Source organism: Tsukamurella sp. TY48 (genome assembly GCF_019656655.1).
GTDB classification, from domain to species: Bacteria; Actinomycetota; Actinomycetes; order Mycobacteriales; family Mycobacteriaceae; genus Tsukamurella; species Tsukamurella strandjordii.
In genome coordinates, this window is record NZ_BPMV01000002.1 from 1 (window position 1) to 113,286 (window position 113,286).

At 70.6% G+C, this 113,286-nt stretch carries 113 protein-coding genes, 1 tRNA gene and 2 riboswitches (1 of these 116 only partly in view); of the genes, 62 read left to right on the forward strand and 52 right to left on the reverse strand.

Features of this window, described 5'->3' with window-relative positions:
- Positions 1-107: 107 nt before the first annotated feature.
- The 6 genes from TTY48_RS21495 to recN are packed head-to-tail and all read left to right on the forward strand — an operon-like array spanning position 108 to position 6,051.
- Positions 108-1,388, forward strand: a complete 1,281-nt coding sequence (locus TTY48_RS21495; protein WP_220658617.1) for a hypothetical protein — start codon at positions 108-110, stop codon at positions 1,386-1,388.
- Positions 1,385-2,335 (forward strand): HAD-IIA family hydrolase, encoded by a 951-nt coding sequence (locus TTY48_RS15770; protein WP_220658618.1) that lies wholly within the window; start codon positions 1,385-1,387, stop codon positions 2,333-2,335. Before TTY48_RS21495 ends, TTY48_RS15770 begins: the two co-directional genes overlap by 4 nt.
- Positions 2,336-2,345: 10 nt before the next feature.
- The gene (locus tag TTY48_RS15775; protein ID WP_220658619.1) at positions 2,346-2,579 is read left to right on the forward strand and encodes a hypothetical protein; all 234 of its coding nucleotides are present in this window, start codon (positions 2,346-2,348) and stop codon (positions 2,577-2,579) included.
- Between the two features lie 2 nt (positions 2,580-2,581).
- Positions 2,582-3,397 (forward strand): TlyA family RNA methyltransferase, encoded by an 816-nt coding sequence (locus tag TTY48_RS15780; protein WP_220658620.1) that lies wholly within the window; start codon positions 2,582-2,584, stop codon positions 3,395-3,397.
- The gene (locus TTY48_RS15785) at positions 3,394-4,275 is read left to right on the forward strand and encodes an NAD kinase (RefSeq protein WP_220658621.1); all 882 of its coding nucleotides are present in this window, start codon (positions 3,394-3,396) and stop codon (positions 4,273-4,275) included. Before TTY48_RS15780 ends, TTY48_RS15785 begins: the two co-directional genes overlap by 4 nt.
- Positions 4,276-4,278: 3 nt before the next feature.
- On the forward strand, positions 4,279-6,051 hold the full coding sequence (gene recN / locus TTY48_RS15790; protein ID WP_220658622.1) for a DNA repair protein RecN: 1,773 nt from the start codon (positions 4,279-4,281) through the stop codon (positions 6,049-6,051).
- A gap of 332 nt (positions 6,052-6,383) precedes the next feature.
- Here recN and TTY48_RS15795 read toward each other — a convergent pair whose 3' ends face one another.
- The gene (locus TTY48_RS15795; RefSeq protein ID WP_220658623.1) at positions 6,384-7,952 is read right to left on the reverse strand and encodes a hypothetical protein; all 1,569 of its coding nucleotides are present in this window, start codon (positions 7,950-7,952) and stop codon (positions 6,384-6,386) included.
- 384 nt (positions 7,953-8,336) lie between these two features.
- Between TTY48_RS15795 and steA the strand changes: the two genes are divergently transcribed.
- From steA to TTY48_RS15855, 12 genes are all read left to right on the forward strand, one after another.
- A complete protein-coding gene (steA, locus tag TTY48_RS15800) occupies positions 8,337-9,527 on the forward strand; it encodes a putative cytokinetic ring protein SteA (RefSeq protein ID WP_220658624.1) in 1,191 nt (396 codons plus the stop codon).
- Complete coding sequence (locus TTY48_RS15805) at positions 9,528-10,448, forward strand: copper transporter (protein WP_220658625.1); 921 nt, start codon at positions 9,528-9,530, stop codon at positions 10,446-10,448.
- Between the two features lie 64 nt (positions 10,449-10,512).
- Complete coding sequence (locus TTY48_RS15810) at positions 10,513-12,273, forward strand: CTP synthase (RefSeq protein ID WP_220658626.1); 1,761 nt, start codon at positions 10,513-10,515, stop codon at positions 12,271-12,273.
- Positions 12,266-12,913 (forward strand): NUDIX hydrolase, encoded by a 648-nt coding sequence (locus TTY48_RS15815; RefSeq protein ID WP_220658627.1) that lies wholly within the window; start codon positions 12,266-12,268, stop codon positions 12,911-12,913. The genes TTY48_RS15810 and TTY48_RS15815 overlap by 8 nt, the downstream gene beginning before the upstream one ends.
- Positions 12,914-12,953: 40 nt before the next feature.
- Positions 12,954-13,892, forward strand: coding sequence for a site-specific tyrosine recombinase XerD (gene xerD, locus TTY48_RS15820; RefSeq protein WP_255585774.1), 939 nt, complete (start codon positions 12,954-12,956; stop codon positions 13,890-13,892).
- Positions 13,893-14,109: 217 nt separating this feature from the next.
- A complete protein-coding gene (locus TTY48_RS15825; RefSeq protein ID WP_374758740.1) occupies positions 14,110-14,997 on the forward strand; it encodes a ParA family protein in 888 nt (295 codons plus the stop codon).
- Positions 14,994-15,887 carry a ScpA family protein gene (locus TTY48_RS15830; RefSeq protein ID WP_220658629.1) on the forward strand — a complete coding sequence of 298 codons (894 nt, stop codon included), beginning with the start codon at positions 14,994-14,996 and terminating at the stop codon, positions 15,885-15,887. Before TTY48_RS15825 ends, TTY48_RS15830 begins: the two co-directional genes overlap by 4 nt.
- Positions 15,884-16,615: an SMC-Scp complex subunit ScpB gene (gene scpB / locus TTY48_RS15835; RefSeq protein ID WP_255585775.1), complete on the forward strand. Its 732-nt coding sequence runs from the start codon at positions 15,884-15,886 to the stop codon at positions 16,613-16,615. The genes TTY48_RS15830 and scpB overlap by 4 nt, the downstream gene beginning before the upstream one ends.
- Positions 16,616-16,661: 46 nt before the next feature.
- Positions 16,662-17,609 carry a pseudouridine synthase gene (locus TTY48_RS15840; RefSeq protein ID WP_220658630.1) on the forward strand — a complete coding sequence of 316 codons (948 nt, stop codon included), beginning with the start codon at positions 16,662-16,664 and terminating at the stop codon, positions 17,607-17,609.
- 5 nt (positions 17,610-17,614) lie between these two features.
- The gene (cmk, locus tag TTY48_RS15845; RefSeq protein ID WP_344185549.1) at positions 17,615-18,298 is read left to right on the forward strand and encodes a (d)CMP kinase; all 684 of its coding nucleotides are present in this window, start codon (positions 17,615-17,617) and stop codon (positions 18,296-18,298) included.
- Positions 18,295-19,743 (forward strand): ribosome biogenesis GTPase Der, encoded by a 1,449-nt coding sequence (gene der, locus TTY48_RS15850; protein ID WP_220658632.1) that lies wholly within the window; start codon positions 18,295-18,297, stop codon positions 19,741-19,743. The genes cmk and der overlap by 4 nt, the downstream gene beginning before the upstream one ends.
- Complete coding sequence (locus TTY48_RS15855; protein ID WP_220658633.1) at positions 19,730-21,067, forward strand: MFS transporter; 1,338 nt, start codon at positions 19,730-19,732, stop codon at positions 21,065-21,067. Before der ends, TTY48_RS15855 begins: the two co-directional genes overlap by 14 nt.
- 7 nt (positions 21,068-21,074) lie before the next feature.
- Here the strand turns inward: TTY48_RS15855 and TTY48_RS15860 are convergent, their stop codons facing one another.
- Both TTY48_RS15860 and TTY48_RS15865 read right to left on the reverse strand, forming a co-directional pair.
- Positions 21,075-22,163 (reverse strand): MlaD family protein, encoded by a 1,089-nt coding sequence (locus tag TTY48_RS15860; protein WP_220658634.1) that lies wholly within the window; start codon positions 22,161-22,163, stop codon positions 21,075-21,077.
- Positions 22,164-22,277: 114 nt separating this feature from the next.
- Complete coding sequence (locus TTY48_RS15865; RefSeq protein WP_220658635.1) at positions 22,278-23,054, reverse strand: siderophore-interacting protein; 777 nt, start codon at positions 23,052-23,054, stop codon at positions 22,278-22,280.
- A 157-nt stretch (positions 23,055-23,211) separates the two neighbouring features.
- On the opposite strand from TTY48_RS15865, the gene TTY48_RS15870 reads away from it, so the two are divergent.
- The 4 genes from TTY48_RS15870 (at position 23,212) to TTY48_RS15885 (ending at position 26,730) form a co-directional block, all read left to right on the forward strand.
- Positions 23,212-24,588: a DUF2252 domain-containing protein gene (locus TTY48_RS15870; protein ID WP_220658636.1), complete on the forward strand. Its 1,377-nt coding sequence runs from the start codon at positions 23,212-23,214 to the stop codon at positions 24,586-24,588.
- Positions 24,589-24,674: 86 nt separating this feature from the next.
- Complete coding sequence (locus TTY48_RS15875) at positions 24,675-25,226, forward strand: hypothetical protein (protein WP_220658637.1); 552 nt, start codon at positions 24,675-24,677, stop codon at positions 25,224-25,226.
- Positions 25,177-25,974: a DUF1684 domain-containing protein gene (locus TTY48_RS15880; protein ID WP_220658638.1), complete on the forward strand. Its 798-nt coding sequence runs from the start codon at positions 25,177-25,179 to the stop codon at positions 25,972-25,974. The genes TTY48_RS15875 and TTY48_RS15880 overlap by 50 nt, the downstream gene beginning before the upstream one ends.
- A gap of 21 nt (positions 25,975-25,995) precedes the next feature.
- Positions 25,996-26,730: a tyrosine-protein phosphatase gene (locus TTY48_RS15885; protein ID WP_220658639.1), complete on the forward strand. Its 735-nt coding sequence runs from the start codon at positions 25,996-25,998 to the stop codon at positions 26,728-26,730.
- A 3-nt stretch (positions 26,731-26,733) separates the two neighbouring features.
- Here TTY48_RS15885 and TTY48_RS15890 read toward each other — a convergent pair whose 3' ends face one another.
- Both TTY48_RS15890 and TTY48_RS15895 read right to left on the reverse strand, forming a co-directional pair.
- Positions 26,734-27,192, reverse strand: coding sequence for a hypothetical protein (locus TTY48_RS15890; RefSeq protein WP_220658640.1), 459 nt, complete (start codon positions 27,190-27,192; stop codon positions 26,734-26,736).
- 38 nt (positions 27,193-27,230) lie between these two features.
- Complete coding sequence (locus TTY48_RS15895; protein ID WP_220658641.1) at positions 27,231-28,289, reverse strand: sorbosone dehydrogenase family protein; 1,059 nt, start codon at positions 28,287-28,289, stop codon at positions 27,231-27,233.
- A gap of 139 nt (positions 28,290-28,428) precedes the next feature.
- Here TTY48_RS15895 and TTY48_RS15900 point away from each other — a divergent pair.
- Positions 28,429-28,502: transfer RNA gene (locus tag TTY48_RS15900), tRNA-Pro, on the forward strand.
- A gap of 51 nt (positions 28,503-28,553) precedes the next feature.
- Here TTY48_RS15900 and TTY48_RS15905 read toward each other — a convergent pair.
- The 3 genes from TTY48_RS15905 to TTY48_RS15915 are packed head-to-tail and all read right to left on the reverse strand — an operon-like array spanning position 28,554 to position 30,619.
- A complete protein-coding gene (locus tag TTY48_RS15905; protein WP_220658642.1) occupies positions 28,554-29,306 on the reverse strand; it encodes a DUF998 domain-containing protein in 753 nt (250 codons plus the stop codon).
- A 48-nt stretch (positions 29,307-29,354) separates the two neighbouring features.
- The gene (locus tag TTY48_RS15910) at positions 29,355-29,930 is read right to left on the reverse strand and encodes a GNAT family N-acetyltransferase (protein ID WP_220658643.1); all 576 of its coding nucleotides are present in this window, start codon (positions 29,928-29,930) and stop codon (positions 29,355-29,357) included.
- Positions 29,927-30,619, reverse strand: a complete 693-nt coding sequence (locus tag TTY48_RS15915) for an NAD(P)-dependent oxidoreductase (RefSeq protein WP_220658644.1) — start codon at positions 30,617-30,619, stop codon at positions 29,927-29,929. The genes TTY48_RS15910 and TTY48_RS15915 overlap by 4 nt, the downstream gene beginning before the upstream one ends.
- Before the next feature lie 76 nt (positions 30,620-30,695).
- Between TTY48_RS15915 and TTY48_RS15920 the strand changes: the two genes are divergently transcribed.
- Complete coding sequence (locus tag TTY48_RS15920; RefSeq protein ID WP_220658645.1) at positions 30,696-31,352, forward strand: TetR/AcrR family transcriptional regulator; 657 nt, start codon at positions 30,696-30,698, stop codon at positions 31,350-31,352.
- On the opposite strand, the gene TTY48_RS15925 is transcribed toward TTY48_RS15920, so the two are convergent.
- Both TTY48_RS15925 and TTY48_RS15930 read right to left on the reverse strand, forming a co-directional pair.
- On the reverse strand, positions 31,349-31,747 hold the full coding sequence (locus TTY48_RS15925; RefSeq protein ID WP_220658646.1) for a heme-binding protein: 399 nt from the start codon (positions 31,745-31,747) through the stop codon (positions 31,349-31,351). The genes TTY48_RS15920 and TTY48_RS15925 overlap by 4 nt on opposite strands.
- Complete coding sequence (locus tag TTY48_RS15930) at positions 31,740-32,516, reverse strand: SDR family oxidoreductase (protein ID WP_220658647.1); 777 nt, start codon at positions 32,514-32,516, stop codon at positions 31,740-31,742. The genes TTY48_RS15925 and TTY48_RS15930 overlap by 8 nt, the downstream gene beginning before the upstream one ends.
- A gap of 104 nt (positions 32,517-32,620) precedes the next feature.
- Between TTY48_RS15930 and TTY48_RS15935 the strand changes: the two genes are divergently transcribed.
- Together TTY48_RS15935 and TTY48_RS15940 are read left to right on the forward strand one after the other, a co-directional pair.
- A complete protein-coding gene (locus TTY48_RS15935; RefSeq protein WP_220658648.1) occupies positions 32,621-33,175 on the forward strand; it encodes a TetR family transcriptional regulator in 555 nt (184 codons plus the stop codon).
- A gap of 174 nt (positions 33,176-33,349) precedes the next feature.
- Positions 33,350-33,790 carry a nitroreductase/quinone reductase family protein gene (locus tag TTY48_RS15940; protein WP_220658649.1) on the forward strand — a complete coding sequence of 147 codons (441 nt, stop codon included), beginning with the start codon at positions 33,350-33,352 and terminating at the stop codon, positions 33,788-33,790.
- Between the two features lie 60 nt (positions 33,791-33,850).
- On the opposite strand, the gene TTY48_RS15945 is transcribed toward TTY48_RS15940, so the two are convergent.
- The 3 genes from TTY48_RS15945 to TTY48_RS15955 form a co-directional block, all read right to left on the reverse strand.
- On the reverse strand, positions 33,851-34,036 hold the full coding sequence (locus tag TTY48_RS15945) for a CsbD family protein (RefSeq protein ID WP_220658650.1): 186 nt from the start codon (positions 34,034-34,036) through the stop codon (positions 33,851-33,853).
- A gap of 99 nt (positions 34,037-34,135) precedes the next feature.
- Positions 34,136-35,041: an aminoglycoside phosphotransferase family protein gene (locus tag TTY48_RS15950; RefSeq protein WP_220658651.1), complete on the reverse strand. Its 906-nt coding sequence runs from the start codon at positions 35,039-35,041 to the stop codon at positions 34,136-34,138.
- Between the two features lie 7 nt (positions 35,042-35,048).
- Entirely contained in the window at positions 35,049-35,612 is a 564-nt protein-coding gene (locus tag TTY48_RS15955) for a maleylpyruvate isomerase N-terminal domain-containing protein (protein WP_220658652.1), read from the reverse strand.
- A gap of 52 nt (positions 35,613-35,664) precedes the next feature.
- On the opposite strand from TTY48_RS15955, the gene TTY48_RS15960 reads away from it, so the two are divergent.
- Positions 35,665-36,501, forward strand: a complete 837-nt coding sequence (locus TTY48_RS15960) for an alpha/beta fold hydrolase (RefSeq protein ID WP_255585776.1) — start codon at positions 35,665-35,667, stop codon at positions 36,499-36,501.
- Here the strand turns inward: TTY48_RS15960 and TTY48_RS15965 are convergent.
- Both TTY48_RS15965 and glp read right to left on the reverse strand, forming a co-directional pair.
- A complete protein-coding gene (locus tag TTY48_RS15965; protein ID WP_255585777.1) occupies positions 36,498-37,058 on the reverse strand; it encodes a molybdenum cofactor guanylyltransferase in 561 nt (186 codons plus the stop codon). The genes TTY48_RS15960 and TTY48_RS15965 overlap by 4 nt on opposite strands.
- Positions 37,055-38,254, reverse strand: coding sequence for a gephyrin-like molybdotransferase Glp (gene glp, locus TTY48_RS15970; RefSeq protein ID WP_220658653.1), 1,200 nt, complete (start codon positions 38,252-38,254; stop codon positions 37,055-37,057). Before glp ends, TTY48_RS15965 begins: the two co-directional genes overlap by 4 nt.
- 130 nt (positions 38,255-38,384) lie before the next feature.
- Between glp and fdhD the strand changes: the two genes are divergently transcribed.
- The gene (fdhD, locus tag TTY48_RS15975; RefSeq protein WP_220658654.1) at positions 38,385-39,239 is read left to right on the forward strand and encodes a formate dehydrogenase accessory sulfurtransferase FdhD; all 855 of its coding nucleotides are present in this window, start codon (positions 38,385-38,387) and stop codon (positions 39,237-39,239) included.
- A 48-nt stretch (positions 39,240-39,287) separates the two neighbouring features.
- A complete protein-coding gene (locus tag TTY48_RS15980) occupies positions 39,288-41,633 on the forward strand; it encodes an FdhF/YdeP family oxidoreductase (protein WP_220658655.1) in 2,346 nt (781 codons plus the stop codon).
- A 1-nt stretch (position 41,634) separates the two neighbouring features.
- On the opposite strand, the gene TTY48_RS15985 is transcribed toward TTY48_RS15980, so the two are convergent.
- Positions 41,635-42,108 (reverse strand): OsmC family protein, encoded by a 474-nt coding sequence (locus TTY48_RS15985; RefSeq protein WP_220658656.1) that lies wholly within the window; start codon positions 42,106-42,108, stop codon positions 41,635-41,637.
- A gap of 61 nt (positions 42,109-42,169) precedes the next feature.
- Between TTY48_RS15985 and TTY48_RS15990 the strand changes: the two genes are divergently transcribed.
- From TTY48_RS15990 to TTY48_RS16050, 13 genes are all read left to right on the forward strand, one after another.
- Positions 42,170-43,618 (forward strand): M28 family peptidase, encoded by a 1,449-nt coding sequence (locus TTY48_RS15990; RefSeq protein WP_220658657.1) that lies wholly within the window; start codon positions 42,170-42,172, stop codon positions 43,616-43,618.
- Positions 43,619-43,663: 45 nt separating this feature from the next.
- The gene (gene secA2 / locus TTY48_RS15995; RefSeq protein ID WP_220658658.1) at positions 43,664-45,973 is read left to right on the forward strand and encodes an accessory Sec system translocase SecA2; all 2,310 of its coding nucleotides are present in this window, start codon (positions 43,664-43,666) and stop codon (positions 45,971-45,973) included.
- Between the two features lie 4 nt (positions 45,974-45,977).
- A complete protein-coding gene (locus TTY48_RS16000; protein ID WP_220658659.1) occupies positions 45,978-46,583 on the forward strand; it encodes a CDP-alcohol phosphatidyltransferase family protein in 606 nt (201 codons plus the stop codon).
- 110 nt (positions 46,584-46,693) lie between these two features.
- Entirely contained in the window at positions 46,694-47,098 is a 405-nt protein-coding gene (gcvH, locus tag TTY48_RS16005; protein ID WP_220658660.1) for a glycine cleavage system protein GcvH, read from the forward strand.
- A 148-nt stretch (positions 47,099-47,246) separates the two neighbouring features.
- Complete coding sequence (locus TTY48_RS16010; RefSeq protein ID WP_220658661.1) at positions 47,247-47,687, forward strand: FHA domain-containing protein; 441 nt, start codon at positions 47,247-47,249, stop codon at positions 47,685-47,687.
- Between the two features lie 44 nt (positions 47,688-47,731).
- Positions 47,732-48,427 carry a MerR family transcriptional regulator gene (locus TTY48_RS16015; RefSeq protein WP_220659583.1) on the forward strand — a complete coding sequence of 232 codons (696 nt, stop codon included), beginning with the start codon at positions 47,732-47,734 and terminating at the stop codon, positions 48,425-48,427.
- Between the two features lie 38 nt (positions 48,428-48,465).
- Positions 48,466-48,984, forward strand: coding sequence for a bifunctional nuclease family protein (locus tag TTY48_RS16020; RefSeq protein ID WP_220658662.1), 519 nt, complete (start codon positions 48,466-48,468; stop codon positions 48,982-48,984).
- 215 nt (positions 48,985-49,199) lie between these two features.
- The gene (locus TTY48_RS16025; protein WP_220658663.1) at positions 49,200-49,817 is read left to right on the forward strand and encodes a MerR family transcriptional regulator; all 618 of its coding nucleotides are present in this window, start codon (positions 49,200-49,202) and stop codon (positions 49,815-49,817) included.
- Positions 49,818-49,860: 43 nt separating this feature from the next.
- Positions 49,861-51,087 (forward strand): macrolide family glycosyltransferase, encoded by a 1,227-nt coding sequence (locus TTY48_RS16030; protein WP_255585778.1) that lies wholly within the window; start codon positions 49,861-49,863, stop codon positions 51,085-51,087.
- 20 nt (positions 51,088-51,107) lie between these two features.
- Positions 51,108-51,215: riboswitch (glycine riboswitch) on the forward strand.
- Between the two features lie 86 nt (positions 51,216-51,301).
- Complete coding sequence (gene gcvP / locus TTY48_RS16035) at positions 51,302-54,136, forward strand: aminomethyl-transferring glycine dehydrogenase (RefSeq protein WP_220658664.1); 2,835 nt, start codon at positions 51,302-51,304, stop codon at positions 54,134-54,136.
- A gap of 41 nt (positions 54,137-54,177) precedes the next feature.
- On the forward strand, positions 54,178-54,882 hold the full coding sequence (locus TTY48_RS16040) for a hypothetical protein (RefSeq protein WP_220658665.1): 705 nt from the start codon (positions 54,178-54,180) through the stop codon (positions 54,880-54,882).
- A gap of 454 nt (positions 54,883-55,336) precedes the next feature.
- On the forward strand, positions 55,337-56,602 hold the full coding sequence (locus TTY48_RS16045; RefSeq protein ID WP_220658666.1) for a hypothetical protein: 1,266 nt from the start codon (positions 55,337-55,339) through the stop codon (positions 56,600-56,602).
- Between the two features lie 86 nt (positions 56,603-56,688).
- Positions 56,689-57,003 carry a hypothetical protein gene (locus TTY48_RS16050; protein ID WP_220658667.1) on the forward strand — a complete coding sequence of 105 codons (315 nt, stop codon included), beginning with the start codon at positions 56,689-56,691 and terminating at the stop codon, positions 57,001-57,003.
- Here the strand turns inward: TTY48_RS16050 and TTY48_RS16055 are convergent.
- The 7 genes from TTY48_RS16055 to TTY48_RS16085 form a co-directional block, all read right to left on the reverse strand.
- Positions 56,997-57,497 carry a hypothetical protein gene (locus TTY48_RS16055; RefSeq protein ID WP_220658668.1) on the reverse strand — a complete coding sequence of 167 codons (501 nt, stop codon included), beginning with the start codon at positions 57,495-57,497 and terminating at the stop codon, positions 56,997-56,999. The genes TTY48_RS16050 and TTY48_RS16055 overlap by 7 nt on opposite strands.
- Positions 57,494-58,597: a substrate-binding domain-containing protein gene (locus TTY48_RS16060; RefSeq protein ID WP_220658669.1), complete on the reverse strand. Its 1,104-nt coding sequence runs from the start codon at positions 58,595-58,597 to the stop codon at positions 57,494-57,496. Before TTY48_RS16060 ends, TTY48_RS16055 begins: the two co-directional genes overlap by 4 nt.
- A gap of 10 nt (positions 58,598-58,607) precedes the next feature.
- Positions 58,608-59,360, reverse strand: a complete 753-nt coding sequence (locus TTY48_RS16065; protein ID WP_255585779.1) for a spermidine synthase — start codon at positions 59,358-59,360, stop codon at positions 58,608-58,610.
- A gap of 65 nt (positions 59,361-59,425) precedes the next feature.
- Positions 59,426-61,612: a malate synthase G gene (locus tag TTY48_RS16070; RefSeq protein ID WP_220658670.1), complete on the reverse strand. Its 2,187-nt coding sequence runs from the start codon at positions 61,610-61,612 to the stop codon at positions 59,426-59,428.
- A 37-nt stretch (positions 61,613-61,649) separates the two neighbouring features.
- Positions 61,650-63,455 carry an ATP-binding cassette domain-containing protein gene (locus tag TTY48_RS16075; protein WP_220658671.1) on the reverse strand — a complete coding sequence of 602 codons (1,806 nt, stop codon included), beginning with the start codon at positions 63,453-63,455 and terminating at the stop codon, positions 61,650-61,652.
- 10 nt (positions 63,456-63,465) lie between these two features.
- The gene (locus tag TTY48_RS16080) at positions 63,466-64,644 is read right to left on the reverse strand and encodes a type III polyketide synthase (protein ID WP_220658672.1); all 1,179 of its coding nucleotides are present in this window, start codon (positions 64,642-64,644) and stop codon (positions 63,466-63,468) included.
- A gap of 30 nt (positions 64,645-64,674) precedes the next feature.
- Positions 64,675-66,240 (reverse strand): fatty acid desaturase, encoded by a 1,566-nt coding sequence (locus TTY48_RS16085; RefSeq protein ID WP_220658673.1) that lies wholly within the window; start codon positions 66,238-66,240, stop codon positions 64,675-64,677.
- A 244-nt stretch (positions 66,241-66,484) separates the two neighbouring features.
- Between TTY48_RS16085 and TTY48_RS16090 the strand changes: the two genes are divergently transcribed.
- Complete coding sequence (locus tag TTY48_RS16090) at positions 66,485-67,291, forward strand: LppX_LprAFG lipoprotein (protein ID WP_220658674.1); 807 nt, start codon at positions 66,485-66,487, stop codon at positions 67,289-67,291.
- A 22-nt stretch (positions 67,292-67,313) separates the two neighbouring features.
- On the opposite strand, the gene TTY48_RS16095 is transcribed toward TTY48_RS16090, so the two are convergent.
- The 12 genes from TTY48_RS16095 to TTY48_RS16150 all read right to left on the reverse strand — a co-directional run bounded on the left by TTY48_RS16095 (position 67,314) and on the right by TTY48_RS16150 (position 78,394).
- Positions 67,314-68,333 carry an ABC transporter substrate-binding protein gene (locus tag TTY48_RS16095; RefSeq protein WP_220658675.1) on the reverse strand — a complete coding sequence of 340 codons (1,020 nt, stop codon included), beginning with the start codon at positions 68,331-68,333 and terminating at the stop codon, positions 67,314-67,316.
- The gene (locus tag TTY48_RS16100) at positions 68,330-69,121 is read right to left on the reverse strand and encodes an ABC transporter ATP-binding protein (RefSeq protein WP_220658676.1); all 792 of its coding nucleotides are present in this window, start codon (positions 69,119-69,121) and stop codon (positions 68,330-68,332) included. The genes TTY48_RS16095 and TTY48_RS16100 overlap by 4 nt, the downstream gene beginning before the upstream one ends.
- Positions 69,121-70,092 carry an iron ABC transporter permease gene (locus tag TTY48_RS16105; protein WP_220659586.1) on the reverse strand — a complete coding sequence of 324 codons (972 nt, stop codon included), beginning with the start codon at positions 70,090-70,092 and terminating at the stop codon, positions 69,121-69,123. Before TTY48_RS16105 ends, TTY48_RS16100 begins: the two co-directional genes overlap by 1 nt.
- Positions 70,093-70,211: 119 nt before the next feature.
- Positions 70,212-70,323, reverse strand: a riboswitch (cobalamin riboswitch).
- Positions 70,324-70,412: 89 nt separating this feature from the next.
- Entirely contained in the window at positions 70,413-70,934 is a 522-nt protein-coding gene (locus tag TTY48_RS16110) for a M23 family metallopeptidase (protein WP_220658677.1), read from the reverse strand.
- A 72-nt stretch (positions 70,935-71,006) separates the two neighbouring features.
- Positions 71,007-71,909 (reverse strand): 3-methyladenine DNA glycosylase, encoded by a 903-nt coding sequence (locus TTY48_RS16115; RefSeq protein WP_220658678.1) that lies wholly within the window; start codon positions 71,907-71,909, stop codon positions 71,007-71,009.
- Complete coding sequence (locus TTY48_RS16120; RefSeq protein ID WP_220658679.1) at positions 71,906-72,979, reverse strand: hemolysin family protein; 1,074 nt, start codon at positions 72,977-72,979, stop codon at positions 71,906-71,908. The genes TTY48_RS16115 and TTY48_RS16120 overlap by 4 nt, the downstream gene beginning before the upstream one ends.
- Positions 72,972-74,324, reverse strand: a complete 1,353-nt coding sequence (locus TTY48_RS16125; protein ID WP_220658680.1) for a hemolysin family protein — start codon at positions 74,322-74,324, stop codon at positions 72,972-72,974. Before TTY48_RS16125 ends, TTY48_RS16120 begins: the two co-directional genes overlap by 8 nt.
- Positions 74,325-74,482: 158 nt before the next feature.
- On the reverse strand, positions 74,483-75,922 hold the full coding sequence (locus TTY48_RS16130; RefSeq protein WP_220658681.1) for a GuaB1 family IMP dehydrogenase-related protein: 1,440 nt from the start codon (positions 75,920-75,922) through the stop codon (positions 74,483-74,485).
- Between the two features lie 34 nt (positions 75,923-75,956).
- On the reverse strand, positions 75,957-76,472 hold the full coding sequence (locus TTY48_RS16135) for a TM2 domain-containing protein (RefSeq protein WP_220658682.1): 516 nt from the start codon (positions 76,470-76,472) through the stop codon (positions 75,957-75,959).
- Between the two features lie 76 nt (positions 76,473-76,548).
- A complete protein-coding gene (locus tag TTY48_RS16140) occupies positions 76,549-77,490 on the reverse strand; it encodes a M56 family metallopeptidase (RefSeq protein ID WP_220658683.1) in 942 nt (313 codons plus the stop codon).
- Between the two features lie 20 nt (positions 77,491-77,510).
- A complete protein-coding gene (locus TTY48_RS16145; protein ID WP_220658684.1) occupies positions 77,511-77,900 on the reverse strand; it encodes a BlaI/MecI/CopY family transcriptional regulator in 390 nt (129 codons plus the stop codon).
- Between the two features lie 263 nt (positions 77,901-78,163).
- The gene (locus TTY48_RS16150; protein WP_220658685.1) at positions 78,164-78,394 is read right to left on the reverse strand and encodes a PspC domain-containing protein; all 231 of its coding nucleotides are present in this window, start codon (positions 78,392-78,394) and stop codon (positions 78,164-78,166) included.
- Positions 78,395-78,491: 97 nt separating this feature from the next.
- On the opposite strand from TTY48_RS16150, the gene TTY48_RS16155 reads away from it, so the two are divergent.
- Complete coding sequence (locus tag TTY48_RS16155) at positions 78,492-78,917, forward strand: PaaI family thioesterase (protein WP_220658686.1); 426 nt, start codon at positions 78,492-78,494, stop codon at positions 78,915-78,917.
- Between the two features lie 60 nt (positions 78,918-78,977).
- Here TTY48_RS16155 and TTY48_RS16160 read toward each other — a convergent pair whose 3' ends face one another.
- Positions 78,978-80,429, reverse strand: a complete 1,452-nt coding sequence (locus TTY48_RS16160; protein ID WP_220658687.1) for an NAD(P)/FAD-dependent oxidoreductase — start codon at positions 80,427-80,429, stop codon at positions 78,978-78,980.
- A 72-nt stretch (positions 80,430-80,501) separates the two neighbouring features.
- Positions 80,502-81,071, reverse strand: coding sequence for a CGNR zinc finger domain-containing protein (locus TTY48_RS16165; protein WP_220658688.1), 570 nt, complete (start codon positions 81,069-81,071; stop codon positions 80,502-80,504).
- Between the two features lie 85 nt (positions 81,072-81,156).
- On the opposite strand from TTY48_RS16165, the gene TTY48_RS16170 reads away from it, so the two are divergent.
- Positions 81,157-82,155 (forward strand): DMT family transporter, encoded by a 999-nt coding sequence (locus TTY48_RS16170; RefSeq protein WP_220658689.1) that lies wholly within the window; start codon positions 81,157-81,159, stop codon positions 82,153-82,155.
- An 11-nt stretch (positions 82,156-82,166) separates the two neighbouring features.
- On the opposite strand, the gene TTY48_RS16175 is transcribed toward TTY48_RS16170, so the two are convergent.
- Positions 82,167-82,640, reverse strand: a complete 474-nt coding sequence (locus TTY48_RS16175; RefSeq protein ID WP_220658690.1) for a GNAT family N-acetyltransferase — start codon at positions 82,638-82,640, stop codon at positions 82,167-82,169.
- 164 nt (positions 82,641-82,804) lie between these two features.
- Here TTY48_RS16175 and TTY48_RS16180 point away from each other — a divergent pair, with 164 nt between their 5' ends.
- Both TTY48_RS16180 and TTY48_RS16185 read left to right on the forward strand, forming a co-directional pair.
- Complete coding sequence (locus TTY48_RS16180; protein ID WP_220658691.1) at positions 82,805-83,677, forward strand: hypothetical protein; 873 nt, start codon at positions 82,805-82,807, stop codon at positions 83,675-83,677.
- A 147-nt stretch (positions 83,678-83,824) separates the two neighbouring features.
- Positions 83,825-84,589, forward strand: coding sequence for a PadR family transcriptional regulator (locus TTY48_RS16185; RefSeq protein ID WP_255585780.1), 765 nt, complete (start codon positions 83,825-83,827; stop codon positions 84,587-84,589).
- Here the strand turns inward: TTY48_RS16185 and TTY48_RS16190 are convergent.
- Genes TTY48_RS16190 through modA form a run of 3 tightly spaced genes read right to left on the reverse strand, consistent with a single transcriptional unit; the run spans position 84,564 to position 87,108 of the window.
- Positions 84,564-85,574 (reverse strand): sulfate/molybdate ABC transporter ATP-binding protein, encoded by a 1,011-nt coding sequence (locus tag TTY48_RS16190; protein ID WP_220658693.1) that lies wholly within the window; start codon positions 85,572-85,574, stop codon positions 84,564-84,566. The genes TTY48_RS16185 and TTY48_RS16190 overlap by 26 nt on opposite strands.
- The gene (locus TTY48_RS16195) at positions 85,571-86,344 is read right to left on the reverse strand and encodes an ABC transporter permease (protein WP_220658694.1); all 774 of its coding nucleotides are present in this window, start codon (positions 86,342-86,344) and stop codon (positions 85,571-85,573) included. Before TTY48_RS16195 ends, TTY48_RS16190 begins: the two co-directional genes overlap by 4 nt.
- Positions 86,341-87,108: a molybdate ABC transporter substrate-binding protein gene (gene modA / locus TTY48_RS16200; RefSeq protein ID WP_220658695.1), complete on the reverse strand. Its 768-nt coding sequence runs from the start codon at positions 87,106-87,108 to the stop codon at positions 86,341-86,343. The genes TTY48_RS16195 and modA overlap by 4 nt, the downstream gene beginning before the upstream one ends.
- Positions 87,109-87,158: 50 nt before the next feature.
- Here modA and TTY48_RS16205 point away from each other — a divergent pair, with 50 nt between their 5' ends.
- Complete coding sequence (locus tag TTY48_RS16205) at positions 87,159-87,605, forward strand: thioesterase family protein (RefSeq protein ID WP_220658696.1); 447 nt, start codon at positions 87,159-87,161, stop codon at positions 87,603-87,605.
- On the opposite strand, the gene TTY48_RS16210 is transcribed toward TTY48_RS16205, so the two are convergent.
- The gene (locus tag TTY48_RS16210; protein WP_220658697.1) at positions 87,602-88,129 is read right to left on the reverse strand and encodes a DUF1990 family protein; all 528 of its coding nucleotides are present in this window, start codon (positions 88,127-88,129) and stop codon (positions 87,602-87,604) included. The genes TTY48_RS16205 and TTY48_RS16210 overlap by 4 nt on opposite strands.
- 11 nt (positions 88,130-88,140) lie before the next feature.
- Positions 88,141-88,998, reverse strand: a complete 858-nt coding sequence (locus tag TTY48_RS16215; protein ID WP_220658698.1) for a DMT family transporter — start codon at positions 88,996-88,998, stop codon at positions 88,141-88,143.
- Positions 88,999-89,077: 79 nt separating this feature from the next.
- Between TTY48_RS16215 and TTY48_RS16220 the strand changes: the two genes are divergently transcribed.
- The 6 genes from TTY48_RS16220 to TTY48_RS16245 are packed head-to-tail and all read left to right on the forward strand — an operon-like array spanning position 89,078 to position 99,706.
- Entirely contained in the window at positions 89,078-89,512 is a 435-nt protein-coding gene (locus TTY48_RS16220) for an SRPBCC family protein (protein WP_220658699.1), read from the forward strand.
- 28 nt (positions 89,513-89,540) lie between these two features.
- Positions 89,541-90,347: an HAD family hydrolase gene (locus tag TTY48_RS16225; RefSeq protein WP_220658700.1), complete on the forward strand. Its 807-nt coding sequence runs from the start codon at positions 89,541-89,543 to the stop codon at positions 90,345-90,347.
- 48 nt (positions 90,348-90,395) lie between these two features.
- The gene (gene recC / locus TTY48_RS16230; RefSeq protein WP_220658701.1) at positions 90,396-93,704 is read left to right on the forward strand and encodes an exodeoxyribonuclease V subunit gamma; all 3,309 of its coding nucleotides are present in this window, start codon (positions 90,396-90,398) and stop codon (positions 93,702-93,704) included.
- Positions 93,704-97,039, forward strand: a complete 3,336-nt coding sequence (locus TTY48_RS16235) for a UvrD-helicase domain-containing protein (protein ID WP_220658702.1) — start codon at positions 93,704-93,706, stop codon at positions 97,037-97,039. The genes recC and TTY48_RS16235 overlap by 1 nt, the downstream gene beginning before the upstream one ends.
- Positions 97,036-98,832 (forward strand): exodeoxyribonuclease V subunit alpha, encoded by a 1,797-nt coding sequence (gene recD, locus TTY48_RS16240; RefSeq protein ID WP_220658703.1) that lies wholly within the window; start codon positions 97,036-97,038, stop codon positions 98,830-98,832. The genes TTY48_RS16235 and recD overlap by 4 nt, the downstream gene beginning before the upstream one ends.
- Before the next feature lies 1 nt (position 98,833).
- Positions 98,834-99,706, forward strand: a complete 873-nt coding sequence (locus TTY48_RS16245) for a hypothetical protein (protein WP_220658704.1) — start codon at positions 98,834-98,836, stop codon at positions 99,704-99,706.
- A gap of 3 nt (positions 99,707-99,709) precedes the next feature.
- Here TTY48_RS16245 and TTY48_RS16250 read toward each other — a convergent pair whose 3' ends face one another.
- The 5 genes from TTY48_RS16250 to TTY48_RS16270 all read right to left on the reverse strand — a co-directional run bounded on the left by TTY48_RS16250 (position 99,710) and on the right by TTY48_RS16270 (position 103,880).
- A complete protein-coding gene (locus TTY48_RS16250; protein ID WP_220658705.1) occupies positions 99,710-101,329 on the reverse strand; it encodes an HNH endonuclease signature motif containing protein in 1,620 nt (539 codons plus the stop codon).
- Positions 101,330-101,433: 104 nt separating this feature from the next.
- Positions 101,434-101,664, reverse strand: coding sequence for a hypothetical protein (locus tag TTY48_RS16255; RefSeq protein WP_220658706.1), 231 nt, complete (start codon positions 101,662-101,664; stop codon positions 101,434-101,436).
- A gap of 10 nt (positions 101,665-101,674) precedes the next feature.
- Positions 101,675-102,922 carry a glycosyltransferase gene (locus TTY48_RS16260; protein WP_220658707.1) on the reverse strand — a complete coding sequence of 416 codons (1,248 nt, stop codon included), beginning with the start codon at positions 102,920-102,922 and terminating at the stop codon, positions 101,675-101,677.
- Positions 102,919-103,545: a TetR/AcrR family transcriptional regulator gene (locus TTY48_RS16265; protein ID WP_220658708.1), complete on the reverse strand. Its 627-nt coding sequence runs from the start codon at positions 103,543-103,545 to the stop codon at positions 102,919-102,921. Before TTY48_RS16265 ends, TTY48_RS16260 begins: the two co-directional genes overlap by 4 nt.
- A 44-nt stretch (positions 103,546-103,589) precedes the next feature.
- A complete protein-coding gene (locus tag TTY48_RS16270; RefSeq protein ID WP_220658709.1) occupies positions 103,590-103,880 on the reverse strand; it encodes a YiaA/YiaB family inner membrane protein in 291 nt (96 codons plus the stop codon).
- A 194-nt stretch (positions 103,881-104,074) separates the two neighbouring features.
- Here TTY48_RS16270 and TTY48_RS16275 point away from each other — a divergent pair, with 194 nt between their 5' ends.
- From TTY48_RS16275 to TTY48_RS16290, 4 genes are all read left to right on the forward strand, one after another.
- Positions 104,075-104,593: a hypothetical protein gene (locus TTY48_RS16275; RefSeq protein ID WP_220658710.1), complete on the forward strand. Its 519-nt coding sequence runs from the start codon at positions 104,075-104,077 to the stop codon at positions 104,591-104,593.
- Positions 104,594-104,653: 60 nt separating this feature from the next.
- On the forward strand, positions 104,654-106,213 hold the full coding sequence (locus TTY48_RS16280; RefSeq protein ID WP_220658711.1) for a flotillin family protein: 1,560 nt from the start codon (positions 104,654-104,656) through the stop codon (positions 106,211-106,213).
- Between the two features lie 13 nt (positions 106,214-106,226).
- On the forward strand, positions 106,227-106,652 hold the full coding sequence (locus TTY48_RS16285) for a MarR family winged helix-turn-helix transcriptional regulator (RefSeq protein ID WP_220658712.1): 426 nt from the start codon (positions 106,227-106,229) through the stop codon (positions 106,650-106,652).
- Between the two features lie 64 nt (positions 106,653-106,716).
- Complete coding sequence (locus tag TTY48_RS16290; protein ID WP_220658713.1) at positions 106,717-107,220, forward strand: DUF4395 domain-containing protein; 504 nt, start codon at positions 106,717-106,719, stop codon at positions 107,218-107,220.
- A 74-nt stretch (positions 107,221-107,294) separates the two neighbouring features.
- Here the strand turns inward: TTY48_RS16290 and TTY48_RS16295 are convergent, their stop codons facing one another.
- Complete coding sequence (locus TTY48_RS16295) at positions 107,295-107,738, reverse strand: flavodoxin family protein (protein ID WP_220658714.1); 444 nt, start codon at positions 107,736-107,738, stop codon at positions 107,295-107,297.
- Between the two features lie 73 nt (positions 107,739-107,811).
- On the opposite strand from TTY48_RS16295, the gene TTY48_RS16300 reads away from it, so the two are divergent.
- From TTY48_RS16300 to TTY48_RS16315, 4 genes are read left to right on the forward strand one after another with little or no spacing between them, the layout of a single operon-like run.
- Entirely contained in the window at positions 107,812-108,609 is a 798-nt protein-coding gene (locus TTY48_RS16300; RefSeq protein WP_220658715.1) for an alpha/beta fold hydrolase, read from the forward strand.
- 37 nt (positions 108,610-108,646) lie between these two features.
- Positions 108,647-109,786: an alpha-hydroxy-acid oxidizing protein gene (locus tag TTY48_RS16305; protein WP_220658716.1), complete on the forward strand. Its 1,140-nt coding sequence runs from the start codon at positions 108,647-108,649 to the stop codon at positions 109,784-109,786.
- The gene (locus TTY48_RS16310; protein WP_220658717.1) at positions 109,783-110,298 is read left to right on the forward strand and encodes a hypothetical protein; all 516 of its coding nucleotides are present in this window, start codon (positions 109,783-109,785) and stop codon (positions 110,296-110,298) included. Before TTY48_RS16305 ends, TTY48_RS16310 begins: the two co-directional genes overlap by 4 nt.
- 10 nt (positions 110,299-110,308) lie before the next feature.
- Positions 110,309-111,493 carry a cation:proton antiporter gene (locus TTY48_RS16315; protein ID WP_220658718.1) on the forward strand — a complete coding sequence of 395 codons (1,185 nt, stop codon included), beginning with the start codon at positions 110,309-110,311 and terminating at the stop codon, positions 111,491-111,493.
- On the opposite strand, the gene TTY48_RS16320 is transcribed toward TTY48_RS16315, so the two are convergent.
- The 3 genes from TTY48_RS16320 to TTY48_RS16330 form a co-directional block, all read right to left on the reverse strand.
- Positions 111,420-112,283 carry a MetQ/NlpA family ABC transporter substrate-binding protein gene (locus TTY48_RS16320; protein WP_255585781.1) on the reverse strand — a complete coding sequence of 288 codons (864 nt, stop codon included), beginning with the start codon at positions 112,281-112,283 and terminating at the stop codon, positions 111,420-111,422. The two genes, TTY48_RS16315 and TTY48_RS16320, sit on opposite strands and share 74 nt — an antisense overlap.
- A gap of 95 nt (positions 112,284-112,378) precedes the next feature.
- Entirely contained in the window at positions 112,379-112,648 is a 270-nt protein-coding gene (locus TTY48_RS16325) for a hypothetical protein (protein WP_220658720.1), read from the reverse strand.
- Positions 112,649-112,658: 10 nt separating this feature from the next.
- Positions 112,659-113,286, reverse strand: partial view of an exodeoxyribonuclease III gene (locus TTY48_RS16330; RefSeq protein WP_220659587.1) — the 3' portion only. It continues 248 nt past the right edge of the window; only the last 628 of its 876 coding nucleotides appear in the window; the start codon falls outside the window, past its right edge — the gene reads right to left on this strand; the stop codon is at positions 112,659-112,661.

A 113,286-nucleotide genomic window follows, 5' to 3' on the forward strand; every position in this document is an offset into this window, starting at 1 on the left:
TGGGGATCGTGTCGAGCACAGAGTGCTCCACACCCCAGGGGCTTTCGCCGTTGGAAGTACAGTGATGGGGAGAAGTCGCCTCCAGGGTGACGGGAAGCGGGTGGAACGTGGCAGCTGAGTCGGGTCGTGACGGCGAGGAACGCCGGCAGCGCGCAGGGTTCGTGAACCCTGCCGACCGCGGACGAGGCGGCGATGCGTCACGGGGCGGCGAGAAGCCTCGGTCCACCGGTAACCGCCCCACCGGCGACCGGTCCAGCGCGGACCGCAACGGCGGTTTCCGTGGTCGCGATGACAACCGTGGCGGGCCGCGTGGCTCGGACAACCGTCGCGACGGCGACCGTCGCAGCGGGCCGCGCCGCGATGACAACCGCAGCGGGGGATTCCGCGGCCGGGACGACAACCGCTCCGGAGGCGGAAACTCGGGTGGCGGCTACAAGGGCCGTGACGATAACCGGTCCGGCGGTGGCTACAAGGGCCGTGATGACAATCGCTCCGGCGGATTCCGCGGCCGTGACGATCGGCGTGACGGCGGACGCCGGGGAGACGGCCCCGGCGGCGATCGCCGCGACTTCCGCTCCGGCGACAACCGCGACAACCGCGACAACCGCGGCGGCCCGAACAGCCGGAACGGTTCGCGTCCACAGAGTTCCAGCAATCGGGGCGGCCCGTTCAAGCCCCGCGACGACCGGCGTACGGACACCCGGCCGCGCACCAAGCCCGGCGAACCGTCGATCCCCAACGACGTCGACCCGAAGGAACTCGACGGCGCCATCCGTCGCGACCTGCTGAGCCTCGACAAGAACAACGCCGAGATCGTCTCGGGACACCTGGTGCAGGCCGGGCGGCTCCTCGAATCCGATCCCGCAGCGGCACTGGCACACGCACGTGCCGCCCGCGAACGCGCGGGCCGCATCGCCGCGGTCCGCGAGGCCTGCGGTATCGCCGCCTACATGAACGGCGAGTGGTCCGAGGCGCTCAGCGAGCTCCGCGCCGCGAAGCGCATGGGCGGCGCCATCAACCTGCTCCCGATGATCGCGGACAGCGAGCGCGGCCTCGGCCGCCCGGAGAAGGCGATCGAGACCGCCCGTGGCGAGGAAGCCGCCAAGCTGACCGGCGACGATCGCACCGAGCTGCGCATCGTCGAGGCCGGCGCCCGCATGGACATCGGCGACTACGACAAGGCCGTCGTCACCCTCCAGGCGGAGGATCTCGACCCCGCCCGCCGCGGTTTCCACGCCGCGCGCCTGTTCTACGCGTACGCCGAGGCGCTGCTGGCCGCGGACCGTCGGGCCGACGCCCTGACCTGGTTCCTCAACGCGGCCGCCGCCGACGAGGAGGAGTTCACCGACGCCGAGGACCGCGTCGCCGAGCTCTCCGACGAACTGTGACGGCGTCCCTCGTCGAGGCCTACGACCTGCTGCTCGTCGACCTCGACGGCACGGTCTACGCCGGACCGGTCGCCATACCCGGTGCCGCGGACGCCCTGCAGGGGCTGCCCGTCACCTACGTCACCAACAACGCCAGCCGCGCACCGTCGGACGTGGCCCAGCACCTGCGCGACCTCGGCTTCGCCGCCCCCGACGACTCCGTCGTGACCAGCGCCCAGGCCGGGGCCCGACTGCTGGCCTCGATCGTCCCCGCCGGTACCCCGACGCTGGTCGTGGGAGCGCCCGCGCTGCGGGCCGAGGTGATCAACCGAGGGCTCGTCCCCGTGGAGACCGCCGAGGAGGCCCGGGCCGTGGTCCAGGGGCACAACCCCGAGACCGGCTGGGCGCGACTGTCGGAGGCCGCCCTCGCCATCCGTGCGGGCGCCACCTGGGTGGCCACCAACACCGACGCCACTCTGCCCACCGAACGCGGCCTGATGGTCGGCAACGGCTCCATGGTGGCCGCCGTCGCCAACGCGACCGGTGCGGTGCCGCAGGTCGCGGGCAAGCCCGGGACCCCGATCCTCGCCGATGCCGTCGCCGAGGCCGGCGCCGCAGCCCCGCTCGTGGTGGGGGACCGGCTCGACACCGACGTCGAGGGCGGCAACGCCCTGGGCGCCGCCACCTACCTCGTGCTCACGGGCGTCAACGACGTGGCCGATGTGATCGCCGCCCCAGACATCCACCAGCCCACCTACATCGCCGACACTCTCGCCGGACTGCACGCCCCGCGCGAACGATCGCTACCGGGACCGCGGCCCGGCTGGTCCGCCGTCGTCGACGGTGACCGGCTGACCGTGACCGGCGCCCCGGACGCCGACCCCGCCGACGCGAAGTACGTGGCGGTCGCCGCGGCACGCGAGCTGCCCGCGGACCGTCGGGCGGGCCTCGAGCTCGTCGTCCGCTAGCGTGGAGCCGATGAATCCGGAACAGTACGGCGACGCACCCAGCGACGCCAGTGATCCCGCAGTGGTTCGCACCGCCGTGGAGGACCTGATGCACCGGGTCGATGCGCTGGAGGACGCCCCCGTCGAGGACCTCGGCACCGTGGCCGGAGTCGGCGAACTCGCCACCCTCGGACGGCAGGCCGCCCTGTTCGAGCAGGCGCACCAGCTCCTCGTGGACGCCCTGGACAGCGTGGAGCGAGCCTGACCATGGCCCGCAGAGTGCGGCTCGACGCCGAACTGGTCCGCCGCGGCATGGCCCGCTCCCGCGAACACGCCCGCGAACTCATCGAGGCCGGACGGGTCACCGTCAACAAGCAGGTGGCGCGCAAGGCCGCCAACCAGATCGACCCCGCCGACCCCGTGCACGTCACGGCCGTCGCCGGCGAGATCGACTGGGCCTCGCGCGGCGCCCACAAACTCATCGGCGCCCTCGACGCCTTCCCTGAGGTCAGCGTGACCGGACGCCGCTGCCTCGACGCCGGAGCCTCCACCGGCGGCTTCACCGACGTGCTGCTGCACCGCGGCGCGGAACGGGTGTACGCCGTCGACGTGGGCTACGGCGAACTCGTCTGGCGCCTGCGCGACGACCCCCGCGTCACCGTCATGGACCGCACCAACGTGCGCACCCTCGAACCCCAGGCGCTCGACGGCCCCGTCGACCTCGTGGTCGGCGATCTCTCCTTCATCTCGCTCGGCCTCGTCCTACCCGCAATGGCCGCCTGCAGCGCCGTGGGCGCCGATCTGCTGCCCATGATCAAACCGCAGTTCGAGGTGGGCAAGGGCAACGTCGGATCCGGCGGCGTGGTCCGGGAACCAGAACTCCGCGCGAGCGCCGTGCTCGGCGTGGCCCGGGCCGCCGCCGAACAGGGCCTGCAGACCCGCGGCGTCACCTACAGCCCGCTTCCCGGGCCGTCGGGCAACGTCGAGTACTTTCTCTGGTTGCGTCGCGAGGAGGGGCCGGTGACGCTCCCCGCCGACGTCGACGACATGATCGCAACAGCCGTGGCGGAAGGGCCCCAATGAGCGAAGAGCGCACGTTCCTCGTAGTGGTGCACACGCTCCGCAAGGACGTGGACCGCACCGTCGAACAGATCCGGGGGCGTCTCGACGAGGCGGGCGTCCGGATGAAGCTCGAGAGCGATGTGAGCGACGCCCCGGACGACGCGGCCTTCGGCTGCGAGGTCGTGGTGGTGCTCGGCGGCGACGGCGGCTTCCTCCGCGGCGCCGAACTGGCCCGCCGCGCCGGCGTCCCCATCGTCGGGATCAACCTGGGCCACGTGGGTTTCCTCGCCGAGAGCGAGATGGACAGCGTGGCGTCCACGATCGACGATCTGCTGGCCCGCCGGTACACGGTGCAACCGCGGATGACCCTCGACGTCGAGATCCACGACGGCACCGACCTGATCTCCCAGGGCTGGGCCCTCAACGAGGTCTCCGTCGAGAACCGTTCACGGCAGGGCCTTCTCGAACTCGTCACCGAGGTCGACGACCGCCCCGTCTCCCGGTTCGCCTGCGACGGTGTCCTGGTGGCCACCCCCACCGGCTCGACCGCGTACGCCTTCTCGGCCGGCGGCCCCGTGATGTGGCCCGACCTGGAGGCACTGCTCATCGTGCCGAGCAACGCCCACGCCCTGTTCGCGCGCCCCATGGTGACCAGCCCGCGCTCGACCATCGCGATCGAGGTCGAGGGCAGCCGGCACGAGGCGATCGCCTTCTGCGACGGCCGCCGCACCCTGGAGGTGCCCGAGCGCGGACGCGTCGAGATCCGCCGCGGCGCGGAGCCCGTCCGGTTCATCAAGCTGGGCGCGGCGCCGTTCACCGACCGGTTGGTGCACAAGTTCGAACTGCCGATCACCGGGTGGCGGGGACGCGGCGACGGCACCACGGGAAGCGGGGGATAGCGCATGCTCGAAGAGATCCGGATCGACTCGCTCGGCGTGATCGAGCAGGCGGCCGCCGAGTTCGCCGAGGGCCTCACCGTGCTCACCGGCGAGACCGGCGCCGGTAAGACGATGGTGGTCACCAGCCTGCACCTGCTGGCCGGTGCGCGCGCCGATCCCGGCCGCATCCGCGCCGGCGCCGAGAAGGCCGTCGTCGAGGGCAGGTTCTCCCTGGCCGGGGCGAGCTCGGCGGACCAGGTCCGCGAGGTGGTCGACGGTGCCGGGGGCGAGCTCGACGACGATGCGGTGATCGCGGTGCGCAGCGTGGCCTCCGACGGCCGCTCCCGCGCCTACCTCGGCGGCCGCAGCGTGCCCGTCGGCACCCTGGCCGAGTTCGCCGGGCCCCTGCTCACGGTGCACGGTCAGAACGACCAGCTCCGGCTGCTGCGCCCGGAGCGGCAGCGCGACCTGCTCGACGCCTTCGCCGGTGCGCCCGCGCTCAAGGCGCTGGCGAAGTACCAGTCCCTCCGCGAGGAGTGGCTGGCCGCGCGCGCCGAACTGGCCGACCGCACCACCCGCTCCCGCGAGCTGGCGCTGGAACAGGATCACCTCACCGCCGCGCTCGCCGAGATCGACGGCGCCGAACCGCTTCCCGGAGAAGACGTCGAGACCGTAGCCAAGATCAAGCGACTGTCTGACCTGGACTCGCTGCGCGAGGCGGCCGACACCTCCTACGCCGCCCTCACCGGATCCGGCTACGGGTCCGACGGCGAGGGCTCGGGATCGGTCCTCGATCTGCTGGGGACCGTGCGCGCCGCGCTGTCGGGGTCCGACGACGCCGCACTGCGCGGACTGTCCGAACGCGTCGAGGAGGCCGCCACCGTCGCGGGCGATGTGGCGAACGAGCTCGGCGCCTACCTCTCGGACCTGCCCAGCGACCCGTCGGAGCTGGAGCACCTGCTGCTGCGCCAGTCCGAGCTCAAGACGCTGACCCGCAAGTACGCGCCCGATATCGACGGTGTGCTCGCCTGGGCCGACGAGGCCCGCGAACGGCTGGCCGGAATCGACACCTCCGCCGAGGGACTCGCGGCACTGCAGGGCCGCGTCACCGAATTGGAGACCGGGCTGGTCGCGGCGGCGGCCGCGCTCACCGCCGCCCGGGTGAAGGCCGCCGGGACGCTGGGCAAGAAGGTGACCGGCGAGCTCCGCAAGCTCGCGATGGGTGGGGCGTCGATCACCGTCGACGTGGCACCCGATCCCGACGAGTCCGGCATCGTCGTCGACGGTGCGCCGCGTCGCGCCGGCGCGCACGGCACCGACGCCGTCGAGTTCCGGCTCGTGGCGCACGACGGCGCGAACCCGCTGCCGATCGGGAAATCCGCATCGGGCGGCGAACTCTCGCGCGTGATGCTCGCGCTCGAAGTGGTGCTCGCCGCCACCGAGCAGGGCCTCACCATGGTCTTCGACGAGGTCGACGCCGGGGTCGGTGGCAAGGCCGCGGTGGAGATCGGCCGGCGACTCGCCGCGCTCGCGCAGCGCCACCAGGTGATCGTGGTGACCCACCTGCCGCAGGTGGCCGCCTTCGCCGACACTCACCTCACGGTGGGCAAGCAGACCGCGAAGAAGTCGGTGACCTCCACACTCACCGCGCTCAGCCGGGAGGAGCGGATCGCCGAGCTGGCGCGGATGCTCGCCGGCCTCGGTGATTCGGATACCGGTCGCGCGCACGCCGAGGAACTGCTCGAAGCCGCCGAGTCCGACAAGATCGCCCAGACCGGCAACCACAAGGGGGAGTAGCTCCCCGTCGTCATGCCGGCGCGATCCCGTCGAGGGCCACCAGCGACGCGTGCACCGCGCGATCGTTGGATGTCCACGCCAGGACGTCGAGCGCGGTGTCGATCAGCTTGATGGCGTGTTCATCGCCGTGCGCGACCGCGCGATCGATCAGTTCGTCGGCTGCCGTCGGCGGGGCGATCGCGTCGTGAGGTACCTCGTAGACCGATCAGACCTATGCCCCACCAGTGCCAGCCGAGCAGCCCGACGATCTGTGTCCACCAGGATCGCCGACGGTCAGCTCATGGGCATCACGGCGCGTGGATGTGGTTGTCTATAGCTCTGTGGTGGTCCGCTTAAGCGCAGTCCATCCGGCGCAGCAAGATGGGGCCGGAGTCGCGGTCGGCGTAGATCAGCTCGGCGGCCCTGTTCGGCTGTGTGGTGAGCTGACGCGCGGTATTGGTGTCGGCGGCGGCGTCATCGGTGAGCAGTTTGAGGATCCGCACGAGGCGGTGGGGGCCATCGCCGTCGTAGCCGACGCAGAACTCATCAGTTTCGCCTGCCGGGACCGGCCAGGCGGTGCCATTGTCATCGGTGAAGAACGCGAGCACCGACCTCTCACCGGTAGTGATTTCGGCATTCACCAGGCCGCCGTGTGCCTCCGAGGCGCGATCGCCGACGGTGTAGGTCAAGACCCCGGTGGTGCGGTCCTCGACTGCCCAGACATCGGCCGACAGCGGGTCGACGAGGTGGGCACGGTCGGCGCTACCGCCGATCTGGGCTGAGCGGGCGATTGTGAACCCCAACTCGTTGGTTCGAGCTCCCGCGGGCACCAGGCGTGAGCGCCAGCGCTGTGCGTGGGCGTTGCCGGTGAGCTCGTCTGGCGTGAGGACGCGAATGTGCTCGGCGACCCCCGTAGCGACTCCTCCGGCTAGGAGCGCAAGCAAATCTTCGCCGTCGAGGTCACTGACGGACAGATGCGCGAGGGCGGTGAGATCCTCACGGGTCGGGCGGGTTGGAGGTTGCGCGGGGCGCTCGGGGGCGACTGCAGCGCTGGTGACAGAGCTGGCGAGCCGGATCAACGTCCAGGGGATGCGCGTGTACCGCCATCGGTCGATCAGGAGCTGCAGGGTGTGTGCCGCGGCAGGGTCGGTCCCGGCATCGTCGCGCAGCCGCTCAGCGGAACGGATAGGACCGGCGTCCCACCCTGCGGGCTTCAGCTCGATCGGCGGCAACCCGGGGCGCCAATGACGCATGGCTGCGGCGGAACGGAGCTGCACGGGCCACCACGGCAGGTCGAAGTCCGGTATGACGTCGACGAGGTCGGTCCAGCCCGCGGTCCAAGCGCCGCTGTTATCTAGGACTGTGATGTACGGCGCTGCCGTACCGTGGCCAGCCGGGTAGAAATCGTTGCTCGGCAGCACGATCGCGGTGTCGTCGGGTGCATAGCCGCGCATTGCCTCGCGGGCACGGTCTAGCTCCATGAGAGCGGGCAGTGTCCCCGGCGGGTCGAGGCGATAGGTCAGGGCGATCGAGGGGCCGGCGTCGTTCGGGTTGATTAGGTACGCGAACCACGTGATCGCCCGGCCGCGGTCATCGTCGACCGAACGCAGTGTGAATGATGTTGTGAGCGTGGGGGGAGCGAACCGTCGACGTGGGTGCAGGCGCGGCACTGGCCGTGGCCGGCGTCGAAGGTCGCTCGTGAGGCCAAGTTGGTAGTTGTAGATCTCGCTCGCGAGGTAGCTGGCAGTGGGGCCACTTGCAGCGCCAGATGTTGGTTCAGGGAAGTCAGGATGGCGGCGCCGAGCGGTGGCGACGGAGGCCGGGGTGATGCCGAGTTGGACGGCGGTCTCGGTGACGCCGAGCTCCAGGTACTTGGACCAGTGCTGCATCGTTTGCTGCGTCCGGCTGCTGGGAGGGTTCATGCCGTGAGCGTAGCATCTATTTATCTATCTAGATGTAACTGACGTAGATAGGATAGATAACACCAGGTCCAATCGGCTTTTGATCGCCGTGTCGGGAGGCCTATCCTCGTCGGGTTCGTTGATGGCGTCGCCATGTTTGGCCGTCGTCCGACGTCGGCGTGTCCGCTCCGACTGCGACCCTGACGAGGATGTTGCACCTCCGCAACAGAGGGAATCGAATAGGAGCGCAGTTGGTCAGGATGCGGCGCTCGATACCGGCGGGGTGCACGGTGTCCGCGCGGTGAGGACCCACGCGGTGCGGCTGCGGCGCAAGTTGTTCAAAGTTTTTGGTGTTGTCGGCGTGCCTCACGTGATTCATGTGACTGGCGGGGCACAATATCAGCCATGAAGCTCACTGGTCTGCTGTCCCGGAACACGTCGAACCTGCCCGGCGTCGTGGGCACCGCACGAGTCGACAAGGACACCACCCGGCTCCTTCGTCGCATCGGGCCCGGCGACGTGGTCGTGTGTGACGAGCTCGATCTCGATCGCACCACTGCCGATCTCATGGTGGAGGCGGGCGTCGCCGCCGTCGTGAACGCCTCCCCGTTCATCTCCGGCCGCTACCCGAATCTGGGGCCCGAGGTGCTGGCCGCCGCCGGCATCGAGCTGGTCGACGACGCCGGCAAAGAGGTCTTCTCCCGGATCAAGGACGGCGCGAAGGTACGCGTGCACGAGGGTGTCGTCTACGCGGGCGAGCGCGAGCTGGCCGAGGGTGAGGAACTCACCGACAGCGCCGTCACGTCCCGCATGCTGGCCGCCCGTTCGGGCCTGGTCGACCACCTGGAGGCCTTCGCGGGCAACACCATCGAGTTCATCCGCGTCGAGTCGCCGCTGCTGATCGACGGCGTCGGCATCCCGGACGTCGAGGTCAACCTCAACGACCGGCACGTGCTCGTCGTGGCCGACGGTCCGGACCACGTCGAGGACCTCAAGCGCCTCAAGCCCTTCATCAAGGAGTACGCGCCGGTGCTGATCGGCGTGAACCGCGGCGCCGACGCCCTCGTCAAGGCCGGCTACCGGCCCGACCTCATCGTCGGTGACCCCGAGGTGATCACCACCAACACGCTCCGCTCGGGCGCGCAGGTGGTCCTGCCCGCCGCCCCGGACGGCCACGCCCCCGGCCTGGAGCGCATCCAGGACCTCGGCATCGGCGCCATGACCTTCCCGGCGTCCGGCTCGGCCGCCGATCTGGCACTGATCATCGCCGACCACCACGGCGCCTCGCTGATCGTCTCGGTCGGACACTCCGCCTCGCTGGAGGAGTTCTTCGACGCCGGCCGCCGCGAGTCGAACCCGTCCACCTTCCTCACCCGCGTCAAGGTGGGCACCAAGCTGGTCGACGGTAAGGCCGTCTCCACGCTGTACCGCAGCCGCGGGCACGGTGGCGCGGTGGCGCTGTTCATCCTCGCCGCGCTGGTGGCCGTGGTCGCCGCGGTGCTCGTCTCCAATCAGGGCACCGACCTGCTGCAGTGGGTCATCGACCAGTGGAACCACTTCGCGCTCTGGGTTCAGGGCAAGTTCCGGGCACTGTAAGTGCCCGGCCGCTCGCGCCGCCTCCGGACTCCCGGCGCTCGTCGTCCGGCGCTGTTCTGGGCGTCGGTGCTGATCGCGTTCGCCGTGGGCATCGCCCTGGGCGGCGGCGTCCTGTCGCGGTTCACCGCCGACGGTGACATCCGTGACCTCCGCTCCCAGGTCCAGGACCTGGAGCAGCGCAACGACACCCTCGACGCGCGGGCGCGTGCGGGCGACGGCTTCGCCGATGCCGCGGCACCCGGCGCGCTCGGCCGTTCCCTCGCGGGCTTCCCGGTGCTGCTCGTCGTGGCCCCCGATGCCGACGGCGGCGACATCACCCAGATCAATCGCCGCGTCACGCAGGCCGGCGGCACCGTCGCGGGCACCGTCCGGCTGACCGACGCGCTGTACGCCGACGATCAGTCCGAGCGGCTGCGCGGCACCGTCGACAACGCCGCTCCCGTGGGAGTGACGCTCGACGCGGGCCAGGTCGACCCCCGCGCCCGCGCCGGCGACCTGATCGGTTCGGTCCTCCTGGGCAAGGGCGCCGCGCCCGCGGTCTCGCAAGGCGGCACTGATGCGCTCGTCACACTTCGCCAGGCGGGTTTCCTCGCCTTCGACGGCCCGACGGTGCCCGGCGCGCGCGCCGCGATCGTGGTGACGGGCGGCGCGGTGGCGGCCGATCACGCCGCGCAGGGGCAGGGCATCGGGCGCCTCGCTGCGGGGCTGTCCCGCCACGGCGACGGATCAGTGCTGGTCGGACGCACCGGATCGGCCTCGGGTTCGGGTCCGATCGTGGTGGTGCGGCAGGACCAGGCGCTCGCTGCGCGACTCGCCACCGTCGACGATGTGGACACCACCGTGGGGCAGGTTTCCACCGCGCTGGCGCTGAGTCAGGCGACGCGCGGAGAAGTACGCGCGTACGGTGCCGGCGTCCGCTGACGACAGTGATACTCTGAAGTCCCGTAACTGAAGCAGGTTTATCCGCTCGAATACGGGAGTCTCGTTGCCTTCTCCTCGGCCCCACGCTCGTGTAGCCACCAAGCACATCTTCGTCTCCGGGGGCGTTGCGTCCTCGCTGGGTAAGGGCCTCACGGCCTCGAGCCTGGGACAGCTTCTCACCGCGCGCGGCCTGCGCGTGACGATGCAGAAGCTCGATCCCTATCTCAATGTCGACCCCGGCACGATGAACCCGTTCCAGCACGGTGAGGTCTTCGTCACCGAGGACGGCGCAGAGACCGACCTCGACGTCGGCCACTACGAGCGGTTCCTCGACCGCGACCTGTCCGGTCGTGCCAACGTGACCACCGGCCAGGTGTACTCCACCGTGATCGCCAAGGAGCGGCGCGGCGAGTACCTCGGTGACACCGTCCAGGTGATCCCGCACATCACCGACGAGATCAAGGCCCGCATCCTCGCGATGCAGGCCCCCGACGAGCAGGGCCACGCGCCCGACGTCGTGATCACCGAGATCGGCGGCACCGTCGGCGACATCGAGTCGCAGCCCTTCCTCGAGGCCGCCCGTCAGGTGCGCCACGACGTGGGCCGCGACAACGTCTTCTTCCTGCACGTCTCGCTGGTCCCGTACCTCGCCGCCTCCGGCGAGCTCAAGACCAAGCCCACCCAGCACTCGGTGGCCGCGCTCCGCAGCATCGGCATCACGCCCGATGCGCTGGTGCTGCGCTGCGACCGCGAGGTGCCCGAGGGCCAGCGCAACAAGATCGCGCTCATGTGCGACGTCGAGGTCGAGGGCGTCATCTCCTGCCCCGACGCCTCGTCGATCTACGACGTGCCCAAGGTGCTGCACGGCAACCAGCTCGACGCCTACGTGGTGCGCAAGCTCGGCCTGCCCTTCCGCGATGTCGACTGGAGCGTGTGGGGCGATCTGCTCAAGCGCGTCCACGAGCCGCGTGAGACGGTGCGGATCGCCCTGGTGGGCAAGTACATCGACCTGCCCGACGCCTACCTCTCGGTGACCGAGGCGCTGCGCGCCGGCGGTTTCGCGAACTGGGCCAAGGTGCAGATCACCTGGGTGCCGTCCGACGACTGCGAGACCGAGGCCGGTGCGGCCGCGGCGCTGCGCGACATCGACGGCATCCTGATCCCCGGCGGTTTCGGCATCCGCGGCATCGAGGGCAAGGTCGGTGCCATCCGGTACGCCCGCAAGCGCGGCCTTCCGCTGCTGGGCCTGTGCCTGGGCCTGCAGTGCATCGTGATCGAGGCGGCCCGCTCGGCCGGGCTCGAGGGCGCCAGCTCCGCCGAGTTCGAGCCCGACGCGCAGTACCCGGTGATCTCGACGATGGCCGATCAGGAGCAGGCCGTGGCGGGCGAAGCCGATCTGGGCGGCACCATGCGCCTCGGCGCCTACCCGGCCGTCCTGGAGCGGGGCTCGATCATCGCCGGCGCCTACGGCGCGACCGAGGTCTCCGAGCGGCACCGTCACCGGTTCGAGGTGAACAACACCTACCGCGACAAGATCGCCGAGTCGGGCCTGAAGTTCTCGGGCGTCTCGCCCGACGGGCACCTCGTGGAGTTCGTCGAGTACCCGAAGGAGGTGCACCCGTTCCTCGTCGGCACGCAGGCGCACCCCGAGCTCAAGTCGCGCCCCACCCGCCCGCATCCGCTGTTCGCCGCGTTCATCGCCGCCGCGCTGAAGTACAAGGCCGAGGAGGAGCTCCCGGTGGACGTGCACCGCGAGGCCGCCAAGGCCGATGCCAGCGCCCCGGCCGAGGACGAGACCGCCGACGAGGGCACCGTCGATGCCTGACCAGCTGCACGCCTTCGAGGCGGTCGCCTCGGAGAAGGTGTACGAGGGGCCGATCTTCGCGGTCCGGCGGGACGAGGTGACGATGCCCGGCGGCGGCACCGCGATGCGCGACGTGGTCGAGCACGACGGTGCGGTGGCCGTGGTCGCGATGAACGACGACGGTGCGATCGCGATGGTCAATCAGTACCGGCACCCGATGGGGCGCCGGCTGCTGGAGATCCCCGCCGGCCTGCTCGATCATTCCGGCGAGGAGGAGCCCGTGGCCGCCGCGCAGCGCGAGCTGGCGGAGGAGACCGCGCTCGGTGCGCGGGAGTGGCACGTGCTGGTCGATCTGGCACCGTCGCCCGGGTTCACCGACGAGATGGTGCGGGTCTTCCTCGCGACCGATCTGCGGTACTGCGAGATGGCCGAGCAGGAGGACGAGGAGCTCGACATGACCGTCGAGTGGGTCCCGATGCCCGACGCCGTCCGGATGGTGCTGTCGGGCGAGATCGTCAACTCCACCTCGGTGAGCGCGATCCTCGCGGCCACCATGGTGACCGACGACGACACCCCGCTGCGGTGCGCCGATGCTCCGTGGCCGGGCCGTCCCACCGCGCTCGCCGCGCGCAAGGGCCGCCCGGTGGAAGCCGAGCAGTAGGACGGTGGCGGCGGGCGCGCGCGTGAAGACGGGCGGGGCTGTGAACTCCCCGCTCGACGATGCCTTGCGCGCCTACCTCGACCACCTCACCGTGGAGCGCGGTGCGGCCGCGAACACGCTGAGCAGTTACCGCCGCGATCTCGACCGGTATCGCGAGTACCTGGCAGCGCTCGGCGTCGATGATCTCGCGGCGGTGACATCGGGCCAGGTCAGTGGTTTCCTGGTCGCGATGCGGGAGGGGAGCGATGGCCGTCCTCCGCTCGCCGCGAGTTCCGCGGCGCGGTCGCTCATCGCGGTCCGCGGGCTGCACCGGTTCGCCGCCGCCGAGGGACTGACCGCGTCCGACGTGGCCCGCGAGGTGCGTCCGCCCGCCCCGGCGAAGCGGCTGCCGAAGGCCTTGCCCGTGGATACGGTGATCGCGCTCCTGGAGGCCGCCGGGGGAGACGGCGAGTCCGACACTCCGTCGCGGCTGCGCGACCGGGCGCTGCTGGAGCTGCTGTACTCGTGCGGCGCTCGCATCTCTGAGGTGACGGCGCTCGATGTGGACGATATCGACGCGCAGTCGCGGTCCGTGGTGCTGCTCGGCAAGGGCGGCAAGCAACGAGTGGTGCCGATCGGCCGGCCCGCCCTCGCCGCGATCGACGCGTACCTCGTGCGGGGCAGGCCGTCGTTGGTGAAGCGGTCGAATCCCGCTCTGTTCCTCAACGTGCGGGGCGGTCGGTTGTCCCGGCAGTCGGCGTGGCAGGTGCTCGCGACCGCCGCCGAGCGCGCCGGGATCGACACCGCCACCACCCACGTCTCCCCGCACACCCTGCGGCACTCCTTCGCCACGCATCTGCTCGAAGGCGGAGCGGACGTGCGGGTGGTGCAGGAGCTGCTGGGGCACGCGTCGGTGACCACGACGCAGGTGTACACCTTGGTGACGGTCCAGGCGCTGCGTGAGGTGTACGCCCAGGCGCATCCCCGCGCCGTGCGCTGAGCCGTAGGGCGGACCGTCGGGTATGCAGATCGTGCGTGACGCCCGGAAGGCACGACCACCGCTCCGGCCTTCACCCCGCGGCGGGACCGTAGACTGGATCGTCGTCGACCGACGCGAGCGCGCCGCTGCGCTCGTCGGCACGACGAGCGCACTAGGGTGTGAGGGAACGTAAGGAGGTGGGCTAGTGGCGGCAGCGCCGGACGCGGAGCACCCGGGCCTGGACCTGGGCGAGCTGCAGCACCACCCCGCAGCACGGGACCCGCACGACGAGAGCCTCGACGCCACCGGGCGACCCAAGGTCGAATTCCCTGAACCCACCCCGAAAACCACGCACGGCCCCGCCCGGGTGATCGCGGTCTGCAACCAGAAGGGCGGCGTGGGTAAGACCACGACCACCATCAACCTCGGTGCCTCGCTGGCGGCCTACGGGCGCCGCGTGCTGCTCGTCGACCTCGATCCGCAGGGCGCGCTCTCCGCCGGACTCGGCGTGGCCCACCACGAGCTCGAACTCACGGTGCACAACCTGCTGATGGAGTCGCGCGTCTCCGCGGACGACGTGCTCCTGCGCACCCGCGTCGAGGGTCTCGACCTGCTGCCCTCCAACATCGACCTCTCCGCCGCCGAGATCCAGCTGGTCAACGAGGTCGGCCGCGAACAGACCCTGGGCCGGGCCCTGTACCCGGTCCTCGACCGCTACGACTACATCCTGATCGACTGCCAGCCCAGCCTCGGCCTGCTCACCGTGAACGCCCTGGCCTGCGCCGATCAGGTGCTGATCCCGATGGAATGCGAGTTCTTCGCGCTCCGCGGTCTCGCTCTGCTCACCGACACCGTCGACAAGGTGCGCGATCGCCTCAACCCGCGGCTCGACCTCGCGGGCATCGTGGTCACCATGTTCGACGCCCGCACCCTGCACTCGCGCGACGTGATGGCCCGCGTGGTCGAGGTCTTCGGCGACGCCGTCTACCACTCGGTGATCTCGCGCACCGTGCGCTTCCCGGAGACCTCCGTCGCCGGTGAACCCATCACGTCCTGGGCGCCGAAGTCGTCGGGCGCGAACGCCTACCGCGCACTCGCGCGCGAGGTCATCGCGCAGGAGAAGTGACCGAGACCGCGGCCCCCGAGCCGATCGAGGCCGTCGCACCCCTCGACCCGCCCACACCGGCGGAGGCCTCGGAGGCGGTCGAGGCACCGTCGGGCTTCCAGGTGCACCTGGCCAACTTCGAGGGCCCGTTCGACCTGCTGCTGCAGCTGATCGGCGCGCACCGCATGGACGTCACCGAGGTGGCGCTGCACGTGGTGACCGACGAATTCATCGCGTACACCAAGGAACTCGGCGCCGCGGCCGACCTCGACGCCACCACCGAATTCCTCGTGGTCGCGGCCACCCTGCTCGACCTCAAGGCCGCGCGGCTGCTCCCGGCGGGCGAGGTCGAAGACGATGAAGACCTCGCGCTGCTCGAAGCACGCGACCTGCTGTTCGCGCGGCTGCTGCAGTACCGCGCGTACAAGCAGGTCGCCGAGCTCATGGCGCAGCTCGAAGCGAAGGCGAACCGTCGCTACCCGCGGGCCGTGGGACTGGAACAGCGGTACGAGCAGCTCGTGCCGCCGGTGCAGCTCGGCGTGAATCCGGAGCAGTTCGCGCTGGTCGCGGCGGCGGCGTTCACGCCGAAGGAGAAGCCCACGGTGGGCCTCGGGCACCTGCACGTGCCGAAGGTCTCGGTGCCCGAACAGGCCAAACTCATCGCCGCGCGCCTGCGGGAACGGCCCGGCCACTGGTCCGGATTCGCGGAGATCGTCTCGGACTGCGACTCCGGTATCGCCGTGATCGCGCGCTTCCTCGCACTGCTGGAGCTGTACCGCGAGCGCGCCGTCCTGTTCGATCAGCCGGAGGCCCTGGGCGAGCTCAAGGTGCGCTGGTCGGGGGAGAAGGACGAGGTGGCGGTGCGCGCCGACGACGAATACGACGAGGCGCCCCCGGAGGAGGACGAGTGACCGACGAACACCCCACGACCGAGGACGACACCCCCGCGGAAGCCGCGCCCGCTGCGGCGCCGACCGACGACCACGGCGCACCGGAAGACGACGGTTTCGCGCTGGTCGAGGGCATGGAACCGGACGAACTACGGTCCTCGCTCGAAGCGCTGCTCCTGGTGATCGACGCGCCGGCATCGGCCGAATCGCTCGGCGTGGCGCTGGAGGAACCCGAGGAGCGGATCACCGCCGACCTGCGGGCCTGGGCCGCCGAGCTGACCGAGCGGCGCTCCGGGATGGAGCTGCGCGAATCCGCCGAGGGATGGCGGCTCTACAGCCGGGCCGAGTACGCGCCCTACGTCGAACGCCTGCTGCTCGACGGCGTGCGCTCCAAGCTCACCCGCGCCGCGCTGGAGACCCTCGCCGTGATCGCCTACAAGCAGCCCGTGAGCCGGTCCCAGGTGAGCGCGATCCGCGGCGTGAACGTCGACGGCGTGATGCGCACGCTCGCGGCCCGCGGTCTGATCGGCGAGGTGGGCAGTGATGCGGGTGCCACGACCTACGCCACGACGGAACTGTTCCTGGAGCGACTGGGCCTCACCTCCCTCGACGAGCTGCCGCCGCTGGCGCCGCTGTTGCCCGAGGTGGACGTGATCGAGGACCTCAGCACCACCCTCGACGACGAGCCGCGATTCGCGAAACTCGGCCGCAAGAGCAGCGACGTGATCGGCTTCGATCCGGACGCCTGAGCGTCGAGTACCGAAATCCCGCGCGTCCTGCGACAATGGATCGATCATGAACAGACCCGCTCGCCGTGATGGCACACCGGACCGATCCTCCTCGAACGACAAACGCAAGACGGCGCCCCGCCAGGGGCCGCGGCGCAGCCCCTCGGAGGCGCCCCCGCGGAACAACACCCCCAAGCTCTCCAATGCGAAACCCGCCCGCACGCAGAACGTTCCCGTGCGCGATCCGGACGATCGCGCACCGTCGAACCCCGGCGGCGACGGCGAGAAGATCCGGCTCCAGAAGGTGCTCGCCCAGGCCGGTGTGGCCTCGCGGCGCGTCGCCGAGGAGATGATCGCCGACGGCCGCGTCGAGGTCGACGGCGAGATCGTCACGGAGCAGGGCCTGCGGGTCGACCCGTCGGTGGCCGTGGTCCGCGTGGACGGTGTCCGCGTGGTGGTCAACGAGAGCCTGGTGCACCTCGCCCTCAACAAGCCCCGCGGCTGGCACTCGACGATGAGCGACGACATGGGCCGCCCCTGCGTGGGTGACATCGTGGCCGAGCGCGTGGCCGCCGGACAGCGGCTGTTCCACGTCGGCCGGCTCGACGCCGACACCGAGGGCCTGCTGCTGGTCACCAACGACGGCGAACTCGCGCACCGGCTGATGCACCCGTCGTACGAGGTCCCCAAGACGTACCTGGCCTGGGTGAACGGCGAGGTGCAGCGCAACCTCGGTAAGAAGCTGCGCGACGGCGTGGAGCTGGAGGACGGCCCCGCCAAGGTGGACCGGTTCTCGGTGCTGGAGGCGTCCGAGGGCAAGTCGATGGTGCGGATCGTGCTGCACGAGGGCCGCAAGCACATCGTGCGCCGCCTGCTGGCCGAAGTGGGCCACCCGGTGCAGCGCCTGGTGCGCACGCACGTGGGCACCGTGGCCCTCGGCGATCAGCGGCCGGGCTCGCTGCGCGTGCTCGGGCGCGACGAGGTGGAGTCGTTGTACAAGGCGGTGGGAATGTGAGTGGCATGACTCTGGTGATCGCGATGGACGGCCCCTCGGGTACCGGCAAGTCGACGGTGGCCCGTCGCCTCGCCGAGAGCCTCGGGGCGCGCTATCTGGACACCGGCGCGATGTACCGTGCCGCCACCGTGTGGGTGCTCGACCGCGAGGTCGCGCTCGACGATCCCGCGGCGATCGCCGCGGCGACCGACGATCTGCCCCTGGCGATGGGCTGCGACCCGCTGGGCGAGCAGGTGGAGCTGGACGGTGAATCGGTGACCCGGAGGATCCGGGAGGACGACGTGACCGCCGCCGTGTCCGCCGTTTCCGCGGTCCCGGCGCTGCGTGAGCAGTTGGTGGCCTATCAGCGCGCGGTGGCCGAGGACGACGAGACACCGATCGTGGTGGAGGGGCGCGACATCGGCACCGTCGTCTTCCCCGATGCGCCGCTCAAGGTGTACTTGACCGCCTCCGCGGAGGCCCGCGCCGGACGGCGCCACAAGCAGAACATCGAGCTGGGACTGCCCAGCGATTACGACGCGGTGCTCGCGTCCGTACAGCGCCGCGACGGCCTGGACTCGACGCGGAAGGTCTCGCCCCTGCGGCCCGCAGACGATGCGGTCATCGTGGATTCGTCGGACCTCACGCTCGAGGAGACCGTCGCCGCGGTGGCGGAGCTGGCCGCGCGACTGGAGGAGAGTGTGCGATGAGTGACGAACTGGAATTCGCGCCCGTCACCGAAGACGGTGTGTGGGAGGACGAGTCCGACTTCGACGGCTACGGAGACGAGTTCGGGGGCGAGTTCGGCGACCTCGAAGCGGAGGCCGCGGAGGCCACCGCCAAGCTGCCGACGGTGGCCATCGTCGGCCGTCCGAACGTGGGCAAGTCGACCCTGGTGAACCGCATCCTCGGCCGCCGCGAGGCGGTCGTGGAGGACATCCCCGGCGTGACCCGCGACCGGATCAGCTACGAGGCCAACTGGGCCGGGCGCCGGTTCCTGGTGCAGGACACCGGTGGCTGGGAGCCCGACGCGAAGGGCATGCAGCAGTCGGTCGCGCAGCAGGCGGAGATCGCCATGCGCACCGCCGACGCCATCGTGGTGGTGGTCGACGCGACCGTGGGCGCCACCACCACCGACGAGGCCGTGGCGCGCGTCCTGCGCCGCTCGAAGGCCCCGGTCATCCTGGCGGCCAACAAGGTCGACGATCAGCGCGCCGAATCCGAGGCCGCCACGCTGTGGAGCCTGGGACTCGGTGAACCGCACACCATCTCGGCGGTGCACGGCCGCGGCACCGGCGATCTGCTCGACGTGATCCTGGAGAAGCTGCCGGAGACGCCCCGCGAGGGCACCGGCGGACTCGGCCCCCGGCGCGTGGCACTGGTCGGAAAGCCCAACGTGGGCAAGAGCTCCCTGCTCAACAAGCTGACCGGCGAGCAGCGCTCAGTGGTGGACAACGTGGCGGGCACCACCGTCGATCCGGTGGACTCGCTCGTCGAGCTCGGCGGCAAGACCTGGAAGTTCATCGACACCGCCGGCCTGCGCAAGAAGGTCAATCAGGCCAACGGGCACGAGTTCTACGCCTCGCTGCGCACCAAGGGCGCCATCGAGGCGGCCGAGGTCGCGATCGTGCTGATCGACGCCTCGCAGCCCATCACCGAACAGGACCTGCGGGTGCTGTCGATGGTGGTGGAATCCGGTCGCGCACTGGTGATCGCCTACAACAAGTGGGACCTGGTCGATGAGGACCGCCGGTACCAGCTCGAGAAGGAGATCGATCGCGAGCTGGTGCAGCTGCCGTGGGCGCAGCGGGTGAACATCTCCGCGCAGACCGGTCGCGCCCTGCAGAAGCTGGTGCCCGCGATCGACACCGCGCTCGAGTCCTGGGACAAGCGCATCCCCACCGGCCGGTTGAACAACTGGCTGCGTGATGTGATGGCCGCGACGCCGCCGCCGCTGCGCGGGGGGAAGCTGCCGAAGGTGCTGTTCGCCACCCAGGCCGGCACTCGCCCGCCCACCTTCGTGCTGTTCACCACCGGCTTCCTGGAGGCGGGCTACCGCCGCTTCCTGGAGCGGAAGCTGCGGGAGGAGTTCGGCTTCGAGGGTTCGCCCGTCCGCGTCAACGTGCGCGTGCGGGAGAAGCGTGCCCGCAAGTAGTCCGGCACCGTCGGACGCCGACGGGCAGGTCGCGCCGCCGCGCAGTCGGCTCCTGGCGTGGTGCTCCTGGGATTGGGGGAGCGCGTCCTTCAACGTCGTGATCGTCACCTTCGTCTTCTCGGTGTACCTGACCGACTCGGTGGGGAAGAACCTGCCCGGATCGATTCCGGCCACCGCCTACCTCTCCGGAGCGCTGGCGACGGCCGGGGTCCTGGTGGCGGTCCTCGCGCCGGTGCTGGGACAGCGCTCGGACGAGGCCGGCCGCCGCAGGTTCTCGCTCGCGGTGTGGAGCGCCCTGCTGTTCCTCACCATGCTGGGCTGCTTCTTCGTGCGCGACGACTACCAGTACCTGTGGCTCGGTCTCCTGCTGCTGGCCACGGGCACCGTCTTCTTCGAGCTCGCGAACGTGCCCTACTACGCGATGCTGCGGCAGGTCTCGACGCCCGCGACGATCGGCCGGGTCTCCGGTATCGGCTGGGCGTCGGGCTATTTCGGCGGCATCGTGATCCTGTTGGTGTGCTACCTGGGGTTCATCTCCGGCGAGGGCGACACCCGCGGATTCCTCGGGCTGAGCACCGAGGGCGGGATGAACATCCGGCTCGTCGCGTTGTTCGCCGCGCTGTGGTTCGGGATCTTCGCCCTGCCGGTGCTGTTCGCGGTGCCGGAGGTGCCGCGCGATCCCGCCGCACCGGCCCGCCGCGGACTCGTCGACAGCTACCGGGCGTTGTTCGCGTCCGTCGCGCAGCTGTGGCGCGCGGATCGCAACGCCGTGTACTTCCTCATCGCCAGCGCCGTCTTCCGTGACGGCCTCACCGCCACGTTCAGCTTCGGTGCCGTGCTCGCGGTGAGCGTCTACGGCATGTCCGCGTCCACGGTGCTGCTGTTCGGCGTGGCCGCGAACGTCTTCGCCGCGATCGGCGCACTGGTGGCCGGTAGGTTCGACGATTCCGTGGGCCCGAAGGCGGTGATCGTGGTCTCGCTGGTGGGCATGATCATCGCCGGGATCGTGCTGCTGTTCGTCTCCGGGACGACGATGTTCTGGATCTTCGGACTCATGCTCACCGTCTTCGTGGGCCCCGCCCAGTCGTCCGCACGCAGCCTCCTGGCCCGGATGGCGACCCCGGGCCACGAGGGCCAGATGTTCGGGCTCTACCAGACCACCGGCCGTGCGGCGTCGTTCCTCGCCCCGGCCCTGTTCACCCTCTTCGTGGCGGCCTTCGGCACCGACCGGGCGGGCATCGCCGCCATCGTGCTGGTCCTCGCTCTGGGCCTCGCGATGCTCCTGCCGGTCACACCCTCCCGGGACCGCGCCCTGACCGCCTGACTCGCGGCTAGGGCTTCGGCCGGGCCGCCGGCTTGTCGCCCGGCTTGGCAGCGGGGCTGGCGGTCGCCTCGGGCGGTAGGGCCGCGCTGACGGCGGGGTAGTAGACCTGCAGGCGCAGGTTCAGCGTCGGGCCGTTCGGGCCGTCGGGCATCGCTCTGCGGACGTTGTCGAGCAACTGGCCGAACTGGATTCCGACCCCGCTGGCGCTGCCGTTCGGGAAGGCGTTGAGGATCGGCTGCATCAGGCTCACGCCGGCCGGCGTCAGGGTGCGCAGCGCGTCCAGCGCCTCGGGTGTGAGGATCCGCTGGAGTCCGGCGAGCAGGCCGGTGCGCTCGTCGTTGATGCCCTGATCGAGCATCGGCTTGATCTTCTGGCTGTTGCCGTTGTGCAGCAGCGGGAGCTTCGACTGGATCTGGAAACCGGGAAGCATCGCCGCCACCGCGGAATCCGCGGACTGGATCGTCTCGGTGATCAGCGGGAAGGTCGCGGCCGTACTCAGCTTCTGCGTGTCGCTGATCGCCTGCGTCACGCTGCCCAGCGCCGTGAACAGGGGCAGCATCGCCTTCGAGGAGGCGTCGAAGTTCAGCAGCAGCTGACTCATGTTGGGGCGCAGCGCATCGTCGTTGACGTCGCCGATCGTGGTGATCATGTTCGAGACCGTGTTGTCGCTGATCGGCTTCGTGGGAGCGATCACCGCCCCGCTCGCCAGCGGCCCGCCGCCGTCGTGCGGGGTCAGGACGACCTCGGAGACGCCGAACAGGTTGCCCGCGGAGAACGCGGCCTCCACGTTGTTGGTCAGGCTGCGGCCCTGCGGACCGTCGAGCGAGAGGGTGACCCCCTGCTGGCCGTTGCCGAGCCGCTCGATCCCGCTGACGTTGCCCACCTCGACGCCCTGGATCCGGACCTTGGCGCCCTCCACGATTCCCGCCGCCACCACGGGGGTCCGCAGAGTCACCGAGAAGCGGTCGCGGGGCTTGTACTCGTTGTACGCCCACACCGTCAGCAGGATCACCGCGATCACCGCCACGACCGCGATTCCGCGCGTCCGCAGCTGCTTCGCGCTGGGGGCGAATCCCGGAACCGGTGCTAAGTCCACAGGTAGACAAATTATCCGCAAGTGTCTGAAATCCATGCTCTCGCGGGGTGTTTTGTGTTGACAATCACCAACCCGAGTTCGCTGTGACAGCGGACACGTCCGCGTTCGGCTCGGCTACTCGATCTGGCCGATGGGCTGGCGCTTCTCGGCCTGGAAGGCGTCCTCGGCGCGCCCGCGCGCCCAGTACCCGGAGATCGACAGCCGATCGCGCGGAATCTCGAGGTCGCGCAGCACTCGCCGGATCGCCTTGATCGATTCGCGCTCGCCGTGGGCGAAGACCTGTGCCGACGATCGATCGTCGGGCCATGCGGCCTCCCGCACCGCGCGCGCCAGGAAGTCGACGTCGGCGACGTCCGGGTTGTGCAGCCATCGCACCTCGACGCCCGACGGTGCCGTGAGGTCGAGGCGCTCGGCGTCGGCGGTCTCGATCAAGGCGACGCCGCGGGCGTCCGCGGGCATCGCCTCGAGCGCCGCGGCGATGGCCGGCACGGCGGAGAGATCGCCCGCGAGTAGGTGCCAGCCGGTGTCCGGGGCGGGGGAATAGGCGCCGCCCGGGCCCATGAGGACCAGGCGATCGCCGGACTGCGCGCGCTGGGCCCACGGCCCGGCGAGTCCCTCGTCGCCGTGCACCACGAAATCGATGGCGATGCGGCGCGCCGCACGATCGAAGGTGCGCACGGTGTAGGTGCGGGTGACCTCGCCGAAGAGGAGCTTGACGTAGCTGTCGGTGCTGGGAAGCCCGGGCAGCTCCGGATCGGCGAAACCGGCGAGGGCCTCACCCTCGGCGATCACGCGGACCAGGTGCTCGCTCAGCCGCTGAGTCTGCACCACGGTGAGCTCGTACTGCGGGCGCGGGCGGCGGGGCTTTGCGGTAGCGGGGTTTTCAGTCATAGTCACTCCCAAGTCGGTTTCGTGACCATGCTACCGAAAACAAGTAAGGCTCACCTATCTTCCGGTGTGGGGCTGCTCACGCCGGCGGCCGTATCGAGACAATTTGCGACACCAAAGCCCACTCTGTGGAGGTGGTGCGGGTCTAGCATTTTCCGGTATGACTGCGACATCGCCCAGTGGCAAGGAACTCCGCAAGAACGCACCGCGCTCCGCGCATGCCGACTTCGCGGCCGACGACCGTGACCCGGTCCGGATCATCCAGGAGCAGAACGAGACTCGCATCCAGGATCTGGTTCCCGTGCGGGTCTCCCGGATGTTGCACTCGCCCTTCTCCTTCTACCGCGGTGGCGCTGCGCTGATGGCGCACGATCTGTCGGGGACGCCGAGCATCGGTGCCCACGTGATGAGTTGCGGCGACGCCCACATCTCCAACTTCGGCCTCTTCGCATCGCCGGAGCGGCGACTGTTGTTCGACGTCAACGATTTCGACGAGGCCGCCTTCGCTCCGTGGGAGTGGGACGTCAAGCGGCTCGCCGCCAGCATCATGATCGCGGCCCGGGACAACAGCTACACCGATGCGCAGGGCACCGAGGCCGTCGTCAAGGCGGTCGGGGCCTATCGGACCCGGCTGCGCGAGCTGATGCAGATGGGCGCCGTGGACCGGTATTTCGTCTCGGTCGACGTCGACACCCTGACGGCCGCGGCCACCGAATCGGGCGATCAGTCGCTCAAGGACCTCATCGAGCAGACCGCGAAGAAGGCGCGCAAGCGCACCTCGGCGCGGATGGTGGAGAAGATCACCGCCACCAGCGAGTCCGGCGAACCGCAGATCGTCGCCCAGCCGCCCACCCTCGTGCCCGCCCCGGCGAACCTGGTGGCCGAGTTCGAGGGCGCGTTCACCAAGTACCTCGATTCGGTGCGCGCCGATGTGGCGGTGCTGCTGTCGCAGTTCACCGTGCTCGACTGGGCACTGCGGGTGGTGGGCGTGGGCAGCGTCGGAACCCGCTGCTTCATCGTCCTGCTCGGCCGCGATCTGCCCGAGGGCGGCCACGAGACGTTGTTCCTCCAGGTGAAGGAGGCCTCGCAGTCGGTGCTCGAGACCTACGGCAAGCTCGGGCCGCAGGTGATGCCGCCCCGCGTGCCCGCGAGCGGTGCGCAGGCCTTCCGGGTGGTCGTCGGTCAGCAGACGCTGCAGGCCCAGTCCGACCCGTTCCTCGGCTTCACCCCCACGATCAACGATCACGACTACTACTGGCGCCAGTTCCGCGACATGAAGGGCTCGGTGGTCACCGAGCTGCTCACCCTGGACCAGTTCGAGCGGTACGGCCAGGCCTGCGCCTCACTGCTCGCTCGCGCGCACTCCCAGTCGCCCGCGGCGCAGACCGCCGCCGAGTACCTGGGCAAGGGGCCGGAGTTCGACCAGGCCATCGGTTCCTTCGCGGTGGCCTACGCGGATCAGAACGAGAAGGACTACGCCGCAGCGCAGGCCGCGGTCAAGGCCGGGAAGCTGCCGTGCGCCGAGGACGGGGTCTGACCCCCGCGACAGTCTTAGCGCGACTTTGACGGTCGCGGCTCTTTCGTCGTGCCGCGCCCCGGCGTAGACCGGTAGACGTGACTCTGATGGAGGTACTTCCCTCGCTCGCCCGGGCCGGTGTGGCCCGCTCGTTCGACCCCACGATCTGGCCCGAGGGCACGGTCATGGACGGTGACGAGGTCCTGATAGCCGGCGCGCCCGCGCGCGGGCTGCTGGGCCGCGGACCGTCGTGCGACGGTGTGCTCGTGACCCGAGTGGGCCGCATGGTCCGTTCGGGCCCCGTGGTCCTGTGCGATATCGACGGGCCGATCCCGCCGCATCACACGCTGGCCGATGTCGCCTGGCCCGGCGTGCACCTGGCCGGTGCCCGCATGCGGCAGCTGTTGATCCGCGGCGCCGACGGTGCGCGCCTGGCCGGCCGCGTCGAGGTCCCGGCGGACGTGCCGCTCGACGCGCTGATCGTCTTGGCGCTGACCCCGCCCGCCGCCGACGCCGTGCCCGGATTGCGTTCGTGGTGCGCGGAATGCGATGAACCCGTTGGAGCGGTGCGTTGGACCGCTTGGACCAGTGACGACCCGAGGAGGAACCATGACGGCCACGGCGAACGTGTTCACCGACACCTGGAACGCTTGGCATAGCCGGCGCGAACGCGAGCTGGCGACGCCGCTGGGGTGGCTGGCCATCTCGCGGCTCGAGTGGCTCGACACCGAGCCGCAGCGGTTCGACGGGATCCCCGGCACCTGGCATCACGACGGGGTCGCCGCCTACGTGACCGCCGAGCCGGGCGACGACATCGATGTGGTCGGCACCCACCGATTCGTCAGTGGGGCAACCGCACCCGGCAGCCTGATCGGGGCGGGACGCACGCAGATCGAGGTGGCGCACCGCGGCGACGGGTACCTCATCCGCGTGCACGATCCGGAGGCGCCCGCGGTACGCGACTTCCGCGGGGTGCCCACCTACGAGCCCGACCCCGCCTGGGTGCTGACGGCCACCTTCGAGCCCTATCCCGAGCCGCGGGAGGTCACCGTGGGCGCGGTGGCCGAGGGGCTCGAGCACGTGTACGTCTCGCCCGGCGAGCTCGTGATCGAGCACGACGGCACGCGCACCCGGCTGGTGGCCTTCAACGGGAAGGTCGACGGCCTGTCGGTGCTGTTCACCGATGAGACCTCGGGCGTGAGCACCTACGCCGCCAACCGCAGTCTCGCGATCGAGGCCGCACCGTCGGTGCTGGCCACGGGCGGTGAGGTGGTGCTCGACTTCAACCGTGCGGTGAACCTGCCGTGCGCCTTCATCGACTTCGCCACCTGCCCGCTGCCGCCGGCCGGTAATCGCCTGCCCTTCGCGGTGACCGCGGGGGAGAAGATCCCGTACGAGCGCGCCTGACCGGTTCGCTACGCTCGGTGCGTGGACAACTTCCGCGATGTGGCGGGCCGTGCGGGATATGCGGCGAACGGTGGGCGGATGCGCGGCGGAATCCTGTTCCGGTCGAACGCGCTCGATGCCGAGTCGGTCGACGGCACCCGGTTGGGTGCGCTCGGACTGACGCGCATCTTCGACCTGCGGACCACGGCGGAGGTCACGCCGAAGCCCGATGTGGTGCTCGCCGGTGCCGAGTACGTGCGGTTCAACGTGATCGGGGACGAGCTCGATCTGGGTGCCCTGGACCCCGCCTCGCTGACGGATGCGGCGGGGGCACGTGACCTGCTCATCGACGTGAACCGGTTGTTCGTGCGCGACGCCTCCGCGCGGGCGGAGTTCGGTGGGCTGCTGCGGCGGATCGCCGACGACGGCGGCGCCCACGTCTTCCACTGCAGTGCCGGCAAGGATCGCACCGGCTGGGCGGCCGCGCTGGTGCAGAGCCTGGTGGGTGTCTCGCAGGACGATGTGATGGACGACTACCTCCTCACCAACGAGTACTCGGCCGCCACCATCGAGGCCATCGCGGCGAAGGCCACCGAGGCCAAGGGCAGCGGTGTCGGCGAGGCCGCCCGCGTTCTCGCCGGTGTCTTCCCGGAGGCGCTGGAGGCCGCGTTCGACGAGGCGGACAGCCGCTTCGGCGGGGTGGAGGGCTACGTGCGGGACGGGCTCGGGGTGGACGACGGCACCGTCGAGCGGCTCCGCGCCAAGCTGGTCGGCTGACCGCTACCGGGCGCGCTTGCCCTGCGGCGCGAAGGTGCCGGACGCCTGCCGGAAGCCGACCCCGTTGAGCGTGCACTCGATCCCGCCGCCGCGGATCGCGGTGCACGACGCCCCGAGCACCGACAGGCGCGCCCCCTCGGGGAGCGCTCGCAGCTTCTCCTGGGGCGTCCGGTCCTCCAGGTACCGCCAGCCGCGCTCCGTTATCTCGATCGCGTTCGGCCGCACCACGCGCCGGCCCACGGTGATCCGGGTCCCGGCGGGTGGAGCGATCACGCACCGGACGGTGGTGGGTTCGGCGCTGACGGTGCAGTTGCGGTTCGCGCCCTCGTAGCGGTACTGGAAGGCGTAGTCGCCGCCGTCGGTGCGGTAGCGGTCGGCGTCGATCGCCGGTTCGGCGTCGGCGGGCGTCGCGGTGACCACGACGGCCGCCGCCGCCGCGATCGCCAACAGTGCACGCCTCATGCGGGCAACTGTAGCGCGGTCGCGGGCGTCCGTGCAGGTCAGTTGATTCGAAGAATCCGATCGTCGCCGGCGCGCGGGGCGCCTCGACCGTCGGTGTTGTTGGTCAGCGCCCACACGCCGCCGCCGGGTGCGGGCGCCACATCGCGGAGCCGCCCGAATTCGCGGACGAGCTGCTCGGTCGAGGTCGACGGGGCGGCGAGCGGCACCACCCGCAGGCGCTGCCCGCGCAGGTTCGCGATGTACAGCCGGTCGCCGACGACGGCGATACCACTCGGGCTGGCCTCGGAGGTGGGCCATTGCTGCAGCGGATCCACGAAGCCCGTGCGCCGACCGATCCCCTCGACCTCCGGCCAGCCGTAGTTCGCGCCGGCCTGGATCTCGTTGAGTTCGTCCCAGGTGTTCTGGCCGAATTCGCTCGCGTACATCCTCCCGTCCGGTGCCCAGGCGATTCCCTGGGCGTTGCGGTGCCCGTAGCTGTAGACCAGCGAGCCGGGGAACGGATTGTCGGCCGGACGGCCACCGTCCGGCGTCATCCGGAGGATCTTCCCGGCGCGGGAGTCCAGATCCTGTGCCCGGTCCGGCAAGCCGGCGTCGCCGGTGGTGGCGTAGAGCATGCCGTCGGGTCCGAAGGCGATGCGGCCGCCGTTGTGGGTGGACGCCGCGGGCAGGCCGGTGAGGATCGAGCGGGACGGTCCGAGCGCGTACGAGCCCGCGGAACCGCGGAGTTCGTAGCGGTCGATGCGATTGTCGGCGTCCGTGGTGAAGAAGGCGTACAGCGCGCCGTCGCGCACCGCGATGCCCAGCAACCCGCCCTCGCCGCGCGCCACGGCACCGTCAATCCTGCCCACCTCGCGGGTGGAACCGCCGACCAGCTCCAGGATCCGGCCCGAGTCCCGCTCGCTGACCAGTGCCGCGGTCCCGGCGAAGGCGATCGACCACGGCGCGTCCAGCCGGTCGACAACGGTGGCCACGCCGCCCGACTGTGCCGACGGGGTGCCCGTGCCCGGGGGCGACGAGGGGCTCGCCTGCGTGCACGCGGTCAGCAGGAGCAGCGCTGCGGCCGCCGTCGCGAGGCGGGGGTGACGTCCGATCGTCATGGTGCGCGCCCTTCGTCCGAGTGCCTCCACGGTAGGGCGATTCGCCCGAATCGGCAGGCCGCTCGGGGAAGCGGCCAGGCGATTTCTCGCCCGGTGATGCGGTGGGGTAGTCTCGTACAGCACCGCGCGAGCGGGGCGGCGGGCTGTGGCGCAGCTTGGTAGCGCACTTGACTGGGGGTCAAGTGGTCGCAGGTTCAAATCCTGTCAGCCCGACACCACGAGTCGCGGGTCCTCACCGAGGGCCCGCGATTCTGCTGTTCGGGGTCAGTCGGGTTGTGCGGACGCCGCGTTCGCGCGTCCGACGCGGACGGCGACGACGAGCAGGGCCACGCCCACGGCCACTCGCCACCACAGGAACGGATCGATCGCGGCGCGCTCGGTACCTCCCGGGCCGATCGGATTGCCCCACGGAATCACCAGCGCGGCGAGCCCGGAGATCCCGAACAGCAGGGCGGTCACCCCGGCGAGGTCCCACCGGCGGGGCACCAGGAGCACGATCGCGATCGCCATCAGCGCCATACCGGAGACGTGCTCGACGTACGCCGCGATCGGGTGCACCACGGTCCGCACGGGCGGTCCGCCCGGGAATTCCCCTGCGCTGCCGGGGAACAGGCCCACGCATGCCAGGGCGATCCCGTTGATCGCCGCCAGTGCGAGGACGATCCGGTCCCACGGCCGCGGGATGCGCGGCAGCAGCGCCGCAGCGGCGGCGATGCCCAGTAGCCCCACCGCCACGAAGGCCGCGTTCATCACCGGATGCCAGGGTGAGCAGATGTATCGATCGGCCACCGCCAGATCGCCGAATCGGCTCATGTCGCCGAGGCATTCGGGCACTCCCAGATCGCTGATCATGTTGCCGGTCCAGCTGTACGGCTGCGGCCACCGCGATGCGACCACGACCTCGGCCAGGAAGTACAGCACCGATGCCGCGAGCAGGCCGCCGGCGAGAGCGGTGCGCGCGGGACTCATCGCGGCCGTCCGGCGCAGCGAGGGGAGACGAGAGATCGTTAACGACACAAAGCACTGTGTATCAGTCGAACGGCCGGCGCGCATCCCGGCAGTGGCTCAATGGGATTCGCGCCACATCGGCCAGATCGTCGGTCCGTCCGGGGTGATCCGCACCGGACCGCCCCTGTCTGCGAAGCCGTGCCGCGCGTAGAACCGGCGATTGTCCTCGGACGACGCCTCCAGATACACCGGGAGTCCGCGCGCCGCGGCGCGGCCCGCACCGTCGGCCATGAGCGCCGCGCCGATGCCGTGGCCGCGCAGGCGGCTGTCGACGGCCATCGAGGGCAGGTACACGTGCGGCGAGTGCGGACGGGCGGCGTCGGTGGCGGCCTGGATGGCACGCATCCGGTGGGCGAGCGGATCGTCGCCGGGGATGTCGCCGCTGCTCGCCTCGGTCAGCCATATCGACGCGCCGACGACCGCGTCGTCGGCGCCGGTCGCCACCAGGACGTCGCCGGTCGTGAGGGCGTGGCTCAGCGCCGCGGCGAACATCATCCGCAGAATCGGCGGCCGCATCGCCGCGTCCGGATGCGTCCACCTCGTGAGCGGATCGTCGTGGAAGGCGTCGGCGCACAGTGCGGAGAGCGCGTCGAGCTCGCCCGCGACCGCCGTGCGCGTGCGCACCCCGGTCATGCCGACACCGCCGCCGGAGCGGAGCGGCCCACGATCGCCGGGGCGCGATGGATCAAGGTGTCGTCGGTGAGCGCCTCGATCATGAAGAGTGCGTAATCGACCCGACGGGTGCGATCGCGCGCCAGTAGCGGATCGCCCACGTGCTCGGCCCACAGCGGCGGCCCCTCGCTCGGGCCCTCCTCCAACGTGCTGCCGCGCGCCACGGTCCAGTGTCGGTCGCTGGCGAAGACGCGCCGCGCCGCGGCGACCTGGTCGTCGATGTCCATCACCCGCAGCGCCCGCATGACCCGGGTGACGGTGGCCTGGGCGAGGCGGCTGCCGCGGGAGTAGTGGTCGCGGTCGTCGCGCGGGACGTGCCAGCCGCATGAGAAGACCAAGCGGGCGTCCGGTTCCGCGTAGTCCAGGACCGCCTGTGCGGTGCCCGACGCGTAGCCGCGCACGCCCCACGGCACGAGCACCGTCAGCACCCCGTCGCAGCCTGCGACCGCGCGTGCCACCGCCTCCCGGTCATCGGTGTCGCCCCCGACGATCGTGATCCGGTCGGCGAGATCGACGAGCTTGCCGACGCTGCGCTCCCGGCAGACGCCGACCACCTCGTACCCCCGATCGAGGGCGTGGCCGATGAGGTATCGGCCGAGTTTGCCGGACGCGCCGATCACGCAGATCCGGTGGATGTCCCTGCTGCCCACGATGCTCCCATCTCTGACTTACGTTGTAAGTACAGTAGGCTTACTGTGTAAGTTCGCGCAAGAGTCGGGAGGGTCGATGGTCGAGCGGAAACGGGCTCCGCTGACGCGGGAGCGGATCGTGGGAGCCGCGGTGTCGCTGGCCGACGGTGCCGATCTCGCTGCGGTCACGATGCGCGCGGTGGCGGCCGAACTGGGGGTCGAGGCGATGTCGCTCTACAACCACGTGGCCAACCGGGCCGCGCTGGTGGGAGGCATGATCGACGCGGTCTTCGGGGAGATCGAGCTCCCGGGGCCCGACGTGCCGTGGCGGGACGGTGTGCGCGCGCTCGCGGGATCGACGCGCGACGCGCTGCGTAGGCATCCGTGGGCGATCGGCGTCATGGACTCGCGACGCGATCCGGGGCCGGCCACCCTGCGCCATCACGATGCGGCGCTGGGGCTCCTGCGCCGCACCGGGTTCTCGGTGCGCGGCGCCGTGCGGGCGATCGGCGCGCTCGACGGCTACGTGTACGGCAGTGTGCTCGCGGAGCAGAGCCTGCCCGTCGGTGCAGACCGGACGGTGCGGGACGCGGCGGCGGAGGCGGTCTTATCCGTCTCCGCCGCCGACTATCCCTATCTGGTCGAAGCCGCAGCTGCGCACGCGGGCCCGGGATCCGAGGACCCCGGATTCGATGCGCAGTTCGCGTTCGGCCTCGAACTCATCGTGGGCGGTCTCGAGCCGGACGCCCGCTAGGCGGCTGCGGCCCGCGCGAGCGCATCGTCCTGCTCGGGTGAACCGCCCGACGCTCCCAGGCCGCCGATGAGCGCCCCATCGGCGTCGAACAGGGGCACGCCCCCACCTACGAGCAGGAGGCCGGGGGAGTGGATGTGATCGAAATGCAGCGCCGGCTTACCGATCTCGACCGGAGCCGCCAAAGCGGCGGTCGGCGCCTGGAACATCACCGAGGTGCGCGCCTTGGCCTGGGCGAGTTCGTTCGAGGCCAGCCATGCGCCATCGGTCCGGGCGAAGGCCACCAGGTTCGCGCCCTGGTCGAGGACGGCGAAGACGGCCTTGACGCCCGCGGCCTCCGCGGCCGCGATCCCCTGGGTGATCAGCCGGTTCGCATGGTCGAGCGTGATCTCAGGCATTCTGCGTCCACTCCGTCTCCTGCCACTGCTTCGCGGCGTCGATGGTGGCCAGCGGGCGCATGGTCCGGTACAGGTGCTCATCGGCGGGAATGATCTCGACCATCGCGTCGATCATCTCCTGCGGGTCGGCCTGATCGGCCAGGCTGTCCCCGAAATCGGGCATCGGCACGACTGCGGTGTCCTCGTCGTACCACTGCACGTAGCTCTCGGCGCCGGTGTCGTTGAAGCCCGTGCCGAAGACGCCGGGGTTCACGGTGGCCACTCGGACGCCGTGGGGTGCGAGCTCGGCCTTCATCGAACCGGCGATGGCCTCGATCGCATGCTTGGTGGCGCAGTACGCGCCGAGGAACGGGACCACGAGGATGCCGCCCATCGACGACGTCCACACCACCTTCCCCGACTTGCGGGCCACCATCTTCGGCACGATGGCCTGGACCAGTGCCAGGTGGCCGAAGACGTTGATCTCGAACGACTCCCGGACGCGCTCCAGGGGGATGTCGACGACCGATCCGCCCTCCATGACGCCGGCGTTGAGCACCAGCACGTCGGGGTCGTACTTCGCCGCGTGGGCGATGTCGATGTCGTCGAGCAGGTTGAGCTTGATGACGTCGAGCTGGACGCCCGCCTCGGCGGCGTCGGCGCGCAGGCTCCGGACCTGCGGCCAGGTCTCGGCGGTGGCGACCACGGAGTGGCCGGCGCGAGCGAGGGTGATCGCCGCGCCGCGGCCGAATCCGGAGCTGGCTCCGGTGATGAGGATCTTCTTCGACATGGGTCTCTTTCGTCTCGTTCGGGTGGGTGTCATCGAGCGTGCCTCCGTTCCGGACGTTTGTCAATAACTGGTTAGTTACAAACCGTTTCGGTACTGTCCGTCACGTGCCACCCGACGCGACCGAGACGAAGCGGCGGATTCTCGCCGCCGCGCGGCAGGAGTTCGCCGAGTTCGGGCTGGCCGGAGCGCGGATCGACCGCATCGCCGATCAGGCTCAGGCCAACAAGCGGTCCATCTACATGCACTTCGGACCCAAGGAGCAGCTCTTCGACCTGGTCGTGAGTGCGGCACTGGGAGCGATGGCCGAGGCCGTCGCCTTCGATGCCGACGACCTCGCCGACTACGCCGTCCGGCTCTTCGACTACCTGCTCGCCCACCCGGACACGCTCCGGCTGACCACCTGGGCGAACTTGGAGCGGCCGGTGATCACTGCGAACGACGCCGAGACCTACAGCGCCAAGACGGATGCGCTCGCGGCACGCTTCGGGGACCGATCCGCCGACGTGCTCGCCCTCGCGCTCGGCCTCGTCACCGCCTGGGCCTCGGCGTCACCCGCGCTCATCGCTCCGACGGGCGGCGACGCCTCCGCGGTCGCGGTTCGCCGCACGATGTTGGCGCGCGCCGTGTCGAGCCTCGCGTCCACCTTCTCCGCGCAGTAGCCGAGTATTCCTCCGCACCAGCGGTTTTCGCCGTCTCGCAGGAGAGTGGTCGATCGATCAGGAATCCCCACGGCGGATGCCGCGTTGTCGGGATCATGGCCGAGAACACCGGAAAGAACGCGCTGTGGGTGTTCGCGCATCGCGTCGGTCCGCTGCCGCGGGCATGATGTGGGCATGACACTCTCAGACAAGGTCACCGAGCTCGGTGCGTGGGGACTGGAGAACGGCCACCGCGCGCTGCTCGCGGTCACCGGCGGACGGTTCCCCAAGCGCGTTCTCGGCATGCAGACCCTCGAACTGCACACCGTGGGGCGCAAGTCCGGCCAGCGACGCTCCACCATGCTCACCGCGCCGCTGTACTCGCCGGACCGCGTAGTGGTTGTCGCATCCAAGGGCGGCCACTCCGACAACCCCGACTGGTACAAGAACCTCGTCGCCAATCCGGATGTGGAGATCACCGTCGACGACGTGACCTCGCCGTGGACCGCGCACTCTGCCACCGCCGACGAGAAGGCCGCGCTGTGGCCGCAGATCGTCAAGGCCTACAGCGGTTACGACGGGTACCAGAAGCGCACCGACCGCGACATCCCCGTGGTCATCTGCACGCCCCGCTGACCCAGGAAACGACGATGCGGCCGAATCGATGATCGATTCGGCCGCATCGGCGGGATGAAATCAGTTGCCGGACAGCTTGTCCTTGGCCGAGTTCACGCTGTTCTCGACGCTCGTCTTGGCCTTCTCGGCAGCCTCAGAGGCGGCGTCGCGCGCGTTCGCAGCGTCCTGCTCGAGCTTGGCACCGGCCTCCTTGGCCTTGTCCTTGAGCTCGTTGGCCTTGTTCTTCGCGTCATCTGCGAAAGACATGCGCTGTCCTCCCTGTAATCGAGTACGTGTGGGGGTGTTCCCTCACGGCGCAGACAGTACTCCTAAACCGGCCCCCATGGTTGCTATCGCATCGCTTCTTCATGCGATGTTCAACTCCTCCTGCAACCCGACGAACGCTGCCTCGTCGTCGGGGCCGCCGGAGTGCCGACGGCGGAACCACTCCAGGTACTCATCGATCTCCGTCAGCCGCCATTCCCACTCGAACAGTTCGACCGCCCAATCCCGCGAGCCCACCTCGCGGCGCAGGTCAGAGGGTAGATCGAGATGATCGCGCTCGGGCGGCGCGAGGCGCAGGGACTCCCAGTCCACCAGCACCAGACCCGCCGGTGTCCGCAACTGATTCGCATGGTGCGGTTCGCCATGCGTCGGCACCCACTCGACCGCGAGCGCACGCTCGACGAGCGCCGCGTGCCGCCCGGTCCAGGTAAGAATCTCGGCGAGCCGGGATCGGATCGCGCGCCGTGCGGGTTCGCCGAACGGGCCCGAACGCCACGGTCCGGCGGTGGCCTCCGCGATGGCGTCGGCGAGCCCGGGGCGAACCCGGGTGCGCCACCGCGGGACGCCGTCGCCCTGGGCCGCGTGCAGGCCGCGCAACAGCTCCGCCGTCTCCGCGGCGTGGGCGCGGGCCTCGTGCTCCGACGGGGTCGTTCCGCGCAGCCACGGCGTGACGCTCAGGCCCGCACCGTCGAGCTGCACCACCGCGGTCCCGGCGCTCGACGGCACCGGCGCGACGACGCCACGGACGCCGGCCGCCTGCAGGCGCGCCGCCGCGCCGTACGCGGCCGCCGCCTCCGCGAGGGGACGTAACTCGGTATCGGCATCGACGGTGGCGAACAGGACCGGACCGCTCGCATCGTCGATCCGCCAGTGATGCGCGCCGAACCCGACCGGCAGGTACACGGCGGCCGCGGCATCGGTCGCCCAGTGGGTGCGGACCGCCGCCAGTACCTCGGTATCGGACGGGGACGGTGGAGCGGTGAGCACGCGACGATCAGTGCGCGGGATCGCGCCCGATGTAGGCCATCAGCGAGACCACTTCACCGGCGCCCGCGGGCGGCTCGATCGGCGCCCCGAACTGACCGGACTGCTGCAGCGCCTCGCCCATCGACTCCAGGCCGGTGTGCAGACCGGCCGCGAACCCGGGATCGAGATCGGGCGTGATCCCGTTGGAGCGAGCCAGATCCCACGTGTGCATGAACACGTCCGCCGTGTAGAACCGATCCACCAGCTGGTTCAGCGGCAGATCGCCCATCATCGGGGTGGACACCACACGGTCGGCATCGGGGGCGTCGAGCAGCCCCTGCACCGCCGCCGTCAGCAGGCCGAAGGCCTCCGCCGGGGCCACCGCATTCGCGGGCGCGCCGATCAGCTCGACTCCGACGGACTCCAGGAAACCGGGGAGCCACTCGACCAGGTGCGAGACCACATCGCGCGCCCGCCACTCCGGCACCGGCGTCTGCGCGTCCCAATCGGAGATGGACCGCGACACGTCCGCGAAGGTCTTCGCGACCGCGCGGTGCCGCTCGGCGGGGGTGAGGCCGGTGAGATCAGTCATGCCGACACTGTCGCACGGAGGACTGACAGACCTCTCGCCTAGCCTCGGATTCGTGACCGAGTACCTCACCATCGCCACGCCCGCCGGTTCCTTCGACGCCATCGCGGCCGGGCCCCCGGACGGTCGCCCGGTGCTCCTGCTCCACGGATTCCCCGAGGCCGCGATCGAATGGCGCTACCAGCTGGCGGTACTCGGCGACCGCGGCTACCGGGCGGTGGCACCCGACCAGCGGGGCTACTCGCCCGGCGTGCGCCCCGAACGCCCCGCCGAGTACGCGATGACCCCGCTCGTCGAGGACGTCGTCGCCATCGCGGACGCACTGGGCTGGACCACCTTCGACCTGATCGGCCACGACTGGGGCGGCGCTGTGGCCTGGTGGACCGCGGCCGAGCATCCAGGCCGGCTGCGCTCGCTCACGGTGATCTCCACTCCGCACCCCGCGGCGCTCGCCGAGGCCCTGCGCACCGACGAGGAGCAGCACAACCGCTCCCAATACATGATCCGGTGGCGCGAGACGCCCGCCACCGAGAACGCCATGCTCGCCGAGAACGGCCGCGAACTGCGCCGCATGTTCGACGGCGCCGTACCCCGCGGCACTGTCGACGACTACGTGCAGCGCCTGCAGGAGCCGGGCGCGCTGACCGCCGCTCTGAACTGGTACCGCTCCGGCCGCCCGGCCACCGCGATCGGCACCGTCGAGGTCCCCACGATGTACCTCTGGCCCACGGACGACGCGGCCTTCGGCTCCACCGTCGCCTTCGGCACCGAGCGCTATTGCACGGGCCCGTACCGCTTCGAGATGCTGGAGGACGTGAGCCACTGGGCTCCCGAACAGGCACCTGAGGCCGTGACCGGCCTCATCCTGGAGCAGCTCGAGGCCACCCGCTAGTCGCGGTAGCCCTCCACATCGGCCCAGGTGTCGAGATCGAGGGCCGCATCGCGATCATCGTCGAGGGCCACGAACCGGAGGCCGTCCAGCACCGCGCGCATCGGGGCACCGTCGACCGCCGGCAGCGCGGCGAGCGCCCGCCGCAGCGGCGCCATCCGGTACCGGGCGGCCAGCCACTGCAGGCGACCGCCGGAGTCGCGGAGCACCAACGCATCGGCATCGTCGGGCAGGGGAGCGGCCGTGAGCTGATCGACGATGCCCGCCGCACGCGGCAGGTCGCACGCCAACACCAGCACCTCGCCGGTCCCCGGCAAGAGCGCCGCGACGCCGGCGGCCAGCGCGGCGACCGGCCCACCGAAAGGCGGCTCCTCGCGCACCACCGTGATCCCCGGCCGGGCCAGGGACGGCGGACCGACGGCGATCACGGGCAGGCCGCGCACCGCCGCGTAGACACGTTCCACGAGTGGGACACCGGCGATCTCGACCGCCGCCTTATCCGCGCCGCCCAGGCGGGTGGCCCGCCCGCCGCCCAGCACCAGCGCGGCCGTCACCGTCATCGGAGCACCAGCACCGTCACGGGATCGCCCACCCCCACTTCGTCGACCCCCGTGGGGACCAGCGCCAGGCCGTTCGCGTCCGCCAGGGAGGCCACCAGGTGCGAGCCGCTGCCGCCGCGTGCGGCGGGCCGCACCGACTCGTCGTCGACGATCACCGGCAGCACCTGATCGCGCTGCGCGGGGGAGCGCCAGCCCACCGCCGCCCGGCGGATCATGCGGGGCCGCATCACTTCCCGATGGCCGGCCAGCGACCGCACCGCCGGCCGAACGAACATCTCGAAGGACACCGCGACCGCCACCGGATTGCCCGGCAGGCAGAACACCAGCATGCCGTCATCGGACACTCCGAAGCCCTGGGGCTTGCCCGGTTGCACGGCCACGGAATCGAAACGCACTCCGGACCTGCCCAGCACGGTGCGCACCACGTCGAAGGCACCCACGCTGGCGCCGCCCGAGAGCACCACGGCATCCGCCTCGATCTCCGCGAGTGCCGCCGACAGTGCCGCCTCATCGTCGGCGACGGTGCGCACCGTCGCCGGCTCGGCCCCGGCCTCGCGCAGCGCGGCCGCCAGCAGGAAGGAGTTCGAATCCGGGATCTCGCCCCGCGCGGGATCGGCGGACGGTGCCACCAGCTCGGATCCGGTGGACACCACCGCCACCCGCGGCCGCCGCCGCACCCGGACCCGATCGTGTCCCGCCGAGGCCACCGCCGAGAGCTGCCACGGCCCCAGCTCGGTCCCGGCAGCCACCGTCACCGCATCCGCGGCCGCGTCCTCGCCGCGCCGCCGGATGTGCGCCCCCGGCTTCGGCGCCCGCGTCACCACGATCGACTCCGGTGCCACGGCTGAGACGGCGATACCGAGGTCGGTCGCCTCCAGCGGGACGATCGCATCGGCGTCCGTGGGGACGGGCGCGCCGGTCATGATCCGCACGGCCTCACCGGGGCCGAACCGCGGATCCTCGCCGCTGCCGGCGGGGACATCCGCCACCACTCGCAATCGCGCTCCCGGCGTGGCATCGCCGCCGCGCACCGCGTACCCGTCCATCGCCGAATTGTCGAAGAGCGGTACCGGCCAGCGGCCGCGCACGTCCTCGGCCAGCACCGAGCCCAGGGCCGCGGCGAGCTCGACCGAGTGCGCGGGCAGGGGCCGCGCGGCGGCCAGTATCCGGCGCAGGTGCTCGTCGACGGTGATCACCGCACTCCCTTCCACGCTCCGGCCTTGCGGCGTTTCGGGCAGCGTAGCGGGACCGGGGTCGACTGTGATTCGCGAGTCAACCGCCGCATCGCGTCGAAATCGAGCAAACTCCCGGAGTAGCGTCAAGGGCATGGGCAGGATCACGACACGCAGAGCGGTGACGAAAGTCGCCGTCGGGGTCGGTGCCGCCCGCAAGGTGGACACCCTCGCGGTCGAGGAGCCCCTCGAGATCCGGGTGTCCGGCAGCCCGCTCGCGGTCACGATGCGCACACCCGGGCACGACGTGGAACTCGCCGCGGGGTTCCTGGTGTCCGAGGGCGTGATCAGTCGCGGAGAGCAGTTCGCCTCGGCCATCCACTGCGGCGGCCCCGGCACCGGCGGCGAACTCAACCAGTACAACGTGCTCGATGTGACCCTCGCCCCCGGTGTGGCACCGCCCGCCGTCGGGGTGACCCGCAACTTCTACACCACCAGTTCCTGCGGCATGTGCGGTAAGGCCAGCATCGACGCCGTGGAGACGGTGTCGTCCCACGACGTGTCGAGCGACCCGGTCGATGTGGACGCCCGGGAACTGGCGGCGTACCCGGACCGCCTGCGCGAGCAGCAAGCCGTCTTCGACAAGACCGGCGGGCTGCACGCCGCCGCACTGTTCGACGTCGCGACCGGCGAGCTGCTGGTGCTCCGCGAGGACGTGGGGCGGCACAACGCCGTCGACAAAGTGATCGGCTGGGCCGTGCTGCGCGACCGGCTGCCCCTGCGCGGCACCGTCCTCCAGGTCTCCGGCCGCGCCAGCTTCGAACTCGTCCAGAAAGCCGTGATGGCCGGGATCCCCGTCCTGGCCGCGGTGTCCGCACCGTCGTCGCTCGCGGTCGAACTCGCCGACCGGGCAGGTCTCACCCTGGTGGGCTTCCTCCGCGGCGAGACCATGAACGTCTACACCCGGCCCGAACGGATCCGGGTCGAGTCCCCGGCCCCGATCGGCTGACCCAGCCCCCGACCTCAGCCCCAGCCCAGCACGAAGGAGAGCCGAAACATGGCGATCGACAACGACCCCAACGAGACCCGCGTCCGGGTACCGGGGCTGATGCCCGATGTCCCGCGCCAGGGCGGGTACGGCCCGGTCACCGACGGTGCCTGGTCGTCGAGCCCGTACCACCACGCCGCCGCGTCCTGGGGCGCCGCGAAATCCGTGGGCACCATCCTGTTCAAGCAGCGCGAGCTGATCCGCGGCACCCACTCGATGTTCGTGATGAACCACCCCGGCGGCTACGACTGTCCCGGGTGCGCCTGGCCCGACGACAAGAAGCTCACGCTGGACTTCTGCGAGAACGGCGTCAAGCACGTCACCTGGGAGATGACCCCCAAGCGCGTGGGCCGCGAGTTCTTCGCCACGCACACCGTGACCGAGCTCGCCGACTGGACCGATTTCGATCTCGAGGACCAGGGCCGGCTCACCGAGCCGATGGTCTACGACGCCGACAGCGACAAGTACGTGCCGATCTCCTGGGACGCCGCCTTCGCGCTGGTGGGCGAGGAGTTGCGCGGTCTCGCCAGCCCCGACGAGGCGTCGTTCTACACCTCGGGCCGGCTCAGCAACGAGGCCACGTTCCTGTACCAGCTGCTGGCCCGCGAATACGGCACCAACAACCTCCCGGACTGCTCGAACATGTGCCACGAGGCCTCGGGCCGCGCGCTGCAGGCGTCGATCGGTACCGGCAAGGGCACCTGCGATCTGGAGGATTGGGAGGAGGCCGACGCCCTGTTCGTCATGGGCGTGAACGCGGCATCCAACGCCCCGCGCATGCTGACCGCCCTCGCCGACGCCACCCGCCGCGGCGCGCAGGTGGTGCACGTCAACCCGCTGGTCGAGGCCGGCGCCACCAAGACGATCGTGCCGCACGAGATGGTCGATATGGCGCTGTTCAAATCGACCTCGGTCTCCGACATGAACCTGCAGGTGCGCCCCGGCGGCGACCTCGCCCTCATGCGCGGCATGGCCAAGGTGGTCTTCGAGGCCGCCGAGACCGATCCCACGGCGATCGACCGGTCGTTCATCGACGACCACACCGCCGATTACGAGGCCTACCGCGAGCTGGTGACCGGCACTCCGTGGTCCGATCTCGCCGAGCAGTCCGGACTCTCGGAGGCGCAGATCCGCGCCGTCGGAAAGGTGTACCTCGACGCCGACCGCAGCATCATCTCCTGGTGCCTGGGCGTCACCCAGCACGAGCACGGCGTGGACACGGCCCGCGAGATCATGAACCTGCTGCTGCTGCGCGGCAACATCGGCCGACCCGGCGCCGGACCCTCGCCGGTGCGCGGCCACAGCAACGTGCAGGGCAACCGCACCTGCGGCATCGACCACCGCCCGCCGCCGTGGACCGACAAGCTCGACGAGGTCTGCGGTATCACCTCGCCCCGCGAGCACGGTCTCGACACGGTGACCACCATCGAGGGCATGCACGACGGCTCGGTCAAGGTGTTCGTGGGCATGGGCGGCAACTTCGTGATGGCCGCGCCCGACACCGCGTACACCGCGGCGGGGCTGCGGCAGTGCGAGCTCACCGTGCAGGTGTCCACCAAGCTCAACCGCAGCCACCTCGTGCACGGCCGCAAAGCCGTGATCCTGCCGTGCCTCGGCCGCACCGAGAAGGATGTGCAGACCGCCGGACTTCAGGGCCAGACCGTGGAGGACGCCATGAGCATGGTGCACATCTCCACCGGCAAGCGTCGTCCCGCCTCGCCCGAGCTGCGGTCCGAGCCCGCGATCATCGCCGGCATCGCCGCCGCCACGCTGCCCGACAGCCGCACCCCGTGGGCCTGGTACGTCGAGGACTACGACCGGATCCGCGACGTCATGGCCAAGGTGCTGCCCGGCTTCGAGGGCATGAACGAGCTGATCAAGCAGCCCGGCGGATTCCGCATCCCGCAGCCCGCCCGCCAGCGCGACTTCCGCACCCCCTCGGGGAAGGCGCACTTCTCGCTGGCACCGCTGCCGAACGTGATCCCCGCCGACGCGAAGACCCTGGTGCTGCAGACCATGCGCAGCCACGATCAGTGGAACACCACGATCTACTCGGCGAACGATCGCTACCGCGGTATCAAGAACCTGCGGGAACTGATCTTCCTGAACGAGGCCGATATGGCCGAGCGCGGGCTGTCCGAGGGCGATTTCGTGGACATCACCGCCACCTCGCGCGACGGCAGCGTGCGCACGGTCCGCAAGTTCCGGGCGCTGCGCTACGACCTGCCCCGGGGTAGCGCCGCCGGGTACATGCCGGAGATGAACGCACTCATCGGGATCGCCGACTTCAGCACCCAGAGCGATCAGCCGTTGATGAAGAACGTGCAGGTGCACGTGGAGCGCAGCGCGGGCTGACCTACTCGGTCACGATCACCGGCTCGTGCGAGACGGGCAGGTTGAGCGAGGCCGCGATGTAGCACTGCTCGCCCGCGTCCCGGTGCAGGGCGCGGGCGAGTTCCACATCGGTGCCGGCGCGCACCGTGACCCGCGGCCGCAGCTCGATCGCGGTGAATCGCCCACCCGCGCCCGGGGTCTCGGTCATGGTGCCGGTGGCCGCGTCCACGTAGTCGAGGACCACCACGCCGCGGCGGGCGCACAGCGCCAGGTACGAGAGCATGTGACAGTTCGCCGCGGCGGCCACCAGGAGTTGTTCCGGGTTCCACAGGGCCGGATCGCCACCGAAATGCGGGTCCGCGGTGGCGGCGATCGACTGCGTCGCCGCGGAACTGAGCAGATGCGCACGCGGATAGGTCGCGTAATCGGCGGTGCCCTCGGGCGCCGACCACTCGACTTCGACTGCGTAGATGTGCGTGTTCGGCGGGCGGATCATGCCTCAGTTGTATCTAATGGCAACCATGGTGCAAAGGCTAAACATTTCGACATCAGTCCGTATGGTCTCGCTGATCGCCGTCGCGGGTCTCGGAATCGCCGCGTGCGGCTCGTCCTCGGATCAGGCGGCACCGTCGTCGTCCGCGGGTGCGTCCGCCAGTGAAACCGGTACCCCGAAGCGGCCCGCCCCTCCCGGCGGCGCCGACGACCCGGCGGCCACCGACAAGGCCCGGTCGCTGTCGGACACGGTCCAGCTCGACGGTGCCGTGGCGCACCTGCGTGCCTTCCAGGACATCGCCAACCGCAACGGCGGCAACCGCGCGCTGGGCAGCCCCGGCTACCAGCAGAGCGTCGAGTACATCGAGAACGCGCTGCGCACGGCGGGCTTCGACGTCAAGCGCCAGACCTTCCAGGCCAGCTCGTGGACCGTCTCCAAGCAGGAAGCCAGCCTGGGCGACGCGCCGCTGAAGGTGGCCGCCCTCAGCGGTTCCGGCGGCACCAACGGCGATCTCACCGCCAAGGTGGTGGCCACCGGCAACCAGGGCTGCAGTGACGCGGACGTCAGCAAGGTGACCGCCGGATCGATCGCCGTGGTGGAGCGCGGCACCTGCAAGTTCGGGGAGAAGTACCAGAAGGTCTTCGCCAAGGGCGCCGCCGCGCTCATCCTGGTCAACAATCAGGACGGTGATTGGAAGGGCGGCACCCTGGGCCTCGACGACGGCGCCGGCATCCCGGTGGTCGGCGTCTCCAAGGCCGACGGTGCCGGTCTGGTCGACGGTGCGCAGGTCCAGCTCTCCGTGGACGCCAAGACCGTCAAGGCCGACACCTGGAACCTGATCGCCGAGACCAAGAAGGGCAACGCCGACGCCGTGCAGATGGTGGGCGCGCACCTCGACAGCGTCACCGAGGGCCCCGGCATCAACGACAACGGCACCGGCTCGGCCGCGGTGCTCGAGACCGCGGTGAAGCTCGGCGCCGATGCCGATGTCAAGAACAAGGTGCGCTTCGCGTTCTGGGGCGCCGAGGAGGAGGGCCTGCTCGGCTCCGAGAAGTACGTGGCCGATCTGCCGCAGGACGAGCGCGCCAAGATCGCCCGCTACCTCAACTTCGACATGCTCGGCTCGCCCAACGGCGTGCTCTTCGCGTACGACGGCGACGGCTCCTCGAAGCTCGAGGGCAGCACCGTGGGCCCCGATGGCTCGGGCGTGATCGAGCAGGTCTTCCAGCGCTACTTCTCCGGCAAGAACGTGCCGGTCTCGTCGAGCGCCTTCGACGGCCGCTCGGACTACGGCCCGTTCATCGCGCAGGGCATCCCGTCCGGCGGTGTGGACACCGGTGCCGACGACAAGAAGACGCCCGAGGAGGCCCAGAAGTGGGGTGGTGACGCCGGCGTCACCTACGACCCGAACTACCACAGCGCCAAGGACACCATCGACAACGTGAACATGGATATCTACCGCTCCGCCGTCGGCGCGGTCGCCTGGGCCACGGGGTACTTCGCGGCGCTGTAACCCACCGGTACGCTCGGAGCTGGTCGAACCGACAGCGGAGGTCACGTGGGCAAGTTCAGCAACAAGATGTGGAAGGTGCTCGGCGCGCAGAGCACGCGGAACCAATCGAGGTCCGTCGCGCTGATCGAGCAGTCCGCCGCATTCGACGAGTGGGCGGCGGGCCTGACCGACGAGGAATTCGCCGACGCCGCCCTCGCGCTGGACGTGTACAAGCCCAAGGCCGAGGATCGCGCCAAGTTCATCGCGATCGCCCGCGAGGCCGCCGAGCGCACCCTGGGGCTGCGGCCCTTCGACGTCCAGCTGCAGGGCGCCGATCGGCTGCTCGAGGGCGATGTCGTGGAGATGGCCACCGGTGAGGGCAAGACCCTCGCCGGTGCCATCGCCGCGGCCGGCATGGCACTGTCCGGCCGGTCCGTGCACGTGATCTCGCCCAACGACTACCTGGCGCGGCGCGATGCCGAGTGGATGAAGCCCTTCTTCGATCTGCTCGACGTGACCGTCGGCTTCGTCACCGAGTCCTCGACCCGCGAGGAGCGCCGCGCCGCCTACGGCAAGGACGTGGTGTACGGCTCGGTCAACGAGATCGGCTTCGACGTGCTGCGCGATCAGCTCGCCACCCGCGCCGACGATCTCATCTCGCCCACACCGGATGTGGCGATCGTCGATGAGGCCGATTCGGTGCTCGTCGACGAGGCGCTGATCCCGCTCGTGCTGGCCGGTTCGGTCAAGGGCGATGTCCCGCAGGCCGCCATCATGGAGGTGGTCGCCCGGCTGCGTCAGGGCCGGCACTACGAGATCGACGAGAACGGCAAATCGGCCTTCCTCACCGACGACGGCGCGAAGCTCGTGGAGGAGGAGCTGGGCGGCATCGAGCTGTACTCCGATGCCCACGTCGCCTCCACGCTGCCGCAGGTGAACATCGCCCTGCACGCCTACGCGCTGGTCGAACGCGATGTGCACTACATCGTGCGCGACGGTGCGGTGAAGCTCATCAACTCCTCGCGCGGCCGTGTCGCGGAACTGCAGCGCTGGCCGGACGGCCTGCAGGCCGCGGTGGAGGCGAAGGAGGGGCTCGCCCAGACGGATTCCGGCGAGGTCATCGACACCATCACCGTCCAGGCGCTGTTGCAGCGCTACGCCCTGGTGTGCGGCATGACCGGTACCGCGCTCGCGGCCGGTGAGCAGCTGCGCCAGTTCTACGATCTCGGCGTCTCCCAGATCCCGCCGAACACCCCGAACGTGCGCGTCGACCAGCCGATGCGCGTGTACGACAACAAGGGCAACAAGGTCGCGGGCATCGTCGAGTACGTCCGCGAGCTGCACGAGACCGGCCAGCCGGTGCTCATCGGCACGCACGATGTGGCCGAGTCCGAGGAGCTGGCGCACATGCTCAAGATCTCGGGTGTGGTCGCCACCGTGCTCAACGCCAAGAACGACGCCGACGAGGCGCGGATCATCGCCGAGGCCGGCAAGAAGGGCGCCGTCACGGTGTCCACCCAGATGGCCGGTCGCGGTACCGACATCAAGCTGGGCGGCAGCGGGGCGGGCGACGACAGCCCCGAACACGACGAGGTCGCCGAGTTGGGCGGGCTCGCCGTGATCGGCACCGGCCTGCACGACACCGAGCGCCTCGATCAGCAGCTGCGCGGCCGCGCCGGCCGGCAGGGCGACCCGGGCACCTCGGTGATCTTCGCCTCGGTGGAGGACCCGCTGGTCGAGCGGCACCTCCCGCTCAAGCGGTCGCCCGGCGGCTTCGACCCGGACACGGGGGAGTTCCCGCGCGGCGGCAAGGCGGCCGACATGCTCGACTCGGCGCAGCGCGTGGCCGAGGGCGCGATGTTGGAGACGCACGCGAACACCTGGCGCTACAACGATCTGGTGAACCAGCAGCGCAATCTCGTGATGGCGCGGCGGCACGCGCTGCTCACCACCGACAAGCCGCTCACCGATTTCGTCGAGCTCGAACCGGAGCGCGTCGACGAGCTGCGCGAGGCCGGCGTGTCCGACGAGGTCCTGGAACAGGCTGCGCGCGAGGCCTTCCTGTACCACCTCGACCGGGTGTGGGCCGAGCACCTCGCCTTCGTCTCCGAGGTGCAGACCACGATCCACCTGCGCGCGCTGGGCAAGCAGTCGCCGCTCGACGAGTTCCACCGCCTGGTGATCGAGGAGTTCCGCAAGCTCGCCGAGGAGGCCCTGCGCCGCGCCCGCGAGTCGCTTCGGGAGGCCGAGATCACCTCCGACGGCATCGATCTGGACGCTTCCGACCTCGGGCGCAATACCCTCACGTGGACCTACATGGTGCACGACAATCCGTTCGCCACCAAGGGCATGGCGAACATGTTCGGATTGATCTAGCGCCATGAACGACGCCGCGGCACCGGCCTCCGACCCGGCACCGTCGGACCGGATCGTCAACGTGCCCAACGCGCTCAGCGTGTTGCGGCTGCTCGGCGTGCCGCTGTTCCTGTGGCTGCTGCTGGTCGAGAAGAACGACGCCTGGGCCCTGGTGGTCCTCATGGTGTCCGGCTTCACCGACTGGCTCGACGGCAAGCTGGCGCGCGTGCTCAATCAGCAGACCAGGCTGGGGGAGTTGCTCGATCCCGCCGCCGACCGGCTGTACATGATCGCGGTGCCCATCGCACTGGCGATCCGCGGGATCATCCCGTGGTGGGTGCTCGCGCTGATCGTGGGCCGGGAGGTTCTCCTCGCGGGCACGGTGCCCTTCCTGCGCAGCCGCGGCATCACCGCACTGCCCACGCTGTACCTGGGCAAGGCCGCCACCATGGCGCTGATGTACGCGCTGCCGATGCTGTTGGCGGGCACCTTCGACAACTGGCTGGGCACGGTGATGCACCCGCTGGGCTGGGCCTTCCTGATCTGGGGCTTGGGGATGTACTGGTGGACCCTGGCGCTGTACTGGTACCAGACGGTGCTGGTGGTGCAGCGGCTCCCGCGGCGGACGTAACCACACCGGTCACAGGGGTTAACACCGGGGCGTGTTGCTCGACCCCGGTGCCGCCCACTAAGTTGAAACCGCCGCGCGCCCGGCGCAGCCCTCGCGAAAGGAAGTCTGAAGTGAGCGCCAGCTTTCCCGGAGAACTGCTGTACACGCCCGATCACGAGTGGCTGCTGAAGAAGAGCGACACGGTGGTCCGGATCGGGATCACCGAGTACGCGCAGGATCAGCTGGGCGACGTGGTCTTCGTGCAGCTCCCCGAGGACGATGCCGAGGTCACCTCCGGCGATTCGTTCGCCGAGGTGGAGTCGACCAAGAGCGTCTCCGACATCTTCGCGCCGCTGGCCGGCCGCGTGGTGGCCGTGAACGGCGAGCTGGACTCCAGCCCCGATCTGATCAACTCCGATCCGTACGGCGAGGGGTGGATCGTCGAGATCGAGGCCGCCTCGCCCGAGGACCTCGAATCGGCGCTGGGCGAACTGCTCGACGCGGACGGCTACAAGGCGCTGACCGCCGAGGCCTGAGCGGGCGGTGAAGTCCGTTCCTTAGAACGGCTTTAGAGCCCCGACGATCGGCCGCCCCTGAGGCGCCGGTCGCGGTACCGTGGACAACAACATCCCGAGGTACCGCAAACTTGAACACCTGTGCAGTAGGAACTGACGAAGGAGCGATGTGAGCGAGAACGACAAGGGCTTCGACGAGGCCCCCGTGGAGACCACCTCGGTGTTCCGTGCCGACATCATCCGCGAGATGGACGCCTCCGGCGGATCCGAGAGCGAGGCTCCGGTCACGGGCCTGGAGAACCTCCCGGCCGGCGCGGCGCTGCTCGTGGTGAAGCGCGGACCGAACGCGGGCTCTCGCTTCCTGCTCGATCAGGAGGCCACCTCGGCCGGTCGTCATCCCGACAGCGACATCTTCCTCGACGATGTCACCGTCTCCCGCCGGCACGCCGAGTTCCGCGCGGTCGAGGGTGGTTTCACCGTGGTGGACGTGGGCAGCCTGAACGGCACCTACGTCAACCGTGAGCCGATCGACGCGTCGCCGCTCGCCCACGGCGACGAGGTGCAGATCGGCAAGTTCCGCCTGGTGTTCTTCGTACCCACCGCGGGCTGAACCCGGTGACGGCCCCACGTCAGGAATCCACCGCCCCGAGCGCAATGTCGATCGGGGCGGTGCTGGAGCAGCTCCGCGCGGAGTTTCCGGACGTGACCATCTCCAAGATCCGATTCCTCGAGTCGGAGGGGCTGGTCACGCCCGACCGGTCCCCGTCGGGCTACCGGCGCTTCTCGCCGAAGGACTGCGAGCGGCTGCGCTACGTGCTCACCGCTCAGCGTGATTACTACCTGCCGCTCAAGATCATCAAGGAGCAGCTGGACGCGCACGATCGCGGCGAGAGCGTCGAGGGCCCGGCCCCACGTGCCCCGCGCACGCTGACGGCGGTGTCGTCGAAGACGGCCCCGGCCACCGATTTCTCCGCGCGCCGCCAGACCCGGATCAGCCGCGCCGATCTGCTGGGCCGGTCCGGCGCCGACGAGGCCTTCCTGCGGGAGCTGGAGCGCTCGGCGCTGCTGACCTCCGGCAAGGCGGGCTTCTTCGACGAGGACGCGGTCGAATTGGTCCGCGCGGCCAAGGCGCTCGCCGAGTACGGGCTCGAGGCCCGGCACCTGCGGGCCTTCAAGACCTCCGCCGACCGTGAGGCGGGTCTGATCGCACAGATCGCGAACCCCGTGGCCCGCGGCGGCGACGCCGGTGCCGCGGAGCGGGCGGCGGAGCTGATCCGCGAGCTCGCGGCGCTGTCCGTGACCTTCCACACCCAGTTGGTCAAGTCCGCTGTCAAAGACGCCGTTCGGTAGTCGGTGCAACCCAATTCGGCCGCCGGTAAGGTGAAGCCATGATCGAGATGACGGTCGCGGGCATCCGCATGGACCCGCCGCAGGACGATCCGGTGCTGCTGCTCCGCGAGGTGGGCGGCCCCCGGTATCTGCCCATCTGGATCGGGCAGGGCGAGGCCACGGCCATCGCCATCAAGCTGCAGGGCGTGGAGCCCAGCCGCCCGCTGACGCACGACCTGATCGGCGACCTGCTGGAGACCCTCGGGCGCTCGCTCACCGAGGTGCGCATCACCGGGCTGCAGGAGGGCACCTTCTACGCCGATCTGGTGCTCGACGGTGACGAGACCGTCTCCGCCCGGCCGTCGGACTCGGTCGCGATCGCGGTGCGGCTCGCGGTGCCGATCTTCGCCGAGGAAGAGGTGCTGGCCGAGGCCGGGCTGATCCTCCCGGATGATGAGATCGACTCGGAGACAACCGAATCCGGTGAAGAAGCGCCCGCCGAAGAAGAGGTGGAGAAGTTCAAGGAGTTCCTGGACTCCATCTCGGCCGACGACTTCAAGGCCCCCGGCGAGTCCTGAACGTCGGTTCGCGCACTCGCTCGCTCGAAGATCACGATTCGGTCTCGACCTAAAGTTCAACTTGAGGTTATGGGTGTGTCGCGTTGATTCGGACGCTTCGGCCCCCTAGCGTTCACGCCGGACACCGCGAATGGCACCGAGGGAATTACACCGACGGCCGGAACGCGGGAGGCGTACTCTGAGGAGTGCGCACGGGACCTACGAGGGAGACGGCAGTGACCGATCAGGTTGGCACCGGGCAGGGCGATAACCCGCAGGCGAGCACGCTCGTGGGTACACAGGGCTCGCTCGACGACATCGCGCCGGGCCTGTTCCCGAACGACACCATCCCCGATGAGCTGCTCGGATACCGCGGCCCCAGCGCCTGCCAGATCGCCGGCATCACCTACCGCCAGCTCGATTACTGGGCCCGCACCTCGCTCGTCGTCCCGTCGATCCGCAGCGCCGGCGGCTCGGGCACCCAGCGCCTGTACTCGTTCAAGGACGTTCTCGTCCTGAAGATCGTCAAGCGGCTGCTGGACACCGGCATCTCGCTGCAGAACATCCGCGTCGCCGTCGACCACCTGCGCCAGCGCGGTGTGGAGGACCTGGCCCGCATCACCCTGTTCTCCGACGGCACCACCGTCTACGAGTGCACCAGCGCCGAAGAGGTCGTCGACCTGCTGCAGCACGGCCAGGGCGTCTTCGGCATCGCCGTCTCCGGCGCGATGCGCGAGCTCACCGGCACCATCGCCGACTTCCCGGGCGAGCGGGCCGACGGTGCCGCCGCCGACGCGGCCCCCGAGGACGAGCTCGCCTCGCGCCGCCGCAACCGCTCCCGCGCCACCGGCTAAATCGCATTGCGGCGCCCATCGTGCGCCGCCTAGGTTCATCGCCGTGGCTCACATCGCGATGTTCTCCATCCCCGCCCCCGGGCACGTGCTTCCGGCGCTCGATCTGCTCGCCGAACTGGTGCGCCGCGGGCACCGCGTGACCTACGCGAACGACCCGTCGATGCGGGACGCCATCGAGGCCACCGGCGCCGAACTCAAGCCCTACACCTCGGTGATCCCGAAGCTCGGCGAGGCGGCCACGGCGGACGCCGAGGACGGTTTCGCCGGCGACGTGATCGACCAACTCTCCGTGTTCGCCGACGAGTACGAGAACCAGCTGCCGCAGTGGTTCGCCCTGTACGAGGACGACCGTCCCGATCTGATCCTCTACGACATCGCCGGCGCCATGAGCCTGGTCCTCGCCCGGGCCTGGGGCGTTCCCGCGCTCCAGGTTTCGCCGACGTACGTGGCCTGGGAGGGCTACGCCGACGATATGGCCGACTTCCACACCATGCTCCGCACCGACCCTCGGGGCATCGCGATGCTGGCCCGACAGGACGCACTGCTCGCCCGGTACGGCATCGAGACGGACTCGCTGGAGTTCATCGGCACGCCGGAACGGTCGCTCGTGCTCATCGCGCCGTCCATGCAGCCCAACGCCGACCGCGTGGACCGCTCGATCTACACCTTCACCGGACCCGCGCGCCGCCTTCCGGAGGCGGCACCGTCGGCCCAGGACCGCCCGGCCACCCTGCTGGTGTCCTTCGGGTCGGCCTTCACCGACCAGCCCGACACCTACCGCGCCGCCTGCGACTTCGCCGTCGCCCGCCCGGACTGGCGGGTGATCCTGCAGGTGGGCGGGCGCACCGACCCGTCGACGGTGACCGCCTCCGACGGTGCGCTGCCGCCCAACGTGGAGGTGCACCCGTGGATCGATCAGGTCACGGTGCTGGGCGAGACGGACGTCTTCCTCACCCACGCGGGCATGGGTGGCAGCACCGAGGCGATGCTCACCGGCACACCGGTGATCACCGCGCCGCAGGCGGCGGACCAGTTCCAGAACGCCGAGATGCTGGCCTCGGCGGGGATCGCGGTGCCATTGCCGGAGGAGCTGGACGCGGTGTCGCTGGGGGCGGCCTGCGACGCCGCCCTGCAACTCACGGGCCGTGCGCGGGAGCTCGCGGCGGAACTGGCCGAGCTCGGTGGGCTGGACCGCGCGGCCGATGTGGTGCTGGAGCTGCTGCCCTCCGCGGGCGGGCCGAGTCACCGTACGGATGTCCTGCTGGATTGAGTTAGAATCGTCGGGCGTCGCAACACCGCGTGGGAGAGCCCAGCGGGCACCGTCGAGCACGGGCCCCGGGCGCCGAAGGAGCAACACCTCTCCGTCAATCTCTCAGGCACCAGGACCATGCGGGTTGGGCGCCTCTGGAGCCGCCGGCGACTGAGGGGGAGGGCAGCGCCGGTCGTCCCTCGCGCCCGGCACGTCACGGCCCGGAGGTTCCCCAGTGTCCGACAGCACTTCCGCAAGCAACTTCCCCGCTCGCCACATCGGCCCCGACGCCGGTGAGCTGGAGCAGATCCTGCGCGTGATCGGCGTCGACAGCCTCGACGACCTGGCCCGCGCCGCGGTCCCGTCGGCGATCCTCGACCCCGCCGACGACAACGGCCTGGGCGCACTGCCCGCACCGATCGACGAGCACGAGGCCCTCGCCGAGCTGCGTGCGCTCGCCGACCGCAACACCGTGGACCGCACCATGATCGGCCTCGGCTACTACGACACGCTGACCCCGCCGGTACTGCTGCGCAACATCATCGAGAACCCGGCCTGGTACACCGCGTACACGCCGTACCAGCCCGAGATCAGCCAGGGCCGCCTCGAGGCGCTGCTCAACTTCCAGACCATGGTCTCCGACCTCACCGGCATGGAGATCGCCAACAGCTCCATGCTCGACGAGGCCACCGCCGCCGCCGAGGCCATGACCCTGCTGCGCCGCGCCGGCAAGTCCAAGAGCCCGCGACTCGTGGTGGACCGGGACGTCTTCCCGCAGACCCTCGCCGTGATCGAGACCCGCGCAGAGCCGCTGGGCATCGAGGTCGTGGTCACCGACGTGATCGCGGACGGCCTGCCCGAGGGCGAGTTCTTCGGCGTCATCCTGCAGACTCCCGGTGCCTCGGGCCGCATCCCCGACGTGCAGACCGTGATCGACGCCGCGCATGAGCGCGGCGCACTGGTCGCCGTCGGCGCCGACCTGCTGGCCATGACCCTGCTGACGCCTCCCGGCGAGCAGGGCGCCGACGCCTGCTTCGGCACCACCCAGCGCTTCGGCGTGCCGCTCGGCTTCGGCGGTCCGCACGCCGGCTACCTCGCGGTGCACGAGAAGCACGCCCGGCAGATCCCCGGCCGCCTCGTGGGCGTCTCCGTGGACGCCGACGGCAGCCTCGCCTACCGACTCGCCCTGCAGACCCGCGAGCAGCACATCCGCCGCGAGAAGGCCACCAGCAACATCTGCACCGCGCAGGTGCTCCTGGCCGTGCTGGCCGCGATGTACGCCAGCTACCACGGCCCCGAGGGCCTGCGAGCGATCGCGCTGCGTGTGCATGCCCGCGCGTCGGCGCTCGCTGCGGGCCTCGGCGACGCCGTGGTGCACGCCGACTTCTTCGACACCGTGCTCGTGCAGGTGCCCGGCCGCGCCGACGACGTGATCGCCGCCGCCAAGGCCGCCGGGTACAACCTGTGGCGCGTCGACGACGACCACGTCTCGGTGGCCGCCGACGAGACCACCACCGAGGCCGACGTCGCCGCGGTGCTCAAGGCCTTCGACGCGCAGCCGGTGGACGCGGCACCGTCGGACATCGAGAACCGCAGCTCGGAGTTCCTCACGCACCCGGCCTTCCACAACTACCGCACCGAGACGGCGGTGCTGCGCTACCTGCGCAAGCTGGCCGATAAGGACATCGCGCTCGACCGTTCGATGATCCCGCTGGGCTCGTGCACCATGAAGCTCAACGCGACCGCCGAGATGGAATCGATCACCTGGGCCGAGTTCTCGCGGCTGCACCCGTTCGCGCCCGCCGCCGACAGCGAGGGCATCCGCGCGCTGATCGCCCAGTTGGAGGAGTGGCTGGTGGCGATCACCGGCTACGACAACGTCTCGCTGCAGCCGAACGCCGGCTCGCAGGGCGAGTACGCGGGCCTCCTCGCGATCCGCAACTACCACCTCTCGCGCGGCGATGCGCACCGCACCGTCTGCCTGATCCCGTCGTCCGCGCACGGCACCAACGCGGCCTCGGCCGTGATGGCGGGCCTGAAGGTGGTCGTGGTGGCCTCGCGCGAGTCGGGCGATGTGGACACCGCGGATCTCAAGGAGAAGATCGCCAAGCACGCCGACGAGCTGGCGGCGATCATGATCACCTACCCGTCCACGCACGGCGTGTACGAGCACGAGGTGCGCGAGATCTGCGGCGCGGTGCACGAGGCCGGCGGTCAGGTGTACGTGGACGGCGCGAACATGAACGCCCTGGTCGGCCTCGCGCGGCCCGGCAAGTTCGGCGGCGACGTCTCGCACCTGAACCTGCACAAGACCTTCTGCATCCCGCACGGTGGTGGCGGCCCGGGCGTCGGCCCGATCGGCGTGCGCAGCCACCTCGCGCCCTTCCTGCCCGGGCACCCGCTGGAGCCCTCCCTCGGAAACGGTCCGACGATCTCGGCCGCGCCGTTCGGCAGCGCGTCGATCCTCCCGATCACGTGGGCGTACATCCGGATGATGGGTGCTTCCGGCCTGCGGAAGGCGACGCTGACCGCGATCGCCTCGGCGAACTACATCGCTGCGCGCCTGAACGATTCGTTCCCGGTGCTGTACACGGGCGAGAACGGCCGCGTCGCGCACGAGTGCATCCTCGACGTGCGCGGCATCTCGAAGGACACCGGCGTGTCCATCGACGACGTCGCGAAGCGGTTGGCCGACTACGGCTTCCACGCGCCCACGATGAGCTTCCCGGTGGCGGGCACGCTCATGGTGGAGCCCACGGAGAGCGAGTCGCTCGGTGAGATCGACGAGTTCTGCGACGCGATGATCGCCATCCGCGCGGAGATCTCGCGGGTCGCCTCGGGGGAGTGGCCGGTGGAGGACAACCCGCTGCGCGGTGCCCCGCACACCGCCGAGTGCCTGGTGAGCGAGTGGAACCACCCCTACTCGCGCGAGATCGCCGTGTACCCCGCGGGCCTGCCGTCCGGCGGTGCGCGCGCCAAGGTGTGGCCGTCCGTCCGGCGGATCGACGGTGTGTACGGCGACCGAAACTTGGTCTGCTCCTGCCCGCCGATCGAGGCCTTCGCTGAGTAACCAGTCGTTGACCCATGGTTCGCTGACGTAAACTGCGAGCCATGGGGCAGTGGGTGGAGGAGAACGCCGAGGTCTTGGCGAATCTCGCGGTGATCGGGCTGTTGCTGGTCGTGGTCGGTGTCCAGGCCTGGCGATACCGTGGTGATCGGCGCACCACGTCGTCGACCAATGACATGCTCGTCGGCTACGCGGTCGGGTTCGCCGTGATCCTCCCCGTGCAGGTACTGCGGGTGACGACCGTCGGCGCGCCGGAATCCGCCTCGGCGTCCCTTGCGTGGAGCGTCGGCTCGACGATGGCCCTGTTCGCGATCGCGTTGGCGGTCGCACACCTGCGGAACCGGCGGCAGGTCGCGCGTGACGACGAGGAGGTCCGGTCCGCCCGCGACGCGATTCCCGCCGCGGCGCGGTCGTACTTCCGCGACGGCGATTTCCCGGTGCGCGCGGGATTCGCGCTGTCGTCTCCGGCCGCCCCGGACCCCGACCATGCGACCGATCTGGTGGGCTACTGGGCCTTCGCCGCCCTCGACAGCGGCGACTACGTGGACTTCTCGCGGACGATCCACTACACGACGATGGTCCGCGGCTGGCAGCTCTCCTCGCCGACGCTGATCGAGGCTCTCCCCGTGCTCGTCGCCCCGTTCGTGCGCAGCGGTGACAAGGAGTGGGACCCCGACGTCGACCGCGCCTTCCGTCGCACCGCCCTCGCCCTCCTCACCACCCGATTCGGCTCGCCGGTCCCGGCATGAGTGCAGTCTGGGGGACCGTGCTCGGACTGACAGTGCTAGTCGCGCTCGGGAGGCCTATGAGCCGCAGGATCGGCCCACTTCCTCGCGTCCGTATCCGCGATTGGCTGCGCGGAGCTCTGGCTGTCCTCGGTTGGTGGATCATCGTCGGCGTGGTCGTCGGCGTACTCCGGCCCGATCGATCCGCATTCGTGGACGGAATCGTCGTCGCCGTGTCAGCGGCGCCCGTCGTGTTCCTCCCGGACGTTGTCAGTCTCTTGCGTCGCCGTGGAGACGAGTCTGCATTGAGTGACGGGGCGTCGCGGGAAACCGTCACTGAGTGCAGACTCGACGGCCGTCCTCAGAGCTCCGCCGCGGAAACCGAGGCGCAGAGCGCCGATGCGCCCATGGCCGCTGAGGACGACGCGCGATCTGGAACGCCACGTTCGGACGACCGCAGGTGAGCTACTTCGGCGGTGTGATCGTCGGCTCCCTCGCCATGCTCCTGCTCGCGATCCCCGTCGGCGCCGTGATCGGAACACACACCCGGAAACGGCGGATCAAGGACTGGGTCCTCGACTACATTCCGCCGCTGCTCTGGGCTGTGTTGGCTCCGCTCCTCGTGTTTGCCCTGTGGCCCGACCGGTCGCGGTTCGTCGAGGGCATCACTGTCGGCGTTGCCATTATGCCGATGGTCTTCCTTCCCGACATGGTCTCCGCGATCCGCCACCGTCGAGACGACGAGACTGCCGAATTGTCCGCGCCGGCCCTGACATCCGTACCAATCCGCAGACTCGATGTTCCGGTCGCGCAGTTCGGCGCCGACGTCGAGGAGCACTTCGCCGATCCTGTTGTCCGGGGCCGCTATGTGATCGCCGCGTATCGACGCGGCCTGCTCTCCGATGCCGAGCTGCCCCCAGCGGTTGCGGGCCTCGGCGATCTGGGGCCGGCCTGGGTGGAACTGGCCACCCCCGCGGTGACCAGTGCCGGGGGCACGGTCGAGCGGGCCGCCGCGGACATCGGCTACGACCGTTCCGCGGACGAGGCGGACGCCGACGTCACCACGCAGCTCATCCACTACGCCCTGCGCACCGGCGACGCCCGCCGGTACCGCGAGGCGCTCGTCGCCCTCGTGCCATCGGTGGAGCTCGCCACGGTTGTGAAGGACGAGCCCGAATGGATGCGGAGCCATCGGCGCGATGGACTGCGCGAGAGCATCATCGACAATCTCGACGCCCGATTCGGGCCGCAGCTGACCGACACCGTCCACGCCCACTTCGCCGACCCCACCACCCGTGCCCACGACCTGATCGTGAGCTACCGCCTCCAAGCGATGCCCTCGGCCGACGTGCCACAGCGGGCCGCCGAAGTCATCGCCGACCTACCCGGCGCGGGGGAGGCGTGGACGGAGTTGGCGATGGCATCGTCGACCAGCCCGCGCTCGGAGCTCGAACCGATCCTCGACCGCGCCGCCGAGGAGATCGGCTACCACCGCGACCCGCTCGCGGCGGAGTGCGACCTGTACGAGGCCGCCGCCTACCGCGCCGTCGTGGATTGCCGGGTGAGAGAAGAGTCGCAACGCCTGTGGGCCCTGACGTGGAACGATGACGTGTACCTGGAGGGCGGGCACGATCCAGCCCTCGAGGGCCTGCGCGATGCCCACGCCGCCGCGGGCGACGATTATCACGACCAGATCCGCGACACCCGTCATCACCTGATCGACTACCTGAACGCGCACTACTAGCCGACTTTCGGTGCCTTTCTGCGGCCGACACCGCGCTGCGACCGCAGAAAGGCACCAAAAGTCGGCGGAGGACATATTGTGCCGGTATGACCGATCTCCTGCTCAACATCGCCGGATGCGCTGTCGGAGCGGTACTCGCGATGGTGCTGATCGAATGCGGACTCAAGGTCGCGGGTTCGCGTCCCCGCCCGGCCACCACCAGGAGCGACGACGTATGGAGCTGGGTCGCGGGCGCGGTGACCATGGCGATCGCGATCGCGTTCACCCAGTGGTCCGGGTGGAACGACTCGCCGATCCTCAGCTTCGTGCCCTTCGGCGTCGCCATCGGCGTGCTCACGAGCTCGCCGGGGGTATTCGCGGCCCTACGCGAGCGCGGCCGATCCCGCGAGAACGCTCAGTAGCCGGCGGAGCCGATCAGCACCGTCAGTGCGGCGAGGTGGGATGGGTGCAACCGCTCATCCGCCTCGGCGGTGTATCCGATCGGGAGCGTGCGCCGTGACGTCACGACTCCCGCGGTGCCGGCATCGTCGGTGATCCGCAGGGAGACCGGCACGATCAGGTGCAGTGGCCCGATGGTGGAAGCCTGGGCCAGCACGCGCGCGAATGACCGCTTCGTGCCCCTCTCCATCGCGGTCCCGGCGAAGGACGCACTCTTGATGGACCAGACGCGGCGAACACCGTCGGCGTGGAGTTCGGAGTGGAACTCGGCGCGATCGTCGCTGCCCTCGACGAACCACGATCGCCCGCGACGGACCACTCGGAAGACGACGTCACCATCGCCGGAGCGGAAATCGAGATCGCCGCGATCATCTCGCCGGGACTTCAGCGATCCGAACGCATCGGACCGCACCGTCCAGTTCCCGGACCAGCCGAGCGAGGCGACGAGGCGGGTCACTTCGGGGTGATGGCGTCGGCGATGGCGATGACCGCAGGGTTCGCGGCGGGCGCGAGCGGCTCGACGGTGCCGAAGGAGACCGACGGGGTCTTGGCCGGGGTGGACTGTCCGGACACCCGGAAACCTGCCTCCGCCAAGGGCTTCGCATTGTCGGCCTTACCGACGTAGGCGACGAAATCGGATGCGGCGCGACGCTGCGCCGCGGAGACACCCTCGCGGTCGAGGACCGCCGCGGGATAGGTGGCGGACGCGGTGGGACCCGCCGGGTACACGGCGACGGGTGCGGTCTCGCCCCGGCCGCGGGCGAAGGCGAAGAGCTGCTGTTCGGTGGTGGGCACCGCGCGCATCGTGTCCGACGGCACCATCAGTCCCTCGAGCGCGGCGGTGGTGTTCGCGGTCTTCGGCGCGGACGCGGCCCAGCGGTTGAGGGTGCCGGTCACCAGCGGACCGCGCGCGGCCTCCTCGGTGATCGCGGCACCGCCGGTGCGGGCCACCGCGGCGCCCACGGTCTGCGCCGCGAGGTACGTGCCGTCGGCGCCCGCGCCGGTGGGCAGCGTGATCCGCAGATCGGGCTGGCGGGCCGGAACATCGACCCACCGCACACCGTCGAAGGTCTGGCGCGCCGAACCCCGCACCGCGAGCACCACGGGCGAGGAGGCGATGGAGGTGGGCTGACCCGACACCTCGGACGGCTTGGCGGCAGCGAGCCGCGCCGTCCAGGTGGCGCTCTCCGGGATCCACAGCGCCGGTGCCGGACCGAGCTTCGCATCCCACGTGCCGGACAGTGCTGATAGCGCCACGGGAGAGTCGACGCCGGTGATCTCCACCTTCGGGCAGTAGTCGTTCGACACCGTGCCGGAGGAGTTGAATCCCTCGGCCACCCGACGCAGCGATTCCACCAATGCGGGCGCGGCGGCCACCTTCAGGGAGAGCTCGCCCTCCACACACGTGGCGGCGGCGTCGCGGCCCTCCTGCTCGGAGCGGCCCAGCAACCAGACCATCGCCGCGGCCACCGCGATCACCACGAGGACCGCCGCGATCGCCGCGACGACCCACCGCGCGAGCCCGCGAGAACCCGTACCCGACCTATGCGTTCCCATCGAGAGCAACCTACCCGAAGACGCCGCGCGGTGGGGGAGGTGAGTCCTGTGCGTTGTCCCTGGTGATGGGCTTCGCGCCGCCGATGAAGCGAGCGATTTCCGCACCGTCCAGCAGGGTTCCCGGGAAGGGGTCGCCGGCCAGGCGGCGGGGGAGTCCGTCGGGCACCGTTCCCGCCACCAGGACCAGGTTCCCGAACCGCCGGCCCTTGAGGATGGCGGGTTCCGCGGCCACCACGACATCGCCGAAGACATCGGCGACGGTGGCCGTCACCGAGCGGGCGAAGGCGAGCGGTGGACCGTCGCCGATGTTGAGCGCGACGGCCGCGCCGGGTGCGAGCAGGGGCACGAGCGAGGTGAAGAACTCGCCGGTGGTGAGCGCGCCCGGGGTCCGGGCCCCGGCGAAGACGTCCAGGATCAGCAGATCGACGTTGCCGTGCAGCCCGCCGGGCAGCAGCGCGCCCGCCTCCGCCGCGTCCGCGCAGCGCACCTTGATCTGCTCCCGCTTCGGCAGCGGCATCGCCGCCCGGACCGCGTCGATCAGCGCCCGGTCCGACTCGATCACCTGCTGCCGCGACCCGGGCCGGGTCGCCGCGATGTACCGCGGCAGCGTGAAGCCGCCCCCGCCCAGGTGCACCGCGGTGATCGGATCCCCCACGGGGCGCACCAGATCGGCGACGTGGCCGATCCGGCGGACGTACTCGAATACCAGGTTGGTCGGATCGTCGAGATCCACGTAGCTCTGCGGCGTCCCGTCCAGGAACACCGTGAACGCACCGGGCCGGTCACGATCGTTCTCGATCGCGACCGGCCCGGTCTCACGTTCCTCGGTCAGCTGTTCGCGGCCTTGAACTCGCGACGGCGCGCGTGCAGGATCGGCTCGGTGTAACCGTTCGGCTGCGCGCCACCCAACAGCACCAGGTCCTTCGCGGCCTGGAAGGCGATGTTGGTGTCGAAATCGGGCGCCAACGGACGGTACGACGGGTCGCCCGCGTTCTGCTGGTCGACCACCGGCGCCATCCGCTTGAGCGACTCGACGATCTCGTCCTCGGTGACGATGCCGTGCCGCAGCCAGTTCGCCAGCAGCTGCGAGCTGATGCGCAGCGTGGCGCGATCCTCCATGAGGGCCACATCGTGGATGTCGGGCACCTTGGAGCAACCGACACCCGCATCGATCCAGCGGACCACGTAGCCGAGGATCGACTGGCTGTTGTTGTCCAGCTCCTCACGCTTCTCCTCCGCCGACCAATCGGCGAAGGTCGCCAGCGGGATGGTGAGGATGTCGTCGACCGACGCCGGATTGCGCTTGGCGATCTCGTTCTGCACCTCGAAGACGTCCACCAGGTGGTAGTGCAGGGCGTGCAGGGTCGCGGCGGTGGGCGAGGGCACCCACGCGGTGGTGGCGCCGGCCTTGGGCTGGGCGATCTTCTGCTCCAGCATCGCGGCCATCAGATCGGGCATGGCCCACATGCCCTTACCGATCTGCGCCTTGTGCTGCAGGCCCGCGTGCAGGCCCACGTCCACGTTGGAGTCCTCGTACGCGGGGTACCAGGTCTGGCCCTTGATATCGGCCTTGCGGACGAACGGTCCGGCCACCATCGAGGTGTGGATCTCGTCGCCGGTGCGATCGAGGAAGCCGGTGTTGATGAACACCACGCGGTCGTTCGCGGCGGCGATCGCGGCCTTGAGGTTCACCGAGGTGCGGCGCTCCTCGTCCATGATGCCCATCTTGAGGGTGCGGGCGGGCAGGCCGAGGACCTGCTCGACGCGCTCGAAGATCTCGGCGGCGAAGGCCACCTCCTCGGGGCCGTGCATCTTCGGCTTGACGATGTAGATCGAGCCGGTGCGCGAGTTCTTGATCTCGCCCGACAGGCCGTGGATCGCGATCAGCGAGGTGACGATGCCGTCGAGGATGCCCTCGCCGATCTCCTCACCGTTCAGCAGGATCGCGTCGGTGGTCATCAGGTGGCCCACGTTGCGCACGAACAGCAGCGAGCGGCCGTGCAGGGTGAGCGGCGAACCGTCCACCGCGGTGTAGGTGCGGTCCGGGTTCAGGGTGCGGGTGAAGGTCTTGCCGCCCTTGCTGACCTCTTCGGCGAGATCGCCCTTGTTCAGGCCCAGCCAGTTGCGGTAGCCGACCACCTTGTCGTCGGCGTCGACGGCCGCGACCGAGTCCTCGAAGTCCATGATCGTGGTGACGGCCGACTCGACCAGCACGTCCTTGACGCCGGCGCGGTCGGTCGAGCCGATCGGCGAGGCCGGATCGATCTGGATCTCCAGGTGCAGGCCGTTGTGGCGCAGCAGGATGCCCGACGGTGCCGTGATGTCGCCCGCGTAGCCGACCAGGGCCGACGGATCGGCCAGGCAGTAGGTGGCGTCCTCGCTGGAACCGGACGCGCCCTTGACGTCGGCGACGAGCTGGCCGCCCTCGATCCGGTACGCCGAGACGGCGGCGTGCGAACCGGCCTCGAGCGGCACGGCCTTGTCCAGGAAGTCCTTGGCGAAGGCGATCACCTTGTCGCCGCGGACCTTGTTGTAGCTCGAGCCCTTCTCGGCGCCGTCGGCCTCCGAGATGGCGTCGGTGCCGTACAGCGCGTCGTACAGCGAACCCCAGCGGGCGTTCGCGGCGTTGATCGCGAAGCGCGCGTTGAGGATCGGCACCACCAGCTGCGGGCCGGCGGTCGAGGTGATCTCGCTGTCCACGTTCTCCGTGGTGATCTCGCGATCCTCGGGCACCGGCACCAGGTAGCCGATGTCGGTGAGGAACTGCTTGTACACCGGGAAGTCGACCTCGCCGGGGTTGGCGGCGTGGAAGTCGTCGATCTTCGCCTGCAGCTCGTCGCGCTTGGCGAGCAGGGCCTTGTTCTTCGGCGCGAGATCGCCGATGAGCTGCGCCGCGCCGGTCCAGAAGGCGGCCTGGTCTACACCCGTCCCCGGAAGGGCCTCGTTGTTGATGAAGTCGTAGAGGACCGTCGCGACATCGAGGCCGGCGACGGACGTGCGGGCGGTATCGGCCATGGCAGTTTCAACCCTTCGTCGTTAAGCAGTACGCGCATCATGTTACTCCGCGCAGGTTCCCCGTCCGCTCCGCGGTGACCACCTGGCCGTAGTCCAGTTTCACGAGCTGATCGGCCCTGTCGAAGTACCGGTCGTCGTGGGTGATCACGATCACCGTCTTCCCGCGGGCACGCAGATCGGGGATGATCCGATCGTAGAAGACCGCACGGAACCGCGGGTCCTGATCCGCGGCCCACTCGTCGAACAGGTACACCGGCCGGTCCTCCAGCAACGCGGTGAGCAGCGCCAGGCGCTTGCGCTGCCCCGTGGACAGGGCGACCGTCGACAGCCGCCCGTCGGCAACGGTGACCGCGTGCCCCAACTCCAGCTCGTGCAGCAGCGCGCGCACCCGATCGTCCAGATCGTCGGCAGCGAGCCCGAGGTAGTCGTCGAACAGGTGGAAATCGGAGAACACCGCCGCCGTGTGCTGGCGGAACCACTCGGTGTTGTGCGGACCGATCGGCTCGCCTCCCACGAGCAGCATCCCGGTGCGCGGCGGATACAGGCCCGCGATCACCTTCGCCAGCGTCGACTTCCCGCTGCCGTTCCCGCCGACCAGGAAGGTCACCTCACCCGGGCGCAGCGCCAAGTCGACCGGGCCGAGCCGGAAGCCGTGCCCATCGAGCGGAGGCCCAGGAGGCATCCCCGGGCCCGGGTGCGACGGTGCGCCGCCCGGCATCGCCGCGCCGGGCGCGCCCTGCATCGCTGTTCCGGGCCCGCCCTGCATCGCTGTTCCGGGCCCGCCCGGGGGATGCGGCGGCCGAACGCCGGGCGGCCCCGGCAGCGGCTCCGGCAGGTACTCGTAGCCCACCCCGCGCAGCTCGACGGTGGCGTCCGCGGCGAGCGGCCGATCGTCGTAGGGCAGTGCGGATTCATCGCGCGGGGTCTCCAGCGACAGGTCCATGGCCCGGATCTTCGCCAGCGCCACATCACCACGCACCAGGTCCGGGATGCGGTGCATGAGGCTCTGCATCGGCATCGACAGGAACGTGGTCACCAGGACGTAGCCGATCATCGTCTCCCGCGGCAGTTCCAGCGCCCGGGCCAGCACGAACAGGATCACCACCATGGTGCCGAGCTGCAGCACCTGGCCCAGTGCCTGCCCGCCCGCGAACCGAGTGCCCGCCGCTACGTGCCGCTGCCGCAGGCCGGTCGCGGTGCCCACCAGCCGGCGGTCCAGGAAATCGGCGCGCCGGCCGCGGTGCAGCTTGAGCTCCTTGATGCCGCGGGTCACCTCGTGGAACGAGCCGATCAGCGCATCGTCGAGCTCGCGGGCCCGGCGGTAGTGCTCACGCACCTTGCGCAGCACCGTCTCCACACAGGCGATGCCGATCAGCGTGCCCGCCACCGACACCGCGAACAGCGTGCCGGAGACCGTCGCCAGATAGGTGAGCGCGCCGATGATGGTGGCCAGATCGATGCACAGGCCCGGGATACCGGAGACCGCCATCGACAGCGAGCGCACGTCCTCGGTGAGAGTGGCCAGCAGCCGGTGATCGCCCAGCCGCTCGATGTGCTCCAGCGGCGCCGCGAGTACCCGCTTCGACAGCTGCACCCGCAGCCGGTACACCGCCGCCTGCGCCAGGTGCAGCAGCACCAACTGCGAGGCGACGCCCGCCGTGACCACCACCGCGGCGGTCACGATGAACTCGGACACCGTGACCGTGGGCATCGGCCCGGGAGCGACCAGGCCGTTGATCAGCGTGAGCAGATAGGCGTTCGCGCCGCCGGCGATCAGGCCCGCCACCACCGCCGCGGCGATCGCCGCGGGGGAGATGGAGAACAGGAATCTCAGGAGCTTCACGGTGCGGTCCTCACTCCCCGCCGATGACGTCGAACAGGAAGCCCTCGACCGTGACCCCCGGGGCGAACGAGAACGCGATCCCCGTCTGCGGTTCGGCACCCGCGGTGCGGGCGGCGAGCAGCCGTTCGAGGACGAACAGCAGCGACACGCTGAGCATGTTCCCGTGCTCGGCGAGCACCGCCCAACTGGTCTCCGAGGCGGCCCGCGGCAGCCCCAGCGCGGCGCTCGCCGACTCGATGATCTTCGGCCCGCCCGGGTGGATGGCCCAGTGCGCGATCGCATCCCGGTCGAGTCCATTGCGTTGCAGGACCCCGTCGACCACCGGTGCCACACCGTCGATGATGTACCGGGGCAGCGACTGCGCCAGCTCGCACGTGATGCCGTTCGCGTTCACGCCCAGGACGATCCCGTCCTCGGCGTCGTCGAGCAGGTGCGCGAAGGTGTCCCGGACCACGATGCTCCCGGCGGGCAGCGGGTGCCCCACCTCGCTGGCGCCGATCACGGCGGCACCGCAGCCGTCGGCGAACAGGCTGGAGATCACCACATCGTTCGGGTCACCCGCGAACACCGCGTTCACCGAACTCAGTTCCAGGCACACCATGAGCGACTTGCGATCCGGGTGCGCGCGCACGTAATCGTTCGCCACCCGCAGGGCGTTCATCGCCGCCGCGCACCCCATGAAGTTGACCACCACCCGGCTCGTCGAGGCGGGAAGGCCCAGGGCGCGCACCACCGCCACGTCGACCCCGGGTGCGAGGAAGCCGGTGCTGGTGACGAAGACGAGCTGCCCGACATCGGCGGGGTCGACGGTGCCGAGCGCACGCCGGGCGGTGTCGATCGCGAGCGGAGCGGCGTGCTCGGCGAACAGGTCCATCCGCTCGCGGACGGTGTCCGGCCGGGCGCTGAAGGCGGCGAAATCCTCGTCCAGCGGGTCGATCGCCAGGTGCCGGGTATCGATCATCGTCTTCGCGTACACCCGGCGGATGCGTTCGGCCTGGGCCGGATCGTCGAACCGGGAGGCCACCCGCTCGGCCGACGCGGCCTGATCGAAGGCGCGCGACGGTGAGCCGGTGGCGAGGGATTCGATCACCGCGACCGCGGTCGGCGGCGCCGGGGGAGCTCCGCGCCACAGGGGCTCGGGCAGTGGCGGCTGCTGCAGCGCGGTGTCGATACCGTGCGATGCGTTCATGGGGGGTACTCCTAGATGAGGCTGGGGCGATCAGACGGTGCCGATGCCGGTGAAACCCGCGACGACGTAGGAACCGGAGGTGCGCAGGGCCTTCGGCGAGAAGTGCTCGCGCAGGAAACCGTGTCCCTCGGCCTGGGCGGTCCGGGACTTCGAGAACAGGAAGGTGCGCACCTGGTCGGGGAGCCGGTCGAAGAAGAAGCTGCGCGCCGGCAGCCATTCGACGCCGAACTTCGCCGCCTCCTCGGCCATCACCCGCTCGGTGGCGATGTTGGCGAAGCCGCTGCGCTGGTAGGGCAGCACGTGATGCACGCGGTGGCTGGACAGTCCGGCCGAGAGGAAGCAGTCCACGTAGCGGTTGCCCGAGATCTTCAGGTCGTAGGCCTGGTGCAGCTGGTTGACCGCCCAGTCCTCGGTATCGGGTTCGGGCAGCTCGTCGACATCGGTCTCGAAGTCATGGCTGGCGACCACCAGGAAGGTGCTCACCCACAGCACGGCGACGAACTGCGCGACCCACGCCCAAATGTCACCGAGGAACAGGAACAGGAAGAACTCGCCGATCAGCAGCACGCGCATGCCGAAGGCGCCCACGAAGTGCGGGAGCGCGCCGCGCAACGAGCCGTACATGTCGGCGACGCCCACCTGCCGGGTCAGCTTGACGATCTCGAACAATCGCGAGGTCATGCCCGTCGCGGTGTGGCCGAACTTGTGCAGGGTGTGGATCGGCACCCGGTACCACCGCGGGATGTCCATCATCATGGTGAAGACGTTCTTCTTGATGTCCACCTCGCTCTGCGTGTGCGGGTGGTGCAGCAGCGCGTGACCGTCGGCGGTGACGAAGGACAGCGCGACGTAGTTGATGTCGAAGGCGTTCACCAGGACCTTGTTCTTGCCCTTCTGCGCCCGGTGGATCGCGTAGTGTCCGAAGCCCGCCAGCGAGCTGCGGAGCACGACCATGGCGATCACGAACAGCGGCAAGGGCATCCACGCCGGTTCCGACAGCCGAGTGGCGATCACCGCGACATAGGCCACGGCCAGCGCGAGGGCGGCCACGTCGAACCAGCGGTCCATCCGCGTGATCCGCGCCGCGAGCGCGGGATCGCGCAGCCGCTTCTTCACCTGATGCAGCAGATCGTCCGGATCGTCGAACCGGTAGCGCGGGGTATCGCGCCAACTGTCGAATCCGTCCTTGAAAAGGAACGCGGGGGCATTGTTCTTAGGATGCACATCTTCAATTCGTGCGTCCCGGTCGAGCGCGAATCGTTCCAGCATCCGCTCGATCTTCTCGGGATCCTTGTGATACGACCCGATGATCGAGGTGATGTCCCGGTTCTTCGAGCGGCCGATGAAGAATTCTCCGCCCGGGTGTTTGTTGATCCATTCCGAGAGGTCGTAGGCGCGGCCTTTGTAAACCCATACATCGGACAACTGCGGTCCACCGCCCGGACCGGGTCCGCCGGGGCCGGGGCCGGGACGCGAGTCCGGATCCGGACGTGCACCGTCCGGACCTCCGGGTGGCTCCGGGCGGGCGCGGTGGAGATCGCGCGGGCCCGGATCGTGCGCGCCTTCCTGCGGCGGCACGGTGGGATTCTGAGTCACTGGTCGTCCTCCTGACGAGACGGTTTTCCCGCCGTTACCTGACACTGTTCCGTCGCACGCTAATGGATCGCCAAAGGACGGCCAGTCCTACCGGGAAAATGTCCGATTCATCCCAGTTCGAAGATCGAATGTCCGCCTGAATTCTGCGCCGAGTGATGCATACTCGACCTCGGGTTGCGCGGAATGCCCGCTATCCCGGGGTAACGACCACCGATACCCGCACTTCACACACAAAGGGGGGCTCATGAGCCTGAAAGCGTCTCGCGCGGTGATCGCATTGTTCGCGGTCGGTGCGCTCGCGATCACCGGCTGCGCCGATAAGAAGACCGAGTCGGGGGCCGGGGGGACCACCACGGCCGGGACATCGGCCGCGGCGGGCTCGTCCAAGCCGCTCGATGCGAACGGACTGCCCAAAGCGGACATCGTCACCGAGGCCGCCAAGGCCACCCGGGAGACCTACTCCGAACATCTGGTGCTCACCGTGGCCAAGGCCATCCAGGGTCTGCCCGTGTCCAGCGTCAACGGCGACATCACCTCGGACAAGGACACCAAGAAGGTGGCGGCCCAGGGCGATGCCAACGTGCGCATCCAGGAGAACTACGTGCAGACCAAGTTCGTGGTGATCGACGGCACCCTGTACGCCAACCTGGGCGGCCCGAAGTTCCAGGACATGGGCAGGACCGGCGAGAAGGGCGTCTACGACCCCGCCGTGATCCTCGACCTCGACAAGGGTCTCGGCAAGGTCGTCGAATCGGTCCAGAACCCCAAGGTCGAATCCCGGGAGACGGTCAACGGTCTCAAGGCCGTCAAGGTCACCGGCACCGTCGATCCGAAGGTCCTGGACCCGATCCTGCCGCAGATCACCGAGGTCGCGGCCAAGGGCGGCAACACAACGCTGCCGATCACCCTGTGGATCGTCGACGATGCGGCTGCGAACCCGCAGCCCAAGCCGAACGTCACCAAGTTCCAGGTGAACCTCAAGGACGGCGACATCGACCTGAACCTCACCGATTTCGGCAAGAAGGTCGAGGTCACCAAGCCGGCGATGTAGCCGGGGTGCGGCCGGACGGGCGTCAGAAGCCCTTCGACCGCAGGAACTTCGCGAGGGTCTCCACGCTGTCCGGCGTACGCGGCCCCTCGACCAGCGCGGCGTACGGGAGGGTGAGGATGTTGCCCTCCCGTACCGCCGTGGTGTTGGCCATCAGCGGCTGCGAGCGGAGCTGGGCGATCTTCGCCTCCGGCGTGTTCTCGGGTCCCACGCCGTAGTCCACGATCACGATCACCTGCGGATCGCGTTGCGCCGCAGCCTCCCAGGAGCTCGTGGTCCACGAGTCGTTGATATCGGCGAAGACATTCGTGGCGCCCGCGGACTCGATGATGGCCTGCGGGGTGCCGGTGCGGCCCGATGTGAACGGATCGGGCGAGGCGCTGTCGAACAGGAACACCCGCGCCTTGCGCGCATCGTCCTTCGGCGCCTGGGCGCGCACCGCGTCGATCCGCGCCCGGTACTGCTCCACCAGCTGCCGGCCGCGGTCCGGCACACCGAACAGGGTGCTCAGGTTCTCCAGGTCCGTGTACAGGGCGTCCAGCGGCGGCATCACGCCGCGCTGCTTGGTCCCGGGCTGCCGGCACGCCTCGGAGAGCTGGTACGGAACCGCGCCGATCTGCCGGATCCAGTCCGGCGTCACCCCGGTGGTCTCCTGGAATCCGTAGCTCCACCCGCCGAACACGAAATCGGGGTTCGCGGCCTGGATCACCTCCCGCGTGAAGGCCGTCCCGAGGTTCGGCGCCCTATCGAAATCGGCCTTCCACGGCGAGGTCTGGTAATCCACGTGCTTGCCGTCGTAGGTGGTGTACCCCGCCAGTCGGTCGGTCAGGCCGAGCGCGAACAGGATCTCGGCGTTTCCCGTGTCGTTGACCACCACCCGGCTCGGGATGCCCGGCACCGTCAGCGGCGCACCGCAGTTGGTGACCGTCGCGGCGCGCCCGGAGCTCGGCGACGGCGCCGCCTCCTCGACCTTCGCGCCGCAGCCGGCCAGCAGGGTGGACGCGGCGAGGATCGCGGCGGCGGGGCGCCGGGGCAGACGGTTCATGAATCGTTCCTGTTCGTCGGGGGAGGGGAGAGCTCGTCGAAGATCACCTGCGGCACCCGCAGGCGGGGGTGGGACACCACGTGCGCCCCGATGCCGAAATGTTGCTCGATGGTGGCGGGCGTGATGATCTCCGCGGGGGTCCCGGAGCACGCCAGCGCGCCATCGGTGAGGACGTAGAGCCGATCGCAGTACTGGGCGGCCAGATTCAGATCGTGCAGCACGGCGATCACAGTGACGCCGAGATCGCGTGCGGCGCTGAGCACCGCGAACTGGTGCCGCACGTCGAGGTGATTGGTGGGCTCGTCGAGGACCAGGACCTTCGGCTCCTGCGCGAATGCGCGGGCGATCAACACCCGCTGCGCCTCCCCACCGGAGAGCGTGCCGAACTGCCGGTGCGCGAAGGGTTCCGCGCCCGCCGTCGCCAGCGCCCGGTCGACCGCGGCGTCGTGCACGGCCGAGGACAGGCCCCGGCGCCGGTGCGGCAGTCGCCCGGTGTCCACGATCTCCCGGCCGGTGAAGCCGATGTCGAAGGGAGCGTGCTGCATCACCGCGGCCACCTGCCGGGCGTTCTCGGCCAGGCTCACCGCGGTCACGTCCGCCCCGTCCACCGTCACCGTTCCCGCGTGCGGTTTCAGCACCCGGTAGACGCAGCGCAGCAGCGTCGACTTACCACTGCCGTTGGGCCCGACGACACCGATGAACTCGCCCGCCGCGGCGGCCAGGCTCACCCCGGCCACGATCCGCGCGCCGCCGATCGCCACGTCGACCCCCGAATACTCCACCCGCACTACGCGCCCCCGACCGTGCGGCGCCGCATCAGCGCGATGAACAGGGGCACGCCCACCGCCGCCGTGATCGCACCCAGCGGCAGTTCCTGCGGCGGCACCACCGTACGCGCTGCGATATCGGCGAGCACCAGGAACAACGCCCCCAGTGCGGGCGCCACGAGCAGCACCCGGCGGTGATCGGCGCCCACCAGCAGGCGCGCCACGTGCGGCACCACCAGACCGACGAATCCGATGGCGCCGCAGACGGAGACGATGATCCCCGTCATCGCCGCGGTGAGCACGAACAGCGCGGTCCGGAAGCCGGAGGCGGAGACACCCATGGAGATGGCCACCTCGTCGCCCAACGCCAGTGCGTTCAGCCGGCGGGCGTTGCCGCGCAGGATCACCAGGCCCACGGCCACCGCGACCGCCACCAGCGCGGTGGTGCGCCAGGTGGCCGACGACAGGCTGCCGAACAGCCAGAACATCACGGTGCGTGCCGCATCGCCGCGGGGCGCGAGGAAGACCAGCACGGTGGTGACCGCCGAGAAGCCGTAGGCCAGCGCCGTGCCCGTGAGCACCAGCCGCAGCGGGGAGAGCCCGCCGTCGCGGTAGGCGATGGCGTACACCAGTGCGGTGGCGCCGAGCGCCCCCAGGAAGGCCGCGGTCGGCAGCGCGTACAGGCCCAGCGTGCCGAGCACGCCGAACAGGGCCACCGAGGTCGCGCCCACCGACGCGCCGGACGAGATCCCGAGCACGTACGGATCGGCGAGCGCATTGCGCACCATCGCCTGCACGGCAACGCCGATCGCGCTCAGGCCCGCGCCCACGATCGCCGCGCTCAGCACCCGCGGGATCCGGGAATCGGCCACGATCCGATACGAGGTCGCCTGATCGGCGGGGATGGTGCCGCCCGAGACGAAGGCCCAGAGGTAGCGCGTGGCGTCCTGCCAGGGAATCCGCACCGTCCCCAGGACCACACCCAGCCACATCGCGCAGAGCAACGCGATCACCAACAGCGCCAGCAGCACTGCGATACGGCGCGACGGAACCACCCGCACTCCGCGACTCCCCTCGGGTCGTGAGTGACCACCCGGTCGGGCGGTCGCGGTGGCAGGTATCGGGCTGGAGTCGTCGTCGCCGACGGGACTCTCACCGTTGCGGGGCAGCCCCGGAATCGCACCGGGTTCCCTCTTGCGCCGTGCGCTCACGCGCGCGGACCATCGCTGCGGGCGAGTCTAGGTGGGGTCCCCACCGGGGCGCGCGGTGGGCTCCGCCGACGATCCGGGTCGACGGAGGGCCACCGCCGCGATCACGGCCAGAGGTTGGGATTCAGGTCCGATCCGTAGCCGCCGTAGCGCGGGCGACGTTCCAGATGCAGGTGCGGGCCCCGGGTGTTGCCCGTATCGCCCGAGTAGCCGATCAACTGGTTGGTCGCGACCCGCTGGCCGTCGCTCACGACCCGCCGGGACAGGTGGCAGTAGCCCCAGTCCGAGCCGTCGGCGTTGTCGTTGATCAGGATCATCGTGCCGTACGCGGCACCCCAGTTCGCCCGGCCCGTGCGGACATCGCCGCCGATGGTGGCGTACACCGGAGTGCCGATGGGGCAGCCGATGTCGACACCCGTGTGGTAGCCGGCCTCCCAGGATCCGGGCTGCCGCCACTGGGCCGTGATCGGATGCGCGCTCGCATCGCGGATGGGCCGCACGTAGGTCGCGGCGTTCGCCGCCGGGGCGAGGGCGGCGCCGGCGGAGGCGAGCCCGGCGGCGACCGCGCTCCCGATGAGCAACTGTCGTCGACTGAGCAGGACGGAGGATTCGTGGCGATCTGTCATGACTCTTCTCCCTGAAAGTTCATGAGCGGGCGACGACCGTGAGCAACGCTCACGGTCAGCGCGAGTATGACATCACTCGGGAGTCGTCGCCGGGTCATCGCGGGGCCAGCCCCGCACCACGGCGAGGAGGCGATCACGGATCGGGGTCGCACGCTGCGCCAACTCGGCCTGCCGGCGCACGTACTCGCGGCGGCCCTCGGGCGTCTCGATCGCGATGGGCTCGAAGCCGTGCGCGGCCAGGTCGTACGGGCTCGCCCGCATGTCCAGCTCCCGGGCGTCCCGGGCCAGGTCGAAGGCGTCCGCCACCAGATCGGACGGCACACCGGGCGCCAGTTTGAACGCCCACTTGTAGAGATCCATGCCCGCGTGCAGGCAGCCGGGTTGTTCGGAGCCGACCTGCTTCTCGCGGGTGAGTTCGGTCGCGTTCCGGGGCGCGGCCTCCGGCGTGAAGAACCGGAACGCGTCGTAGTGGGTGCAGGTCAGCTGCCCGGCCCGGACCACCTCGTCGGTGCCCTCCGGCCCCAGTCGCAGCGGCACGGGGTGCCGGGCCTGGTCCGCCTCGCGGTAGACCATCGCCCACTCGTGCAGCCCGAAGCAGCCGAGGACGGGGCGCCGCGCGGCGGTGGCCTCGAGCAGGCGTGCCACGTACGCCGCGGTATCGGCGCGCTTGGCGAGCACAGCCGGATCCTGCGCCACCCGGTTCCCGGAGACGGTGTAGCCCCGGAGTCCGGCGAACTCCTCGGCCGCCCGCGGACCGTCGAGCTCCACGCCGATCCCCGGATGCCAGCGCAGCAGGTGCGCCGGACGGTGCCCGTAGTAGGTGAACAGGAAGTCCCAGACGGGGTGCTTCTCACCGCGGGCGGCGCGCCGCCGGTGCGCATCCACGAACGGGGTCAGCCGTGCGCGGTGGGCGTCCGCGAGCGGGCGCCACTGCGCGTCGCTGAGCACGACGGGAGCGAGGACGGGGCGAGTCACACCCGATGCGTCCCATCGCGCACGGTGCCCACGAACTCCTCGACCACGTCCTCCAGAGCGACGATGCCGATGGTGCGACCGTGATCGTCGGCGACCGCCACCAGGTGCCCGCCGAGCCGCCGCAGGTGCGAGGTGGCCTGGTCCAGGGAGAGCGCACCGTCGACCACCGGCAGCGGGCGGATGCGCCCCGCCCCGATCACCGTGTCGGGGCCCACGGCCGCGTCCATGATGTCCGGCAGCACGTCCTTGACATGCAGGTACCCGGTGAAGGCTCCGCCGCGGCTGCGCACCGGGTAGCGGGAGAAGCCGGTCTCGGCCACGGCGGTCTCGATATCGCCCAGCGTGGGCCCGTAGGTCCCGTCGGGCCCGGCGACCGCCTGCAGCCCGCGGATCTCCGCGAGCGGGATCGCCACATCGGCCACGGTGCGGCGCGAGGTCTGCAACGCCCGGGTCAGGCGCACCTGCTCCTCCGCGTCGATCAGGCCCTCGTCGTGCGATTCCGCGATCAGCTCGCTGAGCTCACCGGCGGAGATGGTGCTCTCCAGCTCGTCGCGCGGCTCCACGCCCAGGGCACGCAGCACCAGCGTCGCGAGCCAGTTGTAGAGCGCGATCACCGGCTTCATCACCCGGGAGAAGGCCACCAGCGGCGGCACCAGCAGCATCGCCGCGGATTCGGGCCCGGCCAACGCGATGTTCTTCGGGACCATCTCGCCGAGCAGGATGTGTAGCACCACCACGAGGCTGAGCGAGATGGTGAAGGAGATCGGATGCAGCAGTGCCTCCGGCACGTTCGCCCACTCCATCGGCTTCTCCAACAGGTGCGCGATGGCGGGCTCGCCCACCTTGCCCAGCAGGATCGAGCAGATCGTGATGCCGAGCTGGCACGCGGCCAGCATGAGGGACAGGTTCTCGGACGCCTTGATCACCGCGCGGGCGCTGCTGCGGCCCTGTTCGACGAGGGCCTCCAGCCGGTCGCGGCGGGCAGCGATGAGGGCGAACTCGGCGGCCACGAAGAAGGCGTTCGCGGCCAGCAGCAACACCGTGAGTCCCACGGCCAGGAGGTCATTCATCGGTCACCTCCACCAGCTCGACCAGGTCCACCCGGCGGCCGTCCATCCGGGCCACCCGCGCGGTCCAGGTGCGGTCCGGGGTGTAATCGTCGTCGTCCATGGGGTGCGTGGGCAGGGCGGTCTGATCGCCCACCTCGGGGATCCGCCCGAGCAGGTACATGACCAGGCCGCCGAGGGTGTCGTAGTCGCCCTCCGGCGCCCGGTATCCGGTGTCGCGCTCCAACTCGTCGATGCGGAGCAGCCCGGCGCACAGGTACCCGGTGTCGGTGCGCTGCACGTCCACCGGCTCGTTGTCGTCGTGCTCGTCGCGCACATCGCCGACGATCTCCTCGATCAGGTCCTCGACCGTGACCACGCCGGCGGAGCCGCCGTACTCGTCGACCACCAGCGCCATCTGCAAGCCGTTGGCGCGCAGCTGATCCATCAGCGCATCACCGTCGAGGGCGGCGGGCACCACCGGGGGAGCGGTCGCGATCGACCCCACCGTGGTGCGGGCCCGACGCTCCGCGGGCACCGTGAGCGCCTGCTTGACGTGCACGAAACCGACGGTGTCGTCGAGATCGCCGCGGATCACCGGGAACCGGGAGTGCCCGGACTCGATGGACAGTGCCATCAGATCGGCGACGGTGTCGTCGAACTCCACCGAGTGCACCCGCTGGCGCGGCGTCATCAGTTCCTCGGCGGTCAGCTCGCCGAATTCCAGGGAGCGGCCCACCAACTCGGCCGTCGTCTCGTCGATCGCGCCCTGCGCCGCGGAATTGCGCACCAGCGCACTGAGCTCCTGTGCCGACCGCGCGGAACTGAGCTCCTCGGCGGGCTCGATGCCGAGCCGGCGCACCATCTTGTTCGCGGTCGAGTTGAGGAAGGTGATGGCCCACCGGAAGACGGTGGAGAAGGCGGCCTGCGCGCCCGCGGTGAGCCGGGCAGTGGCCAGGGGGCGCGCGATGGCCAGGTTCTTCGGAGCCAGCTCGCCCAGCACCATCGACAGTGAGGTGGCGATCACCAGCGCCAGGATCAGCGTGAGCGCCGACGACCAGACCTGCGGCATCCCGGTCCACTCCAGCGCGGGGCGCAGGAACTTCGAGAGCACCGGCTCGGCCAGATAACCCGTGACCAGCGTGGTGATGGTGATACCGAGCTGCGCGCCGGAGAGCTGGAAGGACAGGGTGCGGTGCGCGCTCTGGACCTGTTTGGAACGGCGGTCGCCGCGGTCGCGGACATCCGCATCGATGGTGGACTTCTCGAGCGCGGTGAGGGAGAACTCCGCCGCCACGAACAGCGCGGTACCCAGCGTGAGCGCGAGGAAGCCGATGACCGCAACGATCGTGATCAGGGTGCTAGACATCGCCGCCTCACCGAGCGCATCGGCGGGGAGCCGGGCCCCACGGGCATCGGCGTGGCGGCTCGTCGGCGGCGCCTGCCGGGTCTTCGGGCTTTCATGTCCCTTCCATCCATCGAGGAATCAGCTTCCGGCAGTCTACCGAGACGATCGAACCGTCCGCGTCACCAACCGCCGGGGAGCGGGCGGCCCTCCGCGAAGCCCGCCGCGCTCTGCACCCCGAGCGTGGCCCGCTCGTGCAGCTCGGGCAGGGTGCGGGCGCCGGCGTAGGTGCACGAACTGCGCACCCCGGACGTGATCCGATCGAGGAGATCCTCGACGCTGGGCGCCTCCGGATCGACCCGGATGCGCGAACTCGAAATGCCCTCCTCGAACAGGGATTTGCGGGCCCGGTCGAAGGCGCCCTCACCCGCGGTGCGGGCGGCCACCGCGCGCTTGGAGGCCATCCCGAAGCTCTCCTTGTAGGCGGAGCCGTCGGTCGCGAACTTCATGTCGCCGGGCGACTCGTAGGTGCCCGCGAACCAGGAACCGACCATCACGTTGGAGGCGCCCGCGGCCAGGGCGAGCGCCACATCGCGGGGGTGCCGCACGCCACCGTCGGCCCAGACGTGCGCGCCCAGTTCGCGTGCGGCGGCGGCGCAGTCCTCGACCGCGCTGAACTGCGGGCGGCCCACGCCGGTCATCATCCGCGTGGTGCACATCGCGCCCGGTCCCACACCCACCTTGACGATGGTGGCGCCGGCGTTGACCAGGTCGCGGGCTCCCGCGGCGGAGACCACGTTGCCCGCCGCGAGCGGCAGGCCGAGATCGGCCGCGGCGACCGCCTCCAGCGCGTCGAACATCTTCGCCTGATGACCGTGCGCGGTGTCGACCACGAGCACGTCCGCGCCGGCCTCGGCGAGGGCCCGGGCCTTGGCGGCCACATCGCCGTTGATGCCGACGGCGGCGGCGATCCGCAGGCCGCCGTTCGCATCGACGGCGGGCGTGTAGATCCCGGCGCGCACGGTGCCCGTGCGGGTGAGCACGCCGTGCAGCCGGCCGTCGGGCTCGACCAGGACGGCGAGGTCGGTGTGCGCGCCCTCGAGCAGCGCGAAGACCTCACGCGGATCGGTGCCCGCCGGAGCGGTGACGAAGGCATCGGTCATCACGTCGCGCAGGCGCGCGAACCGGTCGACGCCCTCGCAGGCCGCACCGGTGACCAGACCGAGGGGGCGCTCCGCATCGTCGAGCACCACGACGGCGCCGTGCGCCCGCTTCGGGAGCAGCGCGACCGCATCGCTCACCGAATCGTCCGGCCCGAGCGTGACCGGGGTATCGGCCACCAGATCGCGGCTCTTGACGTAGGCGATGGTCTCCGCCGCGGCCTGCAACGGAAGGTCCTGCGGCAGTACGACGATGCCGCCGCGCCGCGCCACCGTCTCCGCCATGCGGCGGCCGGCCACCGCCGTCATGTTGGCGACGACGATCGGGATGGTGGTACCCGTCCCGTCGACCGACGACAGGTCCACGTCGAACCGGGAGGTCACGTCCGACCGGTTCGGGACGAGGAAGACGTCGTCGTAGGTGAGGTCGTACGGCGGGCGGCTATCGGAGAGGAACTGCACGCCGACAGTCTAGGTGCCCCGCCGTACCCGGCGATCAGCGCAGGACGCGGCCCTGGCCGTCGCGGATCGACCCGGTGAACATCATGATCGACTCGACCAGGGTCCAGATGCGCAGACCCACCAGCGCCAGGCTGCCGAGCATCATGAACAGCAGGCCGATCAGCGGAATGACACCGAGGACCAGGGACAGGAAGCCGGCGCCCAGGATGCACACCTGGATCGTGGCCTCACGATTGCGCCCCAGGTACCAGTTGCCCGCGCCGAAACCACCCAGGAACAGCTGCAGCAGACCCGCCGCGACCTTCGACTTGTCCGAGAGCGGCTGGCCCGTGGCGGGATCCACGCCGTAGCCACCCGGCCCGAAGGCCTGGTACTGGCCGGGATACCCGGGCTGCGGCACCGGCGGGTACATCCCCGGCTGCCCCTGCGGGACGTAGCCGAACTGCGGCTGTCCGTACGGCTGCTGACCGTAGGCCTGCTGCCCGTACGGAACGGGCTGCCCGTATCCCTGCTGGTGCCCCTGCTGCTGGTTGTAATACGGATCGGTCACGTCTGATCTCCCTCGTCCCCCCGGAAAGTGTGAGATCAGGGTACAGCCCGCCTCCGTCGATACGGCGGAAGCCGGGTCAGTGCGTGAACAGGCGGTACAGCTCGGTGAGCCAGGGCACCGCGACGGCCACGGTGGGAACCACCAGGATCAGCCCGGCGACGATGTAGACCCCCACGTTGAACAGCGGTCCGGCCGCAGGTTCGGACAGCCGCTCGACCCGCACCACCGTGCCGGTCGAGCCCACCGCCAGCGCGCCGCGCGGAGCCGGACTCTTGGCGCAGGTCACCAGTGCGTTCGCGAGGGGGAGCGGCCCGGCCGCGGCGACGGCCTTGTCGTCGGCGAGGAGCTCCACCAGCAGTTCCACCGAATCGAGGGCGGCGGAGGAGCGCACGCCGCGCGGGAAGGCGTGGTGCACCGCGGTGAAGGCCTCCAGCACCAGATCGTGCCGCGAGCGCAGGTGCGCGCGTTCGTGCGCGAGCACCGCAGTGAGCTCGTCGTGGCTGAGCTGGTTGAGCGTTCCCTCGCTCACCACCACCCGGTGCCGCAGTCCGGGCAGGCAGTAGGCGAGGGGCTCGTCGACGCCGAGGACGCGCAGGTCGGCGGCGGACACCGGATGGTCACCGTCGACCGCCTGGCTGAGGATGTCGACCACGTTGCGGTGCCGGGCCCGACGTCGCCGGGTGCGCACCGCCAGCCGGACCGTGGACGTGATGAGGCGCGCGCCGATCACCAGGGTGAACGCGAAGGCGATCACCGCCACCGTCCACGGCACGATGCCGAGTTGGCGGATCTCGTCGATGGGGTTGGTGGTGGGGCGGCCGTCGGGACCGGGCACCAGGAGCCAGCTCGCGATCACCAGTCCGGCGCTGAACGCGGAGAGGACGGCGGCGAGGGCGATGGCCTGCCACAGGACGAGCGCCGCCCGCGGCGCGCGCACCGGCCACGAGGCCTTGGAGAGCCACAGCGGCACCGGCCCCGCCAGGAGCAGGGCCAGCAAGCCGAAGATGACCGCTGCCATGCTCCGAGCCTATCGGCTCGTCAGGAGTGGGTGCGACCGTCGGTCGCCTGATCGGCCTCGAGCTTGGCCAGGGCGCGGCGCAGCGCCTCCGCCTCGTCGGCCCCGACCCGCTCCACGAAGTGCACGAGCGCGGCCTCACGCGAGCTGTCGGCCTGGGCCAATGCGTCGAACATGAGGTCGGCCACGAGTTGCTCGCGGCCGAAGGTGGCCGTGTAGCGATGTGCGCGATCGGTGCGGATCTGGCTCACGAGCTTCTTCTTCGCGAGGCGCTGCAGCACCGTCATCACGGTGGTGTACGCGAGTTCGCGGTCGGCCGCGAGCGATTCGTGCACCTGTCGCACGGTCTGCGGTTCGGTGGATGCCCAGAGGTGATCCATGACCGCGCGCTCAAGATCTCCCAATGCCGCCATTGCTCAGATTCTACTCGCCATGGCCTGGATCGCTACGACGGCGTGTCGTAATCCACGCCACATCGATTAGGGCTTGCTTAGTTAGGGGAGGCTGCCCTAGAGTAGTGAACGTCGCCGAGAGCGACGAGTGATCCACATCAGACCGCGATGCGAACTGAGGGCTGCAGTTGTTACCGCCCGGTCTGTGCCACGGCGGGTCCCACGAAGGCTGAGCGTGGGGCCCGCCGATCACTCTTTTCCGGGCCCCATCACCCGATCCGACGTCAGCCCTTCGGCATCACGAGCCACAGCACCAGGTACACCAGGAACTGCGGGCCGGGCAGCAGGCAGGACAGCACGAACAGCACGCGCACTAATGCCGGCTGGACGCCGAAGTAGCGCGCGATGCCGGAGCAGACGCCGCCGATCCAATTGTTCTGCACGTCCCGCGCGAAGCGCTTGGGCGGCTGCGGGGCCGTGTAGGGGGTGGGGTCGAAGTTCAGGTTCTGCGTCATGCCTCCACAGTGCCCGTCCGCGGCGGTCCCCGCATCGGGGTCTACCCCGATGTGCACCCGGAAACCGGCTGTGCGGAGCGAGGATTAGGGTGTGTGCATGACGCAACCCACCGCAGGACAGCAGCAGGTCATCGACTCCATCCTGGAGCGCGGGACGGCCGGTTTCGACTCGATCCTCGGGCTCGAGTACACCGCGCTCACCCCGGACGGCGCGACCGCCACGCTGACGCTGCGTCCCGAGCTGCACCAGCCCTTCGGTATCACCCACGGCGGTGTCTACTGCTCCATCGTGGAGTCCGTGGCCAGTGTGTCCGGTGTGGTCTGGCTGGGCGGCACCGGCCACGTGGTCGGCGTGAACAACAACACCGACTTCCTGCGCGCCGTCGCCAGCGGCACCCTGTCGATCACCAGCACGCCGATCCACCGCGGTCGCCGGCAGCAGCTGTGGCTGGTGGAGATCGTCGGCGAGGACGGCAAGCTCAACGCCCGCGGCCAGGTGCGGCTGCAGAACATCGAGGCCTGATCCCGGAAACGACGACGCGCCCGTCGAGGACGGGCGCGTCGTGGTGGGCTCGGTGGTGGGTCAGCCGGCCTTCTCGGCGGATTCCGGCTCGGCCTTCGCGGCGGTCGGCTGCGCGGCGGTCGTGGCCGCGTGCGGTGCCGACAGGGCGGCCGGCGAGCTGGTGTGCACCGGCGGGATCACCTTGGCCCCGCTGTTCTGCAGTGCGTCGAGCGCGGTGCGGGCGTAGACCTGCTGCTCGGTGATCGTCATCTGGCCACGCTTGTTGGTCAGGAAGGTGACGCCCCACGAGGTCAACGTGATCACGCGGTTCTGGTAGCCCACGATGTACCACAGGTGCAGCGCGAGCCAGCCGAGCCAGGCGAAGAAGCCGCTGAACTCGAGCTTGCCCACCTTGGCCACCGCGCTGGCGCGGGAGACCGTGGCCATCGAGCCCTTGTCGAAGTACTTGAAGGGCTTGCGGTCCGCGGGGCTCTGACCGGCCAGGCCCGCCTTGATCGCCTTCGCGGCGTAGGTCGAACCCTGGATGGCGCCCTGGGCCATGCCCGGCACACCGTCGACCGCCATCATGTCGCCGACGACGAAGACGTTCGGATTGCCGGGGACCGTGAGGTCCGGCAGCACCTTGACGCGGCCGGCGCGATCGACCTCGGCGCCGGACTGGTCGGCGATGATCTTGCCGAGCGAGCTCGCCGCGACACCGGCGGACCACACCTTGCACTGCGCCTCGATGCGCCGCTCGGTGCCGTCCTTCTCCTTGACCACGAGGCCGTCGGCATCGACGTCGACCACCATCGCGTTGAGCTGGATCTCCACACCCATCTTCTTGAGCCGGTTCGCCGCGGCGTTACCCAGCTTCTCGCCCATCGGCGGCAGCACCGCGGGCGCGGCGTCGAGCAGGATGACCCGGGCCTCGGTCGGATCGATGTTGCGGAACGCGCCCTTGAGGGTGTTGTCCGACATCTCGGAGATCTGTCCGGCCAACTCCACGCCGGTGGGGCCGGCGCCGATCACGACGAAGGTGAGCAGGCGCTCGCGCTCCTCGTGATCCTGCGAGAGCTCGGCCTGCTCGAAGGCGCCGAGGATGCGGCCGCGCAGCTCCAGCGCGTCGTCGATCGTCTTCATGCCGGGCGCGAACTCGGCGAAGCGGTCGTTGCCGAAGTAGGACTGGTTCGCACCGGCGGCCACGATGAGGCTGTCGAAGGGGGTCACGGTGACCCGCTCCAGCAGGTGGCTGGTCACGGTGCGGTTCTCGAGGTCGATATCGGTGACCTCGCCGAGCAGGATCTCGGCGTTCTTCTGCTTGCGCAGCACCACGCGGGTCGCGGGCGCGATCTCGCCCTCCGAGAGGATGCCCGTCGCCACTTGGTAGAGCAGCGGCTGGAACAGGTGGTGCTGGGTCTTCGCGATCACCGTGACATCCACGTCGGCACGCTTGAGGGCCTTGGTGCCGAACAGGCCGCCGAAACCGGAACCGATCACGACCACCTTGTGGCGGTACGCTCCGTCGCTCATTACTTCTCGCTCCTGCGCTGGGGTGAGATGCCGGGTTCCCCGGCCTTTGCACCCCCTACGGTAGACCTCCGGCTACGGCTCGTCGCGCCGCCCGCCCGAACCGGATGCCTGGCGTTCCCGGTAGGCGGCCACGTGGGTGCGATTGCCGCAGTTCCCCTCGCTGCAGAATCGGCGCGACCGGTTACGGGACAGGTCCACCAGGACCCGGTCACAGTCGTCGGCGGCGCAGGTCTTGAGCCGGTCGACGTTGCCGCTGCGCACCAGGTCGACCAGCGCCATCGCGAATTCGGCGCGCATCCGCACGGGGATGGGGGCGTCGTCGGGGGTGAAGTGCAGGTGCCAGTCCCAACTGCCGTGCCGGGTGAGGCGCGGCTGCTGCGGCGACTGTGCGAGCAGATCGTTGACGATGCCCGCGACCTCGGCCGGATCGTGGGCGGCCCACACCCGGACCAGGTCCTCGCGCAGTGCATGGATCGGGGCGAGATCGCCCGAGTCGGCGCTGCTCCAGCCCGTGAACTCGTGCTCGCGCAGGTACTCGCGCAGTGCCGTGACCGTGGCCAGCCGCTCGTCTCCCTCGTAGGCCGAGTTGGCGAGGTCGGCCGCCATCACCAGCGACGGCTCCGTGTCATGCGCGAATTGCATTTGACTCCTTACAGGTACCTCGGCTAACGTCATCAGCGTACTTCATTTTACTCCTTACAGAATCGCACTTTCCGGAGGTGACACCATGGGTAGCGGTATCGGTCGAGGCATTGCTGTCGCACTGATTTCAGGATTCGCGTTCGCCATGTCGGGGCCCTTCGGCAAACCTCTGCTCGAGGCGGGCTGGAGCCCGGCGGGTGTGGTTCTGGTGCGGCTGTGGATCGCCGCTCTGGTCACGCTGATCCCGATGCTCGTCTTCGGTCGTGACCGCCTGGCCACGCTGCGCCGCGCGCCGTTCACCGTGCTGGCGTACGGGCTGCTCGCGGTGGTCGCTGTCCAGCTGGCGTACTTCAACGCCATCGCCCACATGTCGGTCACGGTGGCCCTGCTCATCGAGTTCTCCGCGCCGCTGTTGGTGCTGCTGTACCTGTGGGGCCGCTTCGGCCGGCGTCCCTCGCTGCGCACCACCATCGGTGCCGCGATCGCCGTGGTCGGCCTGGTGGCCGTGGTGTGCGCGGCGTCCGGCGGCGCTGCGGTGAGCCCCACGGGCCTGGCCTGGGCGATCCTCTCGCTCATCGGCCTGGCCGCGTACTTCCTGCTGGCCGAGGACGGCACCACCGCCGACGAGGCGGGGATCGACGCGCAGACGGTCGACCAGCTCGCCCTCGCCGTGGGCGGCCTGCTGGTGGGTGCGATCACGCTCTCGCTCACCGCGCTGGCCGGTCTCACCCCGGTGCGGGTGACCACGGTTCCCGTGGTGCTCGGCAACATCGGCACCGTCCCGTGGTGGGTGCCCGCCGTGGTGATCGGCGCCATCGCGACGGGCCTGGCGTACGTCGCCGGCATCATCGCCATCAACATGGTGGGCCCGACCATCGCGTCCTTCCTCGGCTTCTCCGAGGTGATCGGTGCGGGCGTCGTGGCCTGGCTGCTGCTCGACGAGTCGCTCACGCCCCTGCAGATCGTGGGTGCCGTGGCCATCGTGATCGGCATCATCGTGGTCAAGCAGGGGGAGCGGCGGCGGATCTCGCCCGAGACCGGCGCGCTCGATCCGGCGATGGTCCCGTCGGTACCGCTGTCCTGACGGGGCACCGGTCAGGAGGTGAGCCGGGCGTCGAGGCGGCGCTGCTGCCAGTCCCAGTGCAGCATCTCGTACTCGACGCGGGCGTAGGGCGTGAGGTCGGATTCGGTGGGGTCCACATCGCCCGCGAGTGACTCCCAGTCCAGCATCGCGATGTCGAGCTGTTGCATGCCCAGGGCGGACAGCACGCGGCGCGAGGCCACGTTGGACCATGCCGTCGACGCGTAGATGCGCGAGGTGAGGCCGCGGGTGAAGGCGTGATCCACCAGCGCCTCCGCGGCCTCGCCGCAGAATCCCCGGCGACGATGCGTCGCGGCCACCGCGTAACTCAGTTCGAGTCCGCGGGCGCGGCTGTGCCGGGAGGCGCGCAGTGCGATGCGGCCGAGAGTGTGCCGGGAATGGCGATCGACGATGTGGAACCGGCCGTCCGAGGCGGGGGACAGGTGCAGTCGAGGCGTCTCGATGTGCACGTCCAACGGGGCCTTCACCTGGCTCGGAACCTTCCTCGGCGGCGCGGCGGCGCAACGGACACCGCACGCCTCGCGGGGTGGGGGTTTTCGGACCGCAAGCCTATCCCGACGGTGCCCGCGTGCGCCGGACTTCCGGCGGGTGTCGCGCCGCGCGGGCCGCGGCGGCTGCCATACTGTCCGGCGTGACCTACCGAATCGCTCTTGCCACTTCCGCCGCGCAGCCCGACCTGGGTGAGCGCGGCAAGGAGATCCAGGCCGCGCTGCGGGCAGCCGGCCACGACGCCGAGGCCGCGGTGTGGACCGATTCCGCCATCGACTGGGAGCAGTTCGACGCGGTCGTCCTCACCGATGTCTGGGATTACGCGCAGCGGTACGACGACTTCCTCGGCTGGGCGTGGCGTGCCGCCGCGCAGTCGCTGGTGCTCAACCCGGAGCCGCTCGTGCGCTGGTACGCCGACAAGCGCTACCTGCGTGATTACGAGTCCGAGGGCCTGCCGATCGTGCCGACCGAGTTCATCACCGTGCACGACGCCACCCTGGACCACGACTACCTCGGTGTCGAGCACCTCGTGCGCGCGTCGATCAGCGGCGGGCTCGACGAGGCCTTCCGGTACGGCCCGGACGATGCGGAGGCCAGCCGCGCGAAGCTGGAGGAGATCAAGTCGGGCGGCAACACCGTGATGGTCTCGCCGTACAGCGGCTCCGCCGAGGGCATCTCCCTGGTGTACCTGGGTGGCGAGTTCAGCCACGCCTTCGGCCGCGATCTGGCCGCCGAGCTGACCAGCGAGTCGACCGACGGCCGCCCGGTCGAGGTCATCGTGGACGCCGAGCCGACCGCCGCGGAGCGGGCGCTTGCCGACGCGGCGCTCAAGCCGATCGATCCCGCCAACCCGCCGCTGTACGTGCGCGTCGACCTCATCCGGTCGGCCGACGACACTCCGGTGATCCTCGAGCTCCAGGTGGTGCAGGCGGATCTGCATCTCGAGCGCGTGGCCGACGGTGTGAACACCTTCGCCCGCAAGGTGATCGAGCGGATCGATTCCACCAAGGCCTGACCTGCACGAACGCGATCGACAGCGTCCCCGTCCGGTGTTCCGGACGGGGACGACCCGTTTTCGGGGGTTGCATTGAAAACAGTCGCGATATATCGTCAATGCATCGGGTGGCCGAACATGCCGCCCCCTACCGAAAGGATTGCCACCATGCGTAGGCACATTCACAACGAACGATTCGACATGCGGTTCCGGCACGACGATTTCCCGTCCGATTGCGGCGAGGGTCGTGGCGGCGCCCACGGTCGCGGCCGCGGCGAGGGCCGGGGTCGTGGCGAGGGCCGGGGCTTCGGTCCCGGCGGTTTCGGGCCCGGCGGTTTCGGTCCCGGAGTTCCCGGTTTCGGCCCCGAGGGTTTCGGCCCCGGTGGACCGGGACGCGGCGGCCGGGGGCGTGGGCGCGGACACGGACGGCGCGGCGTGCAGCGCGGCGACGTCCGGATCGCCGTCCTCAAGCTCCTGGAGATCGAGCCGATGCACGGGTACCAGATCGTCTCCTCCATCGAGGAGCGCACCGCCGGTGCCTGGAAGCCCAGCCCCGGCGCGATCTACCCCACCCTGAGCCAGCTCGAGGACGAGGGCCTGATCACCATCGAGCGGGAGAACGGCCGCAAGGTCGCCACGCTCACCGATGCCGGCCGCGAGTACATCGCCGAGTCGCTCACCGACACCGACCCCTTCGCGGGCTTCGCCGGCGGCAGCGAGGAGCGCGGACACCTTCGCGACACCCTGCACGAGCTGCACGAGGTCACCCGGCGTGTGGGCCGCACCGGCGGCGCTGAGCAGATCGCCGCGGTCGATGCCGTTCTCGGCGACGCGATCAAGCAGATCTACTTGCTGCTGGCCGGTGTCGACCGCACGCCGCCCGCTGCAGCGCCGTCCGACGATGCCGCTACGGACGCGCCGGACGAGGCGTAGTCACCCGGTGGGCCCGCGCCGTATCGGGCCGCAGTCGCACCCGGTCGCCCGGGCGCAGTTCGCGGTGCCGGTCGGCGGGGAGCTCGGCCACCACGGTCGACGTGCCGCCGCCGCTCGCCGCGACGTCGCTGGTCACTCGGCAGCGTCCACCCACCACAGTCACCTCCACGACGGTGCCGGCCAGTCCGGCACCGTCGTCGGTGTCTTCGCCGGTGGCCGCGACGGTCACCGCATCGGGGCCGAAGACCCACGCCCCGTCGCCGTCCGGCAGCAGGTTCATCCCCGCCAGCCGGGCGGCGAAGGGAGTACTGGGGGAGAGCAGCAGCTCGGCTGCGGGCCGGTGTTCGACGATGCGCCCGCCGTCGAGCACCGCCGCCTCGTCGGCCAGAGCCACCACATCGGCGGCGTCGTGCGTGATCAGCACGCAGGTCAGATCCGCGAGCACCTCGCGCAGGACGGTGCGCATCTTCGGTCGTGCCGAGACGTCGAGTGCCGAGAGCGGTTCATCCAGAATCAGGACGCGTGGCTCCGCAGCGAGCGCCCGCGCCAGCGCCACCCGCTGCGCCTGCCCACCGCTCAGCTCGCCGGGCCTGCGATCCGCGAATTCCGCGGCACCCACCGCCTCCAGCCAGCGGTCCGCCGCCGCCAGCGCGCTGCGGCGGTCCGCGCCGGCACTGCGCGGCGCGAAGGCCACGTTCGCCCGCACGCCCAGATGCGGGAACAACCGCGTCGCCTGCCCCAGCAGCGCGACCCGGCGCCGGTGGGCGGGCACCCACACCGCGTCCGCACCGCCGGCCGCGAAGACCGTCGTGCCGTCGACCAGCACCCGCCCGGCATCGGGCCGCACCAGCCCGGCGATCGCGTCGGCCATCGTCGACTTCCCGGTCCCGTTCGGGCCCACCAGCGCCAGCGTGCGCCCGTTCGGCACGGTCAGCGCGGCATCCACGCCCCGGGCCGCGACGGTGATCGTCGCCTCCAGGGTCACCGGCGCCACCCCCGCACGCCGTACACGCCCGCCACGATCACGGCGGCCACCACCAGCAGCACCAGCGACAGTGCCACGGCCGCCTGGGGATCGGTCTCGTTGCGCAGGTAGATCTCCAGCGGCAGCGTCCGCGTGGTCCCGGCGAGTGATCCGGCGAAGGTGAGGGTGGCGCCGAACTCGCCCAGCGCCCGGGCGAAGGTGAGTACCACGCCCGAGGCCACCGCCGGCAGGGCCAGCGGCAGGGTCACCCGGAACAGCACCACGGACGGGGAGGCGCCGAGTGTGGCCGCCGTCCGCTCGTACTCGGTACCCAGTGATCGCAGGGCGCCCTCGACGGCGAGCACCAGGAAGGGCAGGGCCACGAAGGCCTGGGCGAGCACCACGGCCACCGTGGTGAAGGCGATGTGCCCGCCGATGCCGCCGATCTGGCCCACCAGGCCGCGCCGGCCGAAGGCGTACAGCAGGGCGATGCCGCCCACCACGGGCGGCAGCACCAGCGGTAGTAGGACGACGGGCCGCAGCACGCCCACCAGTGGCGATCGGCCGCGGGCCAGCACCACGCCCAGCGGCACGCCCAGCACGATGCACAGGGCCGTGGCCGCCACCGAGGTCTGCAGCGAGAGGAGCAGCGCCGTGCGGGAGTCCGGTGAGGTCACGAGGGCGCCGAAGCGCGGCCAGTCGACCTTCGTCACCACCGCGAGCAGGGGGAGAACCACGAACGCGGCGCCCAGTGCGGCCGGGACCGCGATCCATTTCGGAACGGAGGTCACGGCGTCCCGAAGCCCGCGGCGGTGAGCGCGGCGCGCCCCTCGGGTCCGCGCACGAAGCTCACGAAATCGTCCGCGCCGGCGCGGTTCTTCGCGTCCTTGAGCACGCCGATCGGGTACACGTTGACGGCGCCGTCGGCCTGCGGGAAGTCGACCGAGCCCACGGAATCTCCGGCGCCCCTGACGTCGGTCCGGTACACCAGGCCGGCATCGGCCTGGCCGAGTCGCACCTTGGACAGCACGCTCGAGACCGAGTCCTCCTCGCTCACCGGTCGCAGTGCGACGCCGGCCGCCTCGGTCACCTTGGCCGTCGCGGCACCACAGGGAACGGGTTTGGCGCACACCACGACCGAGACGTCGGGGCGCGCCAGATCGGCGAGCGCGCCGATCCGCTTGGGATTGCCCGCGGTGGTGGCGATGGTGAGGACATTGGTCGCGAAGGGCTGCGTCTGGTCCACGAGCGATGCGCTGCGCGCACGGTCCATGGTCGGGGTGTCCGCCGTGGCGAAGACGTCGGCGGGTGCGCCCTGGGTGAGCTGGGTCAGTAGGCCGGACGAGCCGCCGAAGGAGAATTTGACGGTGGAGCCGGGATGCTTCGCGGAGAAGTCGGTGGCCAGCTTCTCGAAGGTCGCCTGCAGGCTGGCCGCGGCGTACACGATCACCGTGCCGCCGTCCGCGGAATCGCGGGTGGGGGAGTCACCGGAGCTCGAGCACCCCGAGACGAGAACGCCGAGCAGAACGGCTGCGGTCAGGCGTGTGGTGCGCATCGCATCTCCCGGTGTCTAGGGCATCGGTGTCCGTGCACGACAATATCCCCATGGCGAATCATGAGGTGACGGTCGCACTGCGCTGGTCCGATATGGACGCGCTGCAGCATGTGAACAACGTGTCGATGCTGCGGGTGCTGGAGGAGGCGCGCATCCGGTTCCTCACGGAGCGGGCCACCAGCGCGGGAACCGAGCGCGCGACGATGTTCGTGGCGCATCAGGAGATCGACTACGCGCAGCCACTGCTGTACTCGGCCGAGCCCGCACGGATCGCCATGTGCGTCACGCGGATCGGTGGGTCGGGCTTCGACATCGGGTACACCGTGTACACGCCCGAGGGGGCCGTGGCGGCGCTCGCGGAGACCTCGATGGTGGTGGTCGACGGTGCCGCCAGCGGCCGCCCGATGGCGATCCCGGAGGGCATGCGCGCGGTGTTGACCGAGCTGCAGGGCGATCCCGTGCCGTTCCGCCGGCGCCGCACGGAATCGGCGTCCTAGCCGCCCGGCCGGACCATTGCGGCCAGGTAGCGCCGCGTCATCACCGCCTGCAGGAGGCGGCCGGCCGGCGCTCCGAGACGGGTGTACCACCGGCCCGGCCGGGAGAACGCGGAGACCACCGCGACCACCGCACCGTCGGCCCGCAGTTCGACCGAGAACAGCTCCTCGCCGCTCTCCGGATGCCCGGGCAGCGTGCCGTACGCGAAGCCCGCACGGTCCGGCTCGTCGAGCAGGTAGACCACCCGGCACGGGATCTGGAGGGGCCCCAGGAAGGGCGCGCTGAGCAGCAGGATCGTGCCCTCCTGCGCCGTCGGCGTGCTCGCACGCACCCGCATCCCGGCGCCGCGTTGCATGCCGTAGCCCAGGATCTGCTCGCGCACCGCGGCGAAGGCACCGGGACCGTGCCCGACCACCCGCTCGGCACGGATCACGTGCGCGTCGGCAGGCGGAGCCGCACCCGGCCGCGTGGCCCCCACCTCGGCGTAGGTGAGGGGTGCCCGTTCCCAACCGGCGAAGTCCGTCATACCCGTCGAAGTTACGCCGCCTCGCGGCGCGCCAGCCGGGCCGCGGCGTAGGCCCCGACCGCTACTGACGCGACCACCGCGACGCCCGCCACGCCTGTCACCGTGACCGATTCGCCGAGCACGGCCGCCCCGAGCGCCGCGGCGCACAGCGGCTCCGCGAGCGTGATCGCCGGGAGCGAGGCCGAGATCGGCGCGGGCTGGAAGGCGCGCTGCTGCAGGTACATCGCGCCCAGACCGGCCGCGATCAGCAGGTACAGCCGCCAATCGGTGAACAGCCGCACGGTGTTGTCGAGGAAGTCCGCGTGCTCGTAGGAGGTCAGGACGGGCTTGGTGAGCACCGTCGCCACGCCGAACAGCAGTCCGGCGCCGACGCCGAAGGACAGTGCGCGGGCGGAGCCGGGCAGCGAGCGCACCAGGCCCAACCCCGTCGAGACGGCCGTGATCGCCCCGATCACCGCGAGCGCGGGCAACCACGAGGAACCCGGGGCGTCCGGCACACCGTCGGTGGGGCGGCCTGCCACCAGGAACAGGGCCAGGGCACCGGCGAGCAGTGCGGCGTACAGCCATTCCCGCCGCGTCACCCGGGTGTGGTTGAGCGCGGCCGAGACCGGCAGCGCGAACAGCAGCGCGGCCACGATGAGGGGTTGCACCACCAGCACCGGCCCGAAGACCAGCGCCGCCGCCTGGAAGGCGTAGCCGCCGAGGTCCCCGGCCAGGCCGAGCCACCACCGGGGCCGGCGCAGCAACTGCGCGACGAGGGGCGTGCCTTCTTCGACGCTCGCGGCCTCGGCCTGCTGCGCCGCGGAACCGCAGGCGAACAGGAACGCTGCCACGAGCGCGAGCAGGATCGACAGGACCGTGGTGGACACGGGTATGAAGCTACGCCCGCGCAGAAGTCCTCCGCGACACGCTATGTTCGGTGCAACATCCGCCTGCGAAGGAGTTGTAGTGGCGAAGGTCGAGAGCACCATCGAGGTGCCCCTTTCCCCCGACGAGGCCTGGGCCAAGGCCGCCGATCTGGACGTGCTGCCCGAGTGGGTCACCGTGCACGACGGCTACCGCAGCCCGCTGCCCGACGAGCTCACGGCGGGCCTGAAGATCAGCTCCGTGGTCAAGGTCAAGGGCCTGCGCAACCGGGTCGATTGGACGATCTCGACCTACGATCCGCCGCGCAAGCTGGTGCTGGACGGCAAGGGCATGGCCGGCACGAAGTACAAGCTCACCGTGACGGTGGCCCCCTCCGGGACCGGCACGAAGATGTCGCTGCGCGCGGATCTCGGTGGCGCTCCGTTCTTCGGACCCGTCGGGATCACCGTGGCGCGGGCGCTCAAGGGCGATATCGAGGAGTCGCTCGCCCGGTTCAAGCAGTTGTTCGTGCAGTAGGCACCGGACGACTGTCAGGGGGGCGCGCGTGGATGTCACGGATCTGGTCGGGACGGCGATCCGGCAGGGGCTCGATTGGGGCACGGGGCGGGTGCAGCGGTTGCGCCGCCGCGCCGGGCTCGACGGTCCGCGACCCTGTGACGGCCTGATCCTCGACGTCGACGACACGCTGATCGACACCGAGTCCGCCATCCGCACCGCGGCGCAGGCCGCCGCCCTGGAGGTATGGCCGGAGTCGACCACCGCCACCCGGGAGCGCTTCGCACAGCTCTTCCACGCCGATCCGCACGGCTTCTTCGCCGGTTACACCGATGGCCGCATCCGGTTCCATGAGATGCGCAAGCAGCGGATCGCGGCCGCCGCGGCCGATCTCGGCCTGCTCTGGGAGCCGCGCCGGTACCGGCGCTTCTGCAGCGCCTACGATCCGGCTTTCGCGGCCGCACAGCGGCTCTTCCCGGACGCCCTGCCCGCGGTGGAGGCCGCCGAGGATTGGGGGATCGCGGTGGTGCTGCTCACCAACTCGTCGAGCCCGGCCACCCGGATGAAGCTCCAGGTGCTCGGGGTGTCCGAGCGGTTCCCGCACGTGGTCACCACCGACACCCTCGGCGTCGGCAAGCCGGACCCGAGCGTCTTCCTGCACGCGTGCGGGTTGATCGGTGCCGAGCCCGCGCAGTGCATCGCGATCGGCGATCACTTCGGCAACGACGTGCTCGCGGCGCGGGCGGCGGGCCTGCGCGCGCTGTGGCTGGACCGGGCCGGCGTCGGCGGCGAGGAGCGCGCACCGTCGATCCCGAGCCTGGCGGCCGTGCCCGCGGCGCTCACCAGCGCGATCTAGCGGAGCCGGTGCATCCCCCTGTCGGACATCCGTGTTAGAACCGGACCCATGCTCACCGTGCACCGCTGCGAGCGGGGCGACGTCCTCGTCGACGCCCTCGCCGAGGTCCTCGCCACCCCCGGCGCGGATCCGTTCGCTGCGGAGGTGATCGCGGTCCCCGCCCGGGGCGTCGAGCGATGGATCACCCAGCGCCTGGCCAGCCGCCTGGGGATCGCCGCGAACATCGAGTTCCCCACGCCCGAGGGGTTGGTGGCCGAGGCGATCGCCACGGCCTCCGGGATCGCGCGGGACGAGGATCCGTGGCGCGGCGAGAGATTGGTGTGGCTGGTGCTCGCCGCGATCGACCGGCTCGCCTTCGAACCCGGTGGCGAGGTCTTGGCCCGGCACCTCGGCGTCACCCGGCCCGGCGGCTGGGCGGAGCAGCCCGGGCATCGTCCTCGGCGTCGGTACCCCACCGCGGAGCTGCTCGCCGGCCTGCTCCGGTCCTACGGGGCAAACCGCCCGGGGATGCTGGTCGACTGGGCGGCGGGGCGCGAGTCCGACGGTGCGGGCGGCGCCCTGCCTGCCGATCTGCACTGGCAGCTGCGGCTGTTCCGCGAGGTCCGCGATCTGGCCGGTGTCCCCAGTCCCGCCGAGCGGCTCGATGCCGCGTGCGAGCGGCTCCGCGCCGAACCCGGCCTGCTGTCCCTGCCGCAGCGCCTGTCGGTGTACGGACCCACGCGCGTCCCCGCAGATCAGGCCGCCGTTCTCGCGGCCCTCGCGCAGCATCGGGACGTGCATCTGTGGCTGCCGCACCCCAGTCCCGCGCTGTGGGAGCGCACCGTCGTGGACCCCGCATCCGGGGTAGGGGAGCCGATCCCGCGCACCCGGGGCGCCGCGGCCACCAATCCGTTGCTCGCGAGCCTCGGCAGGGAGTCCTCCGAGCTGCAGGTCCGGGTCAGCCCCCTCGCCGACGCCGATGTGCATCACCCGGCGCCGTCCCATCCGGGCACCCTGCTCGGCGGGTTGCAGCGCGCGATCGCGGACGACACCGCGCCGGCCCCTGACTCCGCGCCGGACGGCACCATCGAATTCCACGCCTGCCACGGCCCGGCGCGGATGATCGAGGTGCTCCGCGAGCGCCTGGTGCGCCTGTTCGAGGACGATCCCACGCTGCAGCCGCGGGATGTGCTGGTCACCTGTCCCGATATCGAGACCTACGCGCCACTGATCCGGTCCGCCTTCGGCCAGGCCGTCGCGGGCACCGCGGCCGGGGAGCCGGCGGAGGACGCGCATCCGGCGCAACGCCTGCGAGTGCGGCTGGCCGACCGGTCGCTGCGGTTCACCAATCCGCTGCTGGACGCCCTGCTCACCGTGTTGGAGCTGGCGGACGGCCGGGCCACGGTGGCGCAGGTGCTCGACCTCGCCGCCACCGAGCCGGTGCGCCGCCGGTTCCGCTTCTCGGACTCGGACATCGAGCGGCTCCGCGAGTGGGCCGGTCCGTCCGGCGCCCGGTGGGGTCTGGACACCTCGGGCCGGGAACGCTTCGGCCTCGGCGGTTTCCCGCAGAACACCCTGGCCACTGCGCTGGACCGGATCCTGCTCGGCGTGGTCGCCGATGAGACCGAGGGGGAATGGCTCGGCCTCGGCCTGCCGCTCGACGATGTGGACTCGACCGATATCGATCTGGTGGGCCGGTTCGCCGAATACCTCGACGTCCTCACCCGCGCCACGGCGGATTCGCGCGGTCGGCGGCCGGCGCACGAATGGGCCGCATCGCTCAATGCGCTCGCGGTGGACGTGGCGGCGGTGGCGCCGAGCGACGGCTGGCAGGTGACCCAGGCGGGCCGAGAGATCGCCACCGCGCTGCGCGGCGGCGCCGAGCGCGATCTCACGCTGCCCGAGGTGCGGGCGATGCTCGGCTCCCGGCTCGCGGCCAAGCCCACCCGGGCGAACTTCCGCACCGGCGAACTCACCGTGTGCACGCTGGTGCCGATGCGGTCGGTCCCGCATCGCGTGGTGGTGCTGCTCGGCCTCGACGACGAGGTCTTCCCGCGGAGCACCCGCTACTCGGGCGACGATGTGCTCGGGCGCACTCCCTGTGTGGGGGAGCGGGATCCGCGCGCCGAAGACCGGCAACTCTTCCTCGACGCGGTGACCAGCGCCACCGATCGCCTATTGGTCTTCTACACCGGTGCCGACCCGGTGAAGGGCACCCCGCGCCCGCCCGCCGTGCCGGTCGCCGAGCTGCGGGACGCGGCGCGGGCGCTGCTGACCGATCCCGCCGCATCGGGACTGGAGTTCCGGCACTCTCTGCAGCCCTTCGATTCCGACAACTTCGACCCGGACCGGTTCGGGCTCGGCGTCCCCTTCTCCTTCGATCCGGCCGCCTACGCGGGTGCGGTCGCGGCGGGCGGCACACCGGAGCCCCCGGCCCCGTTCCTGGACGGTCCGCTCGCCGCGGCCATCGAGGACGTGGACCTCGACTCCCTCTTGCGATTCTGCGAGCACCCGGTCAAGGCCTTTCTGCGGCAGCGCCTCGGGTTCACCGTGCCCGATCAGGACGAGGAGCTCGCTGAGGCCCTGACGATCGCGCCGGACGGGTTGCAGCGCTGGGACATCGGCGACCGCATGCTCGCCTCGGCATTGGCCGGAGTGGAACCCGACAGGTTCGCCGCCGCCGAGATGCGCCGCGGCACGCTGCCGCCCTTCGCCCTCGGCAGTGCGGTCCTGGACGGCATCGCCGGCACCGTCGCCGAACTGTCGCGGGTGGCCTCGCCCTATCTCACCGGGCCGGCCACCACCGTCGACATCGCGGTCGATCTGGGCGCGGGCCGCCGGCTGGTCGGGTCGGTGCCGTCGGTGCGCCCGGGCGGGATCGTGCGCTCGTCCTTCAGCAGGCTCGCTCCCAAACACCGGGTCGCGGCGTGGGTATCGCTGCTCGCCCTGGCGGCGGGCGGGCATTCCGAGCAGTCGGCCGTCGCGATCGGACGCGGGCGATTCCGCGGAGTGCTCACCTCGCGGCTCACGGTGCCCGCGGACCCGGTGGCGGAGCTGCGCGCCCTGGTCGATCTGCGCGATCGCGGACTCACCGAACCGCTGCCGCTGTTCCCGGCCGCGTCGGCGGTCTACGCCGAGCGGGGGATCGCCGGCGATTCCCAGCAGATGGCACTCGACGCCGCCCGCGGTGAATTCGAGAGTAGTTTCGGCGACGGCAAGGACCGCTCCATCCGTTACGCACTGGGGGAGTCCGCCTTCGACGATGCGCTGGGCCCGCCCCGCGGCACCGAGGCGGAGTTCTCCCGCGCCGGAACCCGATTCGGTGCCCTCGCGGCCCGCCTGTGGGTGCCGCTGCTGAACCACGAGGAGATGAGCTGATGGCCGCCCGGGAATCCGTCCTCGGGGTGACCCCGTTCGAGCTCACCGGCCCCCTGCCCGGGGGAGCCACCACCACGGTGCTCGAAGCCAGCGCCGGCACCGGCAAGACCTACGCGATCGTCGGCCTGCTCACCCGGTACGTGGCCGAGGGCGTGGCCGACCTCGGCTCCATGTTGCTGATCACGTTCTCCCGCGCCGCCACTCAGGAACTGCGCGTACGCGCCCGCGCCCGGTTGGTCGCGGCCGAGGAGGCGCTGCGCGACCCCGAGGCGGCGCGGGACTGCGACGACGAACTGATCCGGCACCTCGCCGCGGCGGCACCGGAGGAGGTGGACCTGCGTCGCCGGCGGCTGGTGGCGGCGCTCTCGGACTTCGACGCGGCCACGATCACCACCACGCACGGCTTCTGCCAGCGGATGCTCGACGCCCTCGGCATGGCGGGCGATCTGGAGCCCGGCGCGCAGTTCGTCGAGGACATCGGTGATCTCGTCCAGGAGGTGGCCGAGGACGCCTACCTGGGGATGTTCGCCGGGCGTCCGCACCCGCCCTTCCCGCTGGCCACGGCCCTGCTGTACGCCCGCACCGTGGTCGCCAACCCCCGCGCCGCCATCACCCCGCGCGACGCCGAACCGGGCTCCGATGTGGCCGCCCGCGTCCGGTACGCGGAGGCGGTGCGCCGCGAGGTGGACCGTCGCAAGCGGCTCGGCCGGCTCCGTGATTTCGACGACCTGCAGGGCCTACTGCGCGACGCGCTCACCGATGAGACGCACGGCGAGGCCGCGTGTTCGCGTCTGCGCGAGCTGTATTCGGTGGTCCTGGTCGACGAGTTCCAGGACACGGACCCCGTGCAGTGGGACATCCTGCATGCCGCCTTCCACGGCCACCGCACGCTGGTTCTGGTGGGCGATCCGAAACAGGCGATCTACGCCTTCCGCGGCGCGGAGGTGTACAGCTATCTCGAGGCCTCGAAGCAGGCCACTACCCACCAGGCGCTCGACGTCAACCGCCGGTCCGACGGTCCGCTGGTGACCGCGCTGCAACACCTGTACGGCGATGTGGCCCTGGGCGATGCCCAGATCGTGGTGGGCCCGGTGAGCGCCGCGCGGACGGATTCGCGGCTCGTCGGGCGACCGCTGCGGCTGCGGTACCTCGGGTCCAACGGCGTGGGACCGAAGACCCAGTACGGCATCCCGCGCGTGCCCGGTGTCCGCAAGGCGGTACTGCGCGATGTGGCCTCCGATATCGTGCACGCGCTGGTGGCGGGGGAGGAACTGGACGACGGTGGAGCGCCGCGCACGCTGGAACCGCGGGACATCGCGGTGCTGGTCCGCAAGAACGAGCACATCGCCGAGCTCCAGTCGCTGCTGCAGGGCCTCGGCGTGGCCGCGGTCGCCGCGGGCGGCGCCAGCGTCTTCACCACCGCCGCCGCCACGGACTGGCTGCGGCTGCTGCAGGCGCTGGAGAACCCGGGGCGCGCCGACCGCGCCCGCCTGGCGGCGCTCACCCCGCTCTTCGAGTTCACCGCCCGCGACCTCGACGAGCGCGGCGACGAGCTGGTCTCCGAGATCAGCGGGCGGCTGCGCACCCTGGCCGGGATCTTCGCCCGCTCCGGCTTCGCCGCGATGTTCGACGCCCTCGCCGCCGGATCACGGTTCGACGCGCGCCTACTCGGCAGGGTCGGCGGTGAACGCACGCTGACCGACCTGCGGCACGTCGCCGAACTGGTGCAGCACGCCACCGTCACCCTGGGGCTCGGGCTGGGCGCCGCCACCCGATGGCTCGCCGAACGCATCGCCGACCCCGGCCTCGGCGGCACCGCCGATCCCGCGCGGCGGCTCGCCACCGACACCCAGGCCGTGCAGTTGATGACGGTGCACGCCAGCAAGGGGCTGCAATTCCCGGTCGTGTACCTGCCCTTCGCGTGGGACTCCTTCGGCGGCTTCGGCGACCGTGACACGTTCACCTTCCATGAGGACGGTGAACGGCTCGTGGACGTGGGCGGCAAGGACGCCCGCGGCTACGACGCCCGCCTGGCCACCTCCCGGGAGGAGGACGCGGCGGAGGAGCTGCGCCTGCTCTACGTGGGGGCCACGCGCGCGCAGTCGCGCCTGGTGCTGTGGTGGGCGCCGAGTACCACCACGAAGGGCTCGCCGCTGCACCGCCTGTTGTTCTCCGAGGTCGGCGGTGGCCGTGTGCCCGCGGGGCAGGCGCCGATCCCGAGGGACGACGAGGCCGGTGCCCGGTTGCGCGAATGGGCGGCGCCCGTGGAGTCCGCGGTCTCGATCGAGGCGGTCGACCCGGCCGCGCCGGCGCCCCCGCAGTGGCGTCCGCCGTTCGCCGGCTTCCCGCCGCTCGAACTCGCGCGGGCGTCCCGGCGGATCGATCCCAGTTGGCGGCGCACCAGCTACTCGGCGCTGGTCGCCGACGCCGCACACGGTCCGATCGCCGCACCGGACACGGGGAGCGAACCCGATGTCGAGGACCGCGCCGACGAACCGGTCGACGAGCCGGCCGACGCCCCGGCGCCGGCCCCGGACGCACCGTCGTCGCTCATGAACGGCCTGTCCGGCGGCACCGTCTTCGGCAATCTCGTGCACGAGATCCTCGAACACGTCGACACCGGCGCACCCGATCTCGCCGCCGAGGTCCTGGCCCGCTGTCGGGAGGCCGCCGAATTCGGCACCACCGCAGACGATCCCGCCGAGGTGGCGGCCGCGCTCACCGCGGTGCTCCACACCCCGCTGGGGACCGGGGAACTGGCCGGTCTCACGTTGGCGGAGGTGGCGCCGGGGGATCACCTCGCGGAGCTGGACTTCGAGCTGCCGCTCGCCGATACCGGATCGGCCACGCTGGGCACGATCGCCGACCTGCTGGAGCGCCACCTGCCCGCGGACGATCCGTTGGCGCCGTACGCCGCCCGGCTGCGTGAGGTACCGGGCGCCGCGCTGCGCGGCTACCTCACGGGCAGCATCGACTCCGTGCTGCGGGTGCGGGCGGCGTCCGGCGACCGGTTCGTGATCGTCGACTACAAGACGAACCGCCTGGCCCGCGGCGAGCTCACCACAGCCGACTACACGCCGGAGCGGATGGCGCAGGAGATGATGGGCTCCAACTACGTCCTGCAGGCGCTGCTGTATTCGGTGGCGCTGCACCGCTTCCTGTCGTGGAAGCTGCCCGGCTACGCCCCCGAGCGTCACCTCGGCGTGGTGCAGTACCACTTCGTGCGCGCGATGATCGGGCCGCAGACACCGCCCGGATGCGGTGTCTTCGAATGGTATCCGCCGGCGGAGCTGATCGTCGCGGTCTCGGACGCGCTCGCGGGAGGCCCGCGATGAGCACACTGCTGGAGGCCTTCGCCGAGGCCGGCGTGCTCGCGCCCGCCGATGTGCACGTGGCCGGGGCCCTGGGCAGGCTCGGCGGTGAGAGCGACGAATCGGTGCTCCTGGCCGCCGCGCTCGCCACCCGCGCCGTCCGGCTCGGCTCGGTCTGTCTCGAGCTCTCGCGCCTGCGGGACGTGGCCGTGGACGGCGACGACACCGTCGACCTCGATGCACTGCCCTGGCCGGACCCCGCGCAGGTGGTCACCGCGTTGCAGCGCAGTCCCCTCGTGACGGGCTCGGCGAAGGGGCCGCTGCAACCGCTGCGCCTGGTCGACGACGAACTGCTCTACCTCGATCGCTATCACCGCCAGGAGGAGACGGTGCGGGCGGTTCTCGACGCGCGCGCCGATGCCGCCCCGGGCGTCGATGTCGAGCGCTTGCGAGAGGGCCTGCGGCAGCGGTTCCCGGAGCCGGGACCGGACAGGCAGCGGCTGGCCGCCGCCGTCTCGGTGCTGGGCCGCACCACCGTTCTGGCTGGTGGCCCGGGTACCGGCAAGACCTACACGGTGGCCCGGATTCTGGCGCTGCTGTTCGACCAGCACGGCCCCGAGCTGCGGATCGGCCTGGCCGCACCCACGGGCCGGGCCGCGGCGCAGCTCGCCGGCGAGGTCCGCAAGCAGGGCGAGGCGCTGGGGCTCCCGCGGGACATCCCGGCGCAGACCATCCACCGGATGCTCGGCTTCAAACCGGGCAGCGCCAGCAGGTTCCGGCACGACGCCGACAATCACCTGCCCTACGACGTGGTGGTCGTCGACGAGACGTCGATGGTCTCGTTGACCATCATGTGCCGATTGCTGGAGGCGCTGCGGCCGGATGCCCGCCTCATCCTGGTGGGCGATCCCGATCAGCTGGCCTCCGTGGATGCCGGTGCCGTGCTCGGCGATCTGGTGACCCGCGGGGTCACCCGGGTCCCGTCGCCGGAGGTCGAGGCGTTGCTCGCCGACGAGGCGGCGCGCTCGGGCGCCGAGGAGGAGCGGCTCGACGAGGCCGAACTCGCGCAGGCGCGGCGGGGCGTGGTGCGGCTGCGGCGGGGCCGCCGCTTCTCCGGTGTCCTGGGCGAGCTCGCCGACGCGGTGCGTCGCGGCGACGCCGACCGGGTGATCGAGTTGGCCCGCGCGGGTGGCGACGGCGCGATCGAGTGGTGCGAGCCCGACGATCTCGCGGGGCTCCGCGCCGATGTCGAGGCGGCCAGCGCCGCAACGGCGCTGGCGGCGCGCGCGGGGCGGGCCGGTGATGCTGCGGCCGCCGTGCAGTTGCACCGCGTGCTGTGTGCGCATTCCGAGGGGCCGTCCGGTGTGACCCGGTGGGCGCAGCTCGCCGAGGAGTGGTCCGGTGTGCGGCCCGGCGGATTCGGTTGGTACGCCGGGCAACCGCTGCTGGTGACGGCCAACGACTACGACACGAAGGTGTACAACGGCGACGTGGGCGTGGTGATCGCGCACGATGGCGATCCTGCCGATCTGCGGGCCGCGTTCTCGCGCGGCGGCGACGTGGCCCTGCTGTACCCGAACCAGTTGGTGGCGGTGCGCACCGTGTACGCGATGACGATCCACCGCAGCCAGGGCAGCCAGTACGAGGCGGTGTCCGTGGTGATCCCGCCCGCGGATTCGCGGCTGCTCACGCGGGAGCTGCTGTACACCGCGATCACCCGAGCACGGCAACGCGTACGCCTGGTGGGTTCCGAGGAGGCGCTGCGCGCGGGTGTCGCACGGCAGGTGCTGCGCGCCAGCGGCTTGCGGAGGGGATGAGATGCGGGTCCTGATCCAGGGCGCCGGGGCGATCGCCGCGGCCGCGGGTGCATTGTTCGCGGAGGCCGGGGCGGCGGTGACGGCGGCGTCGCGGCGCGACGGTGTCACGCTGACCGCGGTGCGGCGGCGCAGCGGCACCACGGTGGACGTGCCGGTGACCGGGTACGCCGGGATTGCGCCGGGCGTCTTCGACCTGCTGGTGCTCACGTCGGCACCGGGGGAGCTGGCACCCGAGGTGGCGGCGGTGCTGCGGGATGCGCGGATCCCCGCCGTAGTGGGTACCAGCCAGGTCCCGGGCGATCTCGCCGCGACGCGTGCGCTGTTCCCCGATGCCGAGGTGGCGTTGTTGGCGCCGAACGTCGCGTCCTTCGCCACCTCGCGCGGGGCGCAGACCCGGGCCGAGTTCTGGGTGCCGCCGTTCCTCGGCGCCTTCCTCGTCGCGGGCGACGGTGCGCTGCCGGCCCGGATGGCCGCGGAGTTTCCGCGGGTCGTCCGGCGCGTGCCGATGCGCGCCGTCGAGGCGAGTCCCGCGGGCCTGGTGCCGTACGCGGCGGAGCTCGCCGTGGTCGACGGTGACTGGGACGCCTTCCGCCGCAGTCTCGGCCGTCCCGGTGCCGCGTCCGCGGAGGCGCTGCGGGTCGTGACCGGCCGCACTGCTCCGGCCCTGCCACCGATCGTGGTGCGTGTCGGCCTGGCGACGGCGGGGGTGGCGATCCCGCTCGACGTCCCGACCTTCGCGGGCAATCATTTCGTCCGGCACGCGGAGCAGAGCCTGCGGATGCTCGACGCCTGGCGTGCCGCCGCCGGGCGCCCCACTCCGGCCCTCGATTCGCTCCGCACCGACCTCGCCGCGGCGATAGATCGGCGGACGTAGCCGTCAGGCCGCAGACACTGCGCCGCCCGCCGATCCGTCGGGGCGCCACTGTTCCTCGGCGTCATGGTCGGCGAGGAGCCGTTCCAGGTGTGGCGGTCCGTGGGGGCCGTCGAGGATGGCTGCGATGTCGTCGTAGGTGGTGCCGATGACGGCGTTGTACTGGGCGCGCTGGTCTTCGGCCCGCCACTGCTCGCGGAATTGCTCTGTTCGGCGGCGCCAGTGGTCGAGGGCGCGGCGATGGAGCTCGTCGGTGTGGTGGGTGTGATTGACCCGGTGCCGACGGGTGGGGTCGGCCTTGCGCCGCCAGCCGGTGCGCCCGGCGTAGGGCCCCTCGGCGAGGGTGATCGTCTCGCGCCCCCGCGGACGGTCGCTGGTATCCGGTGTCACGGTGGCGTGGTGCCGATCGCAGGCCAGAGTGAGCGCGGTGATATCGGTTTCGCCGCCGTCCGCCCACTCGGTGATGTGGTGGACCTGGGTCCGGGTGGCGGGCGCTTCGCATCCCGGGGCGGAGCACCCGCGTTCGGATCCGTACAGCGCGATCCGCTGATCGGCGGTGGCGAGCCGCTTCTCCCGGCCGAGGAACAGTGGCCGCGATGCGAGGTCGAGAAGGAGGACGTACTTGGGGTTGGTGCCCATCATCCGCAGTGCGTCCTCCACCGGCAGGCGCCCGCCGGTGGCGGTGGTGGCGATCCCGGTGTGCGATTCGAGCTGGTCGATGGTCAGGGTGACGATCGGTACGCACGGTAGGCCGCGGTGCTGGCCGAGCTCACCCGCGGCTACCGCCATGCGCAGCGCAGTGACCAGGGCATCGTGATTGCGCTGTGATCGCGTGCGCTTGTCCCGCTGAGCGGCATCGCGCAGCGCGGCTTGATCGGTGGTATCGACCGGATCGTCGGCGTCGGCGGGGTTGTTCATCCCGGGCCGGGCGAGCTTCTCCAGGATCGTGTCGAGGAGCGCCCGTCCTTCGGGGCTCAGCGCCCCGTCGAAGTCGGTCATCATGTGGTCGCCCTGGGGTCCCACGTCCAGCGCTCGGGCCCGGGCGATGACATCGGCGTCGGGCTCGGCGCCGTCGGGATCGAGGAGATCGATGGCGCGCCTGCCGATCGTGATCAGGTCGTCGGGGGTCACGTCGTGTGCTGCGGTGACGAGGATGTCTTCGAGGTTCTCCGCGTCGGTGGCGGTGAGCCGCGTGCGGCAGGCGGTGAAGATCTTGTCCATGGCCGTGGCGTGCCGCTCGGAGATCCGTCCCGCACGTTGTGCGGCTGCGATCAGCGCGTACTTCGGCTCGGGTGCGGTTCCGCGTTCGTGGCGGGGTGCCCGGTCGACGGCGCCGCGCATGCGGTCGCGGGCCTCGGACCCGGCCAATCGCAGCTGGTCGACCAGCATTTCTTTGATGCCGGTGTAGTCGAGTTGCCCGGGCAGCCCCTGCTCGAATGCCACTCGCGCGAGCAGGTGTTGGCTGTACGGGATCTTTCGGGCCGCGGTTTCCAGGCGATGCAAGGCCTGCAGCACCTCCTGCGGGCTGAGCATTACCGGGTCGGTCGCGGCGAGGCGATCGGCGGCGCGTTCGAAGGAGGCGAGTGCATCGAGGTATTCGCTTGCAGTGCTCGTGGTCTCGATCATTCTGCCTCCTCCCAGTGAGTCCCATTTTACGCCACTGTTCGATGAAGAAGCAATAGTTCGAACAGTGTTCGTCGCGCCTCATACATGCACGGGCGCACCATCTTTCACATCGATGATGGCGGATGATCGGAGCAGTCGAAAGAATTTGTGGCGCCCGAAGCGCGCTGCAGCAGGCGGCTCGCCGCCTCGGGCTGCCGGGCGACACCCTCCACCAGCTTCGATCCGGCGAGACCGTTGCCGATCCCCGCGCCGACGGCCGCGCCGCCCAGGATGACTCCGCCCGCGGCGAGAGCGCCCGCCGTGATGATCGCGTTGACGAGATTCTGGTCGACCATGATCGTCTCCTTAGCCGGGGGTGATACGTGCGTCGAGCAGGTCGGTGAGTGCGCGGGCGGCACGCTCGGCGCCGTCCTCCGCACGCACGACCGCACCGAGTTCCGCGGTGCGGTTGCGGTGCGCGGGCGCCGCTTGTAGAGCTTCTGCGAGCCCCTCGGCGGTCAGCGAATGACGGGGCCGGGGCGCGGTGCCCGCGCCGATCGTGTGCAGGCGCTGTGCCCAGAAAGGCTGATCCATGATGCCGGGCACCGGGATCGACGGGACGCCGGCACGCAGCGCGGCAGCGGTGGTGCCCGCGCCGCAGTGATGCACGACCGCTGCGCACCGGGGGAACAGCTGCGCATGCGGGAGATCGTCGACGACGAGGAGGTGCTCGCCCTCGGGCGCCAGGCCCGCCCACCCGCTCTGCACGACGGCGCGCACACCGGCGGACGCGGTGGCCTCGGCGATGATCGCCGACAGGTGCTCACCCTGCGCGGTCGCGGTGCTGCCGAGCGTGATCGCCACCGGCGGCGGGCCGGCCTCCAGGAACGCCTCGACATGCGAGGGGAGGCCGCCCACGGATTCGGGGGTGAGGTAACCGGTCACGTGCAGGTGATCGGGCCAGTCGCGCGGTCGGGGGAGCACGGCCTCGCTGAACGGATACAGCACCGGCCAGCCGCGCCGTGCCCGCTTCTCGGCAGCGGACGGTTTCGCGGGGAGGCCGAGATCGCGGCGCAGCTCCGCCACCACGGGTGCGTACACCCGCTCGGCGAATCCGCCCAGCCACCACACCGCCCGATTCCCGAGCCGGCCGAAGGAACGCGTCCCGAGCGCCGGAGGGCTGAAAGCGCCGGTGGGGGAGGCGGGCTGGAACATGACACCCGCGCTGGGCAACCCGAGCGCCGCGGCGACGTGCCGCCCGAGCAGGGCGCCCACGGGGCCCTCCAGCAGAAGCAGGTCGGCACCGTCGGACGCCTCGGCCATGGCCTTGCCCACGCCGCGCAAGCCCTCGCGCATCTCCTCCAGGGATTCCTTCGACGGCCGCATCGACGTCCCGTCGACGAGGGCCTGCGCCGCGGGGGAGGCGATCGTCTCGGCCCGCGTATCGCGCGGTAGTGGCGCGAAGGTGATTCCCGCGGAGTCGACCTCGGGCCGATACGGCTCCTGCGCGGCGATCACCACGTCGATTCCGCTGGACTGGAGGCGGCGGCCGAGGCCGGTGAGCGGAACAACGTCGCCCCGCGTGCCGAACGCGGATATCGCGATGCGGGTCATGCGACCACCGCCCGGGCGAACAGATCGACCACGGTCTCTCCGTAGGCGATCGGGTCGTAATCGGACAGTCGCGCATGGTCGGTGGCCGCCCCGTCGAGTGCGCCGCGTAGGGCCGATGCTACTGCGACGGCATCGAGATCGGCGCGGAACTCGCCCCGTTCGACCCCGAGCGCGAAGATCGCGGCGGGGTCGAGCAGGGCCAGATCTCCCTGCGGGGGATTCGCGGCGGTGTCCTCGGTGACGGCCGTGTCGAATCGCTTGCCGTCGGGAGTGCGATAGGTGGTCGCGATCTCGCGGAGGGCGATGGTCTGATCGCGGTGCTCGGCGAGGAAGGCCATGTTGGCCCGGATGTAGGCGGCGAGCTTATCGGCGGCGGTCTCGGCCGCGGCGATGGCCGGGACGATGTACTGCGCCGCGGTGACGAAGACGGTGGTGGTAACGGCCTGGACCAGCTCGTCCTTGGTGCGGAAGTGATAGAGCGCGACGGACTTCGCGATGCCGACGTGTTCGGCGATCCTCGCGACGGACGCCGCGGGGTAGCCGTTCTCCGCGATCACGGCGATGGCCGCATCCACGAGCTGCGCCCGTCGTTGTTCCGAGGTGAACGTGTCTCTAGACCGCATGGTCTAAATATAGACCGTGCGGTCTAGAGAAGTCCAGGGTCGGTTCAGCCCACGCTGCGGAGCGGATCGTGCTCGGCCATCAGCTTGTCCAGGCGCGCCTCGTCGACACGGCCTCGGATGCTGTTGGCCTCCTGCTGATCCCGCACGACCTTCGCGAGGTTGAAGCAGCTGGTGATGAGGAACAGGGTGCCGATGATCATGAAGCCGCGCTGCCACGGGTCCATGGGCAGGTAGAAGGCGCCGATGAGCAGCGCCCCGGACGAGACGGCGAAAGCGATGGCGGACTGGGCGAAGAAGGCGGTGGTCGGCTTCGGAGCCGGAGTGTGTGAGGTCATGGTTATGAGGATGTCGGCCCGAGGCGCGCGCCGCCTGAGTAGGACTACCCGATCTGGGGGAGTACTTCACGCCGAGACGACGCACGCGATGCACGACCGTGTGCCGGCACCGGCCCGTGTGCCCAGTCCCGCACAATCCGTACGTATTCTTTGCTATACTGGAATCAGGAGATCCGAGCGCAGAGGAGGCGCCCGTGGTTACCGTTTTCGCGATCTGTGCCGTCGTCGGTGTTCTCACGCTGGTGGCGTCACTCGTCCTGGGGGACATGGATTTCGGCGGTGTCGATACCGACGCCGGCCTGCCCTGGCTCAGCGCGCCCGCACTTGCGGCCGCGGTGGGTGTCTTCGGTGTGGTGGGTTGGCCGCTCAGTGTGGGAACCGACCTCGCCGCCCCCGTCGTCGCCGTGATCGCGGCGCTGGCGGGCATCGGGGCGTACGGCCTGCTCATGGTGGTGTTACGCAGCATGCGGCGCGCGCAGACCGGCGCCGTCGCCGGGCTCGGCGCCGCAGTCGGCACCATCGGAGAACTGAGCATGGCCATACCGGCGGGCGGCTGGGGGCAGGTGACCTACGTCGATTCCGAGTCGGTGCGCAGCACCACCACGGCGATCCTCGTCGATCCGAAAGCCGCTGCGGCGAACGGCGATCAGGTGCTGATCGTCGATGTCGAGGGCGACCGGCTGGTGGTTCAGCCGCTCAACACCCAGGCCTGACCCCCGCACGCGCGGAGTCTCGCGCAACTGAACCTTTGAATAGATAGGGAGGGAATCGAAATGACTGGATCGATCCTGCTCGCGGCCGGCGCCGCGGTGATCGTCATCCTGCTAGCCCTGTGGATCTTCTTCCACAACTACATCAAGTCCCCGCCCGACCAGGTGGCCATCTTCACCGGTCGTGGCGAGATGAAGGTCGTCCGTGGCGGCGCCCGGTTCAAAGTTCCGGGGCTCGAGCGCGTCGACTACATGCCCTTGCGGCCCTTCGAGATCCGCATCGCGCTGAGCAACGCCCGCAGCATCGACGGTGTGCCCGTCGAACTGCAGGCCGTGGGCCTGGTGCGCATCGGCACCACCGATGAGATGACCCGCACCGCGGCGCAGCGCTTCTTGACCGCGAACATGGCCGAGCTGGAGAACCAGATCAACGAGATCCTGGCCGGCAGCTTGCGCGGGATCGCGGCCACCATGACCGTGGAGCAGCTCAACAGCAACCGTGAGGCCCTGGCCCGCGGCGTGGTCGACGAGGCCGGGGGTGACCTCTCGCGCATCGGCATGGAGGTCGACATCCTCAAGATCGCCGGTATCGAGGACCGCAACGGCTACCTCGAATCGCTCGGCCAGAAGCGCATCGCCGAGGTCAAGCGCGACGCCGACATCGGCAAGGCCGAGGCCGAGCGCGACTCGCTGATCCGTTCCGCCGATGCTCGCCGCGCCGGCGAGATCGCGCAGACCGAGGCGGAGACGGCGATCGCCGAGGCCCAACAGGGCCGCGATGTGCGCATCGCCCAGCTCCGTGCGCAGACCGAGGCGCAGAACGCCGAGGCCGACCAGGCCGGGCCGCTGTCGAAGGCCCGGGCGGAGAAGGCCGTCGGTATCGCGCTCGAGGAGGCCGAGGCCGCCCGCATCGAGGCCCGCACCGAGGTGGAGCGCAAGCGCCGTGCCCAGGCCGAGGCCGCGCTGGAGGCCGACGTGATCGCCCCCGCGGAGGCGGCGAAGCAGGCAGCCGTCACCCGCGCCGAGGGCGAGCGGCAGTCCGCGTTCCTCACCGCCGAGGCCCGCGCCAACGCCACCCGGCTCGACGGCGAATCCGCCGCTGATGCCCGCAAGTCGGCCGCCGCCGCCGTCGAGGCCGAGCTGCGTGCCGACGCGGCCGGCAAGCTGGCCCAGGCGGAGGTGAACGCCGAGGCGATCCGGCTCGAGGGTGAGTCGGCGGCAGCAGCCCGCAAGTCCGCCGCCGCCGCGCTCGAGGCCGAGCTCCGGGCCGACGCGGCCGGTAAGCGGGCCCAGGCCGAGGCCTTCAACCAGTACGAGGCGGAGGCCGTGCGCCTGCTCCTCGTCCCGCAGGTCCTGTCGATGATCGAAGGGGCGGTGCGGGCCCAGTCCGAGGCCACCGCCGCGATCGACAGCATCAACATCATCGGTGGCGGACAGTCCGATGCCACCGGCGGGTTGCTGGGCCTGTCCGGCCAGTCCATCGCCTCGGTCGTGGCCTCGCTCCGCGCCCAGGGCATCGACCTCGCCCAGTTGCTCGGCGGCGCGCCGTCCGAGACGACCCCGGCCCCGGCTCCGGCCCGGTCGGCCGAGGTGGAACCGGCCGTCCTGGTCGACGACGAGTAGTGATCGAGCGACGATGAAGCTCGGCGACGCCGAGGCACTGCGGCTCGCGGTGGGCCTGCTGGAGGAACGACTCCGGCAGTTGCCCGCCGCGGGTCTGCGCGGTGCCGAACTGTTCGTCCTCAGCACCGTCGAGGCGCTCGGCCCGGACGCCTTCCCGACGGCGATCGGGGACCGCCTCGGGATGCGGCGCTCGAACGTCTCGGCCGCGATCAAGGACCTCGAACGACGCGGCCTGGTGGAACACGTCGACGACGCCGACGGGGCGGACGGCCGGCGGCGGCCCGTCCGGCCCACGGACCGGGGGCACGCGGCCCTGCACGCGCAGGAACACGAGCGCGATCAGTGGCTCATGGCGCACGGAAGCGAGCAACTCACCGTGGAGGAGGCGGCGCTGCTGCGCGATGCAGTGCCGCTGCTGCTGCGCCTGGCCCGGGGCTGACCACCAGAAATCAGCGCGAGCGCAACCCTGGCCGGGCCCTTCCGGCGTGGATATCGTCGCTCGGGTGAGTGGTGTCTTCTCGTTCCCCAATCCGGTCAACGACAACGCGGCCCGCGTCACCGCGGGTCTCGTCGTCGTCCTCGCCGTGGTCACCATCGTCGCAGGTCAATGGTGGCTCTACGCCGCCCTGGCGATCGGTTTCGCGCTGCGTGTGGCGGGCGGCCCCCGCTATTCGCCGTTCGGCCGGCTCGCCGTCCACGTGATCGCGCCGCGGGTCGGGCCCGCCAAGCTCGTCCCCGGCCCGCCCAAGCGATTCGCCCAGACCATCGGACTGGCCTTCTCCGGCGTCGCCCTGGTGCTCTTCCTCACCGGGAACCACGTCGCCGCACAGATCGTGCTGGGGCTGCTCGTGGTGGCGGCACTCCTGGAATCGGCCCTCGGCCTGTGCCTCGGCTGCGTCGTCTTCGGGTGGCTGCAGCGCCGCGGCGTCATCCCCGCCTCCGTGTGCGAGGCCTGCGCGGGCGTGAACACCACCCCGCCCACGCTGAGCGTGCCGCAGACGCACTAGTCGCGCACCACCCCGAACAGCGAACGGCCGCCGCGGATCACCGCGGCGGCCGTTGTCGTTGGTTCGTGGTCGGGTCAGATGAGGCCGACGATCCCCGTGGCCCACTCGACGGCCTTCTCGTTGGCGTCGTCGGTGCCGGAGTTGTCGTGCTCGAAGCGCTCGCCCACCTGCGTGGCGCCGAGGTCGGTGAGGTGCTTGACCACGGTCTTGCCACCGAAGTTGTAGGTGTCGACGTAGATCGAATCGCCCAGGCCGAAGACGGCGAACCGCAGGCCGGTCAGATCGGGGGCGGCCTCGACGAGGTCCTCGAAGAACTCCGTGGTTCCGGCGGGCAACTCGCCGTCGCCGTACGTGGCGCACGAGAAGACGTGGAAGTCCGCGGGGTCCAGCGCGTCGATCTCGCCGTCCATCATGTCGTGGACCTCGACGGAGCCGGTGCCAGCGAAAACGTCGTACATGGCGTTCGCGGCGCCCTCGGCGGTTCCCGTCGACGAGCCGTAGAAGATGTGAACAGACATGCCGAATAGTTTAAGGCACCCTAATCGCGGGACCGTGCAGGGCACCGGGTCCGGGCCTGTCTAGGCTGGTCGCATGCCCTTCGCCGTGGCGCCCGACGGGGCCCGACTGTCCTACACCGTGCACACCGCGACCCCGGAGGCGACCGGCCCGGGACTGTTGCTCATCGCCGGGCAGGCGCTGGGCGCCCGGTCCTGGGCGCCGCTCGTCGACTCCCTCCGCGCCGCCGGCCCCGTCGTCGTCTTCGACCACCGGGGCGTGGGGGAGAGCGACGACCGGTTCCCCCGCGGCTGGAGCACCCGGGACTGCGCCGCCGACGCGCTCGCCGTGCTCGACGCCGCCCGCGCCGACGGGGCGATCGGCCAGCGGGCGGACGTCTACGGCTTCTCGATGGGCGGCCGCGCCGCCCAGTGGCTCGCCGCGGACCATCCCGACCGCGTGCGCCGACTGATCCTCGGCGCCACCAGTGTGGGCGACCGGCACGGGCTGGCCCGCCCCGACGAGGTCCTGCGCATCCTCGTCCGCTCCGACCGGCAGGCGCTCCTCGAACTGTTCTTCACCCCCGACTGGCTGCCCGCGCACCCGGAGGCCGCCGAGGCGATCACCGCGGCGCCCCGCTCACTGCCCGCGCAGCGCTCCCACTTCGCGGCGAGCACCGATCACGACGCCGCCGCGGCGCTCCCGTTGATCGTGGCGCCCACACTCGTCCTCACGGGCGCCGACGACCGGATGTGCCTCGCGGGCAACGCGGCGATCCTGCGCGATCGCATCAGTGGGGCCGCGCTGCGCTCCTATCCGGGGATGCGGCACGGCTATCACCTGCAGGAGCCACGGGCCACCGCGGACGCACTGGACTTCCTCACCGCGCCGTGAACGATCGCACCCACTGAGCGGCTGTTACCGTCCGTGCATGGCGGACTTCGGCAGCTTCCAGGACGGCATCTACGCGGAGGGGCTGCTCGCGAAGCACCGCCGCTTCCCCTACACCTTCACCGACCTCGAAGAACGCGCGCGGCAGGTGCTCGACCACGCCACCTTCGACTACGTCCGCGGCGGCGCCGGTGACGAGAGCACCCAGGACCTCAACGTCACCGAACTGCGCCGGTACGGATTCGTGCCCCGGATGCTGCGCGATCGCAGCGAGCGCGACCTGTCCACCACCTTCCTCGGCCGGACACTCGACGCCCCGATCGTGCTGTGCCCCGTCGGCGTCAACGGACTCGTCCACGAGGGCGGCGATCTCGAGGTGGCCCGCGCCGCGAAGGCGCTCGGCGTGGCCGCGATGTACTCCACGCTGTCCGAGGCCCCGCTCGAGGAGATCGCCGATGCTCGCGGTGATTCCTTCGCGGCCTTCCAGCTGTACCCGACGAAGGACGATCAGCTCACCGACAACCTGGTGCGCCGCGCCGGCGCCGCCGGATTCGACGCGCTCACCATCACCCTGGACACCGGCTCGCTCGGGTGGCGGCCCCGCGACCTCGGCAACGGCTACATCCCGTTCCTGCGCGGTCGGTGCCTGGCGAACTACCTCACCGATCCGCGGTTCCTGGAGATCTGCGGCACCGACACCCCGCCGCCGCTGCACGCCGGGATCGTCTGGTCGTCGCTGTTCAGCAAGCCCACCTTCTCCTGGGACGATGTGGCCCGCATCCGCCGGCTGACCGACCTGCCGATCATCCTCAAGGGCATCTGCCACACCGAGGACGCCCGCCGCGCCGCGGCCGAGGGCATCGACGCGATCGCCTGCTCCAATCACGGCGGCCGCCAGGCCAACGGCGGGCTGCCCGCGATCAGTCACCTCGAGGGAGTACTCGACGCGGGACTGCCCGTCACCTTCGACAGCGGCATCCGCGACGGCGTCGACATCCTGCGCGTCGTGGGCCTCGGTGCCACCCTTGCCGGGATCGGGCGGCCCTACGTGTACGGCCTGACGATCGGCGGCGCCGCCGGCGTCGAGCACGTGATCCGCTCGCTGCTGGCCGAAGCCGACCTCACCATGGCGGCCGACTGCCTGACCACGCTCGCCGACCTCGCAGTGGTCCGGCGTTGACCGAGCCCGGCCCACGGTTCGACTGGTTCGGCTTCGAGGACGCCGTCTGCGCCGAGCTGCGAACCGCGGCGCGGGCGCTGGGGTACCAGGCCGACGGTGAGCTGCCCTACGCCTACGCGCTCACCGCCTTCCACGCCGAGACCGGCGGCGAGATCCATCTGCCCCACCCGGCGCTCGGCACCGTCGAATCCGTGCCGCCGGAACGGCTGTGGGAGCCGCAGGGATGGCCCCGGTCCGATGAGTCCTGGGCTCGGCGTCCGCCGCTGGACGCGTGGCAGGACCGGCTGTGCGATGCGGTCGAGGGCCTCGACGAGGCCGACTGGGACGCCGCGTACGCCCGCTACGGGCACGCCCTGGTGGCGGCGATGCGGCGCGCGAAGGCCGAGCTCATCGCCGAGGGCGTGCTGCCCTCGCGCACCGTGTGCCTGCTCGACGACGAGGACGGCGTGCTCGCGGCCCGATCGGCGTCCGAGCAGGAGCTTCGCGGGTACTGGCGGGCCCGCGTCCAGTAGCGTCTTTGCAATGACCTTTTCGACACTGGCGCTGGTCACCGCCCTGGGGCTGCTCGGTCCCGTGCTCGCGGCCCGCAAATCCTGGCACCTGCCGCTCATCCTGGGGCCGATGCTGGCCGGCGTGGTCTTCGGCGCCACGGGATTCCGGGTGCTGGACTCCACCGAGCCCACCTTCGCCTTCCTCGCCGACATCGGCTTCGCCCTGGTGATGTTCGTGGCCGGCACCCACGTGCCCGTGCGCGACCCCGCGGTCCGCTCGGCGCTGGGTGCGGGCGCGGCCCGGGCCGCCGCGGTCGGCGTGATCGCCGCGGTCCTGGGCACCGCCCTCGCCGCGGCCTTCGGCACCGGCCACGCCGCGCTGTACGCCGTGCTGATGGCCTCCTCCTCGGCCGCGGTGGTGCTGCCGATCATCAACTCCAATCACCTGACCGGTAAGCCGGTGCTCGCGCTCACCGCGCAGGTGGCGATCGCGGATACCGTCTGCGTGGTCGCCCTGCCCCTGGTGATCGACCCGCCGACCGCGGGCCGCGCCGCGCTCGGGGCGCTCGCGGTGGGCGTGGCGGCGTTCGTCATGTTCCTGATCCTGCGGTGGTCCGAGAACAATGGCGTGCGCGATCGTCTGGAGGCCTTCTCCGCGGAGCGGGAATTCGCGTTGCAGCTGCGGATCAGCCTGGTGGCGCTCTTCATCCTGGCGGCGATCGCCACCACGATGCACGTCTCGGTGATGCTGGCGGGCTTCGCGCTCGGACTCGCGGTGGCCGCCGTGGGGGAGCCGCGGCGGATGGCGGCGCAGCTGTTCGCCATCGAGGAGGGCTTCTTCGCGCCCCTGTTCTTCGTCTGGCTCGGCGCCCGGGTGAACCTGCGCGATCTGGTGGAGAATCCGAAGTTCATCCTGCTGGGCCTGGCCCTCGGCTTCGGTGCGATCGCCGCGCATGTGGCCATGCGCGCCGTCGGCCTGCCGATCCCGCTGGGAGTGCTGGCCGCCGCCCAGATCGGGGTTCCGGTGGCCGCGGTCACCGTCGGCGAGCAGCTCGGGCTGTTCGCCGCGGGCGAGGGATCGGCACTGATCCTGGGCGCGCTGGTCACCATCGGTGGCGCGGCGATCGCCGCGGGCCGCGCCGCTACTTCGGCGCCTTCAGGGCCTCCTCCGTCTGCGTCAACGTCGCCCGGAGCTGCTCCGGGCTCTCCGTCCTGAACACCGCCGCTTCACCGGCGTCGGCGACCACGGCCCGGTGCACCCGGTCGTCGTGGTAGATCGCCGCCAGGCGCGTGTAATCGGCGATCCGCGGATCGTTCTCGCGGGCGGCGAAGATGTTCACGTACTGCGCCAGGTCGGGCCGGTTCGGATCGTCGGTGTAGATCGAATCCTTGGTTGTCAGGCCCAGTTTGGTGGCGAAGGTGTCGTCCACGAAGCCCGCGTCCAGGCTGTCGAGGGCGGGGCCGATCTGCGTCGGGTCCAAGGTCACGAGCTTGACCTTCGAGCGCTCCCGGTCCACATCGGCCAGGGTCGACTTCCACGTGCCGGCGCCGTCGCGGAAGGTCACCAGACCCGCCGCCTTGAGGCTGAGCAGCGGCCGGATCTGGTTCGCCGGATTGTCCGACAGTCCCACGCTGGCGCCCGCGGGCAGCGCGTCGATCGACCGGTACTTCTTCGAGTACAGCTGGAGCGGGTAGATCTGCGTGGCTCCCACCGGCGTGAGCCGGACGGTGTTCTTGGTGTTGTAGGCCGCCAGGTACCGCACGTGTTGGAACTGGTTCAGGTCGATCGACGAATCGGCGAGCGCGGGATTCGGCGCGTTGTAGTCCGAGAAGGAGACCAGCTTCACGGCGAACCCCTTCTCCTTCGCGAGATCGGTGAACACCTTCCAGTGCGGTTTGCCGATGTCGACCACGCCGAGTTTGATCTCGTTCGCCGGCTCGGTCGACGAGCAGGCGGTAGCGGCGAGGGTGAGCAGGACGACGACGGCGGCGAGGATGCGTTTCACGTCCACCGAGTCTTCCGGGACCGCGGGCGGTCCGGAAGTGTTGCCCTCACCGCGTTCCGAATCGGGGTTCCGAATCGAGCGCTGCGCGTGGGTGATCAGCCGCGGGCGACGACCTCGTCCACGAGGGCCTTGGCGCCGAGCAGGGACAGCGCGCGGTTGTGCCGGCGGAGCTCGCGGATGGCGCGCACGGGCGTCTCGGACGCGGAGACCTCGGCATCGCGCAGGGTGAGGACCGCCCACTCGTAGCCGCGCAGCCGCGCGGCGGTGGCCGAACCGCCGAAGACGTGCGCCAGGTTCTCCGAGGCCGACTCCGCGCCGCGGAGGGCGGAGGTCAGTTGCGTCAGCAGGCCGGCGAACAGGGACATGACTCCGACACTACCGACGCGGGCCGCTCCGGGGGAAGGCGTAATCGACGACCACCGGCGCGTGATCGGAGAGGCGTTCGTCCGGCGACGGCTCCTTGTCGACGGTCACGGACACCGCGGAGGCGGCGAGACCGGGGGAGGCGAGGTGGTGATCGATCCGCCAGCCCACGTCCTTGGTGAACGATGCACCCGCCCAGCTCCACCACGACAGCGGCCCGGGTCGGTCGCCGTGCAGGCGCCGCACCACGTCGACCAGGGTGCGCGGGCCGAGCTGTTGCCCCAGCCAGGCGCGCTCCTCGGGCAGGAAGCCCTCCATCTTCTGCGCCGGACGCCAATTGGTCACATCGTGCGGCAGGTGCGCCACGTTGAGATCGCCCAGCAGCACGAACTCACGCCCCGCGGCGCGGGCGGCGCGGCGATTGCGGTCCAGCTCGCGCGCGAAGGCCGCGAGGAACCGCATCTTGCGCTGGTATTTCGCGCCGTCGTCCGGCACGTCGCGGATGTTCCCCGGTCGCTGCAAGTGCGCGGGCAGGCCGCCCTTCGGCAGGTAGAGGCAGGCCACCGTCAGGGGTGCATCGGCGAGATCCACCTCGATGTACCGGCCCTCGTGCGCGTACGACCCGAGTCCCCGGGCGCGC

Coding starts and splice junctions, on each gene's coding strand:
- TTY48_RS15775 (WP_220658619.1), top strand. CDS start 2,346: ATGAATCCGGAACAGTACGGCGACGCACCCAGCGACGCCAGTGATCCC.
- TTY48_RS15780 (WP_220658620.1), top strand. CDS start 2,582: ATGGCCCGCAGAGTGCGGCTCGACGCCGAACTGGTCCGCCGCGGCATG.
- TTY48_RS15785 (WP_220658621.1), top strand. CDS start 3,394: ATGAGCGAAGAGCGCACGTTCCTCGTAGTGGTGCACACGCTCCGCAAG.
- recN (WP_220658622.1), top strand. CDS start 4,279: ATGCTCGAAGAGATCCGGATCGACTCGCTCGGCGTGATCGAGCAGGCG.
- TTY48_RS15795 (WP_220658623.1), bottom strand. CDS start 7,952: ATGAACCCTCCCAGCAGCCGGACGCAGCAAACGATGCAGCACTGGTCC.
- steA (WP_220658624.1), top strand. CDS start 8,337: ATGAAGCTCACTGGTCTGCTGTCCCGGAACACGTCGAACCTGCCCGGC.
- TTY48_RS15815 (WP_220658627.1), top strand. CDS start 12,266: ATGCCTGACCAGCTGCACGCCTTCGAGGCGGTCGCCTCGGAGAAGGTG.
- TTY48_RS15840 (WP_220658630.1), top strand. CDS start 16,662: ATGAACAGACCCGCTCGCCGTGATGGCACACCGGACCGATCCTCCTCG.
- cmk (WP_344185549.1), top strand. CDS start 17,615: ATGACTCTGGTGATCGCGATGGACGGCCCCTCGGGTACCGGCAAGTCG.
- der (WP_220658632.1), top strand. CDS start 18,295: ATGAGTGACGAACTGGAATTCGCGCCCGTCACCGAAGACGGTGTGTGG.
- TTY48_RS15865 (WP_220658635.1), bottom strand. CDS start 23,054: ATGACTGAAAACCCCGCTACCGCAAAGCCCCGCCGCCCGCGCCCGCAG.
- TTY48_RS15870 (WP_220658636.1), top strand. CDS start 23,212: ATGACTGCGACATCGCCCAGTGGCAAGGAACTCCGCAAGAACGCACCG.
- TTY48_RS15875 (WP_220658637.1), top strand. CDS start 24,675: ATGGAGGTACTTCCCTCGCTCGCCCGGGCCGGTGTGGCCCGCTCGTTC.
- TTY48_RS15880 (WP_220658638.1), top strand. CDS start 25,177: ATGACGGCCACGGCGAACGTGTTCACCGACACCTGGAACGCTTGGCAT.
- TTY48_RS15890 (WP_220658640.1), bottom strand. CDS start 27,192: ATGAGGCGTGCACTGTTGGCGATCGCGGCGGCGGCGGCCGTCGTGGTC.
- TTY48_RS15895 (WP_220658641.1), bottom strand. CDS start 28,289: ATGACGATCGGACGTCACCCCCGCCTCGCGACGGCGGCCGCAGCGCTG.
- TTY48_RS15910 (WP_220658643.1), bottom strand. CDS start 29,930: ATGACCGGGGTGCGCACGCGCACGGCGGTCGCGGGCGAGCTCGACGCG.
- TTY48_RS15920 (WP_220658645.1), top strand. CDS start 30,696: ATGGTCGAGCGGAAACGGGCTCCGCTGACGCGGGAGCGGATCGTGGGA.
- TTY48_RS15925 (WP_220658646.1), bottom strand. CDS start 31,747: ATGCCTGAGATCACGCTCGACCATGCGAACCGGCTGATCACCCAGGGG.
- TTY48_RS15930 (WP_220658647.1), bottom strand. CDS start 32,516: ATGTCGAAGAAGATCCTCATCACCGGAGCCAGCTCCGGATTCGGCCGC.
- TTY48_RS15940 (WP_220658649.1), top strand. CDS start 33,350: ATGACACTCTCAGACAAGGTCACCGAGCTCGGTGCGTGGGGACTGGAG.
- TTY48_RS15945 (WP_220658650.1), bottom strand. CDS start 34,036: ATGTCTTTCGCAGATGACGCGAAGAACAAGGCCAACGAGCTCAAGGAC.
- TTY48_RS15955 (WP_220658652.1), bottom strand. CDS start 35,612: ATGACTGATCTCACCGGCCTCACCCCCGCCGAGCGGCACCGCGCGGTC.
- TTY48_RS15965 (WP_255585777.1), bottom strand. CDS start 37,058: ATGACGGTGACGGCCGCGCTGGTGCTGGGCGGCGGGCGGGCCACCCGC.
- fdhD (WP_220658654.1), top strand. CDS start 38,385: ATGGGCAGGATCACGACACGCAGAGCGGTGACGAAAGTCGCCGTCGGG.
- TTY48_RS15980 (WP_220658655.1), top strand. CDS start 39,288: ATGGCGATCGACAACGACCCCAACGAGACCCGCGTCCGGGTACCGGGG.
- TTY48_RS15985 (WP_220658656.1), bottom strand. CDS start 42,108: ATGATCCGCCCGCCGAACACGCACATCTACGCAGTCGAAGTCGAGTGG.
- TTY48_RS15990 (WP_220658657.1), top strand. CDS start 42,170: ATGGTCTCGCTGATCGCCGTCGCGGGTCTCGGAATCGCCGCGTGCGGC.
- TTY48_RS16000 (WP_220658659.1), top strand. CDS start 45,978: ATGAACGACGCCGCGGCACCGGCCTCCGACCCGGCACCGTCGGACCGG.
- TTY48_RS16015 (WP_220659583.1), top strand. CDS start 47,732: ATGTCGATCGGGGCGGTGCTGGAGCAGCTCCGCGCGGAGTTTCCGGAC.
- TTY48_RS16020 (WP_220658662.1), top strand. CDS start 48,466: ATGATCGAGATGACGGTCGCGGGCATCCGCATGGACCCGCCGCAGGAC.
- TTY48_RS16040 (WP_220658665.1), top strand. CDS start 54,178: ATGGGGCAGTGGGTGGAGGAGAACGCCGAGGTCTTGGCGAATCTCGCG.
- TTY48_RS16050 (WP_220658667.1), top strand. CDS start 56,689: ATGACCGATCTCCTGCTCAACATCGCCGGATGCGCTGTCGGAGCGGTA.
- TTY48_RS16060 (WP_220658669.1), bottom strand. CDS start 58,597: ATGGGAACGCATAGGTCGGGTACGGGTTCTCGCGGGCTCGCGCGGTGG.
- TTY48_RS16070 (WP_220658670.1), bottom strand. CDS start 61,612: ATGGCCGATACCGCCCGCACGTCCGTCGCCGGCCTCGATGTCGCGACG.
- TTY48_RS16080 (WP_220658672.1), bottom strand. CDS start 64,644: ATGAACGCATCGCACGGTATCGACACCGCGCTGCAGCAGCCGCCACTG.
- TTY48_RS16090 (WP_220658674.1), top strand. CDS start 66,485: ATGAGCCTGAAAGCGTCTCGCGCGGTGATCGCATTGTTCGCGGTCGGT.
- TTY48_RS16095 (WP_220658675.1), bottom strand. CDS start 68,333: ATGAACCGTCTGCCCCGGCGCCCCGCCGCCGCGATCCTCGCCGCGTCC.
- TTY48_RS16105 (WP_220659586.1), bottom strand. CDS start 70,092: ATGTGGCTGGGTGTGGTCCTGGGGACGGTGCGGATTCCCTGGCAGGAC.
- TTY48_RS16110 (WP_220658677.1), bottom strand. CDS start 70,934: ATGACAGATCGCCACGAATCCTCCGTCCTGCTCAGTCGACGACAGTTG.
- TTY48_RS16120 (WP_220658679.1), bottom strand. CDS start 72,979: ATGAATGACCTCCTGGCCGTGGGACTCACGGTGTTGCTGCTGGCCGCG.
- TTY48_RS16125 (WP_220658680.1), bottom strand. CDS start 74,324: ATGTCTAGCACCCTGATCACGATCGTTGCGGTCATCGGCTTCCTCGCG.
- TTY48_RS16140 (WP_220658683.1), bottom strand. CDS start 77,490: ATGGCAGCGGTCATCTTCGGCTTGCTGGCCCTGCTCCTGGCGGGGCCG.
- TTY48_RS16145 (WP_220658684.1), bottom strand. CDS start 77,900: ATGGCGGCATTGGGAGATCTTGAGCGCGCGGTCATGGATCACCTCTGG.
- TTY48_RS16150 (WP_220658685.1), bottom strand. CDS start 78,394: ATGACGCAGAACCTGAACTTCGACCCCACCCCCTACACGGCCCCGCAG.
- TTY48_RS16155 (WP_220658686.1), top strand. CDS start 78,492: ATGACGCAACCCACCGCAGGACAGCAGCAGGTCATCGACTCCATCCTG.
- TTY48_RS16160 (WP_220658687.1), bottom strand. CDS start 80,429: ATGAGCGACGGAGCGTACCGCCACAAGGTGGTCGTGATCGGTTCCGGT.
- TTY48_RS16165 (WP_220658688.1), bottom strand. CDS start 81,071: ATGCAATTCGCGCATGACACGGAGCCGTCGCTGGTGATGGCGGCCGAC.
- TTY48_RS16170 (WP_220658689.1), top strand. CDS start 81,157: ATGGGTAGCGGTATCGGTCGAGGCATTGCTGTCGCACTGATTTCAGGA.
- TTY48_RS16185 (WP_255585780.1), top strand. CDS start 83,825: ATGCGTAGGCACATTCACAACGAACGATTCGACATGCGGTTCCGGCAC.
- modA (WP_220658695.1), bottom strand. CDS start 87,108: ATGCGCACCACACGCCTGACCGCAGCCGTTCTGCTCGGCGTTCTCGTC.
- TTY48_RS16205 (WP_220658696.1), top strand. CDS start 87,159: ATGGCGAATCATGAGGTGACGGTCGCACTGCGCTGGTCCGATATGGAC.
- TTY48_RS16210 (WP_220658697.1), bottom strand. CDS start 88,129: ATGACGGACTTCGCCGGTTGGGAACGGGCACCCCTCACCTACGCCGAG.
- recC (WP_220658701.1), top strand. CDS start 90,396: ATGCTCACCGTGCACCGCTGCGAGCGGGGCGACGTCCTCGTCGACGCC.
- TTY48_RS16235 (WP_220658702.1), top strand. CDS start 93,704: ATGGCCGCCCGGGAATCCGTCCTCGGGGTGACCCCGTTCGAGCTCACC.
- recD (WP_220658703.1), top strand. CDS start 97,036: ATGAGCACACTGCTGGAGGCCTTCGCCGAGGCCGGCGTGCTCGCGCCC.
- TTY48_RS16245 (WP_220658704.1), top strand. CDS start 98,834: ATGCGGGTCCTGATCCAGGGCGCCGGGGCGATCGCCGCGGCCGCGGGT.
- TTY48_RS16250 (WP_220658705.1), bottom strand. CDS start 101,329: ATGATCGAGACCACGAGCACTGCAAGCGAATACCTCGATGCACTCGCC.
- TTY48_RS16255 (WP_220658706.1), bottom strand. CDS start 101,664: ATGGTCGACCAGAATCTCGTCAACGCGATCATCACGGCGGGCGCTCTC.
- TTY48_RS16260 (WP_220658707.1), bottom strand. CDS start 102,922: ATGACCCGCATCGCGATATCCGCGTTCGGCACGCGGGGCGACGTTGTT.
- TTY48_RS16265 (WP_220658708.1), bottom strand. CDS start 103,545: ATGCGGTCTAGAGACACGTTCACCTCGGAACAACGACGGGCGCAGCTC.
- TTY48_RS16270 (WP_220658709.1), bottom strand. CDS start 103,880: ATGACCTCACACACTCCGGCTCCGAAGCCGACCACCGCCTTCTTCGCC.
- TTY48_RS16280 (WP_220658711.1), top strand. CDS start 104,654: ATGACTGGATCGATCCTGCTCGCGGCCGGCGCCGCGGTGATCGTCATC.
- TTY48_RS16285 (WP_220658712.1), top strand. CDS start 106,227: ATGAAGCTCGGCGACGCCGAGGCACTGCGGCTCGCGGTGGGCCTGCTG.
- TTY48_RS16295 (WP_220658714.1), bottom strand. CDS start 107,738: ATGTCTGTTCACATCTTCTACGGCTCGTCGACGGGAACCGCCGAGGGC.
- TTY48_RS16300 (WP_220658715.1), top strand. CDS start 107,812: ATGCCCTTCGCCGTGGCGCCCGACGGGGCCCGACTGTCCTACACCGTG.
- TTY48_RS16305 (WP_220658716.1), top strand. CDS start 108,647: ATGGCGGACTTCGGCAGCTTCCAGGACGGCATCTACGCGGAGGGGCTG.
- TTY48_RS16315 (WP_220658718.1), top strand. CDS start 110,309: ATGACCTTTTCGACACTGGCGCTGGTCACCGCCCTGGGGCTGCTCGGT.
- TTY48_RS16325 (WP_220658720.1), bottom strand. CDS start 112,648: ATGTCCCTGTTCGCCGGCCTGCTGACGCAACTGACCTCCGCCCTCCGC.